Annotated in this window: 107 protein-coding genes and 1 pseudogene (2 of these 108 running past the window's edge); 51 read left to right on the top strand and 57 right to left on the bottom strand. The window is 43.7% G+C overall.

The window, feature by feature from the left end; genetic code table 11:
- Positions 1–3,052: the 5' portion of a bifunctional [glutamate--ammonia ligase]-adenylyl-L-tyrosine phosphorylase/[glutamate--ammonia-ligase] adenylyltransferase gene (glnE, locus tag ACZ5O6_RS11090; RefSeq protein WP_447091494.1), read on the bottom strand. Its footprint begins 299 nt before the window's first position; 3,052 of the gene's 3,351 nt are visible here — the first part of the coding sequence; its start codon is at positions 3,050–3,052; the stop codon falls past the left edge of the window.
- A 245-nt stretch (positions 3,053–3,297) separates the two neighbouring features.
- Here glnE and ACZ5O6_RS11095 point away from each other — a divergent pair, with 245 nt between their 5' ends.
- Positions 3,298–4,596, top strand: a complete 1,299-nt coding sequence (locus ACZ5O6_RS11095) for an NAD(P)/FAD-dependent oxidoreductase (RefSeq protein WP_447091493.1) — start codon at positions 3,298–3,300, stop codon at positions 4,594–4,596.
- Positions 4,597–4,681: 85 nt separating this feature from the next.
- On the opposite strand, the gene ppsA is transcribed toward ACZ5O6_RS11095, so the two are convergent.
- Positions 4,682–7,054, bottom strand: a complete 2,373-nt coding sequence (gene ppsA / locus ACZ5O6_RS11100) for a phosphoenolpyruvate synthase (RefSeq protein ID WP_447091492.1) — start codon at positions 7,052–7,054, stop codon at positions 4,682–4,684.
- 153 nt (positions 7,055–7,207) lie between these two features.
- On the opposite strand from ppsA, the gene ppsR reads away from it, so the two are divergent.
- Together ppsR and argA are read left to right on the top strand one after the other, a co-directional pair.
- Positions 7,208–8,032: a posphoenolpyruvate synthetase regulatory kinase/phosphorylase PpsR gene (gene ppsR, locus ACZ5O6_RS11105; RefSeq protein ID WP_447091491.1), complete on the top strand. Its 825-nt coding sequence runs from the start codon at positions 7,208–7,210 to the stop codon at positions 8,030–8,032.
- A gap of 118 nt (positions 8,033–8,150) precedes the next feature.
- Complete coding sequence (gene argA / locus ACZ5O6_RS11110; protein ID WP_447091490.1) at positions 8,151–9,458, top strand: amino-acid N-acetyltransferase; 1,308 nt, start codon at positions 8,151–8,153, stop codon at positions 9,456–9,458.
- Positions 9,459–9,484: 26 nt separating this feature from the next.
- Here argA and ACZ5O6_RS11115 read toward each other — a convergent pair whose 3' ends face one another.
- The 5 genes from ACZ5O6_RS11115 to glmS form a co-directional block, all read right to left on the bottom strand.
- Positions 9,485–10,348 (bottom strand): HpcH/HpaI aldolase/citrate lyase family protein, encoded by an 864-nt coding sequence (locus ACZ5O6_RS11115; protein WP_447091489.1) that lies wholly within the window; start codon positions 10,346–10,348, stop codon positions 9,485–9,487.
- A gap of 58 nt (positions 10,349–10,406) precedes the next feature.
- The gene (locus tag ACZ5O6_RS11120; protein ID WP_447091488.1) at positions 10,407–11,546 is read right to left on the bottom strand and encodes a CaiB/BaiF CoA transferase family protein; all 1,140 of its coding nucleotides are present in this window, start codon (positions 11,544–11,546) and stop codon (positions 10,407–10,409) included.
- 122 nt (positions 11,547–11,668) lie between these two features.
- Positions 11,669–12,997, bottom strand: coding sequence for a methylaspartate ammonia-lyase (locus ACZ5O6_RS11125; protein ID WP_447091487.1), 1,329 nt, complete (start codon positions 12,995–12,997; stop codon positions 11,669–11,671).
- Between the two features lie 75 nt (positions 12,998–13,072).
- A complete protein-coding gene (locus ACZ5O6_RS11130; RefSeq protein WP_447091486.1) occupies positions 13,073–14,539 on the bottom strand; it encodes a methylaspartate mutase subunit E in 1,467 nt (488 codons plus the stop codon).
- Positions 14,540–14,795: 256 nt separating this feature from the next.
- Positions 14,796–15,290 carry a methylaspartate mutase subunit S gene (gene glmS, locus ACZ5O6_RS11135; protein WP_447091485.1) on the bottom strand — a complete coding sequence of 165 codons (495 nt, stop codon included), beginning with the start codon at positions 15,288–15,290 and terminating at the stop codon, positions 14,796–14,798.
- Positions 15,291–15,469: 179 nt separating this feature from the next.
- On the opposite strand from glmS, the gene ACZ5O6_RS11140 reads away from it, so the two are divergent.
- Together ACZ5O6_RS11140 and ilvD are read left to right on the top strand one after the other, a co-directional pair.
- Positions 15,470–16,396, top strand: coding sequence for a LysR family transcriptional regulator (locus ACZ5O6_RS11140; protein ID WP_447091484.1), 927 nt, complete (start codon positions 15,470–15,472; stop codon positions 16,394–16,396).
- Positions 16,397–16,607: 211 nt separating this feature from the next.
- Positions 16,608–18,443, top strand: coding sequence for a dihydroxy-acid dehydratase (gene ilvD / locus ACZ5O6_RS11145; protein WP_447091483.1), 1,836 nt, complete (start codon positions 16,608–16,610; stop codon positions 18,441–18,443).
- A gap of 108 nt (positions 18,444–18,551) precedes the next feature.
- Here the strand turns inward: ilvD and ACZ5O6_RS11150 are convergent, their stop codons facing one another.
- Genes ACZ5O6_RS11150 through lgt form a run of 4 tightly spaced genes read right to left on the bottom strand, consistent with a single transcriptional unit; the run spans position 18,552 to position 21,288 of the window.
- Entirely contained in the window at positions 18,552–19,088 is a 537-nt protein-coding gene (locus tag ACZ5O6_RS11150; protein ID WP_447091482.1) for a dihydrofolate reductase, read from the bottom strand.
- 23 nt (positions 19,089–19,111) lie between these two features.
- Positions 19,112–19,606, bottom strand: a complete 495-nt coding sequence (locus tag ACZ5O6_RS11155; protein ID WP_447091481.1) for a GNAT family N-acetyltransferase — start codon at positions 19,604–19,606, stop codon at positions 19,112–19,114.
- A gap of 33 nt (positions 19,607–19,639) precedes the next feature.
- Positions 19,640–20,473 (bottom strand): thymidylate synthase, encoded by an 834-nt coding sequence (thyA, locus tag ACZ5O6_RS11160; RefSeq protein ID WP_447091480.1) that lies wholly within the window; start codon positions 20,471–20,473, stop codon positions 19,640–19,642.
- A gap of 8 nt (positions 20,474–20,481) precedes the next feature.
- The gene (lgt, locus tag ACZ5O6_RS11165; protein WP_447091479.1) at positions 20,482–21,288 is read right to left on the bottom strand and encodes a prolipoprotein diacylglyceryl transferase; all 807 of its coding nucleotides are present in this window, start codon (positions 21,286–21,288) and stop codon (positions 20,482–20,484) included.
- 210 nt (positions 21,289–21,498) lie between these two features.
- Between lgt and ACZ5O6_RS11170 the strand changes: the two genes are divergently transcribed.
- Complete coding sequence (locus tag ACZ5O6_RS11170; protein ID WP_447091478.1) at positions 21,499–22,404, top strand: NRDE family protein; 906 nt, start codon at positions 21,499–21,501, stop codon at positions 22,402–22,404.
- On the opposite strand, the pseudogene ptsP reads toward ACZ5O6_RS11170, so the two are convergent.
- Positions 22,401–24,667, bottom strand: a pseudogene (gene ptsP, locus ACZ5O6_RS11175) (phosphoenolpyruvate--protein phosphotransferase). The gene ACZ5O6_RS11170 and the pseudogene ptsP overlap by 4 nt on opposite strands.
- A 37-nt stretch (positions 24,668–24,704) precedes the next feature.
- Complete coding sequence (locus ACZ5O6_RS11180; RefSeq protein WP_447091476.1) at positions 24,705–25,220, bottom strand: RNA pyrophosphohydrolase; 516 nt, start codon at positions 25,218–25,220, stop codon at positions 24,705–24,707.
- Positions 25,221–25,444: 224 nt separating this feature from the next.
- Here ACZ5O6_RS11180 and ACZ5O6_RS11185 point away from each other — a divergent pair, with 224 nt between their 5' ends.
- Entirely contained in the window at positions 25,445–26,119 is a 675-nt protein-coding gene (locus tag ACZ5O6_RS11185) for a histidinol-phosphatase (RefSeq protein WP_447091475.1), read from the top strand.
- Positions 26,120–26,172: 53 nt separating this feature from the next.
- Here the strand turns inward: ACZ5O6_RS11185 and gcvH are convergent, their stop codons facing one another.
- Positions 26,173–26,559 carry a glycine cleavage system protein GcvH gene (gene gcvH / locus ACZ5O6_RS11190; protein ID WP_447091474.1) on the bottom strand — a complete coding sequence of 129 codons (387 nt, stop codon included), beginning with the start codon at positions 26,557–26,559 and terminating at the stop codon, positions 26,173–26,175.
- 79 nt (positions 26,560–26,638) lie between these two features.
- Positions 26,639–27,334 carry a DsbA family protein gene (locus ACZ5O6_RS11195; RefSeq protein ID WP_447091473.1) on the bottom strand — a complete coding sequence of 232 codons (696 nt, stop codon included), beginning with the start codon at positions 27,332–27,334 and terminating at the stop codon, positions 26,639–26,641.
- 98 nt (positions 27,335–27,432) lie between these two features.
- Between ACZ5O6_RS11195 and ACZ5O6_RS11200 the strand changes: the two genes are divergently transcribed.
- On the top strand, positions 27,433–27,999 hold the full coding sequence (locus tag ACZ5O6_RS11200) for a DNA-3-methyladenine glycosylase I (RefSeq protein ID WP_447091472.1): 567 nt from the start codon (positions 27,433–27,435) through the stop codon (positions 27,997–27,999).
- Positions 28,000–28,118: 119 nt separating this feature from the next.
- Here ACZ5O6_RS11200 and typA read toward each other — a convergent pair whose 3' ends face one another.
- Entirely contained in the window at positions 28,119–29,927 is a 1,809-nt protein-coding gene (gene typA, locus ACZ5O6_RS11205; protein ID WP_447091471.1) for a translational GTPase TypA, read from the bottom strand.
- A 303-nt stretch (positions 29,928–30,230) separates the two neighbouring features.
- On the opposite strand from typA, the gene ACZ5O6_RS11210 reads away from it, so the two are divergent.
- The 3 genes from ACZ5O6_RS11210 to ACZ5O6_RS11220 are packed head-to-tail and all read left to right on the top strand — an operon-like array spanning position 30,231 to position 33,299.
- On the top strand, positions 30,231–31,484 hold the full coding sequence (locus tag ACZ5O6_RS11210; protein ID WP_447091470.1) for a glycosyltransferase family 39 protein: 1,254 nt from the start codon (positions 30,231–30,233) through the stop codon (positions 31,482–31,484).
- Positions 31,465–32,907: a UbiA family prenyltransferase gene (locus tag ACZ5O6_RS11215; RefSeq protein WP_447091469.1), complete on the top strand. Its 1,443-nt coding sequence runs from the start codon at positions 31,465–31,467 to the stop codon at positions 32,905–32,907. Before ACZ5O6_RS11210 ends, ACZ5O6_RS11215 begins: the two co-directional genes overlap by 20 nt.
- Positions 32,908–32,924: 17 nt before the next feature.
- Complete coding sequence (locus ACZ5O6_RS11220; protein ID WP_447091468.1) at positions 32,925–33,299, top strand: EamA family transporter; 375 nt, start codon at positions 32,925–32,927, stop codon at positions 33,297–33,299.
- Between the two features lie 37 nt (positions 33,300–33,336).
- On the opposite strand, the gene ACZ5O6_RS11225 is transcribed toward ACZ5O6_RS11220, so the two are convergent.
- A complete protein-coding gene (locus ACZ5O6_RS11225) occupies positions 33,337–33,798 on the bottom strand; it encodes a hypothetical protein (protein ID WP_447091467.1) in 462 nt (153 codons plus the stop codon).
- A gap of 172 nt (positions 33,799–33,970) precedes the next feature.
- Between ACZ5O6_RS11225 and ACZ5O6_RS11230 the strand changes: the two genes are divergently transcribed.
- Positions 33,971–34,129: a hypothetical protein gene (locus ACZ5O6_RS11230; RefSeq protein WP_447091466.1), complete on the top strand. Its 159-nt coding sequence runs from the start codon at positions 33,971–33,973 to the stop codon at positions 34,127–34,129.
- Between the two features lie 148 nt (positions 34,130–34,277).
- Here ACZ5O6_RS11230 and ACZ5O6_RS11235 read toward each other — a convergent pair whose 3' ends face one another.
- Positions 34,278–34,796 carry a DUF501 domain-containing protein gene (locus ACZ5O6_RS11235; protein WP_447091465.1) on the bottom strand — a complete coding sequence of 173 codons (519 nt, stop codon included), beginning with the start codon at positions 34,794–34,796 and terminating at the stop codon, positions 34,278–34,280.
- Between the two features lie 352 nt (positions 34,797–35,148).
- Here ACZ5O6_RS11235 and glnA point away from each other — a divergent pair, with 352 nt between their 5' ends.
- From glnA to glnG, 3 genes are all read left to right on the top strand, one after another.
- Positions 35,149–36,555, top strand: coding sequence for a glutamate--ammonia ligase (gene glnA / locus ACZ5O6_RS11240; protein ID WP_447091464.1), 1,407 nt, complete (start codon positions 35,149–35,151; stop codon positions 36,553–36,555).
- Positions 36,556–36,823: 268 nt separating this feature from the next.
- Entirely contained in the window at positions 36,824–37,897 is a 1,074-nt protein-coding gene (gene glnL, locus ACZ5O6_RS11245; RefSeq protein WP_447091463.1) for a nitrogen regulation protein NR(II), read from the top strand.
- The gene (gene glnG, locus ACZ5O6_RS11250; RefSeq protein WP_447091462.1) at positions 37,894–39,369 is read left to right on the top strand and encodes a nitrogen regulation protein NR(I); all 1,476 of its coding nucleotides are present in this window, start codon (positions 37,894–37,896) and stop codon (positions 39,367–39,369) included. The genes glnL and glnG overlap by 4 nt, the downstream gene beginning before the upstream one ends.
- On the opposite strand, the gene ACZ5O6_RS11255 is transcribed toward glnG, so the two are convergent.
- The 4 genes from ACZ5O6_RS11255 to ACZ5O6_RS11270 all read right to left on the bottom strand — a co-directional run bounded on the left by ACZ5O6_RS11255 (position 39,350) and on the right by ACZ5O6_RS11270 (position 41,495).
- Positions 39,350–40,243 carry an alpha/beta fold hydrolase gene (locus ACZ5O6_RS11255; protein ID WP_447091461.1) on the bottom strand — a complete coding sequence of 298 codons (894 nt, stop codon included), beginning with the start codon at positions 40,241–40,243 and terminating at the stop codon, positions 39,350–39,352. The genes glnG and ACZ5O6_RS11255 overlap by 20 nt on opposite strands.
- A 47-nt stretch (positions 40,244–40,290) precedes the next feature.
- Positions 40,291–40,740, bottom strand: a complete 450-nt coding sequence (gene secB, locus ACZ5O6_RS11260) for a protein-export chaperone SecB (protein WP_447091460.1) — start codon at positions 40,738–40,740, stop codon at positions 40,291–40,293.
- Positions 40,741–40,824: 84 nt separating this feature from the next.
- Positions 40,825–41,073 carry a glutaredoxin 3 gene (gene grxC, locus ACZ5O6_RS11265; protein ID WP_447091459.1) on the bottom strand — a complete coding sequence of 83 codons (249 nt, stop codon included), beginning with the start codon at positions 41,071–41,073 and terminating at the stop codon, positions 40,825–40,827.
- Positions 41,074–41,084: 11 nt separating this feature from the next.
- Positions 41,085–41,495 (bottom strand): rhodanese-like domain-containing protein, encoded by a 411-nt coding sequence (locus tag ACZ5O6_RS11270; protein WP_447091458.1) that lies wholly within the window; start codon positions 41,493–41,495, stop codon positions 41,085–41,087.
- Positions 41,496–41,884: 389 nt separating this feature from the next.
- Here ACZ5O6_RS11270 and ACZ5O6_RS11275 point away from each other — a divergent pair, with 389 nt between their 5' ends.
- From ACZ5O6_RS11275 to ACZ5O6_RS11290, 4 genes are all read left to right on the top strand, one after another.
- Entirely contained in the window at positions 41,885–43,063 is a 1,179-nt protein-coding gene (locus ACZ5O6_RS11275; RefSeq protein ID WP_447091457.1) for a murein hydrolase activator EnvC family protein, read from the top strand.
- A gap of 98 nt (positions 43,064–43,161) precedes the next feature.
- Positions 43,162–44,499, top strand: coding sequence for a S41 family peptidase (locus ACZ5O6_RS11280; RefSeq protein ID WP_447091456.1), 1,338 nt, complete (start codon positions 43,162–43,164; stop codon positions 44,497–44,499).
- 2 nt (positions 44,500–44,501) lie between these two features.
- Positions 44,502–45,512, top strand: a complete 1,011-nt coding sequence (locus ACZ5O6_RS11285) for a divergent polysaccharide deacetylase family protein (RefSeq protein ID WP_447091455.1) — start codon at positions 44,502–44,504, stop codon at positions 45,510–45,512.
- 114 nt (positions 45,513–45,626) lie between these two features.
- Complete coding sequence (locus ACZ5O6_RS11290; RefSeq protein WP_447091454.1) at positions 45,627–46,091, top strand: DUF6316 family protein; 465 nt, start codon at positions 45,627–45,629, stop codon at positions 46,089–46,091.
- 137 nt (positions 46,092–46,228) lie between these two features.
- Here ACZ5O6_RS11290 and hisF read toward each other — a convergent pair whose 3' ends face one another.
- Both hisF and lpdA read right to left on the bottom strand, forming a co-directional pair.
- Entirely contained in the window at positions 46,229–47,005 is a 777-nt protein-coding gene (gene hisF / locus ACZ5O6_RS11295) for an imidazole glycerol phosphate synthase subunit HisF (RefSeq protein WP_447091453.1), read from the bottom strand.
- A gap of 124 nt (positions 47,006–47,129) precedes the next feature.
- Positions 47,130–49,247: a dihydrolipoyl dehydrogenase gene (gene lpdA, locus ACZ5O6_RS11300; RefSeq protein ID WP_447091452.1), complete on the bottom strand. Its 2,118-nt coding sequence runs from the start codon at positions 49,245–49,247 to the stop codon at positions 47,130–47,132.
- Between the two features lie 156 nt (positions 49,248–49,403).
- Here lpdA and ppk1 point away from each other — a divergent pair, with 156 nt between their 5' ends.
- The 3 genes from ppk1 (at position 49,404) to rho (ending at position 53,672) form a co-directional block, all read left to right on the top strand.
- Positions 49,404–51,503: a polyphosphate kinase 1 gene (gene ppk1, locus ACZ5O6_RS11305; protein ID WP_447091451.1), complete on the top strand. Its 2,100-nt coding sequence runs from the start codon at positions 49,404–49,406 to the stop codon at positions 51,501–51,503.
- 164 nt (positions 51,504–51,667) lie between these two features.
- Complete coding sequence (gene trxA, locus ACZ5O6_RS11310) at positions 51,668–51,994, top strand: thioredoxin TrxA (RefSeq protein WP_447091450.1); 327 nt, start codon at positions 51,668–51,670, stop codon at positions 51,992–51,994.
- A gap of 418 nt (positions 51,995–52,412) precedes the next feature.
- Positions 52,413–53,672 (top strand): transcription termination factor Rho, encoded by a 1,260-nt coding sequence (rho, locus tag ACZ5O6_RS11315; RefSeq protein WP_447091449.1) that lies wholly within the window; start codon positions 52,413–52,415, stop codon positions 53,670–53,672.
- A gap of 96 nt (positions 53,673–53,768) precedes the next feature.
- Here the strand turns inward: rho and ACZ5O6_RS11320 are convergent, their stop codons facing one another.
- Entirely contained in the window at positions 53,769–55,022 is a 1,254-nt protein-coding gene (locus ACZ5O6_RS11320) for a BaiN/RdsA family NAD(P)/FAD-dependent oxidoreductase (protein ID WP_447091448.1), read from the bottom strand.
- Positions 55,023–55,400: 378 nt separating this feature from the next.
- On the opposite strand from ACZ5O6_RS11320, the gene ACZ5O6_RS11325 reads away from it, so the two are divergent.
- From ACZ5O6_RS11325 to ACZ5O6_RS11345, 5 genes are all read left to right on the top strand, one after another.
- Entirely contained in the window at positions 55,401–55,859 is a 459-nt protein-coding gene (locus ACZ5O6_RS11325) for a PilZ domain-containing protein (protein ID WP_447091447.1), read from the top strand.
- A gap of 24 nt (positions 55,860–55,883) precedes the next feature.
- Positions 55,884–56,960 carry an alpha/beta hydrolase gene (locus ACZ5O6_RS11330; protein ID WP_447091446.1) on the top strand — a complete coding sequence of 359 codons (1,077 nt, stop codon included), beginning with the start codon at positions 55,884–55,886 and terminating at the stop codon, positions 56,958–56,960.
- A 172-nt stretch (positions 56,961–57,132) separates the two neighbouring features.
- Positions 57,133–58,683 (top strand): 2,3-bisphosphoglycerate-independent phosphoglycerate mutase, encoded by a 1,551-nt coding sequence (gpmI, locus tag ACZ5O6_RS11335; RefSeq protein ID WP_447091445.1) that lies wholly within the window; start codon positions 57,133–57,135, stop codon positions 58,681–58,683.
- Entirely contained in the window at positions 58,680–59,744 is a 1,065-nt protein-coding gene (locus ACZ5O6_RS11340; protein WP_447091444.1) for an acyltransferase family protein, read from the top strand. The genes gpmI and ACZ5O6_RS11340 overlap by 4 nt, the downstream gene beginning before the upstream one ends.
- Positions 59,737–60,234 (top strand): MEKHLA domain-containing protein, encoded by a 498-nt coding sequence (locus ACZ5O6_RS11345; RefSeq protein WP_447091443.1) that lies wholly within the window; start codon positions 59,737–59,739, stop codon positions 60,232–60,234. The genes ACZ5O6_RS11340 and ACZ5O6_RS11345 overlap by 8 nt, the downstream gene beginning before the upstream one ends.
- Positions 60,235–60,280: 46 nt before the next feature.
- On the opposite strand, the gene ACZ5O6_RS11350 is transcribed toward ACZ5O6_RS11345, so the two are convergent.
- Positions 60,281–60,454 (bottom strand): DUF6435 family protein, encoded by a 174-nt coding sequence (locus ACZ5O6_RS11350; protein ID WP_447091442.1) that lies wholly within the window; start codon positions 60,452–60,454, stop codon positions 60,281–60,283.
- A gap of 351 nt (positions 60,455–60,805) precedes the next feature.
- Between ACZ5O6_RS11350 and ACZ5O6_RS11355 the strand changes: the two genes are divergently transcribed.
- Positions 60,806–61,567 carry a DUF4344 domain-containing metallopeptidase gene (locus ACZ5O6_RS11355; RefSeq protein ID WP_447091441.1) on the top strand — a complete coding sequence of 254 codons (762 nt, stop codon included), beginning with the start codon at positions 60,806–60,808 and terminating at the stop codon, positions 61,565–61,567.
- Positions 61,568–61,572: 5 nt separating this feature from the next.
- Here ACZ5O6_RS11355 and hemH read toward each other — a convergent pair whose 3' ends face one another.
- A complete protein-coding gene (gene hemH, locus ACZ5O6_RS11360) occupies positions 61,573–62,667 on the bottom strand; it encodes a ferrochelatase (RefSeq protein ID WP_447091440.1) in 1,095 nt (364 codons plus the stop codon).
- Positions 62,668–62,761: 94 nt separating this feature from the next.
- On the opposite strand from hemH, the gene ACZ5O6_RS11365 reads away from it, so the two are divergent.
- A complete protein-coding gene (locus tag ACZ5O6_RS11365; RefSeq protein ID WP_447091439.1) occupies positions 62,762–62,947 on the top strand; it encodes a CPXCG motif-containing cysteine-rich protein in 186 nt (61 codons plus the stop codon).
- A complete protein-coding gene (locus tag ACZ5O6_RS11370) occupies positions 62,937–63,326 on the top strand; it encodes a sirohydrochlorin chelatase (RefSeq protein ID WP_447091438.1) in 390 nt (129 codons plus the stop codon). Before ACZ5O6_RS11365 ends, ACZ5O6_RS11370 begins: the two co-directional genes overlap by 11 nt.
- Positions 63,327–63,561: 235 nt before the next feature.
- Here the strand turns inward: ACZ5O6_RS11370 and ACZ5O6_RS11375 are convergent, their stop codons facing one another.
- The 14 genes from ACZ5O6_RS11375 to ACZ5O6_RS11440 form a co-directional block, all read right to left on the bottom strand.
- The gene (locus tag ACZ5O6_RS11375; RefSeq protein WP_447091437.1) at positions 63,562–65,184 is read right to left on the bottom strand and encodes a choice-of-anchor I family protein; all 1,623 of its coding nucleotides are present in this window, start codon (positions 65,182–65,184) and stop codon (positions 63,562–63,564) included.
- Positions 65,185–65,287: 103 nt separating this feature from the next.
- Positions 65,288–66,568, bottom strand: a complete 1,281-nt coding sequence (locus ACZ5O6_RS11380; RefSeq protein WP_447091436.1) for a UbiH/UbiF/VisC/COQ6 family ubiquinone biosynthesis hydroxylase — start codon at positions 66,566–66,568, stop codon at positions 65,288–65,290.
- Positions 66,568–67,845 carry a 2-octaprenyl-6-methoxyphenyl hydroxylase gene (ubiH, locus tag ACZ5O6_RS11385; protein ID WP_447091435.1) on the bottom strand — a complete coding sequence of 426 codons (1,278 nt, stop codon included), beginning with the start codon at positions 67,843–67,845 and terminating at the stop codon, positions 66,568–66,570. Before ubiH ends, ACZ5O6_RS11380 begins: the two co-directional genes overlap by 1 nt.
- A gap of 15 nt (positions 67,846–67,860) precedes the next feature.
- Complete coding sequence (pepP, locus tag ACZ5O6_RS11390; RefSeq protein WP_447091434.1) at positions 67,861–69,183, bottom strand: Xaa-Pro aminopeptidase; 1,323 nt, start codon at positions 69,181–69,183, stop codon at positions 67,861–67,863.
- A gap of 383 nt (positions 69,184–69,566) precedes the next feature.
- Entirely contained in the window at positions 69,567–70,169 is a 603-nt protein-coding gene (locus ACZ5O6_RS11395) for a UPF0149 family protein (RefSeq protein ID WP_447091433.1), read from the bottom strand.
- A gap of 109 nt (positions 70,170–70,278) precedes the next feature.
- Positions 70,279–71,664 (bottom strand): chromate efflux transporter, encoded by a 1,386-nt coding sequence (gene chrA, locus ACZ5O6_RS11400; protein WP_447091432.1) that lies wholly within the window; start codon positions 71,662–71,664, stop codon positions 70,279–70,281.
- A 10-nt stretch (positions 71,665–71,674) separates the two neighbouring features.
- Positions 71,675–72,010: a rhodanese-like domain-containing protein gene (locus ACZ5O6_RS11405; protein WP_447091431.1), complete on the bottom strand. Its 336-nt coding sequence runs from the start codon at positions 72,008–72,010 to the stop codon at positions 71,675–71,677.
- A gap of 141 nt (positions 72,011–72,151) precedes the next feature.
- Complete coding sequence (locus tag ACZ5O6_RS11410; protein ID WP_447091430.1) at positions 72,152–73,057, bottom strand: DMT family transporter; 906 nt, start codon at positions 73,055–73,057, stop codon at positions 72,152–72,154.
- Positions 73,054–73,959, bottom strand: a complete 906-nt coding sequence (locus tag ACZ5O6_RS11415) for an EamA family transporter (protein WP_447091429.1) — start codon at positions 73,957–73,959, stop codon at positions 73,054–73,056. The genes ACZ5O6_RS11410 and ACZ5O6_RS11415 overlap by 4 nt, the downstream gene beginning before the upstream one ends.
- Before the next feature lie 98 nt (positions 73,960–74,057).
- On the bottom strand, positions 74,058–74,561 hold the full coding sequence (locus ACZ5O6_RS11420; RefSeq protein WP_447091428.1) for a DinB family protein: 504 nt from the start codon (positions 74,559–74,561) through the stop codon (positions 74,058–74,060).
- A gap of 48 nt (positions 74,562–74,609) precedes the next feature.
- The gene (locus ACZ5O6_RS11425; RefSeq protein ID WP_447091427.1) at positions 74,610–75,470 is read right to left on the bottom strand and encodes an NAD(P)-dependent oxidoreductase; all 861 of its coding nucleotides are present in this window, start codon (positions 75,468–75,470) and stop codon (positions 74,610–74,612) included.
- Between the two features lie 46 nt (positions 75,471–75,516).
- A complete protein-coding gene (locus ACZ5O6_RS11430; RefSeq protein WP_447091426.1) occupies positions 75,517–76,332 on the bottom strand; it encodes a PhzF family phenazine biosynthesis protein in 816 nt (271 codons plus the stop codon).
- A gap of 229 nt (positions 76,333–76,561) precedes the next feature.
- Positions 76,562–77,185: a LysE family translocator gene (locus ACZ5O6_RS11435; protein ID WP_447091425.1), complete on the bottom strand. Its 624-nt coding sequence runs from the start codon at positions 77,183–77,185 to the stop codon at positions 76,562–76,564.
- A gap of 46 nt (positions 77,186–77,231) precedes the next feature.
- Positions 77,232–78,500 (bottom strand): DUF711 family protein, encoded by a 1,269-nt coding sequence (locus ACZ5O6_RS11440; protein ID WP_447091424.1) that lies wholly within the window; start codon positions 78,498–78,500, stop codon positions 77,232–77,234.
- 362 nt (positions 78,501–78,862) lie between these two features.
- Here ACZ5O6_RS11440 and ACZ5O6_RS11445 point away from each other — a divergent pair, with 362 nt between their 5' ends.
- The 4 genes from ACZ5O6_RS11445 (at position 78,863) to ACZ5O6_RS11460 (ending at position 83,712) form a co-directional block, all read left to right on the top strand.
- On the top strand, positions 78,863–80,338 hold the full coding sequence (locus ACZ5O6_RS11445; RefSeq protein ID WP_447091423.1) for an aminotransferase-like domain-containing protein: 1,476 nt from the start codon (positions 78,863–78,865) through the stop codon (positions 80,336–80,338).
- A 159-nt stretch (positions 80,339–80,497) separates the two neighbouring features.
- Positions 80,498–81,382 (top strand): class I SAM-dependent methyltransferase, encoded by an 885-nt coding sequence (locus ACZ5O6_RS11450; protein ID WP_447091422.1) that lies wholly within the window; start codon positions 80,498–80,500, stop codon positions 81,380–81,382.
- Between the two features lie 40 nt (positions 81,383–81,422).
- Positions 81,423–83,081 carry an ABC transporter permease subunit gene (locus ACZ5O6_RS11455; RefSeq protein WP_447091421.1) on the top strand — a complete coding sequence of 553 codons (1,659 nt, stop codon included), beginning with the start codon at positions 81,423–81,425 and terminating at the stop codon, positions 83,079–83,081.
- The gene (locus tag ACZ5O6_RS11460) at positions 83,074–83,712 is read left to right on the top strand and encodes a hypothetical protein (protein WP_447091420.1); all 639 of its coding nucleotides are present in this window, start codon (positions 83,074–83,076) and stop codon (positions 83,710–83,712) included. Before ACZ5O6_RS11455 ends, ACZ5O6_RS11460 begins: the two co-directional genes overlap by 8 nt.
- Before the next feature lie 20 nt (positions 83,713–83,732).
- Here the strand turns inward: ACZ5O6_RS11460 and ACZ5O6_RS11465 are convergent, their stop codons facing one another.
- The 3 genes from ACZ5O6_RS11465 to ACZ5O6_RS11475 form a co-directional block, all read right to left on the bottom strand.
- Positions 83,733–84,941, bottom strand: coding sequence for a substrate-binding periplasmic protein (locus ACZ5O6_RS11465; RefSeq protein WP_447091419.1), 1,209 nt, complete (start codon positions 84,939–84,941; stop codon positions 83,733–83,735).
- Between the two features lie 26 nt (positions 84,942–84,967).
- Positions 84,968–85,939: a hypothetical protein gene (locus ACZ5O6_RS11470; RefSeq protein ID WP_447091418.1), complete on the bottom strand. Its 972-nt coding sequence runs from the start codon at positions 85,937–85,939 to the stop codon at positions 84,968–84,970.
- Positions 85,940–86,084: 145 nt separating this feature from the next.
- The gene (locus ACZ5O6_RS11475; RefSeq protein ID WP_447091417.1) at positions 86,085–86,714 is read right to left on the bottom strand and encodes a flavin reductase family protein; all 630 of its coding nucleotides are present in this window, start codon (positions 86,712–86,714) and stop codon (positions 86,085–86,087) included.
- A gap of 254 nt (positions 86,715–86,968) precedes the next feature.
- Here ACZ5O6_RS11475 and ACZ5O6_RS11480 point away from each other — a divergent pair, with 254 nt between their 5' ends.
- Together ACZ5O6_RS11480 and ACZ5O6_RS11485 are read left to right on the top strand one after the other, a co-directional pair.
- On the top strand, positions 86,969–88,348 hold the full coding sequence (locus tag ACZ5O6_RS11480) for a sodium:solute symporter family transporter (RefSeq protein ID WP_447091416.1): 1,380 nt from the start codon (positions 86,969–86,971) through the stop codon (positions 88,346–88,348).
- A gap of 7 nt (positions 88,349–88,355) precedes the next feature.
- Positions 88,356–89,213 carry a metallophosphoesterase family protein gene (locus ACZ5O6_RS11485; RefSeq protein WP_447091415.1) on the top strand — a complete coding sequence of 286 codons (858 nt, stop codon included), beginning with the start codon at positions 88,356–88,358 and terminating at the stop codon, positions 89,211–89,213.
- A 39-nt stretch (positions 89,214–89,252) separates the two neighbouring features.
- On the opposite strand, the gene ACZ5O6_RS11490 is transcribed toward ACZ5O6_RS11485, so the two are convergent.
- From ACZ5O6_RS11490 to ACZ5O6_RS11520, 7 genes are all read right to left on the bottom strand, one after another.
- Positions 89,253–90,560, bottom strand: a complete 1,308-nt coding sequence (locus ACZ5O6_RS11490; RefSeq protein ID WP_447091414.1) for a sensor domain-containing diguanylate cyclase — start codon at positions 90,558–90,560, stop codon at positions 89,253–89,255.
- A 164-nt stretch (positions 90,561–90,724) separates the two neighbouring features.
- Complete coding sequence (locus ACZ5O6_RS11495; RefSeq protein ID WP_447091413.1) at positions 90,725–91,489, bottom strand: 16S rRNA (uracil(1498)-N(3))-methyltransferase; 765 nt, start codon at positions 91,487–91,489, stop codon at positions 90,725–90,727.
- A 142-nt stretch (positions 91,490–91,631) separates the two neighbouring features.
- Entirely contained in the window at positions 91,632–92,483 is an 852-nt protein-coding gene (metF, locus tag ACZ5O6_RS11500) for a methylenetetrahydrofolate reductase [NAD(P)H] (RefSeq protein ID WP_447091412.1), read from the bottom strand.
- A gap of 762 nt (positions 92,484–93,245) precedes the next feature.
- Entirely contained in the window at positions 93,246–94,667 is a 1,422-nt protein-coding gene (locus ACZ5O6_RS11505) for an adenosylhomocysteinase (protein ID WP_447091411.1), read from the bottom strand.
- Between the two features lie 52 nt (positions 94,668–94,719).
- Positions 94,720–95,874: a methionine adenosyltransferase gene (gene metK, locus ACZ5O6_RS11510; RefSeq protein ID WP_447091410.1), complete on the bottom strand. Its 1,155-nt coding sequence runs from the start codon at positions 95,872–95,874 to the stop codon at positions 94,720–94,722.
- 63 nt (positions 95,875–95,937) lie between these two features.
- Positions 95,938–96,930, bottom strand: coding sequence for a metalloregulator ArsR/SmtB family transcription factor (locus ACZ5O6_RS11515; RefSeq protein ID WP_447091409.1), 993 nt, complete (start codon positions 96,928–96,930; stop codon positions 95,938–95,940).
- A gap of 57 nt (positions 96,931–96,987) precedes the next feature.
- Complete coding sequence (locus ACZ5O6_RS11520; protein ID WP_447091408.1) at positions 96,988–97,158, bottom strand: hypothetical protein; 171 nt, start codon at positions 97,156–97,158, stop codon at positions 96,988–96,990.
- A 67-nt stretch (positions 97,159–97,225) separates the two neighbouring features.
- Between ACZ5O6_RS11520 and ACZ5O6_RS11525 the strand changes: the two genes are divergently transcribed.
- The 6 genes from ACZ5O6_RS11525 (at position 97,226) to ACZ5O6_RS11550 (ending at position 103,699) form a co-directional block, all read left to right on the top strand.
- A complete protein-coding gene (locus tag ACZ5O6_RS11525; RefSeq protein WP_447091407.1) occupies positions 97,226–97,420 on the top strand; it encodes a hypothetical protein in 195 nt (64 codons plus the stop codon).
- A gap of 59 nt (positions 97,421–97,479) precedes the next feature.
- Entirely contained in the window at positions 97,480–98,514 is a 1,035-nt protein-coding gene (locus ACZ5O6_RS11530) for a GlxA family transcriptional regulator (protein ID WP_447091406.1), read from the top strand.
- Positions 98,515–98,672: 158 nt separating this feature from the next.
- Positions 98,673–99,848 (top strand): IS4 family transposase, encoded by a 1,176-nt coding sequence (locus ACZ5O6_RS11535; protein ID WP_447093035.1) that lies wholly within the window; start codon positions 98,673–98,675, stop codon positions 99,846–99,848.
- Between the two features lie 163 nt (positions 99,849–100,011).
- Complete coding sequence (locus ACZ5O6_RS11540) at positions 100,012–101,286, top strand: MFS transporter (RefSeq protein ID WP_447092983.1); 1,275 nt, start codon at positions 100,012–100,014, stop codon at positions 101,284–101,286.
- Positions 101,287–101,461: 175 nt separating this feature from the next.
- Positions 101,462–102,397, top strand: coding sequence for a DNA-binding transcriptional response regulator (locus tag ACZ5O6_RS11545; RefSeq protein ID WP_447092982.1), 936 nt, complete (start codon positions 101,462–101,464; stop codon positions 102,395–102,397).
- A 525-nt stretch (positions 102,398–102,922) separates the two neighbouring features.
- The gene (locus tag ACZ5O6_RS11550) at positions 102,923–103,699 is read left to right on the top strand and encodes a hypothetical protein (RefSeq protein WP_447092981.1); all 777 of its coding nucleotides are present in this window, start codon (positions 102,923–102,925) and stop codon (positions 103,697–103,699) included.
- A 26-nt stretch (positions 103,700–103,725) separates the two neighbouring features.
- Here the strand turns inward: ACZ5O6_RS11550 and ACZ5O6_RS11555 are convergent, their stop codons facing one another.
- From ACZ5O6_RS11555 to ACZ5O6_RS11565, 3 genes are read right to left on the bottom strand one after another with little or no spacing between them, the layout of a single operon-like run.
- On the bottom strand, positions 103,726–105,582 hold the full coding sequence (locus ACZ5O6_RS11555) for a hybrid sensor histidine kinase/response regulator (protein WP_464283516.1): 1,857 nt from the start codon (positions 105,580–105,582) through the stop codon (positions 103,726–103,728).
- A 15-nt stretch (positions 105,583–105,597) separates the two neighbouring features.
- Entirely contained in the window at positions 105,598–106,398 is an 801-nt protein-coding gene (locus ACZ5O6_RS11560) for a response regulator (protein WP_447092979.1), read from the bottom strand.
- A gap of 50 nt (positions 106,399–106,448) precedes the next feature.
- Positions 106,449–107,327: a LysR family transcriptional regulator gene (locus ACZ5O6_RS11565; protein WP_447092978.1), complete on the bottom strand. Its 879-nt coding sequence runs from the start codon at positions 107,325–107,327 to the stop codon at positions 106,449–106,451.
- Between the two features lie 197 nt (positions 107,328–107,524).
- Between ACZ5O6_RS11565 and ACZ5O6_RS11570 the strand changes: the two genes are divergently transcribed.
- Positions 107,525–108,181: a glutathione S-transferase family protein gene (locus ACZ5O6_RS11570; RefSeq protein WP_447092977.1), complete on the top strand. Its 657-nt coding sequence runs from the start codon at positions 107,525–107,527 to the stop codon at positions 108,179–108,181.
- A 46-nt stretch (positions 108,182–108,227) separates the two neighbouring features.
- Positions 108,228–108,887 carry a LysE family translocator gene (locus ACZ5O6_RS11575; RefSeq protein ID WP_447092976.1) on the top strand — a complete coding sequence of 220 codons (660 nt, stop codon included), beginning with the start codon at positions 108,228–108,230 and terminating at the stop codon, positions 108,885–108,887.
- A 4-nt stretch (positions 108,888–108,891) separates the two neighbouring features.
- On the opposite strand, the gene ACZ5O6_RS11580 is transcribed toward ACZ5O6_RS11575, so the two are convergent.
- Positions 108,892–109,515, bottom strand: coding sequence for a LysE family translocator (locus ACZ5O6_RS11580; protein ID WP_447092975.1), 624 nt, complete (start codon positions 109,513–109,515; stop codon positions 108,892–108,894).
- Positions 109,516–109,577: 62 nt separating this feature from the next.
- Positions 109,578–109,916, bottom strand: a complete 339-nt coding sequence (locus ACZ5O6_RS11585) for a 50S ribosome-binding protein YggL (protein WP_447092974.1) — start codon at positions 109,914–109,916, stop codon at positions 109,578–109,580.
- A 98-nt stretch (positions 109,917–110,014) separates the two neighbouring features.
- Between ACZ5O6_RS11585 and ACZ5O6_RS11590 the strand changes: the two genes are divergently transcribed.
- Positions 110,015–110,161 carry a DUF2986 domain-containing protein gene (locus ACZ5O6_RS11590; RefSeq protein ID WP_447092973.1) on the top strand — a complete coding sequence of 49 codons (147 nt, stop codon included), beginning with the start codon at positions 110,015–110,017 and terminating at the stop codon, positions 110,159–110,161.
- A gap of 46 nt (positions 110,162–110,207) precedes the next feature.
- Here the strand turns inward: ACZ5O6_RS11590 and ACZ5O6_RS11595 are convergent, their stop codons facing one another.
- The gene (locus tag ACZ5O6_RS11595) at positions 110,208–110,678 is read right to left on the bottom strand and encodes an Lrp/AsnC family transcriptional regulator (RefSeq protein ID WP_447092972.1); all 471 of its coding nucleotides are present in this window, start codon (positions 110,676–110,678) and stop codon (positions 110,208–110,210) included.
- A gap of 269 nt (positions 110,679–110,947) precedes the next feature.
- On the opposite strand from ACZ5O6_RS11595, the gene ACZ5O6_RS11600 reads away from it, so the two are divergent.
- The 6 genes from ACZ5O6_RS11600 to tkt form a co-directional block, all read left to right on the top strand.
- Positions 110,948–111,949, top strand: a complete 1,002-nt coding sequence (locus ACZ5O6_RS11600; RefSeq protein WP_447092971.1) for a hypothetical protein — start codon at positions 110,948–110,950, stop codon at positions 111,947–111,949.
- A gap of 41 nt (positions 111,950–111,990) precedes the next feature.
- A complete protein-coding gene (locus tag ACZ5O6_RS11605) occupies positions 111,991–112,407 on the top strand; it encodes a VOC family protein (RefSeq protein ID WP_447092970.1) in 417 nt (138 codons plus the stop codon).
- A gap of 172 nt (positions 112,408–112,579) precedes the next feature.
- Positions 112,580–113,131, top strand: coding sequence for a DUF2589 domain-containing protein (locus ACZ5O6_RS11610; RefSeq protein ID WP_447092969.1), 552 nt, complete (start codon positions 112,580–112,582; stop codon positions 113,129–113,131).
- A gap of 73 nt (positions 113,132–113,204) precedes the next feature.
- The gene (locus ACZ5O6_RS11615) at positions 113,205–113,903 is read left to right on the top strand and encodes a hypothetical protein (protein ID WP_447092968.1); all 699 of its coding nucleotides are present in this window, start codon (positions 113,205–113,207) and stop codon (positions 113,901–113,903) included.
- Between the two features lie 12 nt (positions 113,904–113,915).
- The gene (locus ACZ5O6_RS11620; RefSeq protein WP_447092967.1) at positions 113,916–114,587 is read left to right on the top strand and encodes a hypothetical protein; all 672 of its coding nucleotides are present in this window, start codon (positions 113,916–113,918) and stop codon (positions 114,585–114,587) included.
- A 261-nt stretch (positions 114,588–114,848) separates the two neighbouring features.
- On the top strand, positions 114,849–115,343 hold the 5' portion of the coding sequence (gene tkt, locus ACZ5O6_RS11625) for a transketolase (RefSeq protein WP_447092966.1). It continues 1,509 nt past the right edge of the window; 495 of the gene's 2,004 nt are visible here — the first part of the coding sequence; its start codon is at positions 114,849–114,851; its stop codon lies beyond the right edge, outside the window.

Below are 115,343 nucleotides of genomic sequence, written 5' to 3' on the forward strand. Positions count from 1 at the left end.
TATCGGTATATTCTGCTAATGCGGGGTACTGTTGCGCCCATGCAAGCACCACATATTGAACCATAAATTCAATATCGACGATACCTCCGGCATCTTGTTTAAGGTGAAATAAGCGATTATTTTCTGCGTAATGATCATCCTCAGCATCACCCTCTTTTATCCACTCGCCATCGGCAGCACTTGCCAGCTGATAGCTTCTTTTTTCTGCGCTAGCCTCTGTACTTAAATGAGTGCGCATCTTCTCTCTCATTCCCACCACTTCGATACCGACTGTGCTGTAGTCGCGTTGTCGCTGTAGTATGCCTTGGCGCAACACATTAAACTCATCAATAAGTTCGATATCACCCGCTACAGGGCGTGCTCGCACTAGCGCTTGATGCTCCCAAGTCCAAGCGTCTTGCTGCTGATATTTTAAAAAAGCAGACAACGATGTGGCCAAAAGCCCTGAGTTACCAGACGGACGCAAACGCATATCGACTTCATAGAGAGGCCCCGATAAGGTACGCGTATTGAGAATATGAATAATTTTTTGACCTAAACGCGTATAAAACGTTTGAGCATCAATCGGTTTGGCTCCATCAGTTAGCGATTGCGCCTCGGCCTTATAAATAAAGACCAAGTCTAAATCAGAGCCGTAACTCAGCTCTATACCGCCCATTTTTCCGTAGGCCACAATAATAAATCCGCACTGCTGGAGGCTTAGCGCGTTAGGCACGGACTGACTATCACTTCTCATTTCGTTTTGCGTGCCATCTTGAGTGGCGCACTGAAAGCCACGGTTAGCATCATTCAGCGAGCGAGGCACACCATGCTTATTAGCCAACTGATACCATGCCAAGGCCAACACCGATTCTAATACGACCTCGGCTATCCATGTAAGGTAATCGCTGACTTTCATTAAAGGCAAGCGACCCGACAGTTCACTTGCCGCCACGCGCAGACCATGAGACAACTTAAAGTAGCGCAGCACTTCCATAACATGCTCTACGTCGTCTTGATCCACTCGCAATAGACGAATACGTAATTCATCTTGCAGCTCAGCCTTTGATGGCAACGTGTAAAGGTTCACCATGTCGAGCATTTCATCCAGTAGCGCTGGCATTTTCGCCATCAATTCGGCGATCCATACACTCCCCTGAAACAACGTCGCCAGATGTGTTAATGCCTGAGGATTTTCTAACAGCAGCGTAATATAACTACTACGTCCCACCACCTTACTCAACCACACCAATAACCGTTGAGCAGCAATATCAGGCTGTTCTAGCTGGGAAGTAATCACAAATACTTGCGGCATTAATCCATCTAAGGCCTCTCGTCGCTGCGAAGAGAGCTGTTTTACCGCCCAACACTCACGTAACTGAACAGTATGATAGATAATTTTTTCCGGTGTTTGGTAACCCTGCTGCTGAAGAAAAAAGACAAATTCATCCGGCGGGCTCTTTTGAGGCTCAGCGTTATTTTCTTCCACACTTGCAGAGGGCGAAGACAAGGAATCTGTGTGGCACTCTAACCACAACGATAACCACATAGCCGCATCGTCATTCACCACCTGATCAGTAACGTCATCAGGGTCAGCAATCACCAACTGAAATTGTTCACTCACACAGCGACGATGCTGCTGTAACTGATGCATAAAACGCGACCAGTTTTTTTGCTTTGCGTCGCCTTCCGTTACGCTACCATCACCCCTTGTTCCTAGCATTAACCAAGCAACAATGGCTTTTTCCGTACTGTCTTCCGGTAATTGTTGCGTTTGCTCATCTCGATAGGCCTGAATGACATGCTCCGTTTGCCGCAAAAAAATATAGGCTTCCCTTAATGCCGTAATCAGCGGCGCATCAAACACGCCTTGCTGCTGAAGCTGGCCAAGCACCGTTAACCAATGGCGCTCTTGTAGCTCTGGCTCTCGCCCACCACTTACCAATTGAAAGGCTTGGGTGATAAACTCTAACTCCCTAATCCCTCCTGCACCGAGCTTTACATTGGTTTCCATACCTTTGCGTCGCACTTCTTGCACAATTAGCGCCTTAAGTTTTCTCAAGGATTCAATCACTGAAAAGTCGGTATATTTGCGGTAAGTAAACGGCTGTAAAATCGCGTATAAATCATCCACTGCCGCCTGCTGGAGAGTCAATGAGTGTGACGCAGAAGAATCAGAAGCCGTGGCATCATGCACGGCAGATAGCGATGAGCAAGCCACCACGCGCGCTTTAATAGCCGCAAAACGCTCCCAGTCACGCCCCTGCGTTTGGTAGTAATTTTCGAGGGAGGCAAAGCTGCTCACTAAAGCCCCACTTTGACCATAAGGGCGCAAACGCATATCGACACGAAAAACAAAACCATCTACCGTCACATCGTTCAACGTTTTAATCACGCGCTGACCTAAGCGAATAAAAAACGATGGATTATCTAAAGGCCGACGTGCGTGATTGGTTTCACCCATTTCTGGGAATGCAAAAATCAAATCAATGTCCGAAGACAAATTCAGTTCAGCGCCACCCAACTTGCCCATACCCAATACCAACAAGGGTTGCGGCATGCCTGATACTACTCCAATAGGGGTCCCATGCTTTCTCGTTAATTCACGATAATGAAAATCAACCGCGTGCTGAATCATCACTTCCGCCATGGTAGTCATGGACAGGCATACTTCAGAAAAATCAGATAGGCGATTCACATCGCGCCATATAATCCCAACCATCAATTGACGACGTAACTGGCGCAGCGCACGATCAATAGCTTCCGTCGTTTCACAGCCTGAACAGGCTTGCTGCGTCATTTCCGTAATCCGCTCGGCAGATAAAGGCACATGAACATCACTAAGCAGCCATTCAAGCAGTAGTTTCGGCTGCCGACAGCAGCTATCAAGCACGTATTCGCTGCCTATTAGAGCGCGTACCATCTGCTGCTGTAATACTTCGTCGGATAACAAGGCGAGCAATTGGACATGCTCATCTTGACTCAACACTGATAACAATCGAACGCTGGCATCCTCTGCTCTAGCACGAAGAAATACCGGTGACTGCTGTTGAAAAATCGTAGACAAAGACATGAGGAATCCAAAGCGAATAAAAAGTTATTGTAAGGGCAATCGAATCACGGCGCTAGACAGTACGAGTCGCCGTTCATCGTGCATTTCTCTACTGTTCATATTATGGCTACACAATAGTTTACTAAAATTGACTATACCCAAGGTGCGCTGAGCGTATAATCACGCACGGAATAATTTAAGGCTCTCAGATAAGTACAGCGACTTACCCTAGGGCTTTTTTGCTTAATTAAAAACAGGATTACAGTATGAAGGTCGTTATTGTTGGTGGTGGTGCAGGCGGTTTAGAGTTAGCAACGATGCTAGGCCGTAAACTGGGTAAAAAACAAGAACACGACATTGTACTGATTGACCGTAACTCAACCCATTTATGGAAACCTTTATTGCATGAAGTGGCCGCAGGCAGCCTTGATGCAGAAATTGATTCCGTGAGTTACCGCGCTCATGCGCATGCACATCACTTTCAATTTAAGATGGGTACATTTTCCGGCGTTAATCGAGAAAAGAAAGAAATTCACTTAGCCCCTGTTTATGATCAAGAAGGGGAAGAAATTCTACCTCAGCGAAACGAAGCCTACGATATCTTAGTGATGGCAATAGGCAGTTCATCGAACGACTTTGGCGTTGAAGGCGTTCGCGAGCACTGTAAATTTCTTGATAGTACACAGCAGGCGATCAAATTTCACGATCGCTTAGTTAACCAATTTATTCGGCTCAACCGCAAACTGATCGACGACCCAACTGCCTGTTTACGCGTGGCCATTGTTGGTGGTGGCGCGACAGGGGTAGAGTTAGCGGCAGAACTATTTAATTCTCGCAACCTATTCTCTCTTTACGGCTTAAACCGTATCAAAGATGAGCATTTAAAAGTCACCTTACTGGAAGCCGGGCCACGTCTTGTACCGGCATTATCTGAAAAAGTCTCTGCCGCTGTATTAACTGACCTCGCAAAACTGGGCGCCGACATTCAACTTAATACACAAGTCGCAAAAGCTGAACACAAAGCCTTTATTACATCGATAGATAATCGTGTTGATGCCGACATGTTACTGTGGGCTGCCGGCATTAAAGTGCCTACTTTTATGGCTGAAATAGAAGGCTTAGAAACCAACCGTATCAACCAAGTCATCGTAAATAAATACTTACAAACCACCAATGACGATACCATCTATGCCATTGGCGATTGCGCAGGCTTTCCTTTAGATGAAAAACGCTGGGTTCCTCCTCGCGCTCAGTCGGCTCATCAAATGGCAACCACTGTAGGAAAAAATATTATCAATACTGTAAAAGAAAAAGCACTGGTTGAATTTCGTTATAGCGACAAAGGTTCGTTGATTTCACTCAGCGAGTTTTCAACGGTGGGAGTGCTAATGGGCAATTTAGTACGTGGCGATACCTTTAATGTGCGCGGAAAAATTGCACGTATTGCTTACATCTCACTTTATCGCATGCATCAAATTGCACTGCACGGCTGGGTGCGCGCAACCTTAATGATGGTATCCGATAAAATTAACCACATCTTAAAACCACGATTGAAACTGCACTAAGACAAAATAGAAAAATCAAACGCCTATTCTGCCTGATAAAAAGTAGGCAAAATAGGTGTTATTTATACTACGTTGTCGCTCAGATTTAAGAGGTTGATTGAGCGTGTTTCGCCAAATGTAACCACGTATCGATAACCGAATCAGGGTTCAGCGATACTGAATCAATCCCCTGCTCCATCAACCATAATGCAAAGTCGATATGATCTGACGGCCCTTGCCCACAAATGCCGACATATTTATCTGCTTTTTTACACGCCTTAATCGCCATTGACAATAAGGCTTTAATGGCATCGTTACGCTCGTCAAATAGATGCGCGATAAGACCTGAATCACGATCTAAACCTAATGTTAGCTGCGTTAAATCGTTTGATCCGATAGAAAAACCATCGAAATATTCTAAGAATTGATCGGCCAGTAAGGCATTAGAAGGCAGCTCGCACATCATGATCAGCTTTAAGCCTTTCTCACCTCGCTTCAATCCATACTCTGCAAGCAGCTCAGTAACCTGCCTAGCTTCGTCGACGGTGCGCACAAAAGGAATCATAATTTGCACATTTTCTAAACCCATGTCTTCGCGCACTTTTCGTAATGCTTTGCACTCTAGAGCAAAGCATTCACGGAAGGATTCCGAAATATAACGTGATGCACCACGATAACCAATCATGGGGTTTTCTTCTTCAGGCTCGTATTGTGTACCGCCAATCAAATGCGCATATTCATTTGACTTAAAGTCCGACATACGAACAATCACCGTTTCGGGTGCAAACGAAGCGGCTATCGTTGATACGCCTTCAACGACTTTCTCGACAAAATAATCTGCAGGGCTTGCATAACCCGCAATGTGACGGGCAACGGTTGCTTTAAGTTCAGTATCTAAATTATCAAAATCCAGCAAGGCTTTAGGGTGAACACCCACCATACGGTTAATAATAAATTCTAAGCGCGCCAAACCCACACCCATATTTGGCAAGGCCGAAAAAGACATCGCACGGTCAGGGTTACCCACATTCATCATCACTTTGAACGGCAACTCTGGCATTTCATCGACGCGATCTTCTGATTGGGTATAGTCAAGCTCCCCTGCGTATACAAAACCCGTATCGCCTTCCGCACAAGAAACGGTGACCGGTGTTCCTGTAGCTAGCTTTTCAGTAGCATCACCACAACCCACAACTGCCGCAATACCTAATTCACGGGCAATAATGGCAGCATGACAAGTACGGCCTCCACGATTGGTCACGATGGCACTGGCTAATTTCATTACCGGCTCCCAATCAGGGTCGGTCATATCGGTGACAAGAATATCGCCCTCTTTGACTTGATCCATCTGCTCGATGCCATCCACCACACGCACAACGCCCTTACCAATACGCTGGCCAATAGAGCGACCTTCACAAAGCACACTACCAGTCTCATTGAGTTTAAAGCGCTCAACCGCACTGCCTGTTTCTTGGCTTTTCACTGTTTCTGGTCGTGCCTGCACAATATATAACTGCTGATCATCTCCATCTTTCGCCCATTCAATATCCATCGGGCGACCATAATGCACTTCAATAATTAGCGCTTGTTTGGCTAATTCTTCCGCTTCACTATCAGTGATAGAAAACTGCTGCTGGTCGGATTCTGCAACATCAACTGTATCGACGAGTTGATCAGGCTGTGACGAGTACACCATCTTAATCAGCTTGCTACCTAAATTACGGCGCAAAATAGACGTTTTTCCCGCCTGTAACGCTGGTTTATACACGTAAAACTCATCCGGATTCACCGAACCTTGCACAACGGTTTCACCTAAGCCGTAAGAAGAGGTAATAAAGACCGCATCACGAAAACCCGACTCGGTATCTAGAGTAAACATGACACCGCTCGAACCGGTTTCGCTACGCACCATACGCTGAATACCCGCCGACAATGCAACTTCTGCGTGCTCAAAACCTTGGTGTACGCGATAACTAATCGCACGGTCATTAAATAATGAGGCAAATACCTCTTTAATCGCCAACATCACTTGTTCGTAACCACGGACATTGAGCATGGTTTCTTGCTGACCTGCAAAAGAAGCATCGGGCAAATCTTCTGCCGTTGCCGACGAACGCACAGCAACCGCTAGATTAACGTTGCCGCCTTGCAATGTCTCAAATGCCTCTTTAATGGCGCTCTCTAATGCTGGCTGAAAAGGTGTCTCAATCACCCACTGGCGAATATCCGCACCGGCTTTTGCCAAGGCATTCACATCACTTACATCTAGCGCCGATAAAGTCGACTGAATACGATCATTCAAACCGCTTTGATCCAAAAACTCACGAAACGCTGATGCCGTTGTCGCAAAGCCATTGGGAACACTCACGCCCATACCTTTTAAGTGACTGATCATTTCGCCTAAGGAGGCATTTTTACCACCTACACGATCCACATCGTTCATGCCTAAGCCATCAAACCAAAGTACGTAATCTGCCATAAGAGTGTCCCCAAAAGGTATTTATCATTCAGAATTTGCGGCGCAGTATAGCGTGAAATGCGCTTGAAAAAACAAGCAGAACGCGCTTTTTACAGTAGAATAGCCGTCATCATTCGCTAAATATGACAAAAAACAATAACAGACGAGACAATCATGCACCATATTGCTTATTTCATTTCAGATGGCACTGGCATCACAGCAGAATCACTAGGGCACAGCTTGCTATCACGCTTTAGCAATGTGCAAATAGATCAAATCACACTGCCTTATATTAATACCCTAGAGCGCGCGCAACAGGCAGTCGCGCGAATCAACGACAGTGCCGAAACATTAGGCTCTCAACCTTTAGTCGTGATGAGTTTAGTGGATGCAGAATTGCGTGAAACCCTACGGCAATCGAAAGGGCTGATTTTAGATATGTTTGATGCGTTCCTTGACCCTATGGAAAAGTTATTTGGTCAGTCTGCCGATCACAGTGCCGGCACTGCATTTGGTATAGGGATGGCCCAAACCAACTACCACCAGCGCATTCAAGCCGTTAATTATGTGCTTGAAAATGACGATGGCGGGAGTACCAAAAACTACCCTTCGGCAGATGTTATTTTAGTCGGCTTGAGCCGTAGCGGAAAAACACCTACCTGCCTCTACTTAGGCATGCACTTTGGCATTCGTGCTGCTAACTACCCCTTTACCGAAGATGATCTCGACGACTCAGCTCTTCCTAAATCACTGCAACCTTATCGCGATAAATTATTCGGCTTATTAATTACCCCAGAACGCCTCGCCAGTATTCGCGAAGAGCGTTACGCCAACTCGCGCTACGCCTCTATTAAGCAATGTGACTTTGAGACACGACAATTTAAAGCCACTCTTGAGCGCTATAAATTACCTTATTTGAACTCGACACATCTATCAATAGAAGAACTGTCGACCCGTGTTATGGATAAGATTGGTATCGAGCGACGAGTCACGGTTTAATGCTTTTTGACTATTTTCTCCAAGCATAGACGTTAGTACGCGTACTGTGCTTTAATTTCTGCCTATTGGCGTGCTCAAAGTACGCTTGTATTCACAATATAATATATAGATGCCCCCTATGCTAAACGCACCTGATCATGTGTCGTCATTTAGACAAACATCGCCTTATATCAAAGCCTATCGCGGAAAAACATTTGTCATTATGTTACCCGGGGCGGCGATTACTCACGCTAATTTTGCCAATATTGTTCATGATATTGCTTTGCTGAATAATCTGGGCGTCCGCATTGTATTAGTACATGGTGCACGCCAACAGATTGATGCCAAGCTCTCACAGCACGGATTAGAAAGCTGCATACATCAAGGCAGCCGTATTACGGATGCCGACTGTCTACTTCACTTGATTGATGCCATTGGCTCAACTCGCTTTGCTATTGAAGCGGCTCTCTCTACTGGCCTGCCTAACTCACCCATGCACAACGCTAATTTACGTGTTCGTAGCGGTAATTTTGTGACCGCGATGCCTCGCGGCGTTGTCGATGGTGTAGATCTACAATATACCGGCAAGGTGCGTGCAATCGACGCCCATGGTCTCGATGAGTTGCTATTCAACGATGCTATTGCGCTGGTCTCACCGATTGGCTACTCCGTTACTGGCGAAGCCTTTAACCTCACTTATACCGAAGTCGCCACACAAATTGCCATTGAACTGGGCGCCGATAAACTGATTGCCTTCACTAAAGAAAATGGCGTACTTAACGACAGCGGTGACGTACAAAAGCAGCTAACATTGCTGCAGTGTGAAAAATTTTTACTAAAAAAAGACACAACCGACAGCCACTTTTCACTGAAAGCCTGCTACCACGCATGCGACCAAGGTGTTAACCGCGCACAAATTATTAGCTATGCTGAAGACGGAGGCCTAATCAAAGAGTTATTTACACGTGATGGCTTTGGCACGATGGTACACCGTGATAGTTATGAAACGATTCGTCGTGCGCGTATTGATGACGTAGGCGGCATTTTAGAATTAATAGAACCTTTAGAAGCGGAAGGCGTGCTGGTAAGACGTTCGAGAGAATTGCTCGAACAAGAGGTGAGCCACTTTACGGTCATGGAAATTGACGGAACGATTATCGCCTGCTCTGCTCTCTATCCTTTCGTACAAGATAATGCTGGAGAGCTTGCCTGCATGGTGACACACCCCGACTATCAAGGGCAAAGTAAAGCAGCAAAATTGCTATCACATATTGAAAAACAGGCTGCAAAATTAAAAATGACTCAGTTGTTTGTATTAACCACTCAAACAGCTCACTGGTTTTTAGAGCAAGGATTTAGTGAATCGAGTTTAGAAATATTGCCGCAAGAGAAACAAACCATTTATAACTATCAGCGCAATTCGAAAATTTTTGTGAAGCGTCTATAAAATCATTAGCTCATTGCAGTAAAAATTTACAACAGCAATTGCTTGGCGCGCTCGACAACGGGCGCATCGACCATTTTGCCATCGACTTCAATGACGCCACGATGATTTTCCATCGCTTGCTCATAGGCAACAAGCACTTTTTGCGCCCACTCACGTTCGGCTTTTGTGGCCATATATGCTTCATTAATAGGCACAACCTGTTTAGGGTGAATGCATAAAGCGCCATTAAAACCCATTGATTTTGCCCGCTGCTGATACGCCGCAAAGCGTTCTACATCTGAATAATCAGCAATACTTGCAGGAAACCCATAAGCCGCAATAGACCCTAAACGAGCCGCATAAATTATTTTTTGTGCCGGTAAAAACAAATTTTCTGGCGTTGGCTCGAAGCCACCATCTAGCGATAAATCTTCGGTACCTAAGGCCAAGCCTGTCAAACGCGGTGTCGCTCTTGCTATTAGCTGTGCTTTTTCAAGACCGTTGATCGTTTCAATCAACGCTATCATTTTGACTGTACCGCACGGAATATCCCTCTGAAATTCAATACGCGTGATCGCCTGATCAATGAGTAGCAAATGTTCTTCACCGATCACTTTAGGAATAATAATTGCCGAAGTGTCAGGAAAAACAGAAGCCTCTAGATCTGCGGCTGCATCAAGAATATTGTCATTAATACGAACCAGTACATCAACACCCTGTTGACTGAGGTGTTCGATATGCAACGGCAGGGATTGCCTTACTTGTGCTTTTTGGTTATTAGGAACACTGTCTTCAAGGTCAAGAATAATCGCATCCGCTTGACGTGTAGCGGCTGCCGAAATAAATTTTTCGTTATTGGCAGGAATAAAAAGTAATGAGCGCCACGTTTTTTTCATGATACGTTTTTCCATGTGATACGCCCCCCGATACCATTATTTTTCGATGATAGGCACCTTATAAAAAGCTTCATTATAAAAACTCTTTACGGATGCTTTCAGAATGTTGGCCAATCGTTGGCACCTGACCAAAGCAATGATCTTCTGGGGTAATCGAATGACGAATAGGTGAATCGATAATACTGACGTGCGATCCGTCTTGCAATGTCACCTGTTTACGACGTAGCTGTGGATGCTGCGCTAACGATTCAACAGAATTCACCGCACCGTAGGCGATAGCCGCTTGCTTAAGTACTATTTCTAATTCAGCGCGAGTTTTACTAGAAAATAAATCATTAATAATATCGTCCAATAATAAACGGTGTTCAACACGTTTATTCATCGTATTAAAGCGTTCATCGCTGGCTAAATCAGCCTGATTTAATACCTCTGCACAAAGACGGTGCCATTCTCGTTCATTCTGAATCGATATCGCTAAGATTTCATTATCTTTGGTCTCATAACCGCCATAAGGCGCAATCGATGGATGGTGTAAGCCTGCCCGTTTAGGCGCTTTGCCACCGTATTCACTATGTAGAAAAGGCACTTGCATCCAATCAGCAGCCGTATCAAATAGAGACACTTGCACACCGGAGCCTTTGCCCGTTTGCGCGCGCACCAACAATGCATTTTGAATACCAATAAGCGCATTCATGCCCGCACCGATATCACAGACCGACACACCGATACGGCCATATCCTTTGGGTGATCCGTTAATAGCAACCAAACCACTTTCACACTGCACTAAAAAATCATAAGCTTTCATATCACGGTAGTCGCCGTCATCACCATAACCGCTAATATCACACGTGATAAGTTGCGGATATTTTTCACGTAAAGAGGCCGAGCCAAATCCTGCACGCTCACACGCACCGGGTGCTAAATTTTGAATAAATATATCCGCTTTTTCTAACAACGCATGTAACAAAGCCGCATCATCGGCTTGCTTAAAGTTTAGCGTAAGCGATTCTTTGCCGTGATTGGCCCACACAAAGTAGGAAGACTCACCATTAACCGCCGTATCATAGCCGCGTGCAAAATCGCCTTCAGCTCGTTCAATTTTTATTACTCTTGCACCGCCTTCAGCCAATTGGCAAGCGCAAAGTGGAGCAGCCACGGCTTGTTCAATAGAAACGACAAGTAAGCCGTCAAAAGGTTTTACTGTTGTTGTCATACGATGTCTCTGTTCTCGCTCATTCGATAAATAATAAAGTCACCTAACATCAAATTATTATCTATTTTATTTTTTCTGTTATTGTCACTATTCAGCAAAGCTAATAACTACTGTCTGTTATCTTAATAGTATTGAGCAACATGCCTCATCATTTTCACCCGCTTAGGCGGATTTTCTTTTTTACTATTTATTGCGTTTTTTTTTGCTATTTTTTCTTTATTGACTAACTGCGCAACGGCAGCTTGCATTTCATTATTGACAATCATCATGCCTTCATCAAAACCCATACCCGGCTTCGCCAACAATCGTTCTGGCTGTGTCGCCAATGCTAGATGCACGCACACTTTTGCCGACGTATCGGTTTCATTACACGTGCCACCTTGGTAGGCCTCTACACCATTTTGCTTACAATAAAGTACCGCTTCAACGGTGTTATGCACAGCGCCCAAATCCGGCGTTTTAATTTGTACCATATGGCAACATTTTGCATCAACAAAGGCAACAATATCTTCATAGGTGTTACACCATTCATCGGCGACAATTTTTGCCGACGAATTGAGTGCTTGCAAATGTGCTGTAATATTTTTAAGCACGTCTATTTGCTGTGCTCGCTCACCCATATCGACAGGGCCTTCTATATATAAGGTAAATGGTGCTGCGATTGTTTGTAAACGATCAATATAGCCAGCAATTTTTTTCGCATCATTATTAAAGATCATGCCTAGCGTGCCGTATACATCGATATGAATATCGGGTGAATAGGCTGAATTTTCACGCACCGTTGCTATGCGATTTTTTAACCATTGCACATATTCAACTAATTTTTCACCCTGCGCACCTAATTTATTGGGCACATTATTAATAAGCGCGTGCGGCAAGGCATCGACTTTTTTCAAAATCATTTTATCAACGGCACCATAGCGATCATCGCCACTTTGTCCAAAAATAGGCACGAGGGAAGTCTGAACCGGCAATTTATAATCTTCTGATATTACCGTTGATTTGAGGCATTGACGTGATAATGCAGCGGCATCTAATAAGGCTTGTGAAACACCATAACGGATAGCGGTATGTAGTGGTTTATCATCAATCTTTAATTGATCCAATAAACGAGAATTAAATAAGAAATTTTTGGCATCTAGCGATAGTAATACAGGCTTAACATGCTCTTCAATAAATGGAATAAATTGCTCTGCAGTAAATAATGGATCGCGTCCACCAGCACCAGAATACTGCACCGCCACACAATCGCCTTTGGCCACCTGATTATTTTCTAGAACGAGTAAAATAGAAATGGCTTCGCCGGGTTGACGAATAGCTTTAAAGCCCTTTGTTACTGCTTGCCCCGGATAAACAAAGCCATCTTGTTTTTCACCTGACTTAATTGCTTGCTGGTCATCAAAATAAAAGGCGGAATAACCTGCGACTAATATAACGTCGATAATTTTCATAATCTCTTCTCTTGAAAATAATACGGTAAAATATTTTGGCTGTAATTTGTCGTCTCTAGCTAGCAACCATGAAGACTATAATGCACGCAACACAGGATCTTTAGGGCGCCCTACCAGCTTACCTTGAGAAATAGCATTCACATCATCAATGACCATTTGGAACGATACATCGCGCCCTTCAACTTTTGCGCGTTCTTGTATACAGTCGTTATGATAATTAACCACATCATCTGGAAGTGGCGTCGCTCCTCGCTCAAGCACGCGTACCGCACCATTATTGTCGCGTACCGGCATCAAAATTCCAGAGTTACAGTCTGCCGGTGCAAATGGAATATCCATCACCCCACGCTTGAAGGCTTCTACTGCCCCACGCGCAAGATCGCCGTTACCCAATTCAAATACCATTGACATGATCGCTCGAACTTCTCGTTTAATCAGTTCAATCTCTTGTGACAATGCGGGGCTACTTGTCATTTTTTGGTCGCTCACCATATTAATGATTTGACCTGTGGTTTCTAAGCCTTGTTTATTGGCTTCTTTGGTGGGGACACCTGCAGCTTCGTGAGGCGTTTTCACAATGACCTTTGTCGCACCCGCTAATGCCGCTGCCGTCGCCCCCAAACTAATGACTGAATAGGCTCGCGCTTCATTTTCTGGAAACCCGCCCATCCACTGATGAAAGACCGTACTCAATTTGTAATCATCAAAACCGGCCTGCTGAAAATATTCGTGCGCCAGTTCTCTCAAGGAATGAATGGCCGCAATATCTTGTATCAAATTCCCTGCCTGACCATAACCTAAGGTTACACACTTAACCCCTTGCTCCAGTGCTAATAAACCTTCAATTAATGCCACACAATGAGAAACAAAAGGAGGAACTAATGTACCGGTTAATGGGCCAAAAGGTTCACGATTAATGATAATGCCTTCTTCAGCATAAAGACCCACAATACGATCACAGTATTGCCAATCACGAATCGACTTTTCTAAAGGAACACGTTTAGAGTAAGGAATATTATAAGAAATGCCGCCACCTTCATTACTAGTAAAACCTGCGGCCATCGTGATTTCTGTCAGCAAACGCGCGTCGGGAGTACCATGGCGTACCTCTATCGGCTTGTTTACGGATTCAACTAATTCTCGGCATGCTTTCACGCCATGATTGACGGCTGGAAAACCATTGAGTAACGATGTACCCGCATCGACTGACTGATCGATACCCACCTGTGCTTCGTCATAACGATTAAGACGTGTATAAGCATCAATGGTCGTTGGCAATAAATCACAAGAATTTTGCAAGTGCTGCAATAAAGTAATCTGCTCGTCGAGTAACGCAACGCCCGCTCGCGGCTGTAACAATGTTTTATTATTCTCTTCCGCACGTGCTAACGCAGAAGAAAAACGCTTACTTTCCGGTATATCTCTTTGGTAACGCATTGCTTCGTCAAGATCAACCGCGGCTCCCGTAGGCCATTCGGTAAGCACTTTTTCGCGTTCACTGAATAACATTTTTTTATCGAGTTTTTTATTTTGAATTTCCACAGGCAATATCTTCTGAAAAATAGCGTTTGAGAAATACGAGCACGCTAGAGCAATGACGGATAGAGCATCCCAAAACAGAGGAATGAAAATGTCATTAATGTAAAAAGGAGCGGGAACACTAAAACAGATATTTAGTCTTAGTGCCCCACACTAATGAAGTCTTCAATATGATGGAGAGGCTAAAAGTGGCTTAGCCGCATATTTATTAATAAACGTTGCTTATGTTAAATAGATGGTTAATTAGGCGATTTTTACACTAAGCGACGATGCGCTGCTTTTTATTTGCCTGCTTATTCTCTACATCCATCGTTAAGAAACCGGCTACATCTTCTAAATCATCGCTTGGCGCAAATACACGGTCATAACCCATATCAAGAAATAGCGCTTTGACGTCGGCAAAGTCTTTTTTACCAATAACCAAGTTGCCACCGACATAAAGGATCATATCGTCTACACCACGAGCGACGCAGCGTTCGCGCATACCTTTACAGTCAATTTCACCATGACCATAAATAGAGGAAACCAAGATAGCTTGTGCGTCATGCTCTATGGCAGCATCAATGTATTCATCTTGTGTCACCATAACGCCCAAGTTAATGACATTGAATCCCAACCGCCCTAACACATTAGCAATGATCTTATTGCCTACAGCATGACAATCGGCACCAATAACACCGATGACGATAGTGGCTTTCATAGCAGTGGCCTTGTGAGAATGGCGAATAGCGTTGTTGTTATTAATAGGGCTCATAATTATTACCGTTTCTTTGTTTTTGCTGTGAAGTTATATTCATATAAATATAATTTATTTTCAACATCATATACATCACTATTATTTAAGTGTAAGCTGTCGCCTAAATCATCACAAGCACCCAAAGAAAGCACCAAAGACAGTACCAAAGACAATCATCAAAACAGCGGTAAAAGAGTATGAAAGACACATTACGCAACGCTACCTTACGGCAGTTACAAATTTTTATGGTCGCTGCCGAGCACGAAAGTTATGCACGCGCGGCAGAAACCCTATATTTGACACAGCCAGCCGTATCCATGCAGATGAAGCGATTAGCCGAAATGGCAGAAACGGATTTGTTTGTAAAAAGTGGGCGCGAACTTAAACTCACGTCTGCAGGTAAAACATTACTCCCTTACGTACGCCAAATTACTCAAACTATTCGGGAAGCCGGTGAAGAACTAGACGCGATTAAAGGTGCCCGCCACGGACAGGTTAAGCTCGGCATGGTCACCACAACGCAGTATTTTTCACCTCGGCTCATTGCTGAGTTTAATAAGCACTATCCAGAAATAGAGCTAGACGTGGTTATCGCCAATCGACGAGACATTGTGAGCAAACTAGAAAATAACGAAATTGACCTTGCGATCATGGGTCGTACACCGCGTCGAGTACCCGTTGTCGCCGAAAAATTTTATGATCATCCTTACGTTATCATTGCACCTAAATCTCATTATCTCGCTAAGCAACAGATCATCAATCCAGAACACCTGAAAGGAGAGGCCTTTTTAGTGAGAGAAAATGGATCGGGGACTCGACTACTACTCGATAATTTTTTTACCGAGCACAATATTCATCCCCCTAAATTACATGAGTTCACCAACAATGAATCTATCAAGCAGGGGGTGATGGCAGGTATGGGGCTCGCCATTATTTCTGCCCACACTATTCACCTTGAAAAAACCATTAAGCTACTTAGCATTCTTGATATCGATACCATGCCCATTATGCGTGACTGGTATATATTACACTTAACAACTAAAGTCCTTAGCCCCGCAGCCATGGCCTTTAAGAGCTTTATGCAAACACAAGCGCCTAAACAGATGAGCAGTATTTTCTCTTGAGTGCATCGATAACTCGGTAACGCAATAACATTTACTATTGCACAAAAAGAAACAGTGCCTTGCGAATATCTCATTTTACGCAACACTCATAGGCAACGTATAATCCTTAACTCATTGCTACACCGTAGAATCTCTTGTTTTGACCGTGATTTTTCACGGCTCATCGTCCAAGCAGTTTCTACACTCGCGCATTATTACAAGAGGAACCGTCATGCCTATTTATCGCTCCAAAACTACCACTGCAGGCCGCAATATGGCTGGCGCTCGCGCACTATGGCGCGCGACAGGGATGAAAGACGATGATTTTCAAAAGCCAATTATCGCGGTCGTTAACTCTTTCACACAATTTGTACCCGGACACGTCCACTTAAAAGACCTTGGTCAACTCGTCGCACGAGAAATCGAAGCTGCAGGCGGTGTTGCCAAAGAATTCAATACCATTGCCGTCGATGACGGTATTGCCATGGGACACGATGGCATGCTGTACAGCCTACCATCACGAGATATTATTTCTGATTCAGTAGAGTATATGGTGAATGCACATTGTGCTGACGCCATGGTGTGTATTTCTAACTGTGACAAAATCACTCCCGGAATGCTGAATGCCGCGATGCGTTTAAATATTCCGGTGATTTTTGTATCCGGTGGGCCAATGGAGGCCGGAAAGACCAAGTTAGGCGACAAGAAACTCGACCTTGTTGATGCGATGGTCATTGCTGTTGATGACAATGCCAGTGATGAAGAAGTCGCAGAATATGAACGTAGCGCCTGCCCAACTTGCGGCTCTTGCTCGGGCATGTTTACCGCAAACTCGATGAACTGCCTCACGGAAGCTCTCGGATTGAGTCTACCGGGTAACGGCACAACATTAGCGACACACGCTGACCGCGAAAAACTGTTCAAGCGTGCCGGACAGCGTATTGTTGAAATTACCCGCAAGCACTACGAAGAAGACGATTACAGCGTACTGCCTCGTAGCATTGCACAATACAACGCGTTCCAAAACGCCATGTGTTTAGATATTGCGATGGGCGGATCAACCAATACTATTTTGCACTTTTTAGCCGCAGCAATCGAAGCGGGTGTCGACTTCACCATGAAAGACATCGATGCACTCAGCCACAAGGTGCCACAACTCTGCAAGGTCGCCCCCAACACCCCCAAGTATCACATCGAAGACGTACATCGCGCCGGTGGTATTATGGCGATACTAGGCGAGCTAGATCGCGCCGGATTACTCGACACATCACTACCTACCGTTCACAGTGCCACGTTAAAAGACGCACTGGATGAATGGGATATTATGCGCAACCCTAGCGAAGAGGTGATGCATTTTTATAAAGCAGGGCCCGCTGGAATTCCCACACAAACCGCTTTTAGCCAAGATTGTCGCTGGCCAACACTCGACGCCGACAGAGAGAATGGTTGCATTCGCTCGCTGGAACACAGCTTTAGCTTAGAGGGTGGACTAGCCGTTCTGTACGGTAATATTGCACTGGATGGTTGCGTCGTAAAAACAGCCGGTGTTGATGAAGACATTCTCGTGTTTGAAGGCCGTGCGCACGTCGTCGAATCACAAGACGAAGCCGTGGAAAATATTTTAGCGGATAAAGTGGTAGCCGGTGACATTGTTGTTGTTCGCTATGAAGGCCCACGCGGCGGCCCGGGTATGCAAGAAATGCTATACCCTACCAGCTATATCAAATCGAAGGGATTGGGCAAAGCCTGCGCACTACTGACCGATGGTCGTTTCTCAGGAGGAACATCGGGTTTATCAATCGGCCACGTTTCACCTGAAGCTGCTGCGGGCGGTGCGATCGGTTTAGTAAAAGATGGCGATAAGATAAAAATTGATATTCCTAACCGCACAATTAATATGCTCGTGTCTGACGAAGAACTCGCCACACGTCGAGCAGAGCAAGATAAAAAAGGATGGAAACCTGTCAAAGATAGACCACGTAAAGTTACCGCAGCACTCAAAGCTTACGCTAAGTTTGTAACTAGTGCCGATAAAGGCGCGGTTAGAGATGTATCGTTACTTGATTAAACATCGAGCTTTTACATCTTAATATGCAAGCCCGTTAATTGATTAGCGGGCTTTTTTTATACTTATTTATATTTGGATGTTACTGGCAGGATATCGCGCATTGAATCATCAACCTGCATTACTTATTTTTTCCAACACACAAAACGCATAGTCATAAGAGTTAGTTTTTAACGAAGAATCACTGGCAGAGAAACTATCTCTATGGGTTTCTTGCCAAATATGGCTATCTATTTCAGGAAAAAATGCATCACCGTCAATATTAGCATCTACTCGCGTCACATATAGCTTATCGGCTTTTGGCAGTGCGGTTTTATAAATTTCTGCACCACCAATCACCATCATTTCGTCGATACCATCAATCATGGATTGCGCTTCGGCCAAACGTAACGCGTCATTGATGGAATGCACCACCTTAACTCCTTCGCGTTGCCAATCTTCTTGACGAGTGATGACAATATTCAGTCGCCCAGGCAAAGGGCGGCCAATAGACTCAAAAGTTTTTCTACCCATCACGATGGGCTTACCCATTGTCACTCGTTTAAAGTACTGTAAGTCTTCAGGCAAATGCCATAGCAATTGATTGTCTTTTCCAATGGCGTGATTGTTAGCTATTGCTACAATAATGGAGAGTGTAATTGTCGTCATAAATGAGTACTGTTTATATCGCGTTAACTAACAAAAGCGGATTGTAACGACACCCACTTTCCCTCAGAAGGCGAGTGCTGCCCCACCTCTTTAAAATGTCGCGCCTTATGAAATTTCTGAGAAGCTATATTTAGTGGCTGTAAATTATATTCACATACCACATGTGATATTTGCTGACGGCGACAATCAGAAAATAGATCATTATAGAGTGCGGTTCCCACCCCCATACCCGCAAAGGGTTTCTCAATAACAATGCGATCAATATAAACAAAAGAGGCAGTATGCGAACAAAACCATGCAAAATTTGCATTTGAGTAAGATGCGGTATGGCTCATCGCTAATAAAAAGCCAATAATTTCATTATTCACTGTAGCGACACGGTGATAGCAAGACAACTCATGCAACACTGCTAGCTGTTGCGCATTCATATGACTCGTTTTATCTTCTTGTGCTTGGTTGATTGACACAATCCGTTGAAAATCATCCGTTGTGGCATCACAAATAATTAGTTCATGCATGGAAACTCTTTACAGGCTTTATTTTGATGGTACTTATATAGCGACAGGGGCTTTTATACTAGGATGAGGCTCATAGCCTTCGAGTACAAAATCCTCAAAGGTATAATCATAAATTGATTCAGGTTTACGCTTAAATGTTAATTTCGGCAGTGATTTAGGCTGACGCTCTAACTGTGTTTTCACTTGCTCGATATGATTGGAATATATGTGTGAATCGCCCGTTGTTACAATTACCTCCCCCACATCTAAATCACATTGCTGAGCTAACATATGAACCAGCAGTGCCAAGCTTGCCGTGTTGTAAGGCAAACCTAAAAATGAATCTGAGCTGCGGATATAGAGTTGTGCAGACAAACGGTTATCCGCAACATAAAACTGATAAAGTAAATGACAAGGTGGCAATGCCATACGCCCCTGTTCAACATTCGCTTGCGGGCTTATTGATTCATCCGGTAAGTATTCTACATTCCATCCATGAAATAAAATTCGTCGACTGTCTGGATTGTTTTTCAAACAATTAACCACGTAATCTATTTGATTAATACTGCCGCCGTCTTTGGTTGGCCATGCTGTCCACTGTTTCCCGTAAAGCGGGCCAAGATCACCATTATCATCAGCCCACTCGTCCCATATAGACACACCATTATCTTTCAACCACTGCGTATTCGTGTCACCGTTTAAAAACCAAATCAACTCATTGGCAATGCTTTTAAAATGTAGTTTTTTTGTCGTCAATAAAGGAAAGCCATCTTGTAAATTATGGCGATACTGGCGGCCAAATACAGACAAAGTACCAGTACCGGTACGATCACCTTTTTGCGTGCCGTGAGTAAGAATATCATCTAATAAATCGAGATAGGCTTTCATGATTAATCCTAGGACTGATGGTTTTTTGTTTTATAGTGCGCTACGTATACCCAAACTAAAACAGCAATACCGACAACGATCATTGGTATGGTGAGTAACTGGCCTCGTGTCATCCAGCCAAAAATAAGCGTTTGAATATGATCATCTGGCTGGCGGACAAATTCAACAGCAAAACGAAATAGGCCATAAAAAATCAGGAAAACAGAGCCAACGGCCAAACGTGGGCGAGGTTTACGTGAAAACCAATAAACAATAACAAAAAGAACAAAGCCTTCGAGAAAGGCTTGATACAACTGAGAAGGATGTCTCACCAATTGTTCAGGGTCGCGTGGAAATATCATTCCCCAAGAGACATTTGTAGCGCGCCCCCATAGCTCTTGGCCAATAAAGTTACCTAAGCGCCCAAAGCCTAAACCTAAAGGTACCAGCGGCGCAACAAAATCTAAGGTCGCAAAAAAAGAAGCCTTGGTGCGACGACAATAAAGTAAAATGGCAACAATCACACCCAGTAAACCGCCGTGAAATGACATGCCCCCTTCCCAAACTCGAAACAACCACAAAGGGTCGCCCATCCAAGTTTCGAAATTGTAGAACATCACATAACCAAAGCGACCGCCTAAAACCACCCCCATCGCACCGTAGACAATAAGATCTTCAACCTGCGAAGGCTTTAAAGGGGAGTCGATACGCGCAGCGCGCTTATAGGCCAGCATCCAAGCGGTCGCAAAGGCCAGCAGGTACATAATACCGTACCAATGAATATCAAGAGGGCCGACAGAAATGGCAACAGGGTCGATCGCGGGATAAGTTAACATAAAGATAGCCGATGAGTTTTCCCGCTACGTTACGATATTAAACGAGCAAGAAAATATAAAATCAATGAATTTTGGCATCATACCATAGAGAATAGCTCTATCGCATACCTCATATTGCAGGCCTCTCTGCATACCGATAAGCCTTCTTAGACGTTATATTCTTACACTCCAATAGTTATTTCCTTATTAAGGTACTCATTGCGGAACTTCGTGATTGCTCCGTTATCGAAGTTGACCTATATTCTCGACCTTCCTGAATACCATCACCATCAACAAGCCTGGATTTTTATGTGTCTTATTGTTTTTTCTTATCAACCGCATTCAGCAATGCCATTGTTGTTAGCTGCAAATAGGGATGAGTTTTTTGTCCGGCCTACAGCGCCAGCCACTTATTGGGAAGACTCTCCTCAGGTATTCGCAGGGCGTGATCTTGTTGCACAAGGCACATGGTTAGGCATTACTACAAAAGGGCGATTTGCCGCTATAACGAATGTACGTGAACCCTCGGTGACGGTTAATAATCCACTCTCTCGAGGTGATTTAACACGGGAGTTTTTAGAAAGCGACTGCCGTCCAGAGGACTACCTCAATGCTATCGCATCCTCACAATCTCGTTACTGTGGCTTTAATTTATTGCTTGGGCAATTAGGCGAACAACAGAATCAAACACAAGATGAGCTTTGGTACTTCAGCAACCGAGGTGGCGAGCCTCAACGCTTACAAGCAGGGACCTACGGCCTTAGCAATCACTTACTCGACAGCCCTTGGCCAAAAGTCACTGCGGGTAAGCACTTTATTGATGACCTACAAAAACAAGCGACATTCAGCGAGGCAAATACCGAACAACGCCATGGCATGCTACGCACATTTTTAGAAGATACTAAAATGGCCAACGATGATGAATTGCCAAAAACTGGCGTGAGTTACGAGCGCGAAAAAGCGCTATCGGCGGCCTTTATTACACTACCGGATTACGGCACGAGAACGTCAACAGCATTATCCATTCAGCACAACACCATCGCGTTTAGTGAAAAGAGCTACCGCCTTGATGTTAGCAAGCTCATACCCAACACCCAAGACTATAACTATCAAGAATGGCCACTTACACCCGACTAATGCGTTGGCTGAAGACCTTGGGGACGATCACGAATACCAATTTTCTTGAGTGCAATATCAACATACTGCGCTACCGTTTCCGCATCGGTTAGCTTCATCACACTCGCCAACAAGGCCTCAGCTTGCTCTAAACTGGTCGCTCTAAGCACTGATTTAACACGCGGTAAATTAGTGGAGTTCATCGACAACACATCGTAACCCATGGCCATCAGTAGCATCGAAGCCCCTGGGTCACCGGCCATTTCACCACAAATACTCACTGGTGTACCTTCGCTATGAGCAGCCGTAACAACCGACTGTAAAGCACGCAAAACCGCGGGATGATAAGCGTTATACAAACCAGCAACTCGAGGGTTATTACGATCGACGGCCAATAGATACTGAGTTAAGTCGTTGCTACCTACTGACAAAAAATCAGCTCGTGCAGCAAGCTCTTTTGCTTGATACACCGCTGCTGGCACCTCGATCATGACGCCAATAGGTGGTAATTTGACACTAAACCCTTCTTCGAGCAACTCGCTATGTGCCCGATGAATCAACTGCTGCGATGCCTCAAGTTCAGATATATGGCTAATCATCGGCAACATAATGCGAAGGTTATCTAAGCCTTGAGAAGCGCGCATCATTGCACGCACTTGCGCCATAAATATCTCAGGGTGATCCAACGTCACTCGAATGCCACGCCACCCTAGAAAAGGGTTGGCCTCGTCGATAGGAAAATAATTAAGCGCCTTATCACCCCCAACATCTAAGGTACGCATGGTCACTGGGTGAGGCGCAAAAGCTGCGAGCTGCTCTCGGTATATTTTTCGCTGATCTTCTTCGGTAGGAAAGCGGTCACGCAACAAAAAGGGAACTTCTGTACGATACAAGCCGACCCCTTCGGCACCACGCTCGATAGAACGCATAACATCAGCCATTAAGCCGGTGTTTACCCAAAGAGGTACACGGTGATGATCTTGTGTTTCAGCCGGTAGATCGCGCAAAGACTCATAGTGTTTAGAAATTTCTTGGTCTTCATGAATAAGCGCGGTAAATTCTCTCAGCACTTCATCGCTAGGGTTAAAATAAGTATTTCCCCGGTACCCATCAACAATAGCCACTTTGCCGTCGAGCTGAGTAAAAGGCAAATCAACAGCGCCCATCACAGTAGGAATACCCATTGCACGCGCCAATATGGCAACATGCGAGCTACTAGAACCTTTAACCGATACCAAACCTAGCAGCTTATCTTTAGGCACTTCACCCAAGATAGACGCTGTCAGTTCGTCGCCAATCAAGATGGTGTTTTCAGGATAGATTTTTTCTTGAGTCGACGATTGCTGCTGTAAGTACCCAAGAACACGACTGCCTAAATCCCGCACATCCGCGGCGCGCTCACGCAAATAAGGATCATGCATACTGGCAAAAGTATTGGCGTGCTGCAAAATAACCCGGCTCCACGCATAGGGGGCAACCACTCCCTTTTTAATCGCATCGGTGACTTCACGCCCCAACGACTTATCGTCTAGCATGGCTAAATACGCATCGAAAAGACCACGCTCTTCTGCACTCAAGCGGTGACTGAGTTTTTTGCCTAAAGCTTTAATATCATCTCGCACAGAGCTGAGTGATGTATCGAAAAAAGCCAGCTCTTTATCAACATTGGCACATAGCTGATAAGCAACACTGCTCAAATCTGACTGAGGTGATAAAACGACAGCCGTACCAATCGCAATACCCGGCGAACCGGCGACGCCTTTAAAGCGCAGATCACAATCGGTTTCATCAATTTCTGCAGCGCCATAAATGGCTTCTGTATGGGCGATAATGCCGGACAATTGTGCGGATAGCGTGACGAGAAACGCTCTTCATTATCATCGAAGCGACGACGATGAGACTGTTGAACAGTCAGTACTCCAAGGACTTCTCTCTGATGAACAATAGGCACGCCGAGAAATGAGGTAAAACGCTCTTCGCCGGTTTCAGGAAAATAAACATACTTAGAATGCCCTTCAGCATTTTCTAAGTTGATCGGTTCTCCACGCTTGGCAACATAACCGACCAGCCCTTCATTCAGGCTCATTTTCACAAAGCCTACCGACTCTTGCAAAAGTCCTTCGGTTGCACGAAGTACAAAGTCATTTTGCGCATCACGTAGATAAATTGAGCACACCTGCGTATGCATGGTAGTACGAATGCGCTGCACAATAATTTCCATCGCCATGTGTAGGCTAGGCGCGGAATTGACTTCTTGAGTAATGGCTCGTAGAGAATCTAACATGTGTAATTATCGGGTCGCTTTATTCTTATCACTCTTATTATTGCGGCTCATGCGCAGTATTTTCATACGCCACCTCAAGATGGCTATGTGCAGGAGCCAGCTCTTTCAAAGCCCGCTGGTATACATTTCGCTTAAAGTCGATCACTTGATTCAGCGGATACCAATAACTTACCCACTCCCAGTGATCAAACTCTATTGTATTCGTGCTAGTCAACGATATAGCACTATCGCTTTCTAGTAATTCAAGCAAGTACCACTTTTGCTTCTGCCCTATACAAAGAGGGAGCTGATGTTCACGCACAAACTGCTTCGGCAAGTCATACGTTAACCAACCCGAGGTTGATGCTACTATACGAACTTGAGCGGGCAGCAAACCCACCTCTTCATGTAACTCACGATACATTGCTTGTTCGGGTGTTTCACCCTCATCAATGCCACCCTGAGGAAACTGCCACGCATTCGCACCACCCACTCTACGCGCCCACAGAACTTGGCCTTGGTGATTACTAATAATAATGCCTACATTGGCGCGATATCCATTTTCGTCAATCATATCTTTCCTCTAACAACAGATTTGATGACCATTCCTTAGCAATCAAAAAACGTATAATCTCTTATGAATCAAAGAATTATAATTAACTCATCATTCTATCAATGGCTTTACTGTACCACAGTTTCACATTAAGATTGCCGCTAAAGCATACCCATAATTGACTCTCGTTCGCATTTTTCACCAATCTCTTCACCAAAAGTGACATAGCTCACAATAGGATATTTATGAAGCTCGCTATTTTTGACCTAGACCACACACTACTCGCCGGAGATAGTGACTATGCTTGGGGGAATTTTTTAGTTGATGAGGGGGTTGTTGACGCAGCATACTATCAACAGAAAAACGACGAGTTTTATCAGCAATACCAAAGTAAAACACTCGATATCTTCGCGTATCAAGCCTTCGTACTTGAACCATTAAAAATCATGCCGCCAGAAAAACGACAACAACTACAACACATGTTTATGGAATCCGTTATCAAGCCGTTACGTCAACAAAAGGCGGATGAACTCATAGCCTCTCATAAAAAAAATAACGACGAATTACTCGTCATTACGGCCACCAACCACTTTATTGCCGCACCGATTGTGGAAAGCATGGGAATTAATCATATTTTGGCGACAGACCCAGAGGTGGTTAATAACCAGTTCACTGGAAAAATCAGTGGTACGCCTTGTTTCCAAGAGGGAAAAATAACTCGACTACAGCATTGGCTGACTCAGCAAGAATCGCTATCTCAACGTGTCTTTGAACATACAACATTTTATAGTGATTCTATCAATGACGCGCCACTACTGGATTATGTCGACACCGCCATTGCGGTTGATCCCGATGACAACTTGAGGTGCTTAGCCAAAGAAAAGCATTGGCCAATTATCAGCCTACGAAACAGAAAATAAGAATAAGAACGACCCGCTCATCTTGTAACGGGTCAAATAGCCACGTTTATTATTTAATCTTCAACGCTTGCCGCGTAAGCATCAGCATCTAATGCATCGGCTAGTTCATCCAAACTGCTTGGCTGAACTTTGAAAAACCAGCCATCATCGTAGGGAGAGCTATTCACCGTCTCAGGCTCATCTTCTAGCTGCTCATTAACAGCAATCACCTGACCAGAGACAGGCGAATAAATATCTGATGCCGCCTTCACTGACTCAACAACACCTGCCTGATCACCCGCTGACACATCTGAGCCAACTTCAGGTGCTTCTACATAGACTACGTCACCCAAGCTTGACTGCGCATTATCAGAAATACCCACAGTCACAGTGCCATCTTCTTCTACACGCGCCCATTCATGAGAGGGTAAATATTTTAATTCGCTACGGACTTCACTCATTGCGTTTGTACCTTTGATTATCAAATTAATTTATGGGTTTATTCTAGCTTGTCTTTTCAGGATATTACAGACGAAGCGGCTATATTTTTTGCACATCCGAGGCATGCAAACATGCTGTTATGATCCGTAAACTCACATCAGGATCATTATAATCAATGCTAATATTGAGATATTCTATAACATCGATGCTGCTGCCTTGATAGGCCAATACAAGACTCGGGAAACCAGAAGCCCCTGAGCGCTCAGACAGTTGACGGTAATGCAAAAGGTGCGACTGTAACATGCCCTCAATCTCTTCGCTTATCAGCGCTTTTTCAAACTCATTACAATCCAAGCCTACTTGCTGCGCACAATGTATCAAGGTATCGGCATCTGACGGGTTTCTAGAATGAAAATAATAAGCCTGCTGAATAGCTAGTATCATCGCCTCTTCCGCGCCCGGGCTTTCTTGTTTCGCGGCGAGTACCGCACGACAAGCAGGGTATGTTGAGCGACGCGGCGAACAAATACGCCAAAACTCATAATTGAACGCCGTATTTGGAATTACTCGTTGGATATGAGCCCAAGTGGCCTCCAATGTCGCCTGCATCTCCGCCGGCATTGGCACATCAGAATCAGGCGCCAAGCCACCCACAATATATTCCACCGCTAACTGCGGAAACTGTTCCGTCACCCCTTGGCGAATACTCTCCCATACTGGACGAAATCCCCAGCACCAACTGCACATCGGATCGTGAATATAGTAAAGGGTTGGCGTTTTGTGCGTCATACTCATAATGACCTCTAATTTATCTTCTACTAATGATGTTGCTAACCATAGAGCTAAGCCTCTACAATCTCAATGGCGAGATAGTAAATTAAAGGCCAAACAATATGAATCCACAACAGCGATGCTCTTGGTGCGGTACCGACCCTCTTTATGTTGAATATCACGACAATGAGTGGGGTATTCCTAAAAAAGATGATCAAGAACTTTTTGAATTATTATTGCTAGAAGGGGCTCAAGCGGGACTATCTTGGATAACCATTTTAAAAAAACGTGAAAATTACCGTGAAGCGTTTGACAATTTTGATGCAAAAAAAATGGAATCTTATACACAAGAAAAATACGATGCTTTATTGCAAAACGCCGGCATTATTCGCAACAAACTAAAAGTTCACGCCTTTAGCAAAAATGCTCGCGCTTATTTGGCGATTAAAGAAAGCGGAATAAGCTTTTCAGAATTTTTATGGCAATTTACTGACCACACGGTGATAAAGAACGCATGGGAAACATTAGCAGATATCCCCACCTCTACACCCGAGTCTGAAGCAATGAGTAAGGCCTTAAAAAAAGCGGGATTCTCGTTTGTTGGACCAACTATTTGCTATGCATTTATGCAATCTTCTGGAATGGTTAACGACCATACAACAGATTGTTTCAAGTATACCCAATCATAAAAAGTCACGGCTGCCCTACTAGTTTTAAGAGGATAAGCATGATGAAAGGTAAAAAAATACCGAGACAATGCTCGGTATTTTTAAGAACTAAAAACGTATAAAAAAGTGCGGATAAATGGTTATTTCTTCGCGCGCTTACGTTCGTTTTCGGTCAGTAGTTTTTTTCGTAAACGAATACTTTCTGGCGTTACTTCGACAAGCTCGTCGTCTTCAATAAACTCCAAAGCCTGCTCTAGTGTATGCTTTACTGGCGGCGACAATGTTAATGCTTCATCGGTACCCGACGCACGTACATTAGTCAGCTGCTTACCTTTGCTAGGGTTAACAGCCAAATCATTATCGCGGGCGTGCAAGCCAATAATTTGGCCTTCGTACACATCAACTGCATGACCTAAAAATAAACGACCACGGCTTTGCAGGTTGAACAATGAATAAGCCGCTGTCTTACCTTTGACCATAGACACCATCACACCATTCTGGCGACTGGTAACATCACCGTCCTTAACTGGGCCATAGTGATCGAAAACACTGGTCATGATGCCAGAGCCAGACGTTAAAGTAAGGAATAAGCCACGGAAACCAATCAAACCACGAGAAGGCACAACAAACTCAAGTTTAGTGCGGCCTTTGCCGTCAGGTTCCATATTTGTCAGCTCGCCCTTACGCAAGCCTAACTCTTCCATGATTGATCCCTGATGCTCGTCTTCAACATCAATAACCACGCTTTCAAACGGCTCCTGAATCACACCGTCAACTTCTCGCTGCACTACTTCTGGACGAGAAACACCAATTTCAAAACCTTCACGACGCATGGTTTCGATCAATACTGACAAATGCAATTCACCACGGCCGGATACTTTAAATTTATCCGCCGTCTCACCCTGCTCAACGCGTAAGGCAACATTGTGAATTAACTCTTGATCTAGACGCTCTTTAATATTGCGTGACGTCACGTACTTGCCTTCTAAACCGGCAAAAGGTGAATCGTTCACACTAAAAGTCATACTTACTGTTGGCTCATCAACCGATAGCGCCGGCAATGCTTCAACGCGATCAGGATCACACAAGGTATCTGAAATACTTAGGCCGTCAATACCGTTAATACAAACAATATCACCAGCTTTGGCTTGTTCAACATCGACACGGTCAAGACCTAAGTAACCCTTCACGTTAAGCACTTTGCCTTTACGCTCATCACCACTCGCTTGCTTAATAATCACTTGCTGATTGGCTTTTAATTTACCGCGAGTAATGCGACCGACACCGATAACGCCAACATAGCTGTCGTAATCGAGTGCAGAAATTTGCATTTGGAACTCACCCTCAGGGTCAACATCTGGCGTTGGCACTTTTTCAGTGATCATTTGAAAGAGCGGCGTCATATCATCGGCTAACTCATCGGCATCTAAGCCCGCGATGCCATTTAATGCTGATGCATAAATAATAGGGAAGTCGAGTTGCTCATCGGTTGCACCTAGACGATCAAACAAATCGAATACTTGATCAACCACCCAATCAGGACGTGCACCCGGGCGGTCAACTTTGTTAATCACAACAATAGGCTTTAAACCTTGTTCGAAGGCTTTCGAGGTCACGAAACGCGTTTGAGGCATTGGGCCATCAACAGCATCAACCAGCAACAACACAGAATCAACCATCGATAGCACACGCTCTACCTCACCACCGAAGTCGGCGTGTCCAGGGGTATCCACGATGTTAATGTGATAGTCATTCCATTCAATCGCTGTATTTTTTGCCAGAATAGTAATGCCGCGCTCTTTTTCTTGGTCGTTCGAGTCCATTACGCGTTCGGAATCTTGGTCTTTGCGCTCAAGCGTGCCCGACTGGCTTAACAATTTATCAACAAGGGTGGTTTTACCATGATCGACGTGCGCGATAATGGCGATATTACGGAGTTTTTCAATCACTGGATAATTCTCAGGTAGGGTTATATAGGCGTTAGATGATCTCTATGCCATGTTAGGTAGTCTTTGAAATGACAAATAAAGGCGCGGAGTATACCGGTGATTAGTTGAGCACGCCAGTATCGGCCTAAATTTAGCGCAAATCTGATAAAACGCTCTGTTATAGCGGCAAGCCACGGTAAGACAAACCATTGATTAATCATGCATTGATTTGACTAAGCCTATGGCACACACCATAATTTGATTAGTCTTTCGAAAAGCAATAAATAATGCCACACGCGCTAGCAACCCACCGACATCTAGAATATGACAAACCATCACTCCATCTTTCAGCAACTGTCTATCACCCATATCTGTGTCTTGGCGGTGGGTCTACGTATTGCATGGGCATTATTAGTTCCTGTTATTCCCATGTCAGACAGCGCAGCCTACGATACGTTTGCACTTAACATTTGGCAGCACGGTACTTACGGATGGACACCTGAGCGCCCTACCGCCTTTTGGCCAGTAGGCACCTCCGCTATTTATAGCTTGCTATATATGTTGTTTGGACATAATTATTTACCCATAATCATCGTCAACATTGGTTGCACATTAGCTATTATTGTACTGACACGCGCTCTTTGCGATCGCTTTTTCTCACACCCCAGTATCGGATTAGTCAGCGCACTGTTAATCGCGTTATGGCCAACGCTCATCTTCTATACCACCGTGCTGGCAAGTGAGTTACCTTACATGGCAGTATTAATGGGTGCGTTTTACCTGCTAACAACGCCATCACCCAACATCATAAAACTAGGCTTATCATCAGGCATATTATTTGCGATCGCTTACTACATACGCCCTCTTGCTATCGTGACGCTATTTATTGCAGCGTTCTACCTATGCATACAAGGCACATCCATTCGCATTTGGCTGCCTCGTTCACTGTTATCACTGATTATGCTGGCTCTACTTGTATCACCGTGGGCTCATAGAAATTACGAGCTTTATAATGCTTTTGTGCCGATGTCGACGAATGGCGGGGTCACACTATGGATGGGCAATCATCCTGGCACCGACGGTAGTTATGCCCCAGTACCTGAACGCTTTGCCGATGTGGATGAATACACACGCAACCAGACACTCAAGCAAGAAGCTATCGATCATATCAAAGCAGAACCCGTAACCTTTATCACTCGCACTATCAAAAAGTTTTTTCAATTTCATTTACGTGAAACCATTGGCGTAGGCTGGAATGAAAAAGGTATTCAGCAAGCCTTAGGTGATTGGGCGCTCATGCCTTTAAAATTGGTGGCTCAATCGTATTGGAGCATAATTTTGTTGGCAGCACTTGCGGGTATCATCATCATGATTATCCAACAAGGCTTTTGGCATACCGCGTTCCACCCTTTCATTTTGTTATGGGCAAGCTCTGCAGGCATTCATGCCATTATTGTTTCTCAAGACAGGTATCATATTCCCATTATTCCGATGGTAACGGCATTTGCCGTTTATGCTGGCCACTACATCAATTCCAAATGGGCCAAGGGAGTAGCTAATGACTCAACCAGTGAATAACTGCGTGCTCGCCGTTGACCTTGACGGCAGTTTAATTAGCACCGACTTACTCCATGAAAGCATTATTCAATTACTGTTCACGAAGCCATGGCTAATCCTTTGCCTACCCTTTTGGCTATCAAAAGGAAAAGCCTATCTCAAAGAGTGTTTACATAACCATGTTCAGTTAGATACCGAGCACCTACCTTGGAATCATGAACTCATCACCTACCTAGAAGCACAATATAGCCAAGGTAGAGAAATCGTACTTTGTACCGGCTCGTGGCATGCCTTAGCTACACAGGTAGCCGAACGCTTTGATTTTTTTACCGCATGCTTTGGAACAACAGCGAATATTAATTTAACCGGTGAAAAAAAGGCGACATTTTTAATCGATAAATACGGAGAAAAAGGATTCAGCTACGTCGGTAATGAAGCCAAGGATCTTATCGTATGGCGCCATTCAAGCAGTGCCATCGTTATTAATCGAAAAGAAAAATTACACCAACAAGCCGCTAAAGAGTGTGCCATCGAACATTCGATTATTAACCACAGCAACCTATCTCTTCGCTCATTTTTAAAACAGATCCGCATTCATCAGTGGGTCAAAAACAGTTTAATTTTTGTTCCTTTAGTCACGTCACATCAATTATCGGACCCTAGGCTATTAGCTCTTGCCGCACTCGCTTTTATCGCCTTTGGACTTTGCGCCTCGGCAACTTACATTATTAACGATTTATCCGACCTTAAGTCTGATAGAAAAAATATCAAGAAACGTTATAGACCTATGGCAGCAGGTGAAATATCTATCCCGCAGGGAATTTTTCTCGCTAGCTTTATGCTCGGAGGGTCACTACTCGTTGCGACTCAAGTTAACACATGGTTTTTAAATGCCTTACTGTTATATACCGCCATTACACTGGCTTATAGCTTTAAACTTAAACGACTGCAATCGATGGATATTACTGTGTTGGCCGGACTATTTACGCTGCGCATTATTGCAGGCGCAGCGGCTGTCGAAGTCGTCCCGTCTTTTTGGCTCCTTGCATTCTCCATGTTTATCTTTTTATGCCTAGCAATCATAAAACGACTTTCAGAAATAATTAATAACCAAGAGCGCTACACTGAAGACACCAAGCTGAGTGGGAGAGGCTATTATATCGGCGATTTGCAAGTACTTATGAGTTTGGCCACAGCAGCTGGGATGCTATCGGTACTGGTATTTGCAATGTATATCAACAGCCCTGAAACTGTTGCGCTATATAGTGAACCTTATGCTCTTTGGCTGATATGCCCACTATTTGCCTATTGGATTATCCGTATCATTATTATGGCCTCTAGAGGTCAAGTCGATGAAGATCCCATTCTGTTCGCCATTAAAGATAGTCGCAGTTGGGTTACCGGCGCACTAATATTATTTATTATTTTTATTTCTAGTATTTGAGACAAGGCCAACGATACATGACTCACTTTCAGCTCGCCGTTATTCTCGTCACTGTCTCACTTTCTGCATTCGCACAGCTACTATTTAAACTAGGGATGGACAAGCTAAGCAAAGAAAATATTGAGTTGACGAGTAGCATCTATTCCATATTTCAGGCGCTAATTTCACCTTTTGTATTATCAGGGCTCATTGTTTATGCCGTGAGTGTTATTGCATGGCTGTGGGTATTGTCAAAAGTTGACCTGTCGATCGCCTATCCTTTTGTTGGCATTAGCTTTATTTTTACATTATTCATAGGCATTCTCTTGCTCAATGAGTCAATCAATAGTTACAAAATAGCCGGCACTATAATGATTGCGATAGGTTGTTTTTTGGTCTCCAAGTCGTCATAAAACGATCTGCTCACGCAGCAAGCGAGCAACGTAATAATCACAACCCAATAAAGTTGGTATCATCTCTTTTAGACACTTCTGACTTACCATCACCCTGCTCTAAAAACTCTATTTGAGACACCGACCCATCCACTGAGGCAATATAGCAAGTGACATAAAAAACACTAGTGCCTGTTCGGCGACTTTCATCACGAAAAACATCTAATTGATAAAACAATTTGAAATCACCGCTGCTTTTATCATAACGGCCAGAACGCTCATTGTTTGCGATAGAACTAAGTTGGCGGCCATATTTTTCTCGAATTTGTTGATTGCAAATTTTTTCAGCGTCAACAATATCACCAACGGGCTTACCGGGTTTTTTAGCGATAGTTTCCACATCTAACGTCCCGGTTGCCATCAAAGTGACGCCAGCAGAAATAGCAACAAGCAATAGCAATATAATCACTAGACCGATAATTTGCAGTAACACACTATTCTTTTTTTGTTTCTTTTTCACAGCACACTCTTTTCGTCGGATACACAAAGGGCTCTCAAACGTATCCTGCAGGCGCTAATTCACTTTATTACCACCTAACAGGCTCGCCTCTTAAGTGTAGCGAAAATTTGGGAGTTCGCTTAGACACTACGTAAATAGACAGCATCACTGCAGCCCCGTTAACTTTTAAAACATGGATTCGCTGTTTATGGGTGTGGCCTTCACCAGCATGAATGCTGATGTAGAGCTTACATGGACGTACTCGCAGCGTGCTACAGCCATAAACAACGAATCCATGTCTGGCACTGAGTTGTCTGCTAAGTTGAAACGCTGGAAATCAGATAAATACTAACCTACCTGACAATAGGAAAAGTTTTAATGGGGCAGCAGTGAGACCGCATATAAGAATGGTAGGAATAAATATAAGCCCCCCCTAAACAGTAAAAATATCGAGCAACACCCAGCTTTCATACCATGTACAACTAACCAGCCAGTTTCAACTAGGGCATGTGTGAAAAAGTGATCTCTCTAGAGCGCCAATAATCATCTAACATTTGGCCGACCGTATTAGGCGTTACAAGGTGAGCTGCATAATAGGTATGTAAACAACGAATACGCTGGAAGTCAGCAATGCCGCCAATTCCCCGCTCGTTAAGCACCGACTCATAGCCTAAACGCTGAATCGCTTGCTGCTGCTCAGAAGAAAAGAAAGACTGACGCAAGGCAATGTATCGCTGATGGTCTTCGGTCATCGCCATTTGCAAATCGGCACGGCCATCAACCGTCGCTTGTAAATCAGCAATTAAGCCGCGCGCTTCCACCTGATCAATCGCATAATTAATACGCTTATCTATTAGCCAAAACAGTGTAGGAAATGGCTTATCATTAACTAAAGGCGCGACACGTATAACGACTGGCACACCACTATTATCGCGCACAGCAACATCTTCTAGGCCTCGCGGCTCACGCCCTAGCAAGGATTCTATCGTTGCAATATCATCTTCTGAGACGGCCATCATTCAACCTCTTTGTCTTGTTGACTAGTCATAGGGTCGCGCATATTACTGTAATTGAATGGCGATGGGGAGCTCTACACAACGACACCTCCTAACAGGCAGGCTTTCCACTATCAAAAACTATTCGTTCGCACCAAAATAAAACATAAAGACAGAAATTGCATTATTTTGGTGCAAAAAACATTCGTATTGCCTACACTGATGCCAATAAGCTCGCGATAGCGGGGCTTTTAGGCAAATATAAAATTGGCACTCTAATTGCTAATCAAGCATGACTAAAGATGGTGCATACGACAAGTCCACCATCTTATTAAACACTTTTACAGACTAACAGCCCCATTTGGAGGAAATATCAATGTCGGACACCACGGTTAATCTTATCGCAGAAAACGAAGCTCGATGGGTCGATCTACGCTTTACCGATACTAAAGGTAAAGAACATCACGTCACTATCCCTGCTTCGGATGTCGATGATGATTTTTTTGAAGAAGGCAAAATGTTCGACGGCTCTTCAATTTCTGGCTGGAAAGGTATCAATGAATCAGACATGATTTTAATGCCCGATGCTGACTCTGCCATCATTGACCCATTTACCGATGAAGTGACTGTTATCATTCGTTGCAGTATTGTTGAACCAACGACGGGCGAAGGCTATAGCCGAGACCCACGCTCGATTGCACAACGTGCAGAAGCCTATCTAACCGCTACAGGCTTAGGTGATACCGCTCTATTTGGCCCAGAACCTGAGTTCTTCGTATTTGACGATGTGAAGTGGAATACTGATATGTCAGGCTCATTCTACAAAATCAACTCAGAAGAAGCGGCTTGGTCATCAGATGCTTCTTTACCTGCTGGCAATATGGGCCACCGCCCGGGTGTCAAAGGCGGTTACTTCCCTGTACCTCCGGTTGATTCGCTACACGAAGTACGTGGCGCTATGTGTAATGCTATGGAAGCAATGGGCCTTGCTATTGAAGTACACCATCACGAAGTCGCAACTGCCGGCCAATGTGAAATCGGTGTCGGCGCAAACACGCTCACCAAAAAAGCAGATGAAGTGCAAATCCTTAAATACTGCGTACATAATGTGGCGCACGCCTATGGTAAAACAGCGACATTTATGCCAAAACCTGTTGTTGGCGATAACGGAAGTGGTATGCACGTACACATGTCGTTTTCAAAAGACGGCACTAACCAATTTGCAGGTGATGCATATTCTGGCCTGAGCGACATGGCACTGCATTACATTGGCGGCATCATTAAACACGCCAAGGCGCTCAATGCATTTTGTAATGCATCAACCAACTCGTATAAGCGTTTAGTTCCTGGTTTCGAAGCACCGGTTATCCTCGCTTATTCCGCTCGCAACCGTTCAGCATCTATCCGTATTCCTTATGTGACGTCACCAAAGGCAAGACGTGTGGAAACTCGCTTCCCTGACCCAACAGCTAACCCATACTTGGCATTTTCTGCATTATTGATGGCAGGCCTTGACGGAATCAAAAACCAAATTCACCCTGGTGACGCTGCCGATAAAGACCTTTATGACTTACCTGCTGAAGAGCTTGCGCAATATCCTACCGTTTGTGAAAGCCTAGGCGAAGCGCTTGACGCATTAGATCAAGATCGCGACTTTTTAACCGCGGGCGGTGTATTCGATAACGACATGATCGATGCTTATATCGCATTAAAGAAAGAGGAAGTTGAGCGTCTCAACATGACCACTCACCCTGTTGAGTTCGACATGTACTACAGCCTATAAAATGGCTTAGTGGGGCGACGATGTATTGCCTCACGTTTACTGCATTAGCAGTATTAGGTTACACACTAAAGCCTCGTTTAACGGGGCTTTTTTATCTTCAACTAAGTAATCATTGATACCTTATGAGAACATCATTCTTGCACCACAATAGTGCAAGCAACATTAACCGGATAAACTAGAGCCGATTCAATATAAAATGGCATAACAATAACCACTACGACTATGCCATTTTATATTGAATCACCCTCTATGTACTTAGCAGTGCACTATGAGCCAAATTCATAACTACAGAGTTCTATTCGACAACTTAACCAGTGCCGTTATCGTATTAGATAAATCACTCGTGGTTATTGAGGCCAATACGTCTGCCGAATCGCTTTTATCTATTAGCTCCAAACAGATGGTGAACCGTCACATATCGGACTGCTTTTATGAGTCCGATACGGCACTTGATAAAATCCATGATGCACTTAAAAGCGGCAGGCAATACACAAAAAGAAAAGTAAGTTGGTGCTTACATACTAACGAGCGTATCACCGTCGACTATACTGTCACACCCACCAATCATAATCAGCAGTTACTGGTAGAGATTCAACCACTCGACCGCCTATTACGCATCAGCCGCGAAGAAGCTTTTCTCGCCTCACAAGAAACCACCAAAAATCTCGTCCGCGGCGTTGCCCATGAAGTTAAAAATCCTTTGGGGGGTATCCGAGGCGCGGCTCAGCTCCTTGAAGCTGAGCTTCCTGATGAGGAGCTCAAAGAATACACACGCATTATTATTACCGAAACTGACCGGCTCCGCAGCCTCGTCGATCGTATGTTAGGCCCACGACAAAACATTGCTCAACAACCGGTCAACATCCATCAAGTGTTAGAGCATGTACTGGCTATAATCAGTGCAGAAGTTGGCGAGCGTATCCAACTAAGCCGACAGTACGATCCCAGCATTCCTGAATTTTTGGGCGATAGTGATATGTTAATTCAAGCCATACTCAATATTGTACGTAATAGTGTGCAGGCTCTGTCAGAACACCAAAGTGCGCTACCTCCGGCCATTAACATATACACCCGCGTCTATCGACAATTTACCATTGGGCGAACTCACCATCCTCTTGTCGCCAATATTGATATTGAAGATAACGGGCCGGGCATTCCTAAAGAGCTGATCAACGATATTTTTTACCCAATGATTTCAGGCCGGGCTGAAGGGACAGGCCTCGGACTTGCTATTGCACAACAATTAATCACACAGCATAAGGGCTTAATTGAATGTCGTTGTGACGAAGGTAAAACTATTTTTTCACTCTACATTCCTCTACCTATAGGGCAGGCGCGATGAATTACTCACCGGAAACACTTTGGGTTATTGATGACGACAATTCAATTCGATGGGTACTCGAAAAAGCATTCACCAAAGAAAGTATTCATGTCGTGACATTTGCAGATGGAAGCCAAGCACTTCAAGCGCTTAACCAAGCCGATCAGACGCAACCAACCGCTATTATCAGTGATGTAAGAATGCCGGGAGGTACCGACGGGCTCGACCTACTCAACGCCATACAAAGCGCTTTCGCCCATATTCCCGTCATTATCATGACCGCACATTCTGATCTTGAAAGTGCTGTATCAGCCTATCAAGGCGGTGCATTTGAGTATCTACCCAAGCCGTTTGATATGCATGAAGCCGTTGCTGTCGTACGGCGCGCCTTTGCTCACGCACACGAGATAAAACAAGCAGAAGCCGTGAGCAACGATAACAACGGTACAGAGGCGATACCCGAAACCACTGAAATCATTGGCGAAGCACCCGCCATGCAGGAGGTATTTCGCGCTATTGGTCGGCTATCGCAATCAACCATCACTGTATTAATTAATGGCGAATCTGGAACCGGCAAAGAGCTAGTCGCTCATGCATTACATCGACATAGCCCCAGAAAAAACAATACCTTTATTCCACTCAATATGGCGGCCATTCCGAAAGATCTCATTGAATCAGAGCTGTTTGGGCATGAGAAAGGCGCTTTCACAGGGGCAACCACTATGCGCCCCGGACGCTTCGAACAAGCCGACGGCGGCACGCTTTTTCTCGACGAAATTGGTGATATGCCCGCCGATACGCAAACACGCTTATTACGCGTACTCGCGAACGGTGAGTTTTATCGTGTGGGCGGTCACACACCGATTACAGTTGATGTGCGTATTATCGCTGCCACGCATCAAAACCTTGAATCGTTGGTCGCAGAAAACCGCTTCAGAGAAGATTTATTTCACCGACTAAACGTCATTCGCATTCATCTGCCCACGTTGGCGCATCGACGTGAAGACATTCCAAAACTCGCACAGCACTTCTTTAACGAAGCCGCGGCCGACTTATCTGTCGAGCCCAAAGTATTATTGCAAGAGACCGAAGATTATTTAGGCAAACTGGAATGGCCGGGTAATGTCAGGCAGCTTGAAAATACCTGTCGGTGGGTGACGGTGATGGGCTCGGGTAGAGAGGTACATATTAGCGATTTACCCCCGGAAATGCTGGCTCAAGAATCCGCCTCCTCTCACGCTAGCGAGGACTGGCAAGAGAACTTACGTGCATGGGCGGAGAAATCTATCAAACAAGGCGAAACAAACATTCTGCAACAAGCCAATCGAGCTTTTGAGCGCACACTGATTAATACCGCTCTGGAATATACATCGGGCAGAAAACGCGACGCGGCGTTGTTATTAGGCTGGGGAAGAAATACTTTAACGCGAAAATTAAAAGAGCTCGATATAGATACTCAAACACCGGAAATGATTAATCACGCCGCCGAATAAGAGACAACATACTTGCCGCCCATTTTTCGACATCTTTGGGCCGCGTCATAGGAAATAAATGGCCTTCATTATCGAGCGTAATGGTCGTCGTTATTTCTGAAGGCAATGTACGTGCAGCATAATCAATATTTTCAGGATAAACTAATTCATCGGCCGTTCCTTGCACAACAAATGTCACTGCTTGCAACGCAGACCAACGCTGACTCATTTGCATAATATTATCTTCTAATGCAAAAATTTCTTGATTGGCTTTATACAAGCGATCACCAATTACCCACGATGAAAAAGGCAGGCGCGCGATATAATTAAACCACCGAGGATGCGCCAAGGCAGGATCAAGTGTACCGGCAAACAACAGTAAACCATCCACCAGCTTAGGAAAATCTATCGCTATTTGAGGAGCTAGTGACGCCCCCAAAGAGTGCCCCATAAGAACAATGGGCTGCTGGCTTTCGCTTTTTAATTGGCTAAGTAATTGGGCAATAATCATAGCTTGCTGAGAAAAGTCAGCATAAGTCAGATCATCACCCAAGATGGACTCTCCCCACCCCGGTCGATCTATCACCACTACGCGATAAGCAGCCAATAATGATTCATTAAATAAATAACGGGAATATTGCCGCCAATCACCCGGTGTACCATGAATAATGATCAACGTAGGCTTTTGAATCTCGCCATTAATGACGTAATGCAAAACATGGTCATCAACATTCAAATAATGATGCTGAATATCCGGATTTTCACGAAGCACTTGCTGGGTAATTTCTTCTTGCTGCTGAAAAACTTCTCGGCTAGAACAGCCCTGCAGTAAAAAAACAACCAGCGCAACAAAGGTTAATATCGTTCTAGAAAGCATGAATAAATGACTCATCATACTTGTTCTCTGCTCGCCCCTAATGACAAACAGAAAACAAGTACTAATTAATGTGCTTTATTTTTCTGCTCTTCTAAGGCTTGTGCATACAAGGCTTCGAAATTAATGGGCGGCAACATTAACGGCGGGAACGTCGCTTTAGACAATGCACTATCAATAGTTTCGCGAGCATAAGGAAATAATACTTGCGGGCAAACGGTATTTAACACGCGCGCCAAGTCTTGCCCTTCAATCCCTTTAATCGCGAATAAACCCGCTTGCTGTATTTCTACTAAAAAGATCGTTTTATCATTAAGAGAAGCTGTAATAGTCAACTTCAATACTGTTTCATAAATATCATCATTAATTTTATTAATTTCTGATGCCAAATCTTGATTAATCGTAGGTTGATCAGTAATAGTAAACGCTTCAGGCCCCATTGGGTTTTCCAATGAAAGATCTTTGGTATAAATACGCTGAATTAAAAATTGCTGTTCTACTGGTTTTTCTTCCGCCATGACTTTTTATTCCTAAAGGGTATTAATTTATGTGGTAAAAATGGCCTAGGACAGGTTCGAAAACTGCCCCATAGACCGTTAGGCTCAACGTAACAAAGCGTCTAACTTGCCGGATCGATGAAGCGCGTACAGGTCATCACAACCGCCAACATGCTTATCATTAATCCAAATTTGTGGCACTGTGCGCTGACCGCTTTTTGACATCATCTCCTGCCGCAAAGCAGCATCATGATCGACGGCAATCTCTTTATAGGTGACATTGTTTTGTTCCAATAAATGCTTAGCACGCACACAGAAAGGGCAAAACTGTGTGGTATAGATAACAACTGACATTTAACAATTCCTTATTTAACTAGCGGTAGATTGTCTTGCTTCCACTCAGTAATACCGCCACTCAAACGTGCAACAGTAAACTCATTAGCTTCCAGTGTTTTTACCACTGCTGCGGAGTGCTGCCCCATTTTATCTACGACAATAATCTTTTTTTGCCGATGCTTTTCTAGCACTTTTACGCTATCTGCTATTTTAGCGTGAGGAATATGAATGGCGTTAACAATATGACCATCATCAAACTCCTTAGTTTCACGTACATCGACAATAACCGCATCATCTTTATTAACCGCACCAACCACTTGCAGACAGCTGAGTTTTTCGCCGCCTTTAGAGCCTTCATGTCGAATCAATAAAAATATGACCGCTGTTAAAGCAATAATAATCACAAATTGCTGTTGAGCAAAAACGATAATATCTTCCACACATAACTCCTAATCTATAACGCAGGATGAGACTGCAAGCAGCCATAAAAATGATAATGCTCATTAAGCCGCAGCCAGAGGAGAACCTACCGACTGCAAATGGCGGACAATTATACACAAGATCTTAACAATGAAACGCTAAATTGCAGGTTTCTCCTTCTCTTTTAGCGCTATATGAAGAGACCAAAGATATGTTTATACCCGCTTAGTACTCATACATAACCTCTTCATAGATAAAGGTCACCAACAATAGAACCACTACAGGGTAAAAGGGATTATTTAACAACTTTTATGACTCCATCTACACAAGCCGTGACGCTTCTTGTTATGATGGCCTGAAATTATTTACGACCTGAAATTATTTACTATTAAGTTACTGGGCGTCTACTGTGCTGTCATCCCTCAATCATTTCCTATTACGCATTCGTCATTGCACTTGGCTGATCAGCCTAGGAGTATTAGTTGCCTATAGCGCAGAGTTGCGATCAGAAACTGAAGCTGAATATCAACAGCGTTTACAAGCACTATCTGAGACGATAGAAACATTACAGAATGAATTGCGCTCCACGAAAAGCGATAAAGACAAGCTACAGACATCTTTGCGCGCTTCCGAAGAGAAGCAAGCCGAGCTGTCAAAGAAAATTATACGTATTAAGGAGGCATTGGCTCGCGAAAAAAAGCAACTAACCCAGCTACAACGCCAACGCGTTGAGCTGGACAAGGCTAAAGACCAGCAACAACAGGGAATAGACCTCAGCCTGAGACAAGCCTATAAAATGGGGCAGCATAGCCAACTGAAGCTGTTACTTAACCAAGAAGCCGTCACACAAACGGGCCGCCTAAGCCGCTACCATCAATACATTGTAGAGGCACGACAAACAGCGATTGTTCACTATAACTCGACACTCAATCAATTAAGTACAATAGAGCAAAAGATTCAGGCCTCATCAAAGCAACTAGCCCAGCAGCAACAATCACTCGACAAGCAACAACACACCCTCCGCTCAACACAAAAACAGCGACTGAGCGTGATGAAAAAAATACAACAATCGCTTTCTAATCAAAGTAAACAACTATCTAAACTCAACGCCGACCAACAACGCCTACAAGCGCTCCTTGATGAGGCGACCAAAGCATTATCAAATCTTAGCCTCCCAGAAAATACCACGCCCTTTAAACAATTACGCGGCCAACTTCCCTACCCCACTCAAGGAAAAGTCTTACAGGCCTATGGCAAACCACAATTTGGCGGTAAACTAAAACGCAACGGCGTATTGATTGGCAACGCTATGGGGGCAGATGTTGTTGCTGTCCATTATGGTAGGGTCATTTTTGCCGATTATTTACGAGGGCATGGGTTGCTACTCATCATTGATCACGGTGATGGTTATATGAGCTTATACGGCCATAATGAAGCATTACTTAAAGCGGTAGGAGAATGGGTTACGGCGGGTGAAAAAATTGCCACTGTCGGTAACAGCGGCGGGCAAACCCAAGTTGGTTTGTATTTTGAAATACGCCGTAAAGGAACGCCAATCAACCCGCAACCGTGGCTAGCACGTAATTAATAAAACAGACATTATACAACTCGTGGGACATACTACTAAAACCCTATCCCACGGCATAAAAACAACAGCACTCGCTATCAATGCTTAAGAGGTTTTGAATGTATCAATCGCTCGCGCTATCACTGGTCACAACTATTGGCCTCACGCTCTCTGGGTTTAGTTTTGCGCAAACTAAACCTGCAGAGGTTCCCGCAGCCATCACCTCAGATACATCCAACGCAACACTCAGCAACGATATACCCTTAAAAGAACTACGCCTTTTTACACGTATTTTTGACCACATACGCCGTGCCTATGTTGAACCTATTAGTGACCAAGAGCTATTAGAGAACGCCATAAAGGGCATGCTTGGCGAGATGGATCCACACTCCGCTTATCTTGACGCCTCATCTTTTGAACAACTACAAGAATCAACCAAAGGGGAGTTTACCGGTATCGGCATTGAAATGGGTAGCGAAGATGGCTTTATTAAAGTCATTGCCCCCATTGATGGCACACCTGCCGCAAGAGCCGGGCTTCAAGCCGGTGATATTATTGTAAAGGTCGATCAAGAATCGGTCCAAGGCCTATCGGTTAGCGAAGCAGCTAAACGTATTCGCGGCCCGATTGGTTCCCCCGTAGAATTCACCATTATTCGAGCGGGAATAGAAAAGCCGCTTAACATTACGATCGTCAGAGACACTATAAAATCACTCAGCATTCGCCAACGGGTGATTGATGAGCATATTGCCTACATACGCATTGCGCAGTTTCAGTCTGCCACAGGCACCGACTTTATCGCCGCACTGCAAAAGCTACGTAACGACACGCCTGAATTGAATGGCCTCATCATCGACTTACGCAATAATCCCGGTGGCATACTGCAGTCTTCGGTGCAGGTCGTTGATGCATTAATCAATGAAGGCACCATCGTTTATACCCAAGGCCGCTTGGAAAGCAGTAATATCAGTTATAGCGCAACCTCAGGTGATAATTCCGGAGACCTGCCTGTAGTGGTGTTAATTAATGGTGGCTCGGCATCGGCTTCAGAAATTGTCGCCGGCGCACTGCAAGACCATCGACGTGCCGTCATCATGGGGACACGCAGTTTTGGTAAAGGCTCGGTACAAACCATTTTACCGGTTGGCGATAAAAAGGGCATTAAACTCACAACGGCACGCTATTTCACCCCCAAAGGCCGCTCTATTCAGGCTCAGGGGATTGAACCCGATATTATTGTCGAGCCCGCTACCATTACCGCCATAAAAACCGGAGACCGAGTTACCGAGGCAAGTCTTGGCGGCCATTTAAAAAACACCGAGAAAAACGACAAGGGCGATAAAAACAAGGAACCTTCTAACAATAAGGACGAAGCACTCACACAAGATAATCAATTGTTTGAAGCGATTAACTTATTAAAAGGCCTCGCGATATTAACACCGCGCAACGACACGTAACGATGTCACTTGCTGCACTGATTATTGATCGCCCAACTCAATCGTGGGCGACACTTCATTTCTTACACTACTGTATTATCCAGATAGCCATCCTCTATGGCCTAGCATTTACTAGCTCAGCCTATGCAGACATCAATATTTATAGCATTGACGAGACCTATAACATCGTCACGCCTAGCACACTAGCCGCGCCCCTAAGACAAACGATACCTATTCCTCTGATTGACAATATTGTCAAACCTCTTGAGGCGCCAATAAAAGATATTCAAAGCAAACCGTATGACGGTATAGATGTCGCTATTATTATCGATGATATCGGCTACAACTATACCCAAGGATTGCAAGCCATTCAGCTTCCGGGCGACATCACCTACGCCATCATCCCTCATAGCCCTAAAGCCGACTTTTTCGCAGAAAAAGCCATGCAACTACACAAGGAAATTATGCTGCATGCGCCGATGAGCACCATCAACCATGCACCGATAGGCAAACATGGTCTCAGTGAATTATTAGGGGAGGAACGTTTTAAATCGACACTACAAACCGCGTTATCATCTCTGCCTAACGCCAAAGGCCTAAACAATCACATGGGTAGCTTATTAACACAGAAAGACCAACCCATGACATGGGTCATGGAGGCATTAAAAGAGCGACAACTCTATTTTGTTGATAGCCGAACAACGGCAAAAAGTATTGCTTGGAATATCGCTCAAAAACATGGGATTCCTGCGCTTAAGCGAGATGTATTCTTAGATCATGAGCCCAATACCGCTTTCATACACAAACAATTTCAATCGCTTATCCGTATCGCTAAACAACAAGGTTATGCGGTAGCTATTGCACACCCTTATCCCGAAACCATAGCGTATTTACAAACAAATCTTTCTACACTGTCATTGCACAATATCAACCTTGTCACCGCTTCTACACTGGCCAAACGTGTATCACTCAGTAAAATGTCACCTAAAATCGCAAAATCTGTGACACCCATCACACAAAAAGTCACACAATAATCCATTTCATACTCTATAGTTATGAAGTTAGATTAGGCCGGCCTTAATGCCGATCTTTTGCCGTTAGCAAAAAGTAGATATATTCCAACTTAGTTTCGTTTTAGGTACATGGACATGACAATAGTAGACAACGAAAACAAACTACCTTTGCGCTCTCAAGAGCCCACCTGCTCTCACTTACGCAGCGAACGCTTTTTTCAGCAAGAGAATTATTGGTACTTTAGAACGCGCGAAGGCCTAGACATTGGCCCATTCGATCAACAAAAGGACGCTGAAGCCGGCTTATTGGGCTTCCTCGGATTTTTACAGCAAGCACAAGAGGACGTTGTGACTAAAATTACGACTTACATCAAATTACAATCCCGCAAAAACGAAACCATCGATGTACCCAAGCGCAGCGATCGCTTATTTAATCAAAATGATTATTGGTACTTTCGAACCCGTGAAGGAATGGATATTGGCCCCTTCGATACCCGTGGCGATGCCGCCATTGGCGCCAAAAGCTTTATCGGTTTCTTAGAAGACGCAAAACCAGAGCTGGTATCTCGCGTGACCAATTACATCAAGGTCGTTGCATAGAACAACCCCATTTTAGTTAGATAATAGATAACAAAAAACGCCGGCATATACCGGCGTTTTTTATTGCTGCTATTTCGACAACCAAGTCTAAATAGCTTAATACCCGCAGACGTTACAGCCTCAAGTCAATCGCTACGCTAATCTCTCACTTCAATACCGGCCTGACGCATATAGGCCTTAGCATCAGGCACACTGTATTCACCAAAGTGGAAAATACTCGCCGCGAGTACCGCATCGGCACCTCCGTCCACAACCCCATCAACTAAGTGCTGCAAATTACCCACACCACCTGAAGCAATCACCGGAATAGGTACCGCATCGCTAATCGCGCGTGTTAACGCCAAATCAAACCCGCTCTTTGTGCCATCTTGATTCATACTTGTCAGTAAAATTTCACCTGCGCCGTAATCCGCCATTTTTATCGCCCACTCAATGGCATCGATACCGGTAGGTTTACGACCACCGTGCGTAAATATCTCCCAACGCTTTTCTGTATCACTAGGTGCGCTCACCTGTTTCGCATCAATAGCAACCACAATACACTGCGCACCAAAGCGCTCAGAGGCTTCTTTAACAAATTCTGGGGTAAACACCGCTGCAGAGTTAATGCCTACCTTATCGGCACCCGCATTTAGCATGGTGCGAATATCCTCTACCGTACGAATACCTCCACCAACGGTTAATGGGATAAACACTTCCTTAGCTATACGCTCGACCGTATGTACTGTCGTCTCCCGCCCTTCGTGAGTAGCGGTAATATCAAGGAAAGTAATCTCATCAGCGCCTTGCTCATTGTAGCGTTTGGCAACCTCGACGGGGTCGCCTGCATCACGAATATCAACAAACTGAACACCTTTGACAACACGACCATTTTCCACATCAAGGCAGGGAATAATGCGCTTTGCTAATGCCATAATCTTTCTCAAATAAATATAAGGTTACTACACACCCATGGATACGTGCAGAAAGCGCGCATTGTAATGCTTCATAACCATAAAGTCAGCGACATTCAATGATGGCCGACTTTGCGACCAACCATTAACGCATCCAACCATGAAACCGTTCCAACAACCTCATCGTCCACGGTGCTACATGCGCTCGCTTCCATTCTCCGGCCACATATTTGTTAGCCTCGCTCATCGTAGGATAAATATGAATTGTTCCTAAAATCTTATTGAGGCCGATATTGTGCTTCATTGCCGTCACAAACTCGGTAATGAGTTCACCCGCATGCGCACCAACAATAGTACAACCCAGAATACGATCACTACCCTTAGGGGTTAGCACCTTCACAAAACCGCGCGCCTCACCATCAGCGATAGCACGGTCTAAATCATCAATATCATAGCGAGTCACTTCGTATTCGATGCCTTTTTCTTGCGCCTCCGTCTCGCTCAAACCCACTCTTGCGACTTCAGGGTCGGTAAACGTCGCCCAAGGAATCACCTTATAATCAACCCGAAACTTTTTGAACTTACCAAAGAGTGCATTTACCGTGGCATACCATGCTTGATGTGCCGCCGTATGCGTGAATTGATAAGGGCCTGCCACATCGCCACACGCGTAGATATGCGGGAAGCGCGTCCGTAAATAGTCATCCACCAGAATGGTTCCTTGCGGTGTCGTTTCAATGCCTAGCGACTCTAAGCCAAAGCCCTCTGTATTCGCTTTACGACCTACCGCCACAAGTACACGGTCACACTCGACCACTTGCTGGCCACTCCCATTGCGCAAGCTGGCGACAATGGTTTGCCCCTTTTTCTCAAAACCAACAATTTGCTGATTAAGCAAAACTCGCACACCTTCTTGTTGAAAGCAATCAAGCACGTATTCGGATACATCTTCGTCTTCCCGTGGCATTAGTCGTGGCGCCATATCGACTAAGGTCACCTCAACACCTAAGCGCTGAAAAGACTGCGCCAACTCACAACCGATAGGCCCTCCACCCATCACTAATAAACGCTTCGGATAATCTTTTAATGACCATAGATTGTCTGATGTCAGCGGATCAACCTGACCCAAACCCGGAATAGGCGGCACAAATGGCCGCGCACCGCTAGCGATAATAATGTTCTTTGCCGTTATCACTTCGCCATTAACCATAACACCGTAAGGAGACACCAATGTCGCCTCACCTTGCACACACTCAACACCCAACTGGGTATAACGCTCTATCGAATCATGAGGCTCAATATCTTTAACCACCTGATTCACCCGATTAAAGACCTTATCGAGATTCACCTTACCGGTTGCGTGTTCAATACCCAAACTATCGGCATGGCGAATAAGGTGATTCGCTTTCGCTGAACGAATTAACGCTTTACTCGGCACGCAGCCGGTATTTAAGCAATCCCCGCCCATTTTGTGCTTTTCGATTAATACCACCTTGGCTTTAACTGCCGCAGCAATGTATGCGCTCACTAAGCCACCACTGCCCGCACCAATAACAACCAAGTTAGCATCAAATTTTTTGGGCTTTGTGTAAGGCTTTAATGCAACGTACCGGCGATACTTATCAACCGCCCAACGCACAATAAAAGGGAAAATAGCCAGAGCAATAAAGGCACCAATAATAGAAGGGGTGAGAACCCCGCTGGCACTCAACTCTTCTACCGCACCCAGTTGCGCACCGGCATTCACATAAATAATGGTGCCAGCAAACATACCCACCTGACTCACCCAATAAAATGTTGTCGTTTTAATTTTCGTCAAACCAAACACTAAATTGACCACAACAAAAGGGACGGCGGGGATTAAACGTAGAGTAAACAAATAAAAGGCGCCATCACGCTCAACACCACGGTTGATCGATTCAACATAGCGACCGAATTTTTTTGCGACCGTATCGGCAAACAGGGTACGTGCGACCAGGAACGATAGTGTCGCCCCCAAGCTACTCGCAAAAGAAACCAGCAACACCCCCCACCATAAACCAAATACAGCACCACCAAGCAGCGTGATGATGGCAGCGCCGGGCAATGATAGCGCTGCGACCAATACATAAAGCACAAAGTAAATTGCAGCAGCACGCCAAGGGTCTTCGGCAAACCATTGCTGAAACAATGACAGCGACAAATATTGCGCGCCATCAAGCCAAAAGAAAGCAGCAATCAGTGCGGCCACAACAATAAAAACAAAGAGCTTTTTAATCGACATAAGACATTCTACGGTTAATGAGAGTACATTTAAAAGAAACACAGCCGCTTAAGGCCAGTTAACAGGCCTTAGAAGCATAGCAAGCAATGAAGTTCCACAAAACTGTCATGTACGTTGCTTATACTCATATAGCCAACTAATCTATTAATAAACATTATGAGTAAAACACCTTCGGACATGACACCTAAAGCCCGCGTTAGTGACGATACTATCGATATATCACAGCCACAGTACTACCTGAACCGTGAGCTGAGCCATTTGGCATTTAACGAGCGGGTGCTTGCACAATCTCTTGATAAATCACATCCACTACTTGAGCGTTTACGCTTCTTACTCATTTTTAGTGCTAACCTCGATGAGTTTTTTGAAATTCGCGTTGCTGGCATACAACAGCGCTTATTATTACAAAGCGAGGTGATTGATATTGATGGCTTACATCCTAATGAAGTCCTGCAGACCATTAGTGAACGCTGCCACCGAATGATCACCCAGCAATACCAAACGCTAAACGATGCATTGTTACCCGCGCTCGCTGAAGAAGGTATCTTGTTTCTAACTCGCGACATGTGGACACAAAAGCAGCGTGAGTGGGTGGAAGAATATGTCAAACATGAAGTGTTGCCGGTCATTAGCCCCATTGGGCTGGATCCCGCACACCCATTTCCTCGACTGGTAAACAAGAGCCTAAATTTTATCGTATCGCTAGAAGGTAAAGATGCCTTTGGTCGAGATACTGGTTTAGCGATTATTCCCGCACCCCGCTCCCTACCACGGCTCGTCCAGCTACCCGCTGAACTATGCAACGATCAAACGTGTTTAGTGTTTTTATCGTCGATGATTCACGCCAACGCACACAAGCTCTTCCCCGGCATGAAGGTCAAAGGCTGCTATCAATTTCGTATCACTCGCAACGCCGACCTTAACGTCAACGAAGATAGCGAAGATCTAGCTCGCGCATTGCGGGGCGAATTACATTCTCGTCGTTTTGGCCGCGCCGTAAGACTTGAAGTTGCCGATAACTGCCCTGAAGCCTTAGTGAATTTTCTACTCAACGAAGCAGGACTTAGCCAAGATGAACTATATCAAGTCAATGGCCCGGTTAATCTAAAACGCATGATGGATGTCATGGAGATAGTGACGCGCAGCGACCTGACCTATCCCGCAATGACACCCGCCATCCCTAAAGGTTTAGGTACTAAGGATTCAATTTTTGAAACCATCGCAAAAAAAGACCACCTGTTATTACACCCCTACGAATCGTTCGCGCCCGTTATTCACTTTTTACAAGAAGCGGCCAAAGATCCAGACGTTATCGCCATTAAACAAACCCTCTATCGCAGCGGTAATCACTCCCCTATCGTCAGCGCACTGATCGAAGCTGCACGTAACGGAAAAGAAGTTACTGCAGTCATCGAACTACGCGCACGCTTTGATGAAGAAGATAACTTAAATCTAGCCGCATCACTGCAAGAAGCCGGCGCACTGGTTGTTTACGGCGTAGTAGGCTACAAAACGCACGCTAAGATGAGCTTGGTAGTGCGCCGAGAAAACGCACAATTCACTCGCTACGTACATCTAGGCACCGGCAATTATCATGCGGGCACTGCGCGGGTGTATACCGACTATTCTCTATTGTCTGCCGACAAACAGGTCGCTGAAGATGTTCACCGTATTTTCCACCAACTAACAGGCATGGGAAAATCCGAAAAGATTATCAAGGTACTTAATGCGCCCTTTAATCTGAAGGAAACCATCCTAGCGCTCATCAAGCAAGAAACCCAAGCGGCGCTAGAAGGCAAAAAAGCCCGCCTAATCTTTAAAGCCAATGGCTTAACCGAACCTAAGATTATTCAAGCGCTTTACAAAGCCTCGCAAGCAGGTGTGAGTATTGATTTGATCATTCGCGGCATGTGCTGTCTAAGGCCGGGCATCAAGGGGGTGTCAGACAATATCCGTGTTCGCTCCATTGTCGGACGCTTTCTTGAACACTCCCGCGTTTATTATTTTAAACACGCCAGTCCGTCGTTTTATTGCTCTAGCGCAGACTTGATGGAGCGCAACCTACATCGCCGCATCGAAACCGGGTTTCCTATCGAAAAAAGCAGCATGGCAAAACGTATGCTACAGGAGCTGGAATACTATCTTGATGATACTTGGCAGAGCTGGCTATTAGATAGCGAAGGCGACTATCAGCAACAACGAATTGACGCTGATAGTGCGGTACAACAACAATTACTCAACAAACTCGCGCAATAAGTCCAAAGAATGATGATTTTTAACCGCTTTCTCCTGTCTGTCTCTTGTCTATTGACGCAACAATCCTTATTATCTTCGGCTTATTATATCGGTGACTAACATACCTATGTGTAAACAGGTCACCTCTTGGTAATCCCCCACTCTCATAACTGGAGAAAGTTAATATGAGCGACGCAATGATTCACGTAACTGATGCGAGCTTTGATCAAGATGTATTGGCAGCACAAGGGCCGGTATTGGTCGACTTTTGGGCCGCATGGTGTGGACCGTGTAAAATGATTGCACCCGTTCTCGATCAACTCGCGGGTGAATATGCCGGCAAACTCACCATTTGCAAAATGGATGTCGATGGCAATAAAGAAACACCTGCCAAGTTTGGTATTCGTGGTATACCCACGTTAATGATTTTCAAAAATGGCAATATGGAAGCACAAACCGTTGGTGCACTATCTAAGCCTGACCTTGAAGAGTTCATTAAGACAAACATATAATGCTCAAAAAGCAGCCACAACTCGCAAGCCTATAAATGTTGTGGCTATCTATTGATAGCTTATTTGATGAAAACACGCGGTATTCGCTTGCGCCGCTCTTCAAATACGCTATACTGAGAATCAATCCAAAATTACTTGTGGTCCACCCCAGATAACAATTACTCATCGGGGTCACATCGAAACCACTGCAAACTACCGACTCTTATTAATCTCGCAACGCATAAACCGCGTATTTACGACACTAGAGTATGTACCATGCAACGCCCCTTTGTGAAAACGTCCGGCAAGTAATTCTATAAAACAACGACTGAGCATATCTAATTATTAATAATCAGCTACTGACTACATGCTCACACCTAATTACTCTCTTACACACTAACCTCATATTTATTCTCTCAATTACCTCAAAGCACACCTTATGAATTTAACCGATTTAAAAACCAAACCCATTGAAGAACTGATCAAAATCGCTAAAGAGATGGGGCTCGATAATGTAGGCCGCTCTCGCAAACAAGACATTATTTTCAATATCCTCAAACGGCACGCAAAAGGCGGTGAGGACATCTACGGCGATGGCGTGCTTGAAATACTGCAGGATGGATTTGGTTTTTTACGCTCGGCGGACAGTTCATACTTAGCGGGTCCCGATGATATTTACGTATCACCCAGCCAGATTCGCCGCTTTAATCTACGCACTGGCGATACTATTTCGGGAAAAATTCGACCACCGAAAGAAGGCGAGCGTTACTTTGCTTTATTAAAAGTGAATCAAATTAACTTTGATAAACCAGAAAACTCACGTAATAAAATCCTTTTTGAAAATTTAACGCCGCTATTCCCGAATGACCGCCTCACATTAGAAGCAGGTAATGGATCAACCGAAGATTTAACCGGTAGAATTATTGATTTGGTATCACCTATTGGTAAAGGCCAGCGTGGACTGATTGTTGCGCCGCCAAAAGCCGGTAAAACCATTATGATGCAAAACATTGCGCAAGCCATTACGCGCAATAATCCTGAGTGTCACTTAATTGTTTTACTCATCGATGAACGCCCAGAAGAAGTCACCGAAATGCAGCGCTCAGTACGCGGTGAAGTGGTTGCCTCTACGTTTGACGAGCCACCTTCGCGTCACGTACAAGTGGCAGAAATGGTGATCGAGCGCGCCAAACGCTTAGTAGAACATAAAAAAGATGTCATCATATTATTAGATTCCATCACCCGTTTAGCCCGTGCTTATAACACCGTTATTCCTTCATCCGGTAAAGTACTTACCGGTGGTGTTGATGCACACGCACTAGAACGACCTAAACGTTTCTTTGGTGCTGCGCGAAATATTGAAGAAGGGGGCAGCCTTTCTATCGTTGCCACCGCTCTCATCGACACCGGCTCTAAAATGGATGAAGTCATCTATGAAGAATTTAAAGGTACTGGTAATTTAGAACTTCATCTTGACCGTAAAGTCGCCGAAAAACGTGTTTATCCCGCTATTAATGTTCGTCGTTCAGGCACCCGCCGTGAAGAACTACTGATTAAAGAAGATGAACTACAACGTGTTTGGATTTTGCGTAAGCTACTCAACGACATGGAAGATGTCGCTGCGACAGAATTTTTAGTCGACAAACTCAAAGACTTTAAGTCTAACGACGAGTTTTTCTTATCGATGAAGCGAAAGTAAAAAAATAAAGTGTTACTTAAAAAGCCGAGATAAACATCTCGGCTTTTTAATGTGCACATAACTTAGGCTACAAACTAGATTCTAACAACTTCAACATCACACATACTGTGCCGCGCAATAGCCACTCGCCCATGCCCACTGAAAATTGTATCCCCCTAACCACCCAGTAACATCCAACACTTCGCCAACAAAATACAAGCCCGCTGTATTTTTTGCCTCAAGTGTCTTAGAGGAAACATCGTCAACATTAACTCCGCCTTTTGTCACCTCGGCTGTTTTATAACCTTCCGTGCCTGCGGGTACACATTCCCAGTGGTGGAATACCCTCGCAACATTTTCTATATCGTCTTTAGAGTATTGCACTACTGCCTTTTGATTAAGCGTCGCTAAAAAAGGATGCATTTCCAACCAAGCCAATATCAATCGTTTAGGTATGTGACGCGCAAGAATATTTTTTAATTCGCTCTTATCATTATCACTTTGGCACTGTTGTAATATGTCGATTAACGACGCCACCGGTAAAAGATCAATCGTTAACGCATCACCCACTTGCCAATAATTAGATATTTGTAAAATAGCGGGGCCACTCAAACCTTTATGGGTGAATAATAAGGCTTCCGAAAAAGATTGATGGCCACAAGCCACACGTACAGGCAAAGCAACACCCGCTAAAGACTGCATCATTGATAACAACGCATTCTCGTGCGTATTTTTAAACGTGAATGGGACTAAAGACGCGTGACGGGGCGTTACACGCAAGCCAAATTGTTTAGCAATATCGTACCCAATACCCGTTGCCCCCATCGTCGGAATCGACAAACCACCAGTTGCAACCACCAAAGAATAACAAGAAAATTGACCCAAACTGGTTGTGACGACAAAACGTATCGCTTGTGCTTTATGTCGTACCTCATCATTCTCAGAATCAACCATGTCATCGACAGCGTCAATACTTTCTATATCGCACTGTGTGAAAATATTAACGCCTGCAGCATCGCATTCAGCGAGTAATATATTCAATATATCTTTAGATTTATTATCGCAAAATAGCTGCCCTAATGTTTTTTCGTGATAAGCCAACTCATACTTAGCAACCAGTGCTAGAAAGTCGTACTGCGTATAGCGGCTTAATGCGGAAATACAAAAGTGTGGATTACTTGATAAAAAGTTTTCTGGCTCTACAAAATAATTGGTAAAATTACAACGCCCACCGCCAGACATCAAAATTTTCTTACCGACTTTATTCGCATGATCAACAATAGTAACCGAGCGTCCACGTTGCGCAGCCTGAGCTGCACACATTAAACCGGCAGCGCCACCACCAATCACTAAACAATCAACATACTGCATATATTTCTACCATCTTAAGATAGGCGTAGTTTATCGGCTTTGTTTTGGCAATACCAATAACTCATCTAGAGCCGTAACAGTGACCACCCGTTTTCTAGAGCGGCTAATACCGTATCGAATAAGCAACAAAAAATTATGGAACCTCTGAGTAAGTCTGAGTGAAATTTTCGGTGAGATAAAAATGAGTCATTTGAGGCGAATATTGACGGCAATAGCCCTCTATTGGCGAAATATTCAACAAAAAATGGCGCGTTTTTAGCCAGCGAAAAATCACGCATGACTTGTTCAGAGATTCCCTATATCTAAGGGTAACGATTCACTACCGAATAATGAATTAGGTGCTATCCTTAAAAGTAAGTACTATGAGTAACCATCACCATGACAACTGAACACCTTTCAACCGACAGACAATTCATTCGACACCCATCTAATATACCCTTAGAGTACTGCGTGACGAACGAACCAAGCTGTAATACCGATATTGTTTGTAACATTAGTGAAGGCGGCTTAAGTTTTCATTCTCATGAATATATTGCACCGGATAAATGGCTACATTTATATATTCCTTTAAGCGAAAATTATTTTGAAACTGATGCCCAAGTTCGCTGGTGTGAAAGATCGATCGCGCACTCATCAAATGACGAACACTATCATGTAGGCGTGAGTTTTTGTGGTAGTGAATTAGCATTTTCTGCCCGTATGGTAGAACAGGTGTGTCATATTGAAGAATACAAACAACGAGTCAATGAAAAAGAAGGACGTGCCTTAAACAGTGATCAAGCAGCCGCGGAGTGGATTGAAAAATATGCCGATACCTTCCCTAGCTTTCATCATTGATAGTTCGCTTTTAATACTCTCGACATGATGATGACACCGACCAATAACACACCGCTTTTTTATCAAGAAAAAACTGCTTTCTTGAAATCGCTCCCGCTATACGTCTCATCTCATCCTGCTGCAGATACCTCATCGTCGCTGCTCGATAGCTCGCCGCGATTAGTTAATTACTTACATCATTACGGCCTTGATGAGGTGACCAGCACTCGCTCTCAATATTACGCTATTTGGCAATCGCCCATTAGTACCGCCGAAGGCACTTATGCGATTGTTCAGCAATATTGGCAGGCAAAAACCACATCCGACGCATCAGCTTCTGCAGGCACTGTTGTTATTGCCCATGGTTATCTAGATCACTGCGGACTTTATGGGCGATTAATTGAATGGAGCCTACAACAAGGTTACGACGTACTGTGTTTTGATTTACCCGGTCATGGACTCAGCAGCGGTGAGGCGGCGTCCATCAAGCATTTTGATACTTACACCGATGTACTTGAACAAGTGTTAACCTCGCACGCTACGCTTTCTCATGCAACAGCACCTAATGACAATACGCATTGCCGACAATCACTCACCACCCCCTATATTGCGATAGGGCAAAGTACTGGCTGCGCGGTCATTGCTAATCAGCTACTACGGCAACGACAGATTTTTGAACACGCCATTTTTCTTGCACCACTGGTACGCAGTTTTCAATGGCAGTGGCTACGCTACTTACACAAAGCGCTTTCACCCATCATTCATTCCATTCGCCGTCAATGTATTGCGTCCAGTCACGACAATACCTTTAATGACTTTTTGCACAACCAAGACCCACTACAAACAAAAAGAATACCTCTGACATGGCTAGGCGCGATGGATCGGTGGCAACTCTATTGCAAGCAGCAAAAGCCAACGAACAACAACGCAACACTGGCTATTATTCAAGGCACGCAAGACACCACCGTAGACTGGCAGCACAATATTAAAACACTGCACCGTATTTTTCCTCATGCTCGAATACATTATGCAGAAGGCGCAAAACATCACCTAGTGAATGAATCACCGGATTATTGGAATAGAATCGCGCATCTATTAACATTAACCTTCAAGCAACAATAAGATCGAAAAAAACATTGATTGCCGCCGTTTAACACCGTCCACCTCACGATATGCCATCAATATTTTTATTGCTCCATGAAACGGGCACGTGAGTATGCTCTATCCGCATATATCGTCTTCACGTATAATCAGCCGTCTTTATTTCTTCCCCCCAACGAGGCAATCACTAGCTATGGGCAAAAAAACTGTTGCGCTTTTTATTCTTGATGGCTTTGGCTACTCAGAAACCTCAACATCCAATGCAATTGAAGCGGCTAACTGCCCTAACTGGGATCGGCTCTGGAACACTTATCCTCACAGCTTAATTCAAACCTCTGGTCTAGCGGTTGGTTTACCGGATGGTCAGATGGGCAACTCAGAAGTCGGGCACATGAATTTAGGGGCTGGCCGTGTGGTCTATCAAAACTTTACCAAAATTGATAAAGCCATCGCTGACGGTGATTTTTTCACCAACACTGTTCTTACAGACTCCATCGATAAAGCTATCGCTAGTGATAAGGCTGTGCATATTATGGGCTTGCTTTCTCCCGGCGGCGTGCACAGCCACGAAGATCAGATCGTTGCCGCTATTCAACTGGCAGCTCAGCGCGGCGCCCAGCGCATTTATTTACATGCCTTTCTTGATGGACGTGACACCCCTCCACGTAGCGCCAAGCGCTCACTAGAAAAACTGCAACAGACTTTCGACACCCTGGGCAAAGGACATATTGCCTCGTTGATTGGCCGTTACTACGCCATGGATAGAGATAACCGTTGGGAGCGCGTGCAACAGGCGTACGACTTGCTGACTCAAGGCACCGCCGAGAACATCGTCGATAACGCTATCGCAGGACTCGATCTCGCTTATCAACAAGACAAAGACGACGAGTTTTGCCCAGCAACGTCTATTCGGCCTAATGGCGAAGCGGCAACCATCAGCGATGGCGATGCCGTTCTGTTTATGAATTTTAGGCCTGACCGCGCCCGTGAATTAACGCGCGCCCTTATACAAGATGATCTTGATAGTAGCCTTGATCGCAGCGTCTACCCTAACATTGATAATTTTGTCATGCTCACCGAGTACGCCAGTGATATCGCCGCCCCCTGCGCTTATCCACCCGAAAAGTTAACCAATACACTCGGCGAATACTTAGCACGTAATAATAAAACCCAATTACGCATTGCCGAAACCGAAAAGTATGCCCACGTAACGTTCTTTTTTAGTGGCGGTGTTGAAGCTGAATACGACGGTGAAACTCGTATTTTAGTGCCGTCACCCGATGTCGCCACTTATGATCTACAACCGGAAATGAGCGCACCAGAAGTCACCGACAAACTGGTTGCCGCTATCGAAAGTGGCGAATACGATGCCATTATCTGCAATTACGCCAATGGTGATATGGTCGGACATACCGGCAAGATGGACGCCGCCATTAAAGCGGTGGAAACGCTGGATACCTGCCTACAACGTGTGACTGACGCGATACTACGTGTCGATGGCGAATGCCTGATCACCGCTGACCACGGTAATGTTGAACTAATGGTTGATCCAGCAACCGGCGGCCCCGTAACGTCACACACTAACGGGCCGGTGCCACTCGTTCATGTATCTAACAACGCACAAGCCGGGACTTTAAAAGAAGGGAAGCTATCAGATATCGCGCCAACACTACTCACATTATTAGATATGGATGTTCCTGAAGAAATGACCGGGGAAAGCCTCATAAGTAGATCAACACATTGAAGTCATCATCCGGCAAATACTTCATAGGCCTAGACCATATAAGAGCCGCCGCTGCCTTTCTCGTATTTACATGGCATTTTATTCATGTAAATAAAGGCAATATAGCTGCCCCGCCTATATTCCCCCTGTCATTGCTGACCGAAGGTCATACAGGTGTCGGACTTTTTATGGTCTTGAGCGGTTATTTATTTGCCAAATTACTCAATGGAAAAAAGATCCTCTACGGGCAATTTATATGGAATCGATGCCTACGCCTTCTTCCATTACTTATAGTGGTAATTTTTATAGTCGGCCTAAGAAAATATTGGGCCGGTGATGACATTATTAACTACGCAAAAACCATTTTTTCAGGCATTCTCATGCCATCTCTACCCAATGGCGGTTGGTCAATTACTGTAGAATTTCACTTCTATTTACTACTACCCGCACTACTACTGTTAACTCACCAATGGCGTTATTCGCTACTCCTTACTGTCGGTATAGCATTATTATTAAGAACATGGCTTCATCATGACATGGGGCAAATACAGACATTATCTTACTGGACAATAGTAGGGCGTATAGATCAGTTTACTCTAGGTATTTTAGCGTTTTATCTTTGCCATATAGTTACCGAAAAGCACGCATTTGTATTATGCATAACCCTTTTATTTGCTATCTTTTACTGGTATTTTGACTCATTAGGCGGTTTTTATGCTGCTCCCTCGTATCCTTCACCAAGCTCAATTTGGATTTACATGCCCACCCTTGAAGGGGTCACCTACGCCATTGTTATTGCGTGGTATGACACATCATTTCGCCATACCAAGAGCAAAACTTCATCATTTTTTGCACGTATAGGCACATACTCATATTCTATTTACTTACTTCACTTTTTTATCGTTTTTAAAATGGCAACTATAATCGACACTTACATTATAAATTTATCAAATATTTATTTGGCTATAACATTTGCAATACCTTGCTTTTTACTGATGATACCTATTGGCTATATGAGCCATCGGTTTATTGAAACTCCATTTTTACGTTACCGAACAAAGTACATTATTCATCGTGAATAAGCTTATCAACGAACAAAATGACTTCGAAAACTTACACATGCAGTTATTGGAGACTCAAACTCAGCAAATCTTATCTAGCTTTCAAAAAGCAACGGAGAAACAGCTAATTTCTACTGAAGATAAGACACTTCCTGTCAAAGCGCTATACCACGCGCCGTTTTGTGTACTTTCACATAACACCGATGACGACCCTATCTTCAATTACGGCAACCAATGCGCCCAGCAACTCTTCGAAATGAACTGGGACACACTCACCTCGCTACCGTCTCGCCTATCCGCAGAATCCATCACGCAGCAAGAGCGCGACCACCTACTCGCTCAAGTCAAACGGCACGGTTTTATTGATGACTATCAAGGCGTCCGTATTGCGGCATCAGGTCAGCGATTTATGATTGAGCGTGCGACCGTGTGGAATATCTATGACGAAGAAGAGCAATATCGCGGCCAAGCAGCCGCACTTTATCAATGGTCGATACTAGAAAGCCGTTAGACAACGAGGGGGACAGAAAGTCTGTTGATATTGGGATTGGCAGTGATCAGGATTCCTGCTTGAGTGCCTGTATCTCGGCTAACACTTTTTCTGCCTCGGCAGTGATCATTGAATAGCTCTTAATATCGCCCTTACGCTGAAATTGCATCCCTTCTTCGAGTAGCTTCTCATATTTTGCCTGCAGTTTTTTTTCTGGATTTGCTTTAAATAAACCAAACATAGGATCACCTTAAATTGCTTCAACAGCGATGAATAACAATAGACATAAGCATCTATCAACTTGTAGAAGAATCATCACAACTCAGACATTCTACGTATAATAGAAAATATTAGTTTTCTCGTATTAGGAACCTCTGGATAAGTCTGAGTGGAATTTTCGGTGTGATAAAATGAGGGGATTTGAAGCGAATATTGAAGGTAATAGCGAGCTATTGGCAAAATATTCAATGGCTTTCGCTCCTGCTAACGCCAATTACCTACGTCCATGTAGGCAACGAAAAGTCCGTGCATTTTAACCAGCGAAAAACCATTCATGACTTGTTCAGAGGTTCCCTTAGCAAAAGGCCAATGTATGCTGAACTACACAATCCGACTGCTGGCCGCCCTAACATTCGTCGTTATGGCAACCAAGCCTGTTTATGCCGATATTATTCTAAGCCTTGAGAAGCCAACAACGGCTATTGAGACTGATATTTATGAGCGCTTACAAACATCAGAAACTCTGCATACGGCCATGGAGTTTATGAGCCAGTATTTTTTAACGCCCGATGACGTATCGTTATCATTTGGTAGTTACGAGCGAATCTGGCATCAGAACGGGCGCATCGAAATTCCCTACCTTTTTATCAAAGACACTCAAGATAACTATCGCAGCACCCGCTTTGCTCATAAAAAGACGCATATCGATACTTACACCGGGAATGTGTTATTGCATGTTATTTTGCATGAATTCGCCCATGCATTAATTGGCCAATATAATTTACCGATAGTAGGCAGAGAAGAAGATGCTGCGGATGCGTTTGCCGACGTGATGCTGATTCACTTCTTCGATCGAGGGGCTGATGTGGTGATTAGCGCAGCCGATCTATTTTTTATTAATGACAAACGTACACCGCGCTTTGTGAAGGAAGATTTTTGGGGCGACCATAGCCTCGACAAACAACGCTATTACCGCAGGCTTTGTCATGCTTATGGTAGCAATCCTTCACAATACAACGCCATTAAACACCAAGCCCGTTTTACAGAGCAAAAAGCAGAGCGTTGCATTGCCGAATATCACCAAACAAAAACACGGTGGCTCACGCTGCTACAACCGACTTTTCGGCGACCCTAGTCTTCTTATGCTAGCGCTTTATCCGTCGAAGCCTCTTCATAATGGCGCTGTGAGGCTTCACCCTCATGAGCGTCAGGCATCGACCACCCCTGTAACTGCTCACCAATTAATTGTGTCAGCGCATCAATATGGCTCGATGTAGCATTAAGCGCAGGAATATATTCATAGCGCTCACCACCGGCTTCCATAAAGTATTCGCGATTTTCTTCGCCAATTTCTTCTATCGTTTCCAAACAGTCAGACGAAAACCCCGGACAAACAATCTGTACCGACCTAACACCACTCTCCGGTAGCGCTTTTAACGTATGATCCGTGTACGGCTTTAACCATTCTTCACGGCCAAATCGCGATTGAAACGTTGTCATATATTCATCTTTTTCCAAGCCCAAACGTTCCGCCAGTAAGCGCGAGGTTTTATAACATTCGCAGTGATAAGGATCACCATTTTTAAGATAACGCAATGGGATACCATGATAAGACATAATCAACTTATCCACTCGACCATGGGCTGCCCAATGCGCTTCGATACTTGTTGCTAGCGCATCAATATAGGCAGGGTAATCGTGGTAGTGGCTAATAAAGCGAAAATCCGGCAGCCAACGCCGACGAGTAAAGTCTTCAGCAATCGCATCAAACGTAGAACCGGTTGTCGCGGCTGAGTATTGAGGGTATAACGGCAGCACCAGTAACTGGCGCACCCCTTGTTGCTGCATGGTTTCTATCGTTTTAGATACCGAAGGCTCACCATAGCGCATGGCAAAAGCCACAATCATGTCATCACCGTACTTCTTTTTTAATTGTTGAGTGAGCGCCTGACATTGATTTTGCGTATGAGTCATCAGAGGGGAGCCCTCATCCGTCCAAACCGTTTGATAAGCCGCCGCTGAGCGACGCGGGCGAATACGTAAAATGATTCCATGTAAGACCAATCGCCAGATAATACGCGGTACCTCTACCACACGTGGATCAGCCAAAAACTGACCTAAGTATTTGCGTAAGGCTTTAGGCGTCGGCGCCTCTGGCGTACCTAAATTAGTGATTAAAACACCCACTTTAGGTTGTTGCTGGTGAGAAAAATTGGCTTGGCCGCTATATTTCATCGATGTATGCCTAATTATCACGCCGCTAGATCGCGGCAAAAAATAGAATCATTATTTATCAAAGCAATTGTACGCAAAACGAGAAAAATTGTTCATGTTAAACACAAAAAAATGCCACTGCCCCTATTGCGGTGAACCTATCGAACTCGTGATTGATCCATCGGAAGAAGAACAAGAATATATTGAGGATTGTTTTGTGTGCTGCCGACCCATAGTTGTTAATGCCTATATCACCGGCGACGAAGTATCTGTAGAGGTAAGAAGCGAAAATGATGTCTGAGAAAAGTAATAAGACCGTACTCATCGTAATGGCACATGGGAGTAGAAAATCCGAAGCCAATCAAGAGTTTGAAGCACTCGCCAGAGATATTGCAACACAAAGCCACGGCTATGCGGCGGTTAAACCCTGTTTCTTAGAATTAGCGACACCCAAACTGGCCGATGCCGTCGAAGCATGTATAGGTGCGGGACATACACGATTTGATGTCTATCCCTTATTCTTTAATCAGGGAAATCACGTCACGAAAGATATTCCACGGCAAATAACGCAACTGCAAACTCAATATCCACACTGCCACTTTCACTGCCTAGAATACTTTGGCCTTTACAAGCAACTCAGCCAACAAGTGTTGGTACATATTGACCAGCAGCGGCAATAACCAAAGATAAATATGTACAGCTGATACCGAGTCTAGCTCGGCATGACGAAGGAGACCACATCATCAAAGCCCGAAGCGATAAGGTACTGGGGCAAACTCAATATAGCGCGGGAGCTTGACTCACAAAAGCGTATTGCGTCGTCATTCCGGACAGCATCTTTTCGCTGATCCGGAATCCATCACCGCTAAAGCATCAGGTCAGATCAAACAACTCCCTAAACATAACCTAACGCACTTATCTTCTACCTTTCCAGCGACGATCAGCCACGGTCTCGATGGCATATAGCGTTGTCGTACCACTCACTTCATTAGCCACAACTAATAAAGGTTGGCGTATCGGACTATGCTTCGCACTAATAAATGCAAAGCCTTCAGGTGCCACATCACCGGCCGTACCTGCATCAACGTCACCATCTAACAAGCTATTATTCGCGTAATGCACAAAATGTGATGTTTCTGGGCGAGTAATATCATAGATCATCACACCACCCGTACGCTCTAAACCAATAAATGCATAGGTGCGCTTACCCACTTTACCGATGGTTAAGGCTTCAGGCTCCGCCCCTTTATCATCACTACGCTTATCATTCGCATTAAATAATTCTGCCGATAGATTCGCTGTAATGCGTGCGAAGTCAGCACCACTATCAAAAACTAGCTCACCCGTATTCGCATTAAAAATAGAAAATGAGCGGCCACCATAGGCAAATATCTGATCAACATCACCATCGTTATCAAGATCACCATTAGCCGTGGTTGTTTTTAATCGGCCGAGCTGATCCTCATCTTGCAATGAAGGAAAACGAGCAAGCAACGATGGATCAAGAATTAAATCATCCACGCGAACTTCTTCAGAATACCCATCATAATCACGCGCATCACCTTCATTCGCCGTGACCAAATACGTCTCACCATCCACCGTATAGCTTGCAATAGAATCAGGTTGATAAAAACCCTTAACCGGCCAAGGCTGTATAGCAACGGCATCATCTTTATCGCTTGCATCCATCGCGCTGTAAATAGAATCGAAAGATTTAACGCCTAAACCAACAATGTCGGTCACTTGCGCTGAAGGCAAATCAACAATGGCGTACGCATTGTTTTCTTGTAACGCCACATACGCCGTTTGTGAATCATCAGAAATCGCCACATATTCTGGTTCTACATCTTGTGCGACACTCGCGTTCGGCCCAAAAATACGTACCGAGTCATCCAGCGTTTGTGAATTAAACGCCGTAAAGTCTGCGGTTTTCACATCCGCCCGTGTCATTTTTTTAATCGGCTTTTGAATACTAATAATACTCACCGTGCCTTCAGGGTCGATTGTGTAATCATCATTCGGCTCACCCTCATTAGCGACAACCAATGTTTTTCCGTCAGGAGAAAACGTCAACATATCCGGCAAAAAACCCACATCTAACGCATTGAGCAAACGACCGTGCCGATTAAAAAACACAACCTTACCCTCAACACCCACATCGTTAGCCGCAACAGCGACAGCCACAATACCTTTGTTCACAGCAACACTGTTTGGCTCACCATAGGCAGAAAGATCTAAAGAAAATAACTTATGTGGACGACGAGGATTGTAAATAGAAAGCACATCAACACTGCTATCTTTTGCATTGGTCACAAAAACGCGCTGACTGCGTGGATCGTGTGCAACAATTTCTGCGGCACTTTCATCAATCAAACCGCTGTCGTAAGTACCTAATTTTTTTAATGTAATAGGAGAAACCGTTTCACTAAACGCGATACGGTGCCGAGGAGTAAAGTCATCGCTTGCTGTACTGCTAACAGAAATTAATGTGCTTGCAGCAATAAGTGCGCCGCTAAAAAAGCATCGATAATATCTCATTGATAACCTACCTTATTATATGTTGTATGAAATAAGGTTGTAGATTACATAATAGAAATGACAATTTAGTGACAGGCAATCATGAATAATACCGCCCTATCATTTAGTCTCTTATCGCTCGTTTCGTTAACCAATTTTTTAGTGGCGCCAATTGATTCACTTTTTTAAGCCCCACATTGCGCAACCAACGCACGGCTATATTGCGATGGGAAAATAGACGTTTTAAACCTTCCATTAACAACATCACTTCTAGGTTGTTAGCTTTACGCTGGCGTTGATAACGGCGCAGTAGTGAGGGCTCATTCACAGTCAATCCGCGTTCAACACCACGAATAAGTTCTGCCACTAATGCCTGCGCATCTAATAAGCCAAGATTAACACCCTGCCCTGCTAATGGATGAATGGTGTGAGCTGCATCACCCACTAAAACAATATTATCTTTGACATAATCGACAGCATGACGTTGATGCAAAGGAAAGCAATAACGTTGGCTGACGTACTCGACATCGCCTAAACGATGCTGAAAAGCACGGCTCAATGCGCAACAAAAATCATCTTCATTTAATTGCATCATTTCGTCGGCTAACTCACTGTCTAACGACCAAACAATAGAACAGTAGTTTTCCGATGGATGATCTAATGGCAAAAACGCGAGTGGGCCAGTGGACAAAAAATTTTGCCACGCCGTTAACTGATGGGATTTCGAAGAGCGTACCGTAGCGACGATCGCCTTGTGCTCATAACTCCATTCGCGCGTTGGTATGTCCGCTAATTGACGAATAGTCGACTGGCCACCATCTGCTGCAACCACCAGCTTTGCCGATATTTGCTCACCGGTTTTGCAGCTTAGTATTATATTCGATGAGTCACCGGTTTTTTGATGGCACTGCTCAGCTTCTTGAGTAATGGTTTCAATCTGCAAACCATGAAACATTGTGACTTCATTTTCTTCGTCCATTAAGCATTCGTAAACCGCACCTTGTAGCAATGCGTTTTCGACAATATATCCTAAATGCGTTTGCTGAATATCCTCAGCAGAAAAATGAATGTTAGCCGTACCATCGTTATCCCATACGTGCATATCGGTGTAAGCACAGGCACGTCGCTGCTTAATATTATCCCAAATACCTAACTGCGCAAACAGCGTTTGAGACGCATGGGTAAGTGCAACAACGCGAGGATCAAATTGTGGGTTTTCTGTAGTATCAAAACCAACTATATTCTCTAGTGATGTCGGCGCATCACCCCCATCAACCACCGCGATACGTAACGCTTGAGTGCTCGGTGATTGCGCTAATAGTGCGGCAACACTGCTACCCACCAAACCGCCACCCACAATGACAATATCGAATACTTCATCTGTAGATTTTTTCTCGACAGACATTATGCTAGCCCCATCATCTGTTGTGCCAGTTGATTTTTTGCCATGGGTATCGCCTGTAAACTTAGCAAACCACACTGTCGAAAAACGGAATGCGATAAGGTCGTAGAAGAGAATGCTTTTACTAGAGAATCGGTCAGCGCAATGGTTAACTGCTGATCTTTTTCACGACAGGTTTGATAACGATTGAGCAACGACAAATCCCCCACAGATTCTTGATGATTGTCGGCCAAGGTTTTTGCAAGCACAGCGCAATCGCGTAATGACAAATTAAACCCTTGCCCCGCTACCGGATGTAAAAAATGTGCCGCATTACCCATCACCACGATACGCGAACGAATTTGTTCTTCTGCTTCGATTAATGTGAGCGGGTAATGATAACGACTGCCCACCTGTGTTATTTGCCCTGCGCGATAACCCATGGTGTTTTGTAACTGTGCCATAAAATCCGTATCGCTGGCCTGACATAAGCTTTCGGCGACATCGCTATTTCGCGTCCAAACGATCGCCGCGCGGTGCTGTCCGTCACAATCACTCAATGGCAATAACGCTAGCGGCCCTTGCTCGGTAAAGCGCTCGTAGGCAACGCCTTTATGGACTTGTTTAAGTGCAACATTGGCAATAATAGCGGACTGTTGATATGCCGTTTTTTTAGCGGCAATGCCTAAGGACTGACACAATAACGAGTCAGCTCCATCGGCAACCACTAACAAGCTCGCATGTACACACGGCGATGTTTTTTGAGTATCGCTCGCAACGGTTAGCTCAACATGGTCAGCTTTTATTTTGCAGCACTCCACACTTGCCGGTGCAATCATCGACACTCGTGTATCGGGTAATTGTTGTAACAGCGCACGACCTAGATGACGATTCTCGACCACATACCCTAGTGCATCGACCGAGTAATCATCTGCATGAATGCGAGTATTGGCGTAGTGGCCGCGATCAGAAATATGAATCGTATTAATCGCTTCCGTTTCAGCCGCGAGTGATGGCCACACATTAATGGCCTTAAGCAACTCAGCACTGCCTGCACTGATGGCCGTCGAGCGGGCATCAAAGCTGGGCTGTTGCAGCGCGTTATGTGATGAATGATGGGTGTCGGAACTAGGAAAAGCAATTTTTTCAATTAAAGAAATCGCACACGATTCGGGTAACTGTTTGGCCAGCATTAACGCCAAACTTAAACCGACCATGCCACCACCCACTATGGCGATGTGTTGATTTTGAGCATTCTCTGTAAGAGAATCTTGCGTCGTTGGCGTGGATGAATGGTTCATCGTGTATTCCAAGCCTTACACCGGTTCAGCCATCAGTGCTTCGATGGCGTCAATGGTTTTGGGTACGTCTTTTGACAGCACCTCGTTGCCATCTTTAGTAATGAGTACATCATCTTCAATGCGCACCCCAATACCGCGCCACTTTTTAGCGACGGTTTCATCGTCAGCAGCAATATAAATACCCGGCTCAACGGTCATCACCATATTGGGTTCTAGTAAACGCCACTGACCGTCGATTTTATAATCACCCACATCATGCACATCCATGCCTAACCAGTGACCGATACGATGCATATAAAAACGTTTATAAGCCATCTCTGTGATTAAGGTATCAAGATCGCCACTGAGCAAACCTAAATCTAATAGACCTTGCGTGATAACCTTAACCGAGGCCTCGTGTGGCTCGTTCCAATGCCTGCCGGGAACGGCGACGGTCAATGCGGCTGTTTGTGCCTCCAAAACGATTTGGTAAATGGCTCGCTGCGCATCCGAAAATTTTCCGTTAACGGGGAAGGTACGCGTAATATCAGCCGCATAGTGTTCAAGTTCACAACCGGCATCAATGAGTACTAAATCGCCGCTTTTCATTTGGCGGTTATTTTCGATGTAGTGCAAGGTACAGGCGTTATGACCACTACCTACAATCGTCGTGTATGCCGGCGAACGAGAGCCTGCTTTCATAAAACCGTAGAGCAGCTCGGCTTCTAGCTCATATTCATACTTTCCTGCAGCGGCCACTTTCATCGCGTGGCAATGTGCTTGCGCGGATATTTCTGCCGCTTGGCGCATAATGCGTATTTCTGCCGCACTTTTAAATAAGCGCAAATCGTGCACGATATGGTCTAGATCTAAGAATTCACCCGGCGGTGTCGCTCCAGAGCGTGCTTTTTCCCGCAAGCTATTTACCCAACCCATCACCTGCTGATCAAATTGCTGATCACGACCTAGTGAATAATAAACACGTTCACGCCCTTCGAGTAGGCCGGGCAAGATATCGTCAATATCACTAATAGGAAATGCATCGTCCGCACCGTACTGAGCACAAGCGCCATCTTGACCTGCGCGATAACCGTCCCAAATTTCACGATCACGATTTTTCTCACGGCAAAATACAATCGTTTCGCCATGTTCGCGACCCGGGATAATCACCAACACTGCTTCGGGCTCGGGAAAGCCACTGAGATAGAAAAAATCACTGTCTTGGCGATAAGGGTAATGCGCATCGCGATTACGTATTTTTTCACCGGCTGCCGGTAAAATTGCAATGCTGTTAGGCGCCATATGTTCCATTAGCGCTTTACGGCGACGGGAAAATTCTTGCTTGGTGATTTGAGTCATAGGTAAGTATCTAGTTTAAAGTAACTAATTAAGAGCATGCAGTTGCCATAAGCATAATATAACTACGAGTATTACTACTGGTAACATCGCTATCAGTTCTATTTTATTGTGGTTCGCTAATCGTGACAAAAACCTAAAAAATAGCACGCTTGCTTGCATAGCACCTATGAAAGACAACAATACCGTTACCGCAAAACCCATTGTGAAATCGATAGACTTCCCTGTCGGTAAAGCACCGTAACTAAATGATAAATATCCAAGCTCATTCAACGTTATAAATAGCCCCACAACAAAGACTAGCAAACCAAATACAAGCAGAAAAACACAAACAACACCTAGGATTTTACGCATGGCAATGGGCATTTGTATTATTCAGCTATAGGCTAATGCAACGTCGGTAAATCATCTTCGTCGATATGGTTCTCGGCGTAAAAGTGCATCGCGGCCATGCGGACGTATTCGATTAAATCAGAATAGTCTTTTTCTTGTTCTTCTTCGTCCTCTTCGTCGCTCACGGCGGCTTGAACAATAGCGGCCATATCGCGTAGTGCGTCGGCGGCATCGCTAGAGAATTCTTTGTTCGGATCAATGCCCGCTGTGCCGAATCCACCTAAAAATCCATGACACCACTCGGCAAGTGCTTGTGTGCGCTGATCAAGATCGGTGTCATTTTCAGGAAGGAGCAATTGCATGTCATACATTCCAGAGGTCAATTGTTGACGAGTCACATCGAGTAGCATAGCGACTTCATCTTGCGCTTGGCCATCAGGGGTGTCAGTTAAATCAAGAAACTCCCACGCGGCTTGTAGCCAGTCATCACGAGTGAGCTGCGCGCCACCGCAGAGTTTTCCACAAAGCAGACCATGCAGCTCGGCAGGGCTATTCACGGCGCCATAGGGCATGAGTAAATTACAAAAATCATCAAAGCCCAAGCAACTAGCAGCAGGATTGATGTCGGTGGTGGTATCGGAAGTGTAATCGGACAAGTGCGTGCCTTTATATATAAAGTGAAAAATGCGCTGATTATACCCCCAATAAGGCATCCCAGCACAGACGATTATTCACAATGCAACGATGGCACGCTATATCAATACGCTAGAAAAGTGCGCTGATCAGTACCGCCAAGCTTGAAGAAGCCAACAACACAGCAAATACACTCCAGCACCGTTTTAGTAACAAATACGCATTGATTATCATGAGCAGTGCCACCCCACCATTAATGCTACTGAATACCGGTTGCCATAGATGCAAATTAAGCGTGACGTACTGATTCGATAATAAAACCCACTGATTTTGTTGGATCTCTTGAAATAGCACATGCAGGGCAAACCAAATAGATAGGCTGAGCATAACCCCAACCACTGCAGCAGTAATAGCAGAAAGCGCGGCACGTAATCGCGCTTGACCACTCAGCCAATCTAGATACGGGCCGCCCGTAAAAATCCATAAAAAACAAGGCACAAACGTCACCCACAAGGCGACTAACGCACCGACAACACCCAGCCACCAACCACCTTCGCGATAGGCCGCAAAAAACCCCACAAACTCGGTGACCAAAATCAGTGGCCCGGGGGTCGTTTCAGCTAACCCCAAACCGGCCATCATCTCCCCAGCCGTTAACCAACCTTTAACGGCCACTACATCTTGTGTCATATAAGCGAGTACAGAATAAGCACCCCCAAAAGTCACTACGGCAAGAGTAGAGAAAAACTGAGCAATCTCCGATAATACGGGAATGCCTATCCAGTAATCCAATGCCATCACTGGCAACCACCAGACAGCCAAACCGATCACTATCGTCGTTGCCGTTTGCTGAAAACGGGGGCGTAACGACGGCGGAGATACCGGAGTATGAGTGGCTGAACCATCCAATGAAGACGGCGACAATACCGCATGACGAAAAATCACACCGCCCATCAATGCGGCACCCAAAATAACGAAGGGGTAAGGAATATTCAGAAAAAATAGACTGATAAATGCTGCACCCGCAAACCACCAATGATGAGCAGAGAGCAATGCTTTTTTTGACACACGCCATAGTGCTTGAACAACAATCACTACCACCGTCGCTTTAATGCCCACAAATACCATCGCCACTAGAGGCACATCGCCCATAGTGATATAAAGCGTCGCCAGTGTAAGTATGACAACGGCGCCCGGCAGCACAAACAACAAACCCGCAAGCAAGCCGCCTAAATAACCATTCAACCGCCAGCCTACATAAGTGACCAACTGCATCGCCTCTGGACCCGGCAACAACATGCAAAAATTTAAGGCATTTAAAAATTGAGTTTCCGATAGCCAACGGCGCTGCTCGACTATTTCACGATGAATTAACGCAATTTGTGCTGCAGGGCCACCAAAAGATAGCAAGCCGATATGTAACCATATCGTTAGCGCTTGCGATAATTGTGGTGTTGCAGGTATAGCCTTAACAGGCCCTGTAGCAAACTCACCGCCTTCTTTATCGATTTCTGACATTCTATATTCCCTAAGGCAACTCACTTAGCACATCATGAACATGCTCTTCAGTAGAAGCATCACACCATACATAGCTACCCCCTTTTAGGATTGCATGAGCACGCAATAACGCAGCCGCACCGACAGACAGCTTTAACCCCTTCTGGCAAACGACGATAACTTTTTTTTGGGTCAGTTCTGTGACAAGGTCGGGAATACATTGGTGAGAATAGCGGCGAGCGCTAGGGATGAGATAAGGGTCACTTTCAAAGTCATCATCAATAGAAACATCGATAATAACTGGACAATCTGGAGTACCAATAAGGCGAGATAATTGAGCGACAGATATTTGCTTGAATGATGGCATAACGCATCCTTCCTCTAAATAGTTATTTTAAGGTTTATGGATGCGAAACTTAAGCCGAAGCCTCACGGGGTGTTCGCAACCCCTTAATGGCATTATTAAAAATACAGTCCGCGTAGTCAAGCCAGAGAATTAAGCCATAAGCTAAGCCCTTGTACGCCACCCCAACCACAGTAATCTGAGCTGCTCTCCACGCACGGATATCACCCCACCCAACATCACCAACAACAAACCTAAGATGGAAAAAGTATCCCATTGATAACCTTCCACAACAGTTGAAATCGTTAAGGCTACAACAGGAAAGAGCACCGTGGTGTATGCTGCTTTATTGGCACCGATACGCGCAATGAGTACCAAATAACCAGTAAACGCAATAATAGAACCAGGAATAGCGAGAAAAAGCAGGCTAGCAATATAGTATGGATGGTTATCCCACTGAAACGGAATACCCAACCCTTGCATACCTAAAAAGAGAATGAGCGCGCCATAAATCATGCCGTAAGCATTACTTGTCCAAGGTGTAATACCTTGCTGACTATTACGTACCGATACCATATTACCCAATGAAAAAAAATACGTACCGGCTAACGCTAAAGCGATGCCCAATAAGGTTTCTTCAATATTATGGGACGTACTAAGCTCCTGCCAAAACAGTAACACCAAACCCAATATACCGAGTACACCAGCGACATAAATAGAAGCCGAAGGCTTGTTACGCCAAATCATCCACTGGTTAAACGCATTAAACAAGGTCACCATCGCAAAAATAACCGACATCAAACCAGTGATAATATGATGGCCCGCGTTATACATAAATGCATAATTTAGCGAAAATAAACACGCACCTTGTAATACAAAAAAGACGTGGTCGCGTTTTTTAGTTGCCTGCAATTTGCCGAAGACCGCTAGCAGTGGTAAAAACAGAGCGCCTGCGATGGCAAAACGATAAAAAATAGACACGACAGCATCGACACTCCCTAATTGCCAATAAATCGCAATCCACGTTGTGCCCCATATAATGATGGTTGATAAATATAAAGCTGCATTCATACAGAGTTTTTACTTACACCTTTCTTATTCATTAAAAAGCTGGGGGAAAATGATAACAAGAATAAGCCCAAAAAAATTAATAGTGAGCCTAAAATAGAAGGTAGTGACAGTACTTCATCATATAACACCCAACCAAAAAACAAGCCCGACACTGGAACTAATAAACTAAATGGCACAACGTGGCTTAAGCCATGCTTAGTGATTGCCCACGTCCAGATACCATAACCCAACAAGGTAGTAATATAAGACTGAAACAGGATAGAGATCCACGCCTTAGCGCTAGGAAATTGCAATAAGTCATTAACACTAACTGATCCATAAATATAAAAATTCTGTCCCAAAGAAAACACGATAACAGGTACTGGCACAAACAAACTAGACCAGACAATAAAACCTACAATATCACTGGGCTTGTATTTTTTAATGATGACATTACACATTGTCATAAATACAGATGCCAATAAAACCAGAACAACACCGATAAACGATATGGTATCGCTTCTAAATAGCAACACCATTGAAAAGCCGATAAAGGCGACGCCTATACCGACTTTTTTAACATTGTTGATTTTCTCGTCGAAAAATAGCACTGCCACCAATACCGTCAAGAAAGCACTGCTTTGTAATAACAAGGAAGACATGCCTGAAGGTGTGCCTAAAGCAATCGACAGGTTCACCAAACCCCATATTCCTGCGCCAAAAAATACACCGTACATCGCTACGACAGCTAGACTTATAGTAGGTCTTTTAACAAAAAATATCAGTGGCACCGACGTAAAAAAGAATCTTAATACGGTCATCATTGCGGGATCAATACTCTCAACCCCCCATCTAATCACCACAAAGTTAAACCCCCACAGCAATGCAACAGCAACCACCAAAAAACGCGCTTTGTAAGTCATAACATTACTCATCTATCAAAAATTTTATAGAATTACCAATATATTGACTTGCTACCGCCAGCACATTTAGCCATTATTTTTAATTTGACATACCTTGATCAATTCACTTTATATATGTCCCTCAAATAAACCGTCATATCATTTGCGGGAGGAGTTACCGGTATTTGATACATCAAATCGCTCACAAAACCTCTGTGATACGTTCCATGATTAACAATATGAAATACTATCTCCGCGATGGACATAGTGCCATCACCGCCGCCAACAAATTCAAAATTTATTTGATCGGCTATACTCCCCTCTTCTAGTGCAGAAATGAAATCAATATACCAATTGTCTATCACTTTTTGCTGTTCCCACAATCGAGAAAAGCTAGAGCATGTATCGGTATTTCTTGACGAATAACCATGTTTTTTAGATAGCAAATGTGATTTGAAAATATCATCAACGACATAAACATGGTTCAATGTCATTAGAATATTTTTAAAATGAGTTTGTCTGTTTTTATACAGTTCAACGTCATCTACGCTAGACAAAGCAGAAAATGTAATATTGTTAGCCCATGACTTATATTTCAGTAATTTAACCAGTTCATCCAACATAATTATCTATCCGATCTATCGATTATTTTTTTAACATTTTATGACGATTTAATCATACTGCTTAACTAGCACCGAGGTATCTGATCGTCGATGCCCCTTCTCTTGTAATTTGGCATAACACTGGTCAACCCATTCGGCATTAGGTAATGTTATGCCGTACTCTTTGGCCGCATCTAAGCAAAAGCCTAAATCTTTACGCATCCAATCGATGGCAAAACCGTAATCAAATTTGTCATTATTAATATTTTCTGCACGATTGGCCAATTGCCAACTACCTGCCGCACCAGCGCCAATAGCCTCCGTAACACGCGTAATATCCAAGCCAGCAGCATTGGCCAAAGCAAAGCCTTCCGAAATACCCTGTAATACACCTGCGATCAGCAACTGATTAGTCATTTTTGTGGCTTGGCCTGATCCGGCTTCACCCATATAGAGAAGCGATTTAGCATAAATTTGTAAAATCGGAGCCGCATCATTAAAGACCGACTGATCACCACCGGCCATAATCACTAAGGCACCATTTTCTGCACCCGCTTGTCCGCCGGAAACCGGCGCATCAATAAAATGAATATTTTTTTCAGCCGCTATACGATACATTTCTTTGGCTAAGCGATCTGATGTCGTCGTGTGATCAACGATAATTTTTCCGGCCGCGAGTGTAGCAAGCACGCCACAATCACCGGTTAACACATACCTCACATCACTATCATTACCAACACACAATAAAACAATATCAGCACCATTAACTGCCTGCGCAGGTGTCTCGCCATAACGACCACCAAACTCCTCAACCCATTGTTGAGCTTTTTTTGTGGTACGGTTATAAACACAAACCTTATGCCCTGCTTTTTGCAAATGCCCAGCCATTGGATAACCCATAACACCAAGACCTAAAAAGCTAATATTCATGACTGACTCCTCACTGCTGATTGTTTTTTTATTGCACTAACCTTCATTAACATAGCGCATTATCGATAAAAATCGTACCTTCTAAATAGAGAACGGCATGCCCCGAAATTAAGACTCTATCGCCTTGAACTTCACACAAAACTTCTCCACCTCGCGGCGATGATTGATAGGCTAACAAGCCATTTTTGCCTAAACGCTCTGCCCACAACGGAGCTAATGCGGTATGCATAGAGCCCGTTACTGGATCTTCATTGCCTCCGCTTGCGGGCCAAAAATAGCGGGAGACAAAATCATATCGTGTTGATGGCGCAGTGACTGATACGTTATAAGGTGCTAATTTTTTCAATGTTTCACCATGAGTCACTACGTCGCTCACTTGTTGCTCACTATCGTATACCGCAATATAGGCTTGTTGATTACGATAGACTTCTCTCGGCGCAATTGATAAGCCATTGTTTAAGTCATTCGGTATTGCATCAATTTTTTGCGGTTTATTATTAGGAAAATTCATCCGAATCATGCCATCGTTCATTTTTTCAACAAAAAATTCGCCAACTGCCGGCGCATAAAAGGTGATAGTTGTATCACTCGTGTGCTGAGAAAATAAGAAAAATGATGAGGCTAAGGTCGCATGTCCACAAAAAGGGATTTCTTGTATCGGAGAAAACCAACGGATGTTAAAAACAACCGCGCCATTGCTACTACTAGAAACAAGAAAAGCCGTTTCCGATAAATTATTTTCAGTCGCAATCGATTGCATGGTTGTTTCTGGCAACCATTCATTGAGTAAAATAACCGCCGCAGGATTACCCTTAAACACACGATCAGTGAATGCATCAATAAAGCTAACGGATAATTTCATAAATTTCTCTTTTTATATAACAAGATAATTCCAACAAAAAACAACAGCCAAAAATCATGCATGACCAGTGTAGAGATTGCATAAACTATAAGAGACCTTTGCACGGAAGATGATTTTGCTCTCAGGCAAGGCAAAAATGCACGGAGAGAGGGAATTTATGCATGATAAATGACCGATTGAGTACATTTTTAACGCCGCATGAGAGCGAAATGGTTTTCGTGCAAAGGTCTCATAAAACAACCGATGGGTTCATTAAAGTGTCTATTAGCAACCATATCGCCACAACTAACAACGACAATGCAAAGCCATAATTAATCCATCGTTCTGTTATCGGATTCGAAATATAACGTGTAATCATAGTTCCAGCTAACAGCCATATGACATGTGTAGAGATATTCATAATCGCGACCATCACGACAAGATAAACCACTTGTTTTGTATGATCAAAACTGCCATCTAAGAACAATGAAAACATTAAAAATAGCATTGTCCAACCTTTAGGGTTTAAAGCTTGAAGAATCATGCCATCGTAAAAGGTATATACCGTAACCGAACCGCCCTCTCTCTTGCTTGCTGGTTTTAAAAACTTGTAGACCAAATAGAAAAGGTAAGCAATACCTAACATTTTTATAACAATCAGCAAGGTAGGATAAGCTTTTAAAAATTCACCTAAACCAAACCCAATGATCAGAGAGCAAATAATATAAACAAGATCGACACCCAATAAAAAAGGAATTGATCGTTTAAACCCTTGCTTTGCACCCGATAGCGCAAAAACAATATTGGCCGGGCCGGGGCTAAAAACTAATGGGAATACCACAGCAAACCAAGCGATAAAATATTCAATTGTCATACGCTAACCCCTAACCACATCATTATTGCTGAACATAAATATTTTTCTAAGGCACTGCTAAAACGGCACAATTGCACAAATCCTCACTTTCAAAAGTAGTTATGTTTCCGGCTTGCAAGCCTGGCACAGGAAATACACGTACCGTCAACGGTTTATTGAGTCGGTATGCCATTGTTCCCGTATCACGCATGAGTGCAGATAATTTTTCGACGGTGATATCACCGGGCACCGGAACAGTATCTAAACCAATACCACACACCGCACTGTAGGTGAGCAATGAACGAATATCGAAATCGCCATTTATGCTGCCCGCCGCTAAACCTCTATCTTCTGTGAGTGCGAGCATCAAACCTGAAAAGCCAACCAGCGACACGCCTTGAATAGATTTAAACACACGAGTAAGTAACGCAGAGGCCTCTACTGTCCCAGACGCCCCAAAATATTCAACGCCCAATTGCTGATAAACGTCCGTCATGCTCGCGCAATCTTTTGAGGGCGCTGCAGAGCTGTCAAATCCTGCAAACTGAAACTGATGAGGTAATGTCATGTCGCTCACAATTGTAGACACATCATCAATCACATATTGCAACGCAGAATGCATCACGCTATAGCACTCGGAATAATAACTGTTATGATTTTTCGGGAGAGTTTCTTGATCGTCAAACGCCGATGAAGCAGAAAAACGCTGGTTTAGATTCGACAATTCATGAACCAATAAGTCAGGCGTTTCCAAACCAATAACAACCTGCCGACCTAATTCTTTTTGGTGGTAACTTGCAGGGAAATAAGGAATCAAGGGCTGACAATTAAAATTGACAGTGAAATTAAAATTCCCTTCGCCTTGCGGAGTTATTTCACTTATGCGCTTTACAATACCAGCGGAGGCAGTGATCATAGTATTATCTAAAATACTATTTTCATCCATTGCTATATTGACGCAAGCATTACACAGGTCACCAAATTCGGCGATCAACTCTGGAAGCAATTGCATTTCGTCTAGCGTGCGCGCCTCTCCAATGGCAAATCGTAAGCGCAATTCGCTATCCGCGTTAATTGACTGCAGCAACGCTCTAAGATATCCAAGGTCTTCCCGTGCATCCTCTATTTTTTGAGTGCGAATATATTCGCCAAAAGGATTGGTGACAATACGAATAGATTGCACACAATATTGCTTATTCAATAATACGTCTGAAATTTGTTGGCAACAGTCTGATGCCTGTTGTATGACTTCATTCCAAGACGATCGATCACGACTTAACGAAACAAACGTAGTGACTGTTCTTACTTTACATAAATTCTTGTTAATTTCTTGCATAAAAACCTCTGGTAAAAATTAGAGGGCGCCCGAGAAAACTCACGATAGCTTTCATTAATTAATGGAACAGCTAAAGAAAAAGTGGAGATTTCACTATGCGCTCCTTCAAGCCAATCAACTATCAATACCGATGTAAGCACACATGTTGTTGTGTGCTGGCGACTTAGTGCCACGGAATAATTGACAGCATAAACCCAATCTTTAAGGCAATACAGATACAATAATCATTATATTTACGGTACAGTTAGCGTAAAACTGTACTGTAATGCCTGCTAAAAAATAATCTGTACCGTTAAATTTAACGATAAACCCTTCAGAATAGAGCGAGATTTACAGCCAACAGCAGACAAAGAGTGATAACCATGAAGTTATATGAAGCACTAGCTGAAACCATCACATCACAAGTCAATAGTGGCTACTTTCAGCCAGGCGATAAGCTCCCGTCTATTCGGCAAATGAGCAAAGACCATAAGGTGAGCATATCAACAGTACAAGAAGCCTATCGCTTACTTGAAGAAAACCATATCGCAGAGGTGAGAGTAAAGTCGGGCTACTATGTCATGGCTCAACAAAGCACGGCGCCTAAGCTCCCCAATATTAGCCGCCCAAATCCAATTCCTGTGGATGTATCACAATGGGAGCGCGTCATTAAACTGCTTTATAGTCAGGAAGATAGCTTGGGGGATAGCGATGATAGCCGACGCTCCCACCAACGTATTCTTGGGCTGGGCAAAGGCACACCGGATGTTACCGGTAAGACAATTCAACCCCTGCTCAAACTGATGTCGCGATTAAGTCGCAACGCACACATTAACCAACTGACATACGATAGCTTACAAGGTGCCGATAGTTTACGTCGGCAAATTAGCATCATGATGGTGCAATCAGGCTGTCATCTACATCATGACGATATTGTTATCACGACGGGTTGCCAAGAAGCGTTATCGTGCAGCATGCGTGCTATTGCAAAGCCTAATGACGTCATTGCGATTGAGTCCCCAAGCTTTTATGGATCAATGCAAATCATTCAAGCGCTCTCTCTAAAAGCGCTAGAAATTCCCACACACCCAGAAACGGGTATTAGTGTCGAAGCGCTTGAAATGGCCTTAGAGGAATGGCCCATTAAAGTACTGCAAGTAACCCCTATTTGTAACAACCCCCTCGGTTATGTGATGCCGGATGAAAATAAGCAGCGACTGATTGCATTGGCAAACCAATATGACTTTGCGATTATCGAAGATGATATTTACGGCGACTTAGCCTACGCTAACCCTCGTCCTAGAAGTATTAAATCTTACGATACCCAAGGTCGAGTGTTATATTGTTCGTCATTTTCTAAAACTATATCTCCTGCGTTTAGAACGGGATGGTGTGCTCCGGGCCGCTATATCGAGCACGTTAAACACATGAAATACGTCTCCACCGCTTGCGGTTCTATTTTACAGCCGAGAGCCATTGCCGAGTTTGTTGCCAACGGCCATTACGCTCGCCACATTAAAACCATGAGAGCTCATTACCTCAGAAACCGCGATAAGGTAATGCAGTGGGTCAACCAATATTTCCCCGACGGTACTCGTATGAGCTACCCACAAGGTGGCTATTTACTATGGATTGCCTTGTCCGACCATATTTGCACCACCGAACTCAATCAACGGTTAACGCAACATCATATGAGTATCGCCCCGGGAACACTGTTTACCGCTTCCAAAAAATTTGGCCATTGCTTACGTATTAACTATGCGCAAGACATCACAGGTACAACAGAGGATGCCATCGCAATAATCGGGAAAATAGCACATCAACTTATTCAGGAGTCGCCGATTAATCACAAAAAATAACCACGCAAGCGTGAGATAACTGCTACTATTCGCGCCAGATATGTTTGGCGCTACCGTAGACATGCCTATTTAGTAGTCAACAAAGGGCATAGCCCGCTCACGACTCAGTAGTATGCTGTCGTCATCAAAATCATAGTAACGATGGACATTTAGCGCATCATGACCACAAAACACGCACCGACAAAGGATGATGCTTGCAATACATCATCGCTTGCGTCAGCTCATAGCATGAATAAAAGCCTCGAAAAAAATTATAATTGCTATTTTTCTACCGGTTACTATCGAGCGCGCTACCCAAGAGTGAATCAACATACACTTTCAATTGTTACTCAAGCCATGTCTGGGTTAACATCGCACGAACCGCTAGCGATCAAAAAAATTCTCGATTATGGTTGTGGTGAAGGTCGATATATCCTCCATTGCCTATCGGCTTATCCCAACGCACATATCAGCGCGTACGATATTTCTAGTGCGCCACTAAAAAAACTCGCCACCTCATTAGCATCTAATGGACAAGATTCCCGTGTTAGTCTTATTCATGGACAACAGGCATTAGACCAATATATTTCTGGCACCAAGAACGGCACGTATTCTTTAGCATTATTGCTGTTTGGTGTACTTTCTCACGTATCTACCGCCCATGAACGACAATCATTATTAGCTTTTTTACGTCAGCAGTTAGATCAAGAACATGGGCGATTAGTGCTGTCTGTGCCAAATAAAGCACGACGCTTTCGTGCATTGCAACGTAACACTCAGCGTTGTGATATTAGCTATTCGCGCACCATTAACCAGCAAACGGTTACATTCACGTATCATTTATATAGTGTCAAATCCATTACTGCAGAATTAGCAGAAGCAGGGCTCGATATCGTCAGCATACAAGCTGAAAGCGTATTACCCGAAAGTTGGATCACAAAACACCCGATCGTCGGCTGGCTCGATAAATGTATTTCACGCATGATCCCACCTAGCTGGGGCTATGGTATTTTAGTGAGTGCTCGACCCACAGCCATTGCGCATAGGAATGCCAAAAAGCTGTAAGCACTTCCATAATAACGATCATCACTTTATTAGGCGCTTTATGAAAGATCTATCTTCGTATTTTCGTTTTCCACTCTTCTTTTTAATACTGCTATCTCTTTGTTATTCGAGTGTTATTAGCGCGAACACAACGATTGAATCTAGTCGACTAGCACTGATCAAACAGCGCGGAGAGTTAGTTGTTGGTGTAAAAAGTGATTACCCCCCATGGGCTTATTACGATGAAAAGGGACAGCTTACTGGCTTAGAAATAGACCTTGCTCAAGACATTGCCGATCGCCTAAATGTAGCACTGCGTCTACAGGTAGTGACATCATCGAATCGTATTACCCAATTAGAACAAGGGGCGATTGATATTGTCATTGCGACAATGGGTGATACAAAAAAACGACGACGCCAAACCGGTATTTTAGAGCCCAGCTATTACTCTAGCGGTGCAACAATTGTTGTACCTGAAGAATCAACATTACATAGCTGGTCTGAACTGTATGGCCGCTCTGTTTGCTTAACCAAAAATGCCTACTTTAACCGTGACCTTACTGAGCGATTTTTATTAAAAGCGCAAGAATACGAAGGAACGCGAGATAATATGGCGGCGCTGAAATTTGGTAAATGTACCGGCTGGATTTACGACGACACCGCACTCACACGCTTATTGCAAGATACTCGATGGCAGAATTTCAAAACACCACTTCCTGCCATTCTTATTAATCCCTGGGCAATTGCTGTAAAAAAATCGGAACAGTACAGCGAACTAGGCATTATGGTTTCTGATGCCATTATTGACTGGCATCGCACAGGAAAAATACTGGCACTAGAAGAAAAGTGGGATATTGGCCACAGCCAATTCATTATCGAACAAAACAAAAAATGGACAAAAAAAACAGATAGTGGACAATATCACTGTCAACGCAAAGCGGATAACCGCCTACCCACTCAATGCCTAAGCCGAAAAAGCATTGCAGCAGCCGATGCATTAAAGGATAATTTTTTATCGAATTGGGGAATTGATTTTCCACCAATTTACGACAGCTATAGTTTACATACACTACTAAAAGGCATTGGCTTAACGTTATTGTTAAGTGTTGGCGCCATTATTGGCTCACTCCTATTTGGTGTTGCTGCAGGTATTGGCCTGCACAAATTACCCTCTCCAATTGCATGGCTAATGAGCCGTGTTAATGACATTTTTCGAATGACGCCCCCCCTACTTAATCTTTATATTATCTTTTTTGGTCTGGGCGGATTATTCGCCTTACATTATGGCATTCGCTTTGATGCCATAATCGTAGCTCTTATTGTATTCTCACTATATGCCGGCGCTAGTAATGCCAGCCTTATCTCTCAAGCACTCAATGCAGAAAAACATTTATTCCCTAACACAACAATTAGGCAGCGATTACCCGCAGCTTTTCAGCATGCTTATGAAGGTATCAATGCGAATGCAGTCAACATTGTGAAAGCGGTTGGTATTGCCAGTGTTATTGCCGTACCCGAAATAATTTCTGCCTCGAATAAAATTATTGCCGAATATGGCAGTAAATTAGAAATGATGACTTTTTTACTTGTCTTTTATTTTATGATTGTTTATCTATTTATTTTTTTACTTCAACGTTTAAAACGTGCGGTGTTATTTAACCATAAGACTAATCACGAAACATCGAACGCACTGACTAAACAGGCGGTATCTCATGAATAGCATATTGAATGAGCTTAGTTTATGGACACCCAGTTTATTAGAAGGCTTTTCACTTAACATTAGCATCTCTCTACTAGCAATGATAACGGGCACTGCTGTGGGCTGGTGCTTAGCATTAGGTAGAGGCAGTATAAAAGGCTACATGGCTATAAGCTGTCACTCACTCACCAGCATTTTTCGTAACATACCCAGTTTTGTATTGATGTTTTATATTGCATTTGCCATTCCCATTGAATTTGAATGGCAGGGCGAACTTATACACTTTCCAGCGTGGATAAAAGCCTCTATTGCTTTAGCCGTACCAGTGATTGGCTTTACGGCAGATCAATTCTTACATCTGCGCTCAGCATTGAAACAAAAAAATACTGTCGCTTTACCGATGTTTCTTATCGCTTGGGCGCAATATTTTGTGATTATTTTAATGGCATCTTCAACGGCGTCGGTGATTGGCGTACATGAAATTGTTGGGCGAGCCAATACCGCAATTGAAGTACTGCGCGACCCTGCTTTTATGTTATGGATGTATCTCTATGTCGCGCTATGGTTTTTATTGGCCGCGGCTTTAATCAATTACCTACTACATTATATTAGCCAAAAAATTCACAAAAAAACGAGCATCAATAACGACTAAAGAAATGTCAGGATAAACAGCTATCGAACTTGCATACTAATTTGCTGATCGCCAATATAGTTTTTAACAATATCAATACCTGCCTGACTGCGTAAAATACCCATTAGCTCTTGGTTAATTCGATCTTTTAATGGGTGCTGGTTCTTCAAGCCCCATCCATAAGGTTCAAATTTGAAAGACTGATCATGCACAGTTATTTTACCCGATAGTGTCGGCTTTTGAGACAGGTAAACGAGCTGAACCCAATCACCCAGAACTAAGTCACTGTTTCCTTCCGCCACTTGTTGTAAAGCACTACTCCAAGTATTCGTCACCTTTAACGATTGCGGCTGAATAGTGGCATCACATAAAAAACGTTGAGCCGTTGAACCTTTTAGAGTGGCCACACTATGTTGTTCGATTGTCGACACTGAAAAATCGGTTTTAGGGCTCACACTCTGCGTCAACGCAGCCGTCAGCAAACCCAATAAACTCGCTGAAACGGTAATACCAAAAATAAGAATTAAAAAAGAGAATAGCTGCATGCCTACAGAAGAAAAACCAAAGACGTCTTTACGAATACCCACAATATTTAAAATAGAATACAACACAACATGCATAACCATTGCTGGCGTAGATTTTTCACGCATTTTTGGCATGGCTTCGTATTGATGAATATTTTTAATGGCTAATAATATAAGAGCTATAAGCAAGAATAGAAATACAAAAAACAAATAGAAAACATTGGTGGATGCCAACGTATTCGCCAAGGTACTGAATGCTTGATCAAAATCAAAACTGGTTTCGTTAGGACGAGAAGCAAATACTAAGCCTGAATTAAAATATTGATGTGAAAAATCAAAGCGCTTTTCTCTTTCTTTAGTAATGGTTAATGGCGAAACGGCTATATCAATGTCGCCGCTTTCTAATAAATTCACAGTATCGGAGAGGCCTTTACAAACATACTGATAATCAATATCAGCAGCACGAGCGACGCGCTCCCACAAATCAATAGCAATACCTGTTAACCGTGGCTCGCCCGTATTTATATCTGTGATTTCGTATACAAAAGGTGGAGCGTGCCTAACAGCCACATTTATCGCATCGCCATAAGTCACTGGGCCACATTGAGCAAATACCGGTTCAGCATTCGATAATGGCGACGGCTCACAAGACTCTATTGCGATCGCAAGCTGAGAAAATAATAAACCGACAACAATACCCAACCAGGTACGTTTTGTTACTCGCATGCGTAATAATCCTTTACAATTTTCATTTATTTGGCTGCTGCATCAATGGCTTGCTGTGATTTTTTCTTAAGGATACCAGGAATCATTTTTTCTGAAAAACCAGCAAGTAAACACCAGACAATCAACAATGATAAGCCCTGTGTGGGCTTCGCTAGTGTACCTATGCCATAGACCGTTTCGATGGCTTGAGAAACACCATTAGTATTTTTTGATAGATCGGCCGCTTGCTGTTGATACTGTAATAACTCATCGACGCCATGAATAAACTCAGGGAAAAACGCACCACTGAGTAAACCTGACTGCACCAAATAGAACATGATAAGTCCCGCACCCGCACCAACAACAGCACGAGCTGCAATATAACCACATTGACTCATCGCACGTACCTGATCTAACGTCGCTTGTCTTACCCGCGCTTGGATAGAGGTCAATTGGCTAAACATAGCGCCTAAAATACCCGATGTGGCGGCCGTAAAAATGTAATAGAAGCGGAGATTTTCGAACTCTATGCCAAAAAATATGCGAAATATAGTGGGCGTAAAAAATAGAATAAATGCACATAAGAAGAGAGTAACAACGTTGCGGCGCATACGACTTTCATTAAAACGCACCACGCGCTTTGACTCGACTACCCATTGTAAATCTGTCACCAAACGCAACATAAGTGAGCGCAATACCGGCGGGTTATTTTCTGTCGAATGTTCACGATAAAAAGCGGATAAATGCGGGGGTAAACTGCCTACATCTGCTTGTCGACGACGCCACTCCGTAAGCAAACTGACATCATCATAATAATCGACCAGTGCCAACTCGATGCGATTGGCTGTTGCCCATGAAAGCTGCTCGTCTAATTCAGCGTCTAATTTATTGAGCGCCTCGGCCAAGTCATTATTAGCCTCGGAAAGGCGACGAATGGTCGCACGCAAGTTTTGATAAAACTGATTTAGCAAATACTGTTCTTTTTCAATTAACTGACTGACATTGAGCATTGGTATCACGCCACCCTCTCCTTGCTATTATTGTTATTAAACGAGACTTTTTATGTTATGGGAAATTACTGCTACAGACTCGCCATTGTAAGCGAGGATGAAAGTACGATGCCACTATTTATTCATGTGATTTGAGAACGGCGAAGCAGTCAAGCTAAGGCCGTTTTAACGAAAACGGCTTGCCCATTGTCGCGTACTGATTGGCACCCAAGCGTAACAGCGGATCAATCGCTAATGCATCAATCACATAACGGTTACCTTGCTGCTTAATGGCCTCATCATCAACATACAAATGGCATATTTCAGCGTAGATAATTGCTTGTGCATTAGGCCCCAATGTATGGGTATCATACAGCTTACAGTGATAAGCAACCTGACATTCTGCTAGCCGTGGTATAGGGCTGCCCGGAAAATCGATCAATGATAATTGACTCGCTGTGACTTCTGAATCACCATAAGCCAATTCGGCCGACGTGCGGCTCAACACATCTGCCTGCGCCGCTTGGGCAATATGAATAACAAAATCACGCCCACTGAGCAGGTTAGCTCTCGTATCTTTTTCGCTACCATCAGACTTTTTTCCTATGGACAACATCAGTAGCGGTGGATCAGAGCAAATCGCATTAAAAAAGGAAAAAGGGGCTAAATTGTAGGAAGGCTCTGTAAGTGAAGTCGTCGATGGTGAATTTTCAGACAATACCCATGCAATAGGGCGCGGCACGACCGTCTGTGTCATCAGGTGATAACAATGAGAAGGTGTTTGCTGCTTAAAATCAATAATCATGCTTTTTCTACCTGTCGCTGGTTGTTCATGTTCATCTTTTAGGCACACAACCTTTTACGCCAAAGCTTGAGCGGAAGTTATCTGAGTGGTGGCACCGGAAGTGAACTTTTAGCACACAATGTATCTAAGTGCGGTGTTTTGGCTCCCTATTTTATAGGGAATCCGCTCTAATAACTGTGACAACAATAGCAATTACCAAAATACACGCATTATGGCTCTAGCTCATATCTAACATACACAACGACAGGATTAACATGCTGTACATTCTGATTGCCTCTTTGATAGGTATTGCCCTTGTTTCATTTTTATTATCACCACGTGCGCAAACAGCTGATGGATTTTTTAAAGGCGTCTCAGATCAAGGGGAAGGGCCAACCTTATGGACTCTTGTATTATCGCAGGTGACCACATGGATATTTGCCCGCTCGTTAATGACGGCAGCCATACTCGGGTATTACTATGGTATTGCTGGCGCGCTGGCTTACGCTGCTTATTATGTGAGCTTTTTAACCGGCGGCGCGATTATTGATCATCTACGCTTTCGCCATAATAAAACCAACATTCAATCATTTATGCGCGAACAGTTTGGCGCTATTGGCGACCATTGCTACAACCTAGTGATTGCCTTACGTCTACTTAGCGAAGTATTTTCTAATTTATTAGTCATTGGTATTATTTTTGGCATCACCGGTTCATGGGAGTACACCCTAGCAATGGTTGCTGTAACGATTGCTACCTTTGGCTACTCGGTGTCTGGTGGTTTGCGTGCATCATTACGCACGGATGTTTTTCAAGCCATACTGGTTATTTTAGCTCTATTAATGTTGTTTGGTATTATGCTTTTCCACAACGACTTTTCTTTGTCACACGTCGTTTTTTCTTCTCCTGACATTCAAAGCCCTGGCTGGGTATTGTTACTTGTTGCCTTCTTACAAGTGTGGAGCTATCCACTGCATGACCCCGTTATGATGGATCGTGGATTTTTAGCCGACCGAGACAACACCAAAAAGTCATTTCAGTATGCCGCTTGCATCTCAATCACATGCATCCTTATTTTTGCCATGCTCGGTGTCTTTGCGGGAATAGTAAAAGCCGACGGGGAAGATATTATCAGCACACTGACTCGATTATTTGGCTGGCAATATATGGTGATATTTAATATCGCGTTACTGATTTCTGCGGTCTCTACACTAGACTCTACTTTCTCAAGCGCGGCCAAATTAGTCGCTGTTGATATGAATATTATTAAGCCAACACTCAGCAATGGTCGCTGGGTTATGCTGGCATTCTTACTCGGCGGTGGACTATTTTTATTAACCGGCAGCAAAGATTTGTATGCGGCCGTTGCCGTCAGCGGTACTGTCTCTATGTTTTTAGCACCGGTTATCTTCTTTAATATTTGGGGAAAACAACGCACTCATTGCTGGGCGCTATTGGTTAGCTTTATCACGGCCATTACTGGCGGCGTCATTTATTTACTAGAAAGTTCCGGCTACACCCAATGGCTAACACCCTTGTTAGGTTACGAACATAAATATTCAAAACTGTTATTTATTTGTATTGCGATATTAATTATTGGTTGCGCAAGTTTTTACCTTGGCAGAAAAAAAGAAAACAATATCGAGCATATCTAGGTACCCTATGAGCGATACATTACATTTAGGTCATATCGATAAACCCTTACTTATTTTTGGTGGTAGCTATTCTAATCTACAGGCCACAGAAGCCTTAAAAACGTTAGCCGATCAACGGGGAATTACAGGCGAACAGTGTATTTGTACTGGAGACATTGTGGCTTATTGCGGCCAACCTGCAGAGACTGTCGACTTGATTCGCAAGTGGGGAGTGCATTGTGTATTAGGCAATTGTGAAGAATCACTCGCGAGCGATGCTGATGATTGTGGGTGCGGTTTTGATAGCGGTAGTCAGTGTGACTTATTATCTAATCAGTGGTTTCATTTCAGTAAAAATCAGTTACCTGCGCATCATAAACGATGGTTTTCAACACTCCCTAAGACCCTTAGTTTTAGTATGAATGGTATAGATGCGATCGTTGTTCATGGCAGTATTTCATCCATTAATCAATTTATTTTTTACTCAACAGATAAAGCCACCTATAACCATGAAATGAGTTTTCTGGATGAGAGGGTGCGTTTAGTCATTGGTGGACATTCCGGCCTTCCTTTTTCAAAAAAGATAGGGGAGCGACTCTGGCATAATAGCGGAGCGCTGGGTATGCCAGCCAATGATGGTACGACAAGCACATGGTACAGCCTTATCCACCCAAATAGCACAGGGATAGAAATATCTCACCATCGCCTGCCATACAACCACATAGAAACACAGAGAATCATGCAAGATAACGGGCTTAATAATGAATATGCCCATACACTGTCGAATGGATTATGGCCCAGTATTGATGTGCTCACCGAAGAAGAAAAATCATTAACAGGAAAGAAACTAGAAGAGCACTCAATAACTATTAAGCGCAGCCGTTAATGTGGATAAAAAAGTATTTTTTATCCACTCTTACAATCATTAATATTTCAACCGGTTTCTACCGGACTCTTTTGCCTCATACATCAATTTATCGGCATCATTGACAACCATATTAATGTCTTTGTCATCGGAATCTAGCATAGCAAGACCAAAGGATGCGGTTGACTTAATGACATCCCCTTTGTAAATCACTTTTTGTTCGGCAATATTTTTTCTCATTCTTTCTGCCAACATCACTGCACGTTCAATATCTACATTTGACAATAAAATGGCAAATTCTTCGCCACCAAAGCGAGAAACTAGATCATGCTGTCGAACACTATTTTTGAGTATTTTAGAAATTACCGTGAGCACAGCATCACCGGCTGCATGACCATATTCATCATTCACTGACTTAAAAAAGTCAATATCCACAATGAGTATTGCCGCTTGATTACCATTACGTTTTAATCGACTTTTTTCTTCTTCCGCTCTTTCAAAAAATCGCCGCCGATTTAATAAGCCGGTTAAAGGGTCGGTGCTCGCTAAAATAGACAATTTATCATTCAACGTATTTAATTCATCTACTTTATCTTGCAAAGCAAATGTTTTTTCATTTACCAAACTTTTTAAGTTAAGGTTTTTTTCTTCTAATTCTTTTCGTGCAGAGTCACGCTGAGACGTTCTTCGAATTAACTTATCCAACGTTTTGTTGTAAGCAAGAATTAAATAACTGAGTTCATCGTCATTTTTAAAAAATTCCTCATCAACATCGATTTTACTTTTTTCTATTTGTTTTGGATTATCAAAATCCAATCGATTAAATGAGCGAGCCAGAATATCTAGCGGCCGCCCGATTAAGCGATAACCCACAATAAAAATGATCACTGATAAAAAGAACGTTTTTAGGAAAGCATTCGCAACAATAAAAAATACATTCACCTTAATGCGATCTAAAATAATGCTTCGATTAGCATTAAGTTTTAATATACCCATAGCACGATCTTTTTTACCATCACTATAAGTAATGGGGCCTTCATAGCTAATATATGAATTATGGTAAACATCTCCCTTGGTCATGTTAAAACCATCGGAGTTATGATGAATCTCTGCACCAGAGATAAATTGTAGTGTGAGAAAGCCGTCAATAAGTGCTTCAACTTGCTCGGAGTTGAAATTCCAAATAGCGGCTGACAGAGAGCTTGATGAACTGTTATGAATAGACTGTAAGTCGAGTTCGATCTGGTTACGAATATTTTTATATTCAAAAAGAATATGAGCGAACGAGACCACCACAGCAATCACAAAATAAAGTGAAAAGATGGTAACGATCAAGCGTTTCATCAATGCTGATTTTTTAAGGGTCATGACTACCTAGTCGTAGGGTTTTCCAAATAGAGAGGACACCAAACACGCATCTACACTCCTTGCTATCAGTGTAGCTAGACTTAGCAAATATGCCAGATGCCTAACCAATGACAATATGGCATAAATAATCGCTTTTTATAGCGTTTCAAAAAACATCATCACGCTTAAAACTCACCGCAATGGTGCATAAGCAGTGATATAGCGGCCAAAGGAGCCGTTTCTGCTCGCAGAATACGTGCTCCCACCGTCATCGCACTAAAACGATGGTGACACGCGGCTTCCACTTCTTCATCCGTCAATCCCCCTTCAGGCCCAACCAATAAGCTCACATGGGTTGGTTCTGTAGCGGAATCAGTTGTCATATCGTTCCAACAAAAGCCTGAACTCGCATAAGGGTGCAAGACAATGTTGCACGATGACAACGCCAATGAAGGCAACCAATCAGACAACTTTAACGGAAGGTTAATATTGGGCAGCTTAACACGACCGGACTGCTCACAGGCATGAACAACCACTTTCTGCCAATGGAGGTACTTTTTTTCCAATCGTTCCGCGGATAGCTTAGCATCCGTATACTCACTAAATAATGGCGTTATTTCTGCAACACCAAGCTCTGTTGCTTTTTGCAGCAACCAATCCATGCGATCATTTTTTATGACACAGGCACCTAAGTGAATATGCAATGACGCTTCGGTATGACGTACGGTAAATTCGCCCACGGATACCTGCGCGCTTTTTTTATCAACCTGAGCTAAGACCGCAGAAAACTCACCATACTCACCATCGACTGGCTCACCATTAAAAAGGATAAATGATCGCCCCACTTTCATGCGCATAACTGTCACCAAATGATGCATTGCAGACTTATCAAGCAACAATGTATCGTTAGCACGAAGGGGCTGTTCTATATAAATACGAGGAATATGCATGGCTGCAGTTTACCGCAAAGCCGAGCAGGGAAGAAGGCTGATCAAAAAATGAAAGCCGGCTGTTGCCGGCATACATAGAAAGCGACGAGTTTATCAATATAAAGCAACTGCGATAGGAGATAACGCATTCACCTTAACGTGCTTAATGCTGAGGGCTAACCAACTGAAGATTATCAATAATCGTTTTAACCGGTTCAACTTGGTTCATTGTATAAAAATGTAAACCTGGCGCTCCGCTTTCAATCAAGCCTTCACACAATTCAGTCACCATATCTGCGGCAAAAGCTTGCATACTTGCTTGATCATCACCATAGGACTCGACCGCCTTACGCAACCAGCGAGGAATTTCCGCACCACAGGTTTTGCTAAAACGAATGAGGTTTTGAATATTAATGATCGGCATAATGCCAGGGTAAATAGGCTGATTAATGCCTATTTTTTGACACTTTTCAACAAAGAAAAAGTACGCATCCAAATTAAAAAAGTATTGCGTAATAGCGCTATTCGCACCGGCATCAAACTTACCTTTTAAATACTGAATATCGGTATTGTAATTGGTAGACTCAGGGTGAATTTCTGGATAAGCAGCCACTTCTAAATGGAAGTGATCACCAAAATGCTCACGAATAAAAGCCACCAACTCATTAGCATAGACCATCTGCGAAGCACCGCCCATCCCAGAAGGAATGTCACCACGCAAGGCAACGATGCGGTTAATACCTTCCGATTGATACTCAGCGATCAGCGCTTTGATATCTTCTTCATTATCGCCACCAAATGAAAGATGAGGTGCGCTAGTAAAGCCCTCCTTCTGAAATTGCGTGACCAAATCCTTAGTGTTGCTACGTGTCGATCCACCAGCGCCATAGGTCATCGAATAAAACTCTGGAGAAAACTGCTGATAGGTATTTCGAACCTGAATCAGCTTTTCTTTACCCGCTTCTGTTTTAGGTGGGAAAAACTCGAAACTTAGACGAAAATTATTGTCTGTCATTAGAAATTACTGCCTTAGAAATGCTAGGAATTTTTAAACAAGCCATGAATAGTTTTTAACCCATACTTATTAAAAAATTCCAAAAAAATTATTGGAAAATAGTGCGCTGTTACAAAAAAATTACCAATACCATAGCGACAAAAACTAGAACCCGTTACATCCTTTTAAAACATCATTCCGTTGAAAACCGACATCCATCGCTTCCCAGTCATATGGATACCGGATCAAGTCCGGTATGACGAGGGGGTTGAACGGAACACACCTACAACCGATCACATCCCTTTTAAACGTCATTCCGGTGAAAACCGGAATCCATCGCACCCTAGCCATATGAATACCGGGTCAAGTCCGGTATGACGAGGGGGTTGAACGGAACACACCTACAACCGATCACATCCCTTTTAAACGTCATTCCGGTGAAAACCGGAATCCATCGCACCCTAGCCATATGAATACCGGGTCAAGTCCGGTATGACGAGGGGGTTGAACGGAACACACCTACAACCGATCACATCCCTTTTAAACGTCATTCCGGTGAAAACCGGAATCCATCGCACCCTAGCCATATGAATACCGGGTCAAGTCCGGTATGACGAGGGGGTTGAACGGAACGCACCTACAACCGATTACATCCTTTTAAACGTCATTCCGGTGGAAACCGGAATCCATCGCACCCTAGCCATATGGATACCGGATCAAGTCCGGTATGACGTGCTAGAAAAAATCCGGTATGGCGCATAAAGTTAAGCTAAAAGCGCTTGATTAATATTTATAACTTTCTGGCTTAAATGGCCCATCAACGCTTACGTTAATGTAGTCGGCTTGATGATTTGTTAACTGTGTTAATACACCACCAAAACCCGCCACCATGTCCGCAGCCACTTCTTCATCTAATTTCTTAGGTAGTACTTTTAGATAAAGATTTTTTGATTTTTCTTCTGCGGGAAGATCGGCAAATTTTGCTTCGTACAAATACATTTGCGCAAGCACTTGGTTAGCAAAGGAGCCATCCATAATACGTGATGGGTGACCGGTTGCATTACCTAAATTAACCAAGCGTCCTTCGGATAATAAAATTAAATGATCGCCCTCTTTATCGCTACGTTTGATTTTATGCACTTGCGCTTTTACTTCATCCCACTGCCAGTTTTCACGCATAAACGCTGTGTCAATTTCGTTATCGAAATGTCCAATATTACAGACAACAGCGCCCGGCTTTAATGCAGCCAGCATATATTTATCACACACATTAGCATTACCCGTAGTGGTAACAATCAGATCTGTATTGCCGAGCAAATCGGTATTAATACAGTCAGCATTTTCTTGGTTGATACCATCTTTATAGGGAGAAACAACTTCAAAGCCATCCATGCAGGCTTGCATGGCACAGATAGGATCAATCTCGGTCACTTTTACGATCATACCTTCTTGGCTTAATGACGCAGCAGAGCCTTTACCCACATCACCGTAACCCACAACTAACGCTTTTTTACCCATCAACAAGTGGTCGGTACCACGTTTAATTGCATCGCTTAAACTATGGCGACAACCATATTTGTTATCGTTTTTAGATTTAGTCACTGAATCGTTAACGTTAATGGCGGGAATTTTTAGTTCACCCTTTTCGAGCATTTCTTGTAAGCGATGCACACCTGTAGTGGTCTCTTCAGAAATACCGTGGATACGATCTAACATTCCAGGATATTTGCTGTGACACATGTCGGTAAGATCACCGCCATCGTCAAGAATCATATTGGCATCCCATACCGCATCACTATCCATTTCTGCTTTGATAGTCTGCTCAATACACCATAAAAACTCTTCTTCGGTTTCACCTTTCCATGCAAATACGGGAATGCCTACCGCTGCAATTGCAGCCGCCGCATGGTCTTGAGTTGAAAAAATATTACATGAAGACCAACGGACATCAGCACCAAGATCAACGAGGGTTTCAATTAACACCGCGGTCTGAATGGTCATATGAATACAACCCATGATTTTAGCACCTGCTAATGGCTGCTCTGCTTTATATTTTTTGCGCAACGCCATTAGTGCTGGCATTTCGCCCTCAGCAATTTGAATTTCTTTACGACCATACTCCGCGTCTTTGCGAAATTGTTCTGGCGTACTTGCGGCGACTTTATAGTCGGTAAAGTTTTCTACGATTTTTAGTTCTGCACTCATTGTATATACCTCGATAGCGTTATCTGTTTTAGCCTTGCGGCTTATGAATTTGTTACAGCGCTGCTTTTAGCAAATCCGCCTTGTCCGTTTTTTCCCAAGTAAAGTTTTCTTCTTCACGACCAAAATGACCGTAAGCGGCTGTCGGCTGATATATAGGACGCTTAAGATCCAGCATCGATACCAAACCACCGGCACGCAGATCAAAATGTTCACGAACGAGATTAGAGATTTCAGCATCAGACAGTTTGCCTGTACCAAATGTGTTAATAGAAATTGACGTTGGTTCTGACACACCAATCGCATAAGACACTTGGATTTCACAACGATCGGCAAGACCCGCTGCAACAATATTTTTTGCTACATAACGACCAGCGTAAGCCGCTGAACGGTCAACTTTTGATGGATCTTTACCAGAAAATGCACCACCACCATGGCGAGCCATACCACCATAGGTATCAACAATAATTTTACGGCCCGTTAAACCACAATCGCCGACAGGCCCACCAATCACAAAATTACCCGTTGGATTAATGTGATATAAAGTATCAGCATGCAACCACTCTTCTGGTAATACCGGTTTAATCACTTCTTCTAAAACCGCTTCGCGTAGATCACCCAAGCTAATACTAGGATCATGCTGAGTTGACAATACCACTGCATCGATCGCGACAGGCTTACCATTTTCATAACGCAGCGTGACTTGGCTTTTGGCGTCGGGGCGCAACCAATCAAGTGTGTTGTTTTTACGTACTTGCGCTTGGCGCTCAACGAGACGGTGTGAATAATAAATAGGGGCTGGCATTAGCACGTCCGTTTCATTGGTCGCATAGCCAAACATTAAGCCTTGGTCACCGGCACCTTGGTCTTTATCTTCGGCTTCATCAACACCCATCGCAATATCCACTGATTGCTTACCAATGGCATTCAGCACCGCGCAAGACGCACCATCAAAACCGACATCGCTGGAGTTATAACCAATGCCCAGCACGACATCGCGCACAACGTCTTCTAAGTCAACATAGGTTGATGTACGTACTTCGCCAGCCAGTACTACCATGCCGGTTTTCACTAGCGTTTCCACAGCAATACGTGAATGAGGATCGTCTTTTAGCATCGCATCGACGATTGCATCGGATATTTGATCGGCCATTTTATCGGGATGCCCTTCTGAAACAGACTCCGATGTAAATACTGAATACTCTGACATTATTATTCCTCTCTGGTTATGTAATCGTTTTCGAATCCATCGACCGTTAATAAGAATTAACCTTTAACGATTTTCTGGTTTAATAAACTGTTGCAACTGAATTTGAAACCCATTGCGCAATGCTAAATAATTACTTTGCTGCCTGACTAAGCCTGCTGACTGCGCCCAGCGAGTGAGCTCTTCGGCATCAAAGCCTAACCACACATCGCCACAGGCGGTTTTAGCCCAATCCTGATCGTGGCGACAAAGATCAACCACAATAAAAACACCCTCTGTAGCCAAGCTGCTAGCCACATCAGTAAAAATGTCTGCAGGTGACGGCGTGTGATGCAACACCATATTCATCACCACGCAGTTAGCCTGTACGTTTTCTGCGACAAGGTAACGCGTGTCATCACAGATAAAATCAACGTGGCTTACCGCTCGATCAGTACAATATCTTTGTGCTTTATCGAGCATCGTTTGCGCATTATCCAATGCGATCACTTGTTCAAATTGCCGGGCAAGTACCGGTAAAAACTCCCCAGCACCCGGCCCTACTTCAACAGCAACACCACGCTCGACTAAACCACTGTTGTGTAAAAAATCTTCTACGGCCTGACCGTATACGGGGTATTCAGCGATCAAATCCTGCTGTGCTTTAAATTTTTCGGCCTGCTGAACAAAAAACTGTTGTGAGGCCTCTACCCGTTCTTGTTGTATACGCTGAACCCGCCGTTGTATCTCTTCATCAAGACTCACACCATCTATCGTAGCGTAAAGCTGTTGATGTAATGATGACAGCCCTGAGCGATGATTATGCCCTGAGCGAATGGTCGGAAGTGCACGGCTATAAAAAATCGAATTGCCTTCTCGACGCTTAGCCACAACACCCGCTTCCGACATCACCTTAAGATGGTGACTCATCCCTGATTGCTTAATCTGAAAAATGTCTGATAGCTCCATCACGCCATAGGCATCTTGGGCTAGCACTCTCAAAATGGCTAATCTCAGAGGGTCTCCAGCGGCTTTATTAAATACCGCGATAGAAGAAAAACTGGGGGTAGCAATGTTCATGGTTTGGCATACTATCAGCTATAAAAATCTATATCAAAGTTTTTTGATATAGATAACTTATAACCGCTCAGTGATTTCTCCGCTTAAGGTATAAGGAACACTATCGGCGAGCAGTAGGACAAACACAGATTGTCGATAAAATGTCTTTATTTGTGCGATTAACGTCATTGAAGACATTGCGACCAACTGACACAATAAGCTTAATAAGAATTGGTCGTTAAAGACCATACCTCTCCTAGAGGAAAATAAGCACCTTGTACAACCGATTTAAAAATACGATAGGTGGACGCCAAAAATGAAAAAAGCGATTAATAAATATTGCCCACGCTCCGGTAAACAAGTGGAAGAGAACTCCCTAACAGAATATCGAGGCCATATTGTTGGTTTTTGTAACCCAGGCTGTAGGGATGACTTCGCACAAGATATTGCCAGCAACCCAAACGATACCCATTATTTTGATAGTGTCATTAAAGAAAATGACCTGAAATAATGCGATTCATTTCGTATTCAACAAGCGCATACGATCCCCTAAACTAGGGAGGATTCACTATGAAAACCCGACAAATTTTGGGCCTGATATACGAAAAAGCAAATAGCATTGATATTAGTGGCCCTTTGCAGGTATTTGATACGGCAAGTCGCTTGCTTCGCGAATCTAAAAAAGTTAACGGTGATGCCTATTGTGTACAAACCATTGCCGCAACAAGCCAAGCCGTTCAATTAACCGGTGGCTTAAAAGCACTCCCGCACTATACATTCGATACGATGTACGACTGCACACCAACAAAAAAAGAGCCGACAACCGCTCCCACCATAGACACCCTGATTATTCCCGGCGGACAAGGTGCTTACATGGCCGCTGACCACACACCAACAACAACGTGGTTATCTACTGCCGTATCAGGAACACGGCGCATCGCATCCACCTGTACCGGTGCTTTTATTATGGCAAGGGCGGGCTTACTGCATTGTCGGCGTGCAACCACGCATTGGCAGTATGCCGAGCAACTCCAAAAAGAATACCCTGATATTCACGTATGCAGTGATGCGATTTTTATCAAAGACGATAACATCTACAGCTCGGCAGGTGTCACCTCCGGAATAGACCTTGCTCTTGCATTGGTAGAAGAAGATTGGGGAGCCGACATCGCCCTAGCCGTTGCCAAACAAATTGTCGTGTTTTACCGTCGATCTGCAGGTCAATCACAATACAGCCCTCTGCTCACGCTACAAGCACCACAACAATCGCGCATTGCGGTGTTACAAGAATGGATAATTAATAACCTACATGAACCATTACCACTGGAGCGCATTGCCGAGCAGGTGTCATTAAGCCCGCGCCACCTTGCTCGAATATTTAAACGTGACACGGGGTCAACCGTTAATGAATTTATTATCCGCGCACGGCTTGATGCCGCACGGTCGCTATTATCCTCGTCAACATTTTCGATCACACACATTGCTGAAAAAGTGGGGTTAGGTCACAGCGAAAACATGCGGCGATTGTTTGTGCAATATTTACAAACGAGCCCTAGACAATATCGTCAGCATTTTTCACAGACCAAGAGTTCACATGCGACTTAAAAATACGTTAAAGAATCACTTATCAAACCCCTGCGTCATACCGGGCTTGACCCCATAACTGTCCGGAATAAAAGTTAAGCGTATTGCTGAAGAGGTTGCAGCCTCTAGGTTTAAAGGGTAAAACCCACTGACACGACTCATAACCTAGAGGCTGCAATATGTATAGAAATACACGATTTACTGAATTAATGAAAGCACTTCCTCGCCAAGCAGTAGAAAAAGTGGTTTCAAAGCATAAAGCAGATAAGCACAACAAAGGATTTCGTTGCTGGAATCAACTGCTCGCAATGATCTATGCGCAGGTATCAGGATGCCAAAGCTTACGAGAATTAGAGGCGGGTTTTAATAGTCAGGAGACGCATCATTACCATTTAGGTTGTCGTAAAATTAAGCGTTCGACATTATCAGATGCGAATAAATATCGTTCGAATAACGTGTTTGCTGATATCTGTGCATTGCTCTTAAAGCGCGGACACAAAAAAGTGAAAGGTGAACTCAGTGACCTATTGTATTTACTAGATTCCACACCGATACCGTTAGTGGGTTTAGGTTACGATGAGTGGGCTGAAGCAGAAAAAGATAATCGTATTCAGGGATTAAAAGCGCATTTAACGATAGCGTCTCCGAGTAATACTCCGGTCAACCTTGAAATAACAGAACCTAAGATAGGTGATCTTGAAGTAGGTAGAAAAACGGAAGCGGAAATAGGCGCGACGTATGTGTTTGATAGGGGTTATACCGACTATAACTGGTGGTATCGTTTACATGAATCAGGTAGCGTATTCGTCTCTCGTTTTAAACGTAATGCGTCTTTAGTGGTTGAATCGTATCGTCCAATCGAAGCCAAAGATGAGGCGATAATTTTAGAAGATGCGATAGTGTGTTTTAAAAACAAACGTCCGGGAGGCGCTAGGGTTAATCATTATCACGGTACGCCACTACGAAAGATTACAGTGAGTCGGCCGGATAAAGATACGCCGTTAATTATCGCGACCAATGACATGACGCGGTCAGCGAAAGAGATTGCTCAGTTGTATAAACAGCGTTGGGGAATTGAATTGTTTTTTAAATGGATCAAGCAACACTTAAAAATAAAAGTGTTCTTGGGTCGTAGTAAAAATGCGGTAAAAATACAAATTTATAGCGCCATTATTACGTACTTGTTGGTGCAATTGTATCAGCGCAATTTTCGACAAGATGTGAGCTTGAAGATGTGCCTAATGAGCTTGCGAGCGACTCTGTTTCAGAGAGTTGAAACAGAGTGGCAAATAGAGAAAAAGAGGCGTAAGAAAGTCTTGTATTACCAATCCATGCAAGGAGCTCTTGCTCTATGAATATTTATTCCGGACAGTTATGGGGCTTGACCCGGTATCCGTATAAACAAGGCATAATAGATTCCGGTTTTCACCGGAATGACGCTGGATCAATTTTAAGACCGCTCTGATAAGGTTTTCTTAAACACGACTTACCCGCAACAAACACAAGCAGACAAACAATATGTTTAGACAACTCGCTCCGGCCACACAATTTATCCTGATCGCTGCATGCAGCTTACTCTTACTTTCTTTTGGTTTGCGCGGCTCTTTTGGCCTCTTTGTGAAACCCATATCTGAAACCTACGGATGGGGACGCGACATTATTGCCATGTCGCTGGCAATACAAAACCTCACATGGGGGGTGGTCGCGGTATTCGCTGGAGGGCTGGCTGATAAATATGGCAACGTACGTGTTATTGTCGGTGCGGCACTGCTCTACGCCCTAGGACTGTTTTTTACGCCTGCGTCAGATACGCCGTGGCTGTTAAATAGTACTGCTGGTTTATTAGTGGGGGCAGGTATAGCGGGCACATCATTCGGTATTGTTATGCCCGCAATGGCGCGCGCAGTGCCGGTGGAATATCGACAATGGGCTTTAGGTTTAGCAACCGCCGCAGGCTCTTTAGGGCAATTTTTAATTGTGCCTTTTTCTCAACTCCTCATTGATGGCAGCGGCTGGGTATCGGCTCTTCACATTTTATCTGTTGTCACTTTAATTATGATCGCCATGGCTATTCCTTTAGCGCCATTTTCGGGTGCCAGTGAAGTCAAAAAAGACACGATCGATCAATCTATTTTCCAAGCTTTAAAAGAAGCCTTTTCACATCGTTCATACAATCTATTGCTAATCGGTTTTTTTGTATGCGGTTTTCAACTGGCTTTTATCACCATACATTTTCCCCCTTACCTATCCGATCTTGGCTTTGACTCATCAATTGGCGCATGGAGCTTGGCCATCATTGGCATCTTTAATGTAGCAGGCGCTTATTGCGCGGGGCTATGGTCGAAAACAGCCGTTAAGCGCAATATGCTATGCGGTATTTACCTGCTACGGGGCGTCGCGATTTTTGCATTTTTAGTACTCCCCATGTCTCTGACTAGTGTCATCATTTTTAGCATGGTATTAGGGTTTTTATGGCTAGCCACTGTACCACCCACCTCAGGGTTAGTCGCAGTAATGTTTGGTACACGCTATATGGCACTACTTTATGGTGTGGTGTTTTTATCTCACCAACTCGGCAGTTTTACCGGCGTCTTTTTAGGTGGATTTTTTTACGAGGCCGCTGACGAATTTAGTGTTATCACACAATTTTGTGGGCAGTACTTAGGTATTCAATCAAGTGGCGACGCCAACAACTACGATATTGTCTGGGTGCTTTGCATTTTACTGAGTTTTTTATCGGCAGCGATTCATTGGCCGATAAAAGAAAAACCACTAGGACATTTCGCCTCATAAATTAACCAAGCGTTGGCACTTATTTCATTATTTAAAATGTTTTTTCTGTTAACGCTCAATAAAACAAAAATAAAATAGGTACGACGCTGTCGATATTGCTAAACTAATCATAATAGTGAGATCAATAATAATAAAAATATTCTCACCTCACTAAAACGATTAAGAGCATTATCGTATGAAAGCTAAGTTATCGCCCTACTATTACCCCACTGACATTGCATTAGTTGACGACAACTCCTCATTTCTCGATATATTATCCGCCTCTTTGTCACCAAAGTTTTCATGTAAAACGTTTACCGATCCTGTTCAAGCATTACGCTACGCGAATAATCAATCGTATCGACACTTATCCGCTTTATTTACAGGAGATCGACGCTGGCAAGAAAATGTTTTTCGTTATCTCAGCAACAAACAATTTGATCCATCAAAAAATAACGAACTATCCGTTGTTATTGTCGACTACGATATGCCTAGCATCGACGGTATTACATTCTGCAAACAATTAGCCAGCCCCTCCGTACGTAAAATACTGCTTACGGGATGCGCCTCTTCAAGCGAAGTCGTCGCTGCATTTAACGATAATATTATTGATTATTATATTGATAAAAACAGCGATGACTTATTAAATGATGTACAGCATGCTGTTACTAAAATGCAAAAGTCCTATTTTCATGAGAACCTTAAATCGCTCATGATGTCATTTATGAAAAAAGAAGCGCCTTGTTTTCTTGATAGCCAATTAGCAGAATATTTTGATGAGACTTGTATTTCGTTACGCGTTAATGAATATTATTTTATGCCCGAAACGTCGCGCTTTATATTACGCTCATCACAAAAAGACACCTTACTTATTATCGCGAGCGATAAAGACATCGAAGAACATATCAATATTATTAAAGAAGAAGACGGGCCTACCGACTGGATAGAACAATTGTTAACTCAACAATACGTTCCCTTTTTTAATAGTAATGATGGATTTTATACACCCGAAACACAGATCAATAAAAACCCTTTACTAAAGGCAACGGTCATTAAAGGTAAAGAGCATAATTATTACTGCGCATTAGTTGATAACCACAATGTGGTTTATTGGGATTTTTCTAAAAAATAATCGCTTCCACATTCCCTCACCCCCCCTTTCTAGAAACGGTAAGCTTGTTCAGCACTACATCCAGCATACCGATAAGAATGACGCTTTCCGTCATGGTTATCGGCATTAATCTTGTTTACATTCTCGCAAAGTACACGTTATTCCAAAAAAGCTGCATGACAATAATTTTAGCGACAACATGATGACTAACTATCAGTAACTGCTCAAAAAATAATCTCTTCTTACGTGCAATAAGTAGTCTAAGTGTGTAATTTTATAGCTGCTGCTCTTGCAGTATCAGCAATGAACTTTTGCAAAAAACGCTTTTACTATCCTAAACCGGCGCCCACATTAATAGCACATCGAAAAAAATCTACTAGGAAAAACACCAGTCATGATTATTTGATCTCGTGTAAATATCATAGAAGATGTACATCAAAGAAGTACGGTTTTTTTATTATGACTGTGGTAATTGTCCGTACAAGAATAGAAAACGTTCGCGCAAACGTCTCATTATTTTAATCCATTATTTAAGAGACTTATATTATGTCCACTTTTCTATTAAAAAAAATTGCAGAACATCAAACCAGCCTTGAACAACATCGTTTTTGCCAACACCTACGTCAACGCGAAGACATTTCCAGCGACGCTTATCGTTTTATTCCTAGCATGACCTTTTTTGTTCTAGGCTTTAGGGATATTTTAGAAACCGTAAAAATAGATAACCCCGTCAGTGAATGTGAATTGGCACTCAACGCCCACTGTGAAGAAGACGCCGAACATTGGCGTTGGTTTATCGAAGATTTACACACATTACAAATGGATACAGATTATTGGGGGGGCAGCGTTGGTAGCATATTATCGAATATTTGGTCGCCAACACACTATCCTGTTCGCGCATTAACTTATCGCATTATTAGTTATATTCATAATACGCAGTCACCAGAAGAAAAAATGCTTATTATGGAATGTTTGGAAAGTACTTTCTCTGTGTTTATTACCAGCTTAAACACTATCACTCAAAAAAATGGCGACTTTAATCGATTAAAATTTTTTGGCACTCAACACTATGAAGCTGAAGCCGAGCATAGTGGCGGCAATTGGTTAGACGGTGAAAAGCCAACAGCACACGATCATTTTTATCACATAGAAGCAACGCGCGTACGCTCCGTTAACCAAATGATTGACACGATATTTGCCGGCTTCGATGAGATGTTTCATTGCTGGGCAGACACCCTGAATATTGATGTGCAGCCACTAAATGTTGGCATTATTAATACCAGAGAGATCAATCAGCCCGCATCGTTGACAGGCGCATCTTAATATTAAAAATCTACTGACATCTAATCTTACAAGCCTTTTTGGCTTGTAAGATTAGCAGTTAAAACACTATGCAATTCGGCAAATGTTGCCGGTTTACGCAGATAATCAGTGGCGCCTGCTGCCAACGCCGCTGCGGCATCTTCATCAAACGCAAAAGCGCTATGAGCAATCACCGGCAATATTGGATTCATCTCTCGAAAATATTGTATGAGCTCCAAGTCTTCTACATCGGGTAATTGAATATCGCTCACAATCGCATCTATTGTCTCGCTGGCTAATACTGTTTTCGCGGTTGATCCATCTTCCGCCAAATAACAGATATAACCCGCTTGGCGTAGTAATTCACTGAGACTATAAAGCGTGGCAGGGTCATCATCGATCAAAAGTATATGGTATTGTTTTTCTACTTTTACCATTTCCATTGCTGCTACCGTTTTGCTGCCAGCAAAAGACGTCAAGGAGCGTGCTGTATTTGCTCGCTGACTACTTGTCTCTGTAGTAGAAGCACTAGCTATAAGCGCATGGGGGGGTTCAGGAAGTGGAATACTACAAGTAAATGTTGCTCCCTCACCGGCATTGCTCGCAAAGGTAATATGACCGCGCATCACGACCAGTAACTGCCTAACAATCGCCAAGCCTAAGCCTACACCCACTGGACTTTGATATTGCTGTTCAAAGCGCTCAAATAATTGTGCTTTAAGATTGGGGGCAATACCTACGCCATTATCTGCCACTACCAGTGTTAATAACGCCTCAGTTTTATCATAAATACAACACACGTTAATAGCGCTACCTTGGCTGTATTTAATCGCGTTATCGATTAAGTTAAATAAAATTTGTTGGATTTTATATTTATCGCCCAAAAGCTGAACGTCGGTATAGCGGTAGGATATAGTAATACTCGGAGAAGGATCTAGATCGTAGTGTTTTTTCACTTCATCACACAATAGAGGTAACGAAAATACTTCGCAGTCGGGAGCAATAGTACCCGATTCTAATTTAGATAAACTCAGCACATTGTTAATAATACGACGTAAGACATGGCTGGCATATCGTATATCTTCACAGTATTCTCGCTGCTCTGGCTGTAGTGAGGTTGTTAATAAAAGATCGTTCAACCCCATAATACCGGTTAGCGGCGTACGAATTTCATGGCTCATATTGGCTAAAAATTCTGCTTTAGTGTCTGCCAATTTTTCAGCTTTATTAACAGCACGCTCTAATTCTTTTTCTACCTGTTTACGCTTTTTTATTTCTTCTATCAAAGCATCCGAACGGTCTGTATGGTACTTACTTAAGATAGTTGGTAGCAATGCAGCAAACCCTACCGAAAATACTAAAACCACACCAAACCCAAAAATTGCCATTTCTGGAATCGGCCGCAAAAACGGATAATCAAAGAAATGTAATCCATTACACAACAATAGCACCGCAAAACTATTGCTAAATTGCGTGCCGGTATGGCGATAATAAAATAGTTTTTTTATCGCAAAAAATACCTGTGGGGCACCTATAGTGATCGCAACCGGCAATGCAATTAATGTAAAACTATCGCTTTGCCAATATAAGGCCCAACTAATGAGTAAACTCACCGTAAACGCAATGCCAAAGGGTTTAAATGTAAAAGGCATTGATGACACTTGCGTGAGCAAAGAGCAGGTAAAATAGACAACAACAATATAGGTAGGAAAGGTTAATAAACTGCCGGATATAGAGTCAGAAAATATACCCTGAAGCAAAAAATTAAGTGTGGTACACAACCAAATAATCATTAATGTTTTATAAGCGGGCGTACGATACACGCGCCATAGTTGCATGGCAAAAGCAAAGTTTAGCAACAATAAAATGACATAAATCAATAATAAGGTGGATAAGGTAGTCAAGGTCACAACGCCTTTTTATTTTTTAGGAAGATGCTCTGTAAGCAAACCATTCAATTGGTTAACCACTAAGGGCTTTTCCAATATTCCAACACATCCTTGTGTGTGTAATTGTTGCTTTTCTTTTTTAGATAACGGCCTATTGGTTAGGCCGATAATCAGTGATGGTATAGGCTCGCCCGTAGATAGAGTGGCTAGGGCCTGCTGCCCTGTCATCACTGGCATCGATAGATCCATGAGAATAACATCGTAATGTCTATCTTTTTTTGCAGCTTCTTTTACGGCTAATAATACCTCTTCGCCATTGCATACAATATCAAGTGAGTGTTGATGCAGCAATTGGCGGGCAATTTTTTGATGTAAACGATCATCTTCGGCAACTAAGATTCTTAACGATTCTAAAGTATCCAATACATTGATACTTTGTTTTTGTAGGGTATGATTATCATTAGACGATGCACATTCGTTCGACGTGGTATCCCCTACGCTTTTCCAATACGCTTTTGATTGTTGTTTGATGTGTTGTGCCATCTCGTTGATTTGATCGGGCGCATTGGCTAGCATGTGATAATGCGCTGATGGGATAGCCGCCAAGGCTTCATCATACACATGATTATTTTTTTGTAACTGCTGATAAGCCGATAGTAGTGTGGGTAGATAATTATTGAGCAGGGTAGCTGTCAATTGAATACTCGCCAACGGTGTTGCCATATCATGAATAAACTGCGCACTACTTTCTCTCCATGTTTCTTCATCGATCTTCTGAGAATCAACAGATGTAGAATACGATGCATCATTGTTTATACTCTCGTTGCTCATACAATGGCCTCCTTATTTTAATGGATCGCTTATAGAGCCTATACGATAGCTCACTGAGATACAGCCTGAATGAGAGCCGCTAGCTTAGCAGAAATAGGCTTACCCTTGAGGTGAATCAGTCTAGAGTAAAAGACATAAGGAGTACCACCCACACACTGCTCAAGTAATTGCCCAGAAGCTAGTTCCGCCGCCACCACGCAACGAGGCAATAAGCCCACCCCCATTTTAGCCATCACACAACGTTTAACCACTTCGACATTAGAAAACGACTGTTTGCAAACCAATCGTTTTTGATGATCGGCAAAGTGCTTGTCAGCACGTAGACGATAAGTGCAATCGGGCTCCGTCGAGATAATGTCTTGTTTTTCTAAGTCATCCAAACCCATAACACCCTCACGGTACAGCGGCGGCGCAACAACATAGATGACCTCTTCTCTGTGTAAGCGATATTCTTGCCATAGCAATGGGTCACTGATTTTATCGGCATCGGTTACCACTATGGCAGCATCAATAGTCCCTAAGGATAGGGCTTGCTGAAAATCAAAAGGTTCGTGGGTTAACAGCAGCTCAACATTCGGCGCGATTTTTTGTAAGCGCTCAATAATAGCCGGCAAGCGATAAATACACATAGAGCTAGGGGCAAAAAGCGTCAATGAGCCTGACAACTCACTACCAAGCTCTTTTGCCTGTTGCTTTAAAGCATCTTCTTGGGCAACAAAACGCTGCATCTGAGGCAGTAAGGCTTGACCAGCACTGCTGAGCACAATATTGCGCCCTTTAGGAATAAATAGTTCCACACCTAGCTCCTGCGCGAGCTCTTTAAGCTGTGCCGAGATGCTAGACGGCGCTAAATGCAGTGCTTTTGCCGCCTGATTAATACTTTGATGATGATGAACCGATAGTAGGCTACGGACTTGTTTAGGCGTCATTATTCGCTTTTACCTTATGGTTTGTTCGCAATTATTCGCTTTTTTGATAGCTTAAGTCAATCTATGATGAGCACTATCTGAAGCGCTTCTGGTTAAGCCTGCATAGACATTTTGTTCAGCACAGGTCTCATTTATAGCTTATTCAGACATTCATTTAATCACACAGACGGCCATAGACAGGCCAAGGGCTTAATACTATGCATCTTTATATTGCTTATAAAAATTACTCATCATGGTCGCTACGACCTTGGATAGCGATGAAAGTCGCGAATATTCCTTTCGACGAAACACTATTACCGTTTTATCACGACGAATCACTGCGCATTTTCGCCGAAGAAGAGGGAATACCTGCAAAAGTGCCCGTATTAAAAGACCAAGGTAGAACGATTTGGGATTCTTTGGCGATTATGGAGTATTTGGCCGACGAATACCCCGATGCTAAATTATGGCCAAGCGACCCAAGCCTCAAAGCTCTCGCGCGTTGTGCCGCAGCCGAAATGCATTCGGGGTTTATGGCCTTGCGTAGTGAATTTCCCATGAATTGCCGTGTTAACGTCACGGTTGAACCCAGCGATGCCACTCAAAAAGATTTACAACGACTCGCTCAAATCTGGGAGGCATTTGCCAAGCATAAAAAACCAGAAGGGGATTTCTTATGCGGACATTTTACCATTGTCGACGCCATGTATTCTGCAGTGATGTGGCGTATAACAGGGTATAATTTACCCGTTTCAGACCATTTTTCTCACTGGTCGAACGCGATGCTCGCACTACCTGCAATGCAAGAGTGGTTAGCCTCTGCAAAAAAAGAACCATGGAACGTCGCACAATACGATCAGGCTGCGGGGCTGTAATATTACCCACTGCTGCCATAACGTAAACACTATAGAGGGCCGGTAAATGTCAGAGTATCTTTTCTTATTGCCCATCGCGGCCGCGCTGTTATTGGGTGCGATGAGCCCCGGCCCTAGCTTTATTTTGGTGTCACAAGTTGCGATGTCGCAATCCCGCGCCGCTGCGATAACAACATCGCTCGGCATGGCAACAGGCGCAGCGACATTTGGTTTATTGGCGTCGGCAGGTTTGTATATTATTCTTGAATCAGTGCCTATGGTTTACACGGCATTAAAAATCGTGGGCGGTTTATATCTCTGTTTTTTAGCCTATAAAATTTGGATCACGGCTAAACAACCCTTAGTCATAAAAGTGGCCTCAACACAGCACACCGGAAAGCAACCAACCCATGCTCAACAGATAACAACAAAAGATCGTTTACGCTTATTGACTATCGGTTTGTTGACACAGCTCAGCAACCCAAAAACCGCTATTGTTTTTGCCAGTATCTTTGTGGCTTTTCTGCCAGAGCAACTGCCAAACTATGCGTATATTTTGTTGATTATGGTTGCGTTTTTAATGGATTTTAGCTGGTATCTTGTTGTGTCGCTTGTTTTATCAACGCACACCGCACAACAAGGGTACGCAAAATATAAGTGTTATTTTGATCGAGCAGCAAGCAGTTTTATGGGGCTAATGGGTATCAAATTATTATATAACCACTAACCGTCTAGCTTCTTAAACCAATATAAACCCCAGCGGCAATCATGATCGAACCCGCTGTACGATTAAGCCTTTTTACCGCACGCACTGAGCGCAGGTAACGACGAGTTTGTGCTGCACCTAACGCGACTAAGCTCAAACCACCCAACAATGAAAAAAACGTGAGCACCGATGCGAGTAAAATATCTGCGTGAGTGAGTACGGTCATATCCATAAAGGTCGGCAAAAACGCAATGTAAAATATAATCACTTTAGGGTTAGAGGCCGAAATTAAAAAGCCCTGAATAAAACTCGCTAAACGGCCATGGTTTTTAACGGATGGCGTCTGACTGGACAACTCATCCGGCAACGGCGCAGTCCACATCTTCCACCCTAAGTAAATAAGATACATCGCACCCACGATACGAATGACCAAAAATGCTTCTTCCCACTGATAAGCGATGGCCGCTAAACCTAAACAGGCCATCACAAGATAGGCAATATCGCTGATAACCATACCGGTAGACAGCCAAAAACAAGAACCTGCGCCATGCACCATACTGCGAGCGAGAATTGCAAAAATACCTGGGCCCGGCGTAATACCAAAAATAAATACCGCGACGAAAAAAGTAATGGCGCTTTCAACTGTCATGTCATACCTATATGGATAGTCGTAACGATGGATAATAGAATGGCTTTTTTGCAAAGGCCTCGTTATATATCGTAGTAACCATCCACTAACTCACCGACCGATACTTCGCTAACTAGCGCGTGGTTTTCCAATAAGATGGTTATTGCTTCGCGGTCGTCTGTTGTTGCATCACCGTAGCGATCAGCTGAGGTAACACGGCCACGAAAAACACCTTCATGCCCCTCCAAATCGATATATAAATGGCGAGAATTCACCAAGATGGCGAATTCTTTAAAAAATACTTCGTAATCTGCGGGTTCATCGACATTAACTCGACATTGAAAGGCGAAGCCGATAATGGCAAACTCATCCAAATGAAGTTTTTTGCGCAATCGACGGCTTCTGACTATAGAATCTCGCATTAGGTGCCCCAGTGTATTAGTGAGTAAAAAAATCGTATTGTATGAGAAAGAACCGCTATCCCTAACACCTCACAATCTTGTGCGCCCACCATATCATTATGAATAGACAAAAGAAAATTCGGCAAAAACTTATTAAGAAAGCCAAAGCGGCTAATGCCAAAGCCAACCCCAAAAAGCGTTCGGAGTATGTGGCAAAGGCGGAACGAGAAAAAGCGAAGGCGGAACCTGCATCACCTATCGGCTAAAGCATCCACCATGCCAGAACTCACATCATCTTAAATGACATCGACGTTATAAGGATGACAACCCACCCTGAGACAAATCAAATTTTGTGCAGCGTAAACTAATTAACGTGGTAAATTTTTTCATTCGAGTTTGCTTATAAATAACACGCTCACAAAATGCCTCATATTCAAAAATATCGGCTACATTCACAATAAGCACAAAATCCACAGCACCTGTCACCTTATAACACTGCTTAACTTCTGGCGCTTGATCAACTGCATCAATCAGCTGTTTGGCAACCGCAAGATCGTCGGTGCTCATTTCAATTTCGACCACCATATTTAAACGCCGACCGACCGATTGCGGCGAAACAATAGCCACTACACGCTCGATAACCCCCGCCGTTTTGAGTTTTTGCACACGCTTTAAGCAAGCCGGTGCGGATAAGCCAACGGCGTCTGCAAGTGCTACATTGGTTTGATCTGCATTTTGCTGCAGAGCTTTAAGGATACGAATATCAACGGGGCTGAGCTTCATTATTAATTAATTCTCTTCACTCTTCTTGCGTGTCTGTGTTTTCAAGCACACATGTTGGGGGGCACATACAACACAAACCATGCGTTAAAAAGCAAACGCACGGCATAATGATAATAAGCTAACAAAATCGCAGTTGTTAATTTTATTTCTTATTTATCAAGAAAAAGAAATTATACTTTCGTAAAATTCAAATAAAAAGCATAAATTATTAAGGCTTTTGATAAGCTGCTCTTGTTTCCATTCTCCATCAAAAAATAGGCGAACATCCCATGACAGCAACATTAAAAGCTATGCTACTGCGTATTCGAACCCAATTAGAACAAAGCATTGTGGGTCGTTGGGTGCTGGAGGTATGGTTGATTTTTTGGAGCCTAGTTAAAATCATGCTGCCCGTTTTACTCATTGTGCGAGCCATTGAACTACTAGGCTGGATAACATGGCTCGGAACGGCTATTAGTCCTCTTATGGCATGGGTTGGGTTACCCGGCGATATGGGCTTGGTATGGGTATCCGCAATGGTCAGTAATCTCTACGCAGGAATGGCTATCTTTTATCAGCTCGGCGGCGTCGAGCAGCTCACGGTCGCTCAAGTAAGCGTGCTGGCAGGCATGATGCTTATTGCCCACGGCTTACCCGTAGAAGTCGCCATCGCCAAAGCAACGGGGGTCAGCCTTTGGTTCACCCTACTATTGCGTATAGGCGGTGGGTTTTTATTTGGATGGTTGCTGCACCAGAGCTATAGTCAGTTGGATGCGCTACAAGTACCCATGACTACCGTGTGGCAACCAGAAGCCAGCGCATCTGACTGGGCCAGTTGGTTAATATTACAAGGGCAAACCTTACTTGCCGCCTTGGTGGTCATTGCTGCACTGACTCTGATTATTCATCTACTACGATTTGTGGGTATCGAAAAAGCTATACATTATCTGTTATCGCCTTTTTTGCGTTTTTTAGGCATTGGGATCAAAGCCACTAATATTATCGTGGTTGGCCTAACACTGGGGCTGGCTTTTGGTGGAGGAATTCTCATTAGAGAAGCAAAATCAGCCACCGTTGATGGTAAAGATATCTTTCTCACCATGGCATTTTTAGGGCTTTGTCACAGTGTTATCGAAGATAGTTTACTGATGCTACTTCTCGGTGCTGACTTATCGGCTGTATTGTGGGCGCGTTTAGTGTTTGGCATGGTTGCCATTGCACTACTTGCAAGAATTATTCGACGATTACCAGATAAATTTTACACTCGACTTTATAAAGTACCACAAGCATAAAGAGCAACCATTTCAATCAACGAGTATCAAAGGAAAACTGTATGCACGTATTTCATCTCGCTTTCCCTGTCAGTGATATCAATGCCACTATTGATTTTTACACTCGCTACTTCAATTGCGTTATTGGTCGCCAAGCCAGCCGCTGGGTAGACCTCAATTTTTACGGACATCAACTCAGCTTTCATCTCAGTGACAATTCACACTCTATTGATCACTGCAGCAACTCCGTCGATGGCGACAATATTCATATACCCCATTTTGGCGCTGTGCTTGATAAAGCTCAGTGGCAAGTTCTTCACGAATCATTGAGCAACGACAATGTGGTTTTTCGTTTAGCACCCAAAATACGGTTTGCGGGAGAACCCGGTGAGCAAGGTACATTTTTCGTGCTAGATCCATCGGGGAACACGCTAGAGTTTAAATACTTTAATAGTGCTAGTGATATTTTTGCGACGTAGTAAATAGCACTTTATGACACACAAACAAACACAAGTAAGACAATGCTTACAAAACAATCACTAATTGCTTTTATTACTCAAAAAAATATTGACGACCTTTTTCTCTGTTGATAATTTGCTCGCGCAATGCGCATTGCTAACTAAAAAATAATCAACATAAAAGGAATATTTTATGACAGCTTTAGTGGAAGAATTAAATAGTCTTGATTTTAGTGTTTACATTGGCGGGCCAATGCAAGCAGCGGTTCAAGCGCAACACGCAGCCTCGATGTCTCAAGTTAACTTTATTCAAGAAGTTGGCTTTGAAGATGATGGCGGCACATCTAAACTTCGCTATGTTGACTTTAACTACACAAAATCAGTACCCAATGAAGCGGGCGATGATTTTGAAGATGCTGAAGTTAACATCAAAGTCCCTTTCCTCACCATGCTTACCATTCCAGCGCTTCGCATCGAAGAAATGGTTATCGATTTCAATGCAAAATTGACATCCACGCAAACCTCAAATGTGTCGAGTGAATTTGCAGCAAGTGCGGAATTAGGTATTAATTATAAGATTGTTAACTTTAAAGCTTCGGCGTCTTATAAGCGTTCATCTAATCGTGGTACTAGCGTTGAAAAAACCTATAACCTAGGTGTTAAAGTCACTGCGCTAAATGATGAAATACCTGCGGGATTAGACCGCATACTTACTATGTTAGAAGACAGCATCGCTAGCGTATAAGTATTTTATAACGACCCTTCTCCTTCCTGTTATTACAGGAAGGAGAATATTATTATTTTTAAGGATAAAAACAATGGCAAAACTCAATGAATATTTAGGCAGTGTAATTAGCAGTTTAACCAATGCACGGGTCATGGCTGACTTACAAACGGTTAAGGTAGCCGAAGAATATGCAAAGCATGATTTACTGCAGCATTTTTCGGTACCCAGAATGCGGGTTGACGATGTGGAATTAACTATTCCTATTGCATTAGAAGCGACACAACAAAAACTAAAAAGTCACGTGGATACCATTGATAATACTGAGTTCAACAAAAGCCTTTACAAAGAAGTGACTCGCGGGCTGGGTGTAACAAGTTTACCTCGTGCCGCCTCATCAGAAATTCGCTCGCTGCTTGCAGAAAATACTCACGCGCTAGAAAAACGCGTCAATCTTGAAAAAACCACACAGCCGGTCAATGCATTTAGTGACGAGCTTACCAATAAAATTTTATCGATTAACGAAAAACACGGTATTGCAGATAAAGAACTTGCTATCGATAAAGAAAATTTCAAACGTAATATTTCTCAATTGGCAGAAAAACAAATTAATACTAATCAGCCCGCTAGCGTTATCGAAAATTTAGAAGTCATTGCTGAGTCACATTTATTAAAAGAACAAAATCCTGCGAATATTATTTATATTAAAATGAAAGTTTCTGAAGACGGTATGGAATGGCAAAAAATGGATGATGAAAACGGTAATACACAACGTAAATTATTACCCGAATAAGGATATAATACGATGCAAAAATCATTAATTAATCTAACCAATAATCTATCAGGGTTACTCTTAGAATTTCCCTCATTAGTAAAACGCTTAGAGAAAAAAGATCCGCAGTTTTTGCCACTACTATTGGCATGGATTGAACGCGCTGAAGATCTACTCAGCACCTATCGTATTGTCGGCGTTGCTGAACTGTCAGGGCTAAAAAGTAAAATACTATCGCCCAGTTATAGCAATGATTTTCGTGGATCGTTACGCAAGCAACAACTCAAGGTTGCCGTCGATATTTTATATGAACTACAAGAATGCCTACAAAGAACGCTGCAACCTCATCAAGAAAAAGTTGCACAAGCACGCGAACTGGTTAACCAACTGCTCAGCATCGTTGCTGAAAGCGGTGCCGTACATTATCGGCATCCCTCATCGCTTGATACCTTTGTACGTCAAATTTGGGGCATTCTGAATGCTCATGAGCAACTGAAGGGTGGAGCGGTACAACTCAAAAGCCAGTTTTCAGAGCAAGACATTATTCTATTAATCGCGGAAGAGATTGATTTAGCTCGCTTTAGCCAAAAACAAAAACCTGCCGCTACCCCATCTAACAATCAATCACCTAATAATCAATCATCTAACAAGCAATCACACAATACGAAAAAAGCCTCTACAACCACTCTAGCTACCACGTCTTAAATGCTGATTCGCCATAAAATGGCGAACCTCCAGCCTCTTATCTTGCGCCCATTCCTATGCGGCGCAGGCTATTTTTCACAGATTCACGTAATCAGGGATTCAACAGTGTCACCTACTCAGTAAATATGCGAAAATAGCGGCCTTTTTGGGGCTGAGCTCATTTTTCGACCCACAATTAGCGTATTTGCTGTTCTGCTAGTGTCTCGATAACCATCTCTGCCTTGCCACCATTTCATCCTCTATATTTAGGAATTCTCGTTTATGCCTTCTCGTAACGAACTCGCTAATGCTATTCGCGCACTCAGTATGGATGCTGTTCAGCAAGCTAACTCTGGTCACCCAGGCGCGCCAATGGGCATGGCTGATATTGCCGAAGTCTTGTGGAACGATTACATGCAACATAACCCCGCCAATCCTGAGTGGGTCGATCGCGACCGCTTTGTATTATCGAATGGCCACGGTTCGATGTTGATTTACTCGCTCCTCCACCTGACTGGCTACGCGCTTCCTATTGAAGAGCTCAAAAATTTCCGCAAATTGCATTCAAAAACACCGGGGCATCCCGAATATGGCTATGCACCGGGGGTAGAAACCACCACTGGCCCACTAGGCCAAGGCATTAGTAATGCCATAGGTATGGCTGCTGCCGAAAAGATACTAGGCGCACAGTTCAACCGTGAAGATCACAATATTGTTGACCACTACACTTACACCTTCTTAGGCGATGGTTGCTTAATGGAAGGGATCTCTCACGAA

This window comes from Eionea flava (assembly GCF_055393785.1).

Coding starts and splice junctions, on each gene's coding strand:
- ACZ5O6_RS11095 (WP_447091493.1), top strand. CDS start 3,298: ATGAAGGTCGTTATTGTTGGTGGTGGTGCAGGCGGTTTAGAGTTAGCA.
- ppsA (WP_447091492.1), bottom strand. CDS start 7,054: ATGGCAGATTACGTACTTTGGTTTGATGGCTTAGGCATGAACGATGTG.
- ppsR (WP_447091491.1), top strand. CDS start 7,208: ATGCACCATATTGCTTATTTCATTTCAGATGGCACTGGCATCACAGCA.
- argA (WP_447091490.1), top strand. CDS start 8,151: ATGCTAAACGCACCTGATCATGTGTCGTCATTTAGACAAACATCGCCT.
- ACZ5O6_RS11115 (WP_447091489.1), bottom strand. CDS start 10,348: ATGGAAAAACGTATCATGAAAAAAACGTGGCGCTCATTACTTTTTATT.
- ACZ5O6_RS11120 (WP_447091488.1), bottom strand. CDS start 11,546: ATGACAACAACAGTAAAACCTTTTGACGGCTTACTTGTCGTTTCTATT.
- ACZ5O6_RS11125 (WP_447091487.1), bottom strand. CDS start 12,997: ATGAAAATTATCGACGTTATATTAGTCGCAGGTTATTCCGCCTTTTAT.
- glmS (WP_447091485.1), bottom strand. CDS start 15,290: ATGAGCCCTATTAATAACAACAACGCTATTCGCCATTCTCACAAGGCC.
- ACZ5O6_RS11140 (WP_447091484.1), top strand. CDS start 15,470: ATGAAAGACACATTACGCAACGCTACCTTACGGCAGTTACAAATTTTT.
- ilvD (WP_447091483.1), top strand. CDS start 16,608: ATGCCTATTTATCGCTCCAAAACTACCACTGCAGGCCGCAATATGGCT.
- ACZ5O6_RS11150 (WP_447091482.1), bottom strand. CDS start 19,088: ATGACGACAATTACACTCTCCATTATTGTAGCAATAGCTAACAATCAC.
- ACZ5O6_RS11155 (WP_447091481.1), bottom strand. CDS start 19,606: ATGCATGAACTAATTATTTGTGATGCCACAACGGATGATTTTCAACGG.
- thyA (WP_447091480.1), bottom strand. CDS start 20,473: ATGAAAGCCTATCTCGATTTATTAGATGATATTCTTACTCACGGCACG.
- lgt (WP_447091479.1), bottom strand. CDS start 21,288: ATGTTAACTTATCCCGCGATCGACCCTGTTGCCATTTCTGTCGGCCCT.
- ACZ5O6_RS11180 (WP_447091476.1), bottom strand. CDS start 25,220: ATGATTGACGAAAATGGATATCGCGCCAATGTAGGCATTATTATTAGT.
- ACZ5O6_RS11185 (WP_447091475.1), top strand. CDS start 25,445: ATGAAGCTCGCTATTTTTGACCTAGACCACACACTACTCGCCGGAGAT.
- gcvH (WP_447091474.1), bottom strand. CDS start 26,559: ATGAGTGAAGTCCGTAGCGAATTAAAATATTTACCCTCTCATGAATGG.
- ACZ5O6_RS11195 (WP_447091473.1), bottom strand. CDS start 27,334: ATGAGTATGACGCACAAAACGCCAACCCTTTACTATATTCACGATCCG.
- ACZ5O6_RS11200 (WP_447091472.1), top strand. CDS start 27,433: ATGAATCCACAACAGCGATGCTCTTGGTGCGGTACCGACCCTCTTTAT.
- ACZ5O6_RS11210 (WP_447091470.1), top strand. CDS start 30,231: ATGACAAACCATCACTCCATCTTTCAGCAACTGTCTATCACCCATATC.
- ACZ5O6_RS11215 (WP_447091469.1), top strand. CDS start 31,465: ATGACTCAACCAGTGAATAACTGCGTGCTCGCCGTTGACCTTGACGGC.
- ACZ5O6_RS11220 (WP_447091468.1), top strand. CDS start 32,925: ATGACTCACTTTCAGCTCGCCGTTATTCTCGTCACTGTCTCACTTTCT.
- ACZ5O6_RS11230 (WP_447091466.1), top strand. CDS start 33,971: ATGGATTCGCTGTTTATGGGTGTGGCCTTCACCAGCATGAATGCTGAT.
- ACZ5O6_RS11235 (WP_447091465.1), bottom strand. CDS start 34,796: ATGATGGCCGTCTCAGAAGATGATATTGCAACGATAGAATCCTTGCTA.
- glnA (WP_447091464.1), top strand. CDS start 35,149: ATGTCGGACACCACGGTTAATCTTATCGCAGAAAACGAAGCTCGATGG.
- glnL (WP_447091463.1), top strand. CDS start 36,824: ATGAGCCAAATTCATAACTACAGAGTTCTATTCGACAACTTAACCAGT.
- glnG (WP_447091462.1), top strand. CDS start 37,894: ATGAATTACTCACCGGAAACACTTTGGGTTATTGATGACGACAATTCA.
- ACZ5O6_RS11255 (WP_447091461.1), bottom strand. CDS start 40,243: ATGATGAGTCATTTATTCATGCTTTCTAGAACGATATTAACCTTTGTT.
- secB (WP_447091460.1), bottom strand. CDS start 40,740: ATGGCGGAAGAAAAACCAGTAGAACAGCAATTTTTAATTCAGCGTATT.
- grxC (WP_447091459.1), bottom strand. CDS start 41,073: ATGTCAGTTGTTATCTATACCACACAGTTTTGCCCTTTCTGTGTGCGT.
- ACZ5O6_RS11280 (WP_447091456.1), top strand. CDS start 43,162: ATGTATCAATCGCTCGCGCTATCACTGGTCACAACTATTGGCCTCACG.
- ACZ5O6_RS11285 (WP_447091455.1), top strand. CDS start 44,502: ATGTCACTTGCTGCACTGATTATTGATCGCCCAACTCAATCGTGGGCG.
- ACZ5O6_RS11290 (WP_447091454.1), top strand. CDS start 45,627: ATGACAATAGTAGACAACGAAAACAAACTACCTTTGCGCTCTCAAGAG.
- hisF (WP_447091453.1), bottom strand. CDS start 47,005: ATGGCATTAGCAAAGCGCATTATTCCCTGCCTTGATGTGGAAAATGGT.
- lpdA (WP_447091452.1), bottom strand. CDS start 49,247: ATGTCGATTAAAAAGCTCTTTGTTTTTATTGTTGTGGCCGCACTGATT.
- ppk1 (WP_447091451.1), top strand. CDS start 49,404: ATGAGTAAAACACCTTCGGACATGACACCTAAAGCCCGCGTTAGTGAC.
- trxA (WP_447091450.1), top strand. CDS start 51,668: ATGAGCGACGCAATGATTCACGTAACTGATGCGAGCTTTGATCAAGAT.
- rho (WP_447091449.1), top strand. CDS start 52,413: ATGAATTTAACCGATTTAAAAACCAAACCCATTGAAGAACTGATCAAA.
- ACZ5O6_RS11320 (WP_447091448.1), bottom strand. CDS start 55,022: ATGCAGTATGTTGATTGTTTAGTGATTGGTGGTGGCGCTGCCGGTTTA.
- ACZ5O6_RS11325 (WP_447091447.1), top strand. CDS start 55,401: ATGACAACTGAACACCTTTCAACCGACAGACAATTCATTCGACACCCA.
- ACZ5O6_RS11330 (WP_447091446.1), top strand. CDS start 55,884: ATGATGATGACACCGACCAATAACACACCGCTTTTTTATCAAGAAAAA.
- gpmI (WP_447091445.1), top strand. CDS start 57,133: ATGGGCAAAAAAACTGTTGCGCTTTTTATTCTTGATGGCTTTGGCTAC.
- ACZ5O6_RS11350 (WP_447091442.1), bottom strand. CDS start 60,454: ATGTTTGGTTTATTTAAAGCAAATCCAGAAAAAAAACTGCAGGCAAAA.
- ACZ5O6_RS11355 (WP_447091441.1), top strand. CDS start 60,806: ATGCTGAACTACACAATCCGACTGCTGGCCGCCCTAACATTCGTCGTT.
- hemH (WP_447091440.1), bottom strand. CDS start 62,667: ATGAAATATAGCGGCCAAGCCAATTTTTCTCACCAGCAACAACCTAAA.
- ACZ5O6_RS11365 (WP_447091439.1), top strand. CDS start 62,762: ATGTTAAACACAAAAAAATGCCACTGCCCCTATTGCGGTGAACCTATC.
- ACZ5O6_RS11370 (WP_447091438.1), top strand. CDS start 62,937: ATGATGTCTGAGAAAAGTAATAAGACCGTACTCATCGTAATGGCACAT.
- ACZ5O6_RS11375 (WP_447091437.1), bottom strand. CDS start 65,184: ATGAGATATTATCGATGCTTTTTTAGCGGCGCACTTATTGCTGCAAGC.
- ACZ5O6_RS11380 (WP_447091436.1), bottom strand. CDS start 66,568: ATGTCTGTCGAGAAAAAATCTACAGATGAAGTATTCGATATTGTCATT.
- ubiH (WP_447091435.1), bottom strand. CDS start 67,845: ATGAACCATTCATCCACGCCAACGACGCAAGATTCTCTTACAGAGAAT.
- pepP (WP_447091434.1), bottom strand. CDS start 69,183: ATGACTCAAATCACCAAGCAAGAATTTTCCCGTCGCCGTAAAGCGCTA.
- chrA (WP_447091432.1), bottom strand. CDS start 71,664: ATGTCAGAAATCGATAAAGAAGGCGGTGAGTTTGCTACAGGGCCTGTT.
- ACZ5O6_RS11405 (WP_447091431.1), bottom strand. CDS start 72,010: ATGCCATCATTCAAGCAAATATCTGTCGCTCAATTATCTCGCCTTATT.
- ACZ5O6_RS11410 (WP_447091430.1), bottom strand. CDS start 73,057: ATGAATGCAGCTTTATATTTATCAACCATCATTATATGGGGCACAACG.
- ACZ5O6_RS11415 (WP_447091429.1), bottom strand. CDS start 73,959: ATGACTTACAAAGCGCGTTTTTTGGTGGTTGCTGTTGCATTGCTGTGG.
- ACZ5O6_RS11420 (WP_447091428.1), bottom strand. CDS start 74,561: ATGTTGGATGAACTGGTTAAATTACTGAAATATAAGTCATGGGCTAAC.
- ACZ5O6_RS11425 (WP_447091427.1), bottom strand. CDS start 75,470: ATGAATATTAGCTTTTTAGGTCTTGGTGTTATGGGTTATCCAATGGCT.
- ACZ5O6_RS11430 (WP_447091426.1), bottom strand. CDS start 76,332: ATGAAATTATCCGTTAGCTTTATTGATGCATTCACTGATCGTGTGTTT.
- ACZ5O6_RS11435 (WP_447091425.1), bottom strand. CDS start 77,185: ATGACAATTGAATATTTTATCGCTTGGTTTGCTGTGGTATTCCCATTA.
- ACZ5O6_RS11440 (WP_447091424.1), bottom strand. CDS start 78,500: ATGCAAGAAATTAACAAGAATTTATGTAAAGTAAGAACAGTCACTACG.
- ACZ5O6_RS11445 (WP_447091423.1), top strand. CDS start 78,863: ATGAAGTTATATGAAGCACTAGCTGAAACCATCACATCACAAGTCAAT.
- ACZ5O6_RS11450 (WP_447091422.1), top strand. CDS start 80,498: ATGACCACAAAACACGCACCGACAAAGGATGATGCTTGCAATACATCA.
- ACZ5O6_RS11455 (WP_447091421.1), top strand. CDS start 81,423: ATGAAAGATCTATCTTCGTATTTTCGTTTTCCACTCTTCTTTTTAATA.
- ACZ5O6_RS11460 (WP_447091420.1), top strand. CDS start 83,074: ATGAATAGCATATTGAATGAGCTTAGTTTATGGACACCCAGTTTATTA.
- ACZ5O6_RS11465 (WP_447091419.1), bottom strand. CDS start 84,941: ATGCGAGTAACAAAACGTACCTGGTTGGGTATTGTTGTCGGTTTATTA.
- ACZ5O6_RS11475 (WP_447091417.1), bottom strand. CDS start 86,714: ATGATTATTGATTTTAAGCAGCAAACACCTTCTCATTGTTATCACCTG.
- ACZ5O6_RS11480 (WP_447091416.1), top strand. CDS start 86,969: ATGCTGTACATTCTGATTGCCTCTTTGATAGGTATTGCCCTTGTTTCA.
- ACZ5O6_RS11485 (WP_447091415.1), top strand. CDS start 88,356: ATGAGCGATACATTACATTTAGGTCATATCGATAAACCCTTACTTATT.
- ACZ5O6_RS11490 (WP_447091414.1), bottom strand. CDS start 90,560: ATGACCCTTAAAAAATCAGCATTGATGAAACGCTTGATCGTTACCATC.
- ACZ5O6_RS11495 (WP_447091413.1), bottom strand. CDS start 91,489: ATGCATATTCCTCGTATTTATATAGAACAGCCCCTTCGTGCTAACGAT.
- metF (WP_447091412.1), bottom strand. CDS start 92,483: ATGACAGACAATAATTTTCGTCTAAGTTTCGAGTTTTTCCCACCTAAA.
- ACZ5O6_RS11505 (WP_447091411.1), bottom strand. CDS start 94,667: ATGAGTGCAGAACTAAAAATCGTAGAAAACTTTACCGACTATAAAGTC.
- metK (WP_447091410.1), bottom strand. CDS start 95,874: ATGTCAGAGTATTCAGTATTTACATCGGAGTCTGTTTCAGAAGGGCAT.
- ACZ5O6_RS11515 (WP_447091409.1), bottom strand. CDS start 96,930: ATGAACATTGCTACCCCCAGTTTTTCTTCTATCGCGGTATTTAATAAA.
- ACZ5O6_RS11520 (WP_447091408.1), bottom strand. CDS start 97,158: ATGGTCTTTAACGACCAATTCTTATTAAGCTTATTGTGTCAGTTGGTC.
- ACZ5O6_RS11525 (WP_447091407.1), top strand. CDS start 97,226: ATGAAAAAAGCGATTAATAAATATTGCCCACGCTCCGGTAAACAAGTG.
- ACZ5O6_RS11530 (WP_447091406.1), top strand. CDS start 97,480: ATGAAAACCCGACAAATTTTGGGCCTGATATACGAAAAAGCAAATAGC.
- ACZ5O6_RS11535 (WP_447093035.1), top strand. CDS start 98,673: ATGTATAGAAATACACGATTTACTGAATTAATGAAAGCACTTCCTCGC.
- ACZ5O6_RS11540 (WP_447092983.1), top strand. CDS start 100,012: ATGTTTAGACAACTCGCTCCGGCCACACAATTTATCCTGATCGCTGCA.
- ACZ5O6_RS11545 (WP_447092982.1), top strand. CDS start 101,462: ATGAAAGCTAAGTTATCGCCCTACTATTACCCCACTGACATTGCATTA.
- ACZ5O6_RS11550 (WP_447092981.1), top strand. CDS start 102,923: ATGTCCACTTTTCTATTAAAAAAAATTGCAGAACATCAAACCAGCCTT.
- ACZ5O6_RS11560 (WP_447092979.1), bottom strand. CDS start 106,398: ATGAGCAACGAGAGTATAAACAATGATGCATCGTATTCTACATCTGTT.
- ACZ5O6_RS11565 (WP_447092978.1), bottom strand. CDS start 107,327: ATGACGCCTAAACAAGTCCGTAGCCTACTATCGGTTCATCATCATCAA.
- ACZ5O6_RS11570 (WP_447092977.1), top strand. CDS start 107,525: ATGCATCTTTATATTGCTTATAAAAATTACTCATCATGGTCGCTACGA.
- ACZ5O6_RS11575 (WP_447092976.1), top strand. CDS start 108,228: ATGTCAGAGTATCTTTTCTTATTGCCCATCGCGGCCGCGCTGTTATTG.
- ACZ5O6_RS11580 (WP_447092975.1), bottom strand. CDS start 109,515: ATGACAGTTGAAAGCGCCATTACTTTTTTCGTCGCGGTATTTATTTTT.
- ACZ5O6_RS11585 (WP_447092974.1), bottom strand. CDS start 109,916: ATGCGAGATTCTATAGTCAGAAGCCGTCGATTGCGCAAAAAACTTCAT.
- ACZ5O6_RS11590 (WP_447092973.1), top strand. CDS start 110,015: ATGAATAGACAAAAGAAAATTCGGCAAAAACTTATTAAGAAAGCCAAA.
- ACZ5O6_RS11595 (WP_447092972.1), bottom strand. CDS start 110,678: ATGAAGCTCAGCCCCGTTGATATTCGTATCCTTAAAGCTCTGCAGCAA.
- ACZ5O6_RS11600 (WP_447092971.1), top strand. CDS start 110,948: ATGACAGCAACATTAAAAGCTATGCTACTGCGTATTCGAACCCAATTA.
- ACZ5O6_RS11605 (WP_447092970.1), top strand. CDS start 111,991: ATGCACGTATTTCATCTCGCTTTCCCTGTCAGTGATATCAATGCCACT.
- ACZ5O6_RS11610 (WP_447092969.1), top strand. CDS start 112,580: ATGACAGCTTTAGTGGAAGAATTAAATAGTCTTGATTTTAGTGTTTAC.
- ACZ5O6_RS11615 (WP_447092968.1), top strand. CDS start 113,205: ATGGCAAAACTCAATGAATATTTAGGCAGTGTAATTAGCAGTTTAACC.
- ACZ5O6_RS11620 (WP_447092967.1), top strand. CDS start 113,916: ATGCAAAAATCATTAATTAATCTAACCAATAATCTATCAGGGTTACTC.